The 115,343-nt window shown below is 71.0% G+C and carries 87 protein-coding genes and 7 pseudogenes (2 of these 94 running past the window's edge); 27 read left to right on the plus strand and 67 right to left on the minus strand.

Going from position 1 to position 115,343, the window contains the following annotated elements; genetic code table 11:
* Positions 1–410, minus strand: partial view of a bifunctional lysylphosphatidylglycerol synthetase/lysine--tRNA ligase LysX gene (gene lysX, locus ACFZDA_RS12195; RefSeq protein ID WP_391078843.1) — the 5' end (the start) only. It extends 2,878 nt beyond the left edge of the window; only the first 410 of its 3,288 coding nucleotides appear in the window; it begins with the start codon at positions 408–410; its stop codon lies off the left edge, out of view.
* Between the two features lie 88 nt (positions 411–498).
* Here lysX and ACFZDA_RS12200 point away from each other — a divergent pair, with 88 nt between their 5' ends.
* The 3 genes from ACFZDA_RS12200 (at position 499) to ACFZDA_RS12210 (ending at position 3,026) form a co-directional block, all read left to right on the plus strand.
* A complete protein-coding gene (locus ACFZDA_RS12200; RefSeq protein WP_391078845.1) occupies positions 499–960 on the plus strand; it encodes a universal stress protein in 462 nt (153 codons plus the stop codon).
* Positions 961–1,078: 118 nt separating this feature from the next.
* Positions 1,079–1,516: a pyridoxamine 5'-phosphate oxidase family protein gene (locus ACFZDA_RS12205; RefSeq protein WP_391078848.1), complete on the plus strand. Its 438-nt coding sequence runs from the start codon at positions 1,079–1,081 to the stop codon at positions 1,514–1,516.
* Positions 1,517–1,613: 97 nt separating this feature from the next.
* On the plus strand, positions 1,614–3,026 hold the full coding sequence (locus ACFZDA_RS12210; RefSeq protein ID WP_391078851.1) for an amino acid permease: 1,413 nt from the start codon (positions 1,614–1,616) through the stop codon (positions 3,024–3,026).
* A gap of 18 nt (positions 3,027–3,044) precedes the next feature.
* Here the strand turns inward: ACFZDA_RS12210 and ACFZDA_RS12215 are convergent, their stop codons facing one another.
* Complete coding sequence (locus ACFZDA_RS12215) at positions 3,045–4,199, minus strand: CapA family protein (protein ID WP_391078853.1); 1,155 nt, start codon at positions 4,197–4,199, stop codon at positions 3,045–3,047.
* A gap of 222 nt (positions 4,200–4,421) precedes the next feature.
* On the opposite strand from ACFZDA_RS12215, the gene ACFZDA_RS12220 reads away from it, so the two are divergent.
* The 3 genes from ACFZDA_RS12220 to ACFZDA_RS12230 all read left to right on the plus strand — a co-directional run bounded on the left by ACFZDA_RS12220 (position 4,422) and on the right by ACFZDA_RS12230 (position 6,436).
* Positions 4,422–4,967: a sigma-70 family RNA polymerase sigma factor gene (locus tag ACFZDA_RS12220; protein WP_391078856.1), complete on the plus strand. Its 546-nt coding sequence runs from the start codon at positions 4,422–4,424 to the stop codon at positions 4,965–4,967.
* 151 nt (positions 4,968–5,118) lie between these two features.
* The gene (locus ACFZDA_RS12225) at positions 5,119–5,631 is read left to right on the plus strand and encodes a hypothetical protein (protein WP_391078859.1); all 513 of its coding nucleotides are present in this window, start codon (positions 5,119–5,121) and stop codon (positions 5,629–5,631) included.
* A 151-nt stretch (positions 5,632–5,782) separates the two neighbouring features.
* A complete protein-coding gene (locus ACFZDA_RS12230) occupies positions 5,783–6,436 on the plus strand; it encodes a zf-HC2 domain-containing protein (protein WP_391078862.1) in 654 nt (217 codons plus the stop codon).
* A 30-nt stretch (positions 6,437–6,466) separates the two neighbouring features.
* On the opposite strand, the gene ACFZDA_RS12235 is transcribed toward ACFZDA_RS12230, so the two are convergent.
* On the minus strand, positions 6,467–7,330 hold the full coding sequence (locus ACFZDA_RS12235; RefSeq protein WP_391078865.1) for a DNA-formamidopyrimidine glycosylase family protein: 864 nt from the start codon (positions 7,328–7,330) through the stop codon (positions 6,467–6,469).
* Positions 7,331–7,352: 22 nt separating this feature from the next.
* A complete protein-coding gene (locus tag ACFZDA_RS12240; protein ID WP_391078867.1) occupies positions 7,353–9,440 on the minus strand; it encodes a SpoIIE family protein phosphatase in 2,088 nt (695 codons plus the stop codon).
* 158 nt (positions 9,441–9,598) lie between these two features.
* On the opposite strand from ACFZDA_RS12240, the gene ACFZDA_RS12245 reads away from it, so the two are divergent.
* Positions 9,599–11,020, plus strand: coding sequence for a lipase maturation factor family protein (locus ACFZDA_RS12245; RefSeq protein WP_391078869.1), 1,422 nt, complete (start codon positions 9,599–9,601; stop codon positions 11,018–11,020).
* Here ACFZDA_RS12245 and ACFZDA_RS12250 read toward each other — a convergent pair.
* From ACFZDA_RS12250 to ACFZDA_RS12285, 8 genes are read right to left on the minus strand one after another with little or no spacing between them, the layout of a single operon-like run.
* Positions 11,008–11,835 (minus strand): amidohydrolase family protein, encoded by an 828-nt coding sequence (locus ACFZDA_RS12250; RefSeq protein WP_391078872.1) that lies wholly within the window; start codon positions 11,833–11,835, stop codon positions 11,008–11,010. The genes ACFZDA_RS12245 and ACFZDA_RS12250 overlap by 13 nt on opposite strands.
* The gene (locus ACFZDA_RS12255) at positions 11,832–12,149 is read right to left on the minus strand and encodes an L-rhamnose mutarotase (RefSeq protein ID WP_391078874.1); all 318 of its coding nucleotides are present in this window, start codon (positions 12,147–12,149) and stop codon (positions 11,832–11,834) included. Before ACFZDA_RS12255 ends, ACFZDA_RS12250 begins: the two co-directional genes overlap by 4 nt.
* Positions 12,146–13,168: an aldo/keto reductase gene (locus tag ACFZDA_RS12260; protein WP_391078877.1), complete on the minus strand. Its 1,023-nt coding sequence runs from the start codon at positions 13,166–13,168 to the stop codon at positions 12,146–12,148. Before ACFZDA_RS12260 ends, ACFZDA_RS12255 begins: the two co-directional genes overlap by 4 nt.
* Positions 13,165–13,920 carry an SDR family oxidoreductase gene (locus ACFZDA_RS12265; protein WP_391078880.1) on the minus strand — a complete coding sequence of 252 codons (756 nt, stop codon included), beginning with the start codon at positions 13,918–13,920 and terminating at the stop codon, positions 13,165–13,167. The genes ACFZDA_RS12260 and ACFZDA_RS12265 overlap by 4 nt, the downstream gene beginning before the upstream one ends.
* A complete protein-coding gene (locus ACFZDA_RS12270; RefSeq protein ID WP_391078883.1) occupies positions 13,917–15,260 on the minus strand; it encodes an enolase C-terminal domain-like protein in 1,344 nt (447 codons plus the stop codon). Before ACFZDA_RS12270 ends, ACFZDA_RS12265 begins: the two co-directional genes overlap by 4 nt.
* A 32-nt stretch (positions 15,261–15,292) precedes the next feature.
* A complete protein-coding gene (locus ACFZDA_RS12275) occupies positions 15,293–16,321 on the minus strand; it encodes an ABC transporter permease (RefSeq protein WP_391078886.1) in 1,029 nt (342 codons plus the stop codon).
* Entirely contained in the window at positions 16,314–17,804 is a 1,491-nt protein-coding gene (locus ACFZDA_RS12280) for an ATP-binding cassette domain-containing protein (RefSeq protein WP_391078888.1), read from the minus strand. Before ACFZDA_RS12280 ends, ACFZDA_RS12275 begins: the two co-directional genes overlap by 8 nt.
* Positions 17,801–18,874 carry a substrate-binding domain-containing protein gene (locus tag ACFZDA_RS12285; protein WP_391078891.1) on the minus strand — a complete coding sequence of 358 codons (1,074 nt, stop codon included), beginning with the start codon at positions 18,872–18,874 and terminating at the stop codon, positions 17,801–17,803. The genes ACFZDA_RS12280 and ACFZDA_RS12285 overlap by 4 nt, the downstream gene beginning before the upstream one ends.
* Positions 18,875–19,038: 164 nt before the next feature.
* Between ACFZDA_RS12285 and ACFZDA_RS12290 the strand changes: the two genes are divergently transcribed.
* A complete protein-coding gene (locus ACFZDA_RS12290; protein ID WP_391078893.1) occupies positions 19,039–19,779 on the plus strand; it encodes an FCD domain-containing protein in 741 nt (246 codons plus the stop codon).
* Here ACFZDA_RS12290 and ACFZDA_RS12295 read toward each other — a convergent pair.
* Entirely contained in the window at positions 19,772–20,245 is a 474-nt protein-coding gene (locus ACFZDA_RS12295; RefSeq protein ID WP_391078896.1) for a carboxymuconolactone decarboxylase family protein, read from the minus strand. The genes ACFZDA_RS12290 and ACFZDA_RS12295 overlap by 8 nt on opposite strands.
* 198 nt (positions 20,246–20,443) lie before the next feature.
* On the opposite strand from ACFZDA_RS12295, the gene ACFZDA_RS12300 reads away from it, so the two are divergent.
* Entirely contained in the window at positions 20,444–21,787 is a 1,344-nt protein-coding gene (locus ACFZDA_RS12300; RefSeq protein WP_391078898.1) for an amidase family protein, read from the plus strand.
* A 208-nt stretch (positions 21,788–21,995) separates the two neighbouring features.
* Positions 21,996–22,415: a VOC family protein gene (locus tag ACFZDA_RS12305; RefSeq protein WP_391078901.1), complete on the plus strand. Its 420-nt coding sequence runs from the start codon at positions 21,996–21,998 to the stop codon at positions 22,413–22,415.
* Between the two features lie 12 nt (positions 22,416–22,427).
* On the opposite strand, the gene ACFZDA_RS12310 is transcribed toward ACFZDA_RS12305, so the two are convergent.
* The 8 genes from ACFZDA_RS12310 to ACFZDA_RS12345 all read right to left on the minus strand — a co-directional run bounded on the left by ACFZDA_RS12310 (position 22,428) and on the right by ACFZDA_RS12345 (position 32,528).
* Entirely contained in the window at positions 22,428–22,910 is a 483-nt protein-coding gene (locus ACFZDA_RS12310; RefSeq protein ID WP_391078905.1) for a GNAT family N-acetyltransferase, read from the minus strand.
* Between the two features lie 58 nt (positions 22,911–22,968).
* On the minus strand, positions 22,969–23,142 hold the full coding sequence (locus ACFZDA_RS12315) for a hypothetical protein (RefSeq protein ID WP_010037330.1): 174 nt from the start codon (positions 23,140–23,142) through the stop codon (positions 22,969–22,971).
* 375 nt (positions 23,143–23,517) lie between these two features.
* Positions 23,518–25,020: an SDR family NAD(P)-dependent oxidoreductase gene (locus tag ACFZDA_RS12320; protein ID WP_391078909.1), complete on the minus strand. Its 1,503-nt coding sequence runs from the start codon at positions 25,018–25,020 to the stop codon at positions 23,518–23,520.
* 104 nt (positions 25,021–25,124) lie between these two features.
* Complete coding sequence (locus tag ACFZDA_RS12325) at positions 25,125–26,468, minus strand: wax ester/triacylglycerol synthase family O-acyltransferase (protein ID WP_391078912.1); 1,344 nt, start codon at positions 26,466–26,468, stop codon at positions 25,125–25,127.
* Between the two features lie 159 nt (positions 26,469–26,627).
* Positions 26,628–29,231, minus strand: coding sequence for a PA14 domain-containing protein (locus ACFZDA_RS12330; protein ID WP_391078914.1), 2,604 nt, complete (start codon positions 29,229–29,231; stop codon positions 26,628–26,630).
* Between the two features lie 102 nt (positions 29,232–29,333).
* Positions 29,334–30,554 carry a glucose-1-phosphate adenylyltransferase gene (gene glgC / locus ACFZDA_RS12335; RefSeq protein ID WP_391078916.1) on the minus strand — a complete coding sequence of 407 codons (1,221 nt, stop codon included), beginning with the start codon at positions 30,552–30,554 and terminating at the stop codon, positions 29,334–29,336.
* Between the two features lie 51 nt (positions 30,555–30,605).
* Positions 30,606–31,757 (minus strand): glycogen synthase, encoded by a 1,152-nt coding sequence (glgA, locus tag ACFZDA_RS12340; RefSeq protein WP_391078918.1) that lies wholly within the window; start codon positions 31,755–31,757, stop codon positions 30,606–30,608.
* A gap of 39 nt (positions 31,758–31,796) precedes the next feature.
* The gene (locus ACFZDA_RS12345; protein WP_391078921.1) at positions 31,797–32,528 is read right to left on the minus strand and encodes a (2Fe-2S)-binding protein; all 732 of its coding nucleotides are present in this window, start codon (positions 32,526–32,528) and stop codon (positions 31,797–31,799) included.
* 241 nt (positions 32,529–32,769) lie between these two features.
* Between ACFZDA_RS12345 and ACFZDA_RS12350 the strand changes: the two are divergent.
* Positions 32,770–33,592 (plus strand): annotated as a pseudogene (locus tag ACFZDA_RS12350) (DMT family transporter); the annotation flags it as partial.
* 852 nt (positions 33,593–34,444) lie between these two features.
* Here the strand turns inward: ACFZDA_RS12350 and ACFZDA_RS12355 are convergent.
* The gene (locus tag ACFZDA_RS12355; protein WP_391078923.1) at positions 34,445–35,674 is read right to left on the minus strand and encodes a transglycosylase family protein; all 1,230 of its coding nucleotides are present in this window, start codon (positions 35,672–35,674) and stop codon (positions 34,445–34,447) included.
* Positions 35,675–36,034: 360 nt separating this feature from the next.
* On the opposite strand from ACFZDA_RS12355, the gene gndA reads away from it, so the two are divergent.
* A complete protein-coding gene (gndA, locus tag ACFZDA_RS12360; protein ID WP_391078926.1) occupies positions 36,035–37,474 on the plus strand; it encodes an NADP-dependent phosphogluconate dehydrogenase in 1,440 nt (479 codons plus the stop codon).
* Positions 37,475–38,042: 568 nt separating this feature from the next.
* Here the strand turns inward: gndA and ACFZDA_RS12365 are convergent.
* The 12 genes and pseudogenes from ACFZDA_RS12365 to ACFZDA_RS12420 all read right to left on the minus strand — a co-directional run bounded on the left by ACFZDA_RS12365 (position 38,043) and on the right by ACFZDA_RS12420 (position 51,101).
* Positions 38,043–38,387 (minus strand): GNAT family N-acetyltransferase, encoded by a 345-nt coding sequence (locus ACFZDA_RS12365; RefSeq protein ID WP_391078929.1) that lies wholly within the window; start codon positions 38,385–38,387, stop codon positions 38,043–38,045.
* Between the two features lie 30 nt (positions 38,388–38,417).
* Complete coding sequence (gene panD / locus ACFZDA_RS12370) at positions 38,418–38,837, minus strand: aspartate 1-decarboxylase (protein WP_193508397.1); 420 nt, start codon at positions 38,835–38,837, stop codon at positions 38,418–38,420.
* Positions 38,838–39,041: 204 nt separating this feature from the next.
* Positions 39,042–40,358 (minus strand): RICIN domain-containing protein, encoded by a 1,317-nt coding sequence (locus tag ACFZDA_RS12375; RefSeq protein WP_391078934.1) that lies wholly within the window; start codon positions 40,356–40,358, stop codon positions 39,042–39,044.
* Complete coding sequence (locus tag ACFZDA_RS12380; RefSeq protein WP_391078937.1) at positions 40,358–43,279, minus strand: glycoside hydrolase N-terminal domain-containing protein; 2,922 nt, start codon at positions 43,277–43,279, stop codon at positions 40,358–40,360. Before ACFZDA_RS12380 ends, ACFZDA_RS12375 begins: the two co-directional genes overlap by 1 nt.
* A gap of 136 nt (positions 43,280–43,415) precedes the next feature.
* On the minus strand, positions 43,416–44,897 hold the full coding sequence (locus ACFZDA_RS12385; RefSeq protein ID WP_391078939.1) for an RICIN domain-containing protein: 1,482 nt from the start codon (positions 44,895–44,897) through the stop codon (positions 43,416–43,418).
* Positions 44,898–45,110: 213 nt separating this feature from the next.
* A pseudogene (locus ACFZDA_RS12390) lies at positions 45,111–45,218 on the minus strand (glycoside hydrolase); the annotation flags it as partial.
* Positions 45,219–45,392: 174 nt separating this feature from the next.
* Positions 45,393–46,544 (minus strand): sigma-70 family RNA polymerase sigma factor, encoded by a 1,152-nt coding sequence (locus ACFZDA_RS12395; RefSeq protein WP_391078943.1) that lies wholly within the window; start codon positions 46,542–46,544, stop codon positions 45,393–45,395.
* Complete coding sequence (locus tag ACFZDA_RS12400) at positions 46,492–46,815, minus strand: SDR family oxidoreductase (protein WP_391078946.1); 324 nt, start codon at positions 46,813–46,815, stop codon at positions 46,492–46,494. The genes ACFZDA_RS12395 and ACFZDA_RS12400 overlap by 53 nt, the downstream gene beginning before the upstream one ends.
* Positions 46,812–48,014 (minus strand): enolase C-terminal domain-like protein, encoded by a 1,203-nt coding sequence (locus ACFZDA_RS12405; protein WP_391078949.1) that lies wholly within the window; start codon positions 48,012–48,014, stop codon positions 46,812–46,814. Before ACFZDA_RS12405 ends, ACFZDA_RS12400 begins: the two co-directional genes overlap by 4 nt.
* A 3-nt stretch (positions 48,015–48,017) precedes the next feature.
* A complete protein-coding gene (locus ACFZDA_RS12410) occupies positions 48,018–48,845 on the minus strand; it encodes an ABC transporter permease subunit (RefSeq protein WP_391078951.1) in 828 nt (275 codons plus the stop codon).
* Positions 48,845–49,645, minus strand: coding sequence for an ABC transporter permease subunit (locus tag ACFZDA_RS12415; protein WP_391080104.1), 801 nt, complete (start codon positions 49,643–49,645; stop codon positions 48,845–48,847). Before ACFZDA_RS12415 ends, ACFZDA_RS12410 begins: the two co-directional genes overlap by 1 nt.
* A gap of 184 nt (positions 49,646–49,829) precedes the next feature.
* Entirely contained in the window at positions 49,830–51,101 is a 1,272-nt protein-coding gene (locus tag ACFZDA_RS12420; protein WP_391078954.1) for an extracellular solute-binding protein, read from the minus strand.
* A 159-nt stretch (positions 51,102–51,260) separates the two neighbouring features.
* Here ACFZDA_RS12420 and ACFZDA_RS12425 point away from each other — a divergent pair, with 159 nt between their 5' ends.
* Positions 51,261–52,031, plus strand: a complete 771-nt coding sequence (locus tag ACFZDA_RS12425; protein WP_391078957.1) for an FCD domain-containing protein — start codon at positions 51,261–51,263, stop codon at positions 52,029–52,031.
* Positions 52,032–52,088: 57 nt separating this feature from the next.
* On the opposite strand, the gene ACFZDA_RS12430 is transcribed toward ACFZDA_RS12425, so the two are convergent.
* The 6 genes from ACFZDA_RS12430 to ACFZDA_RS12455 all read right to left on the minus strand — a co-directional run bounded on the left by ACFZDA_RS12430 (position 52,089) and on the right by ACFZDA_RS12455 (position 60,073).
* The gene (locus ACFZDA_RS12430) at positions 52,089–54,389 is read right to left on the minus strand and encodes a ricin-type beta-trefoil lectin domain protein (protein WP_391080107.1); all 2,301 of its coding nucleotides are present in this window, start codon (positions 54,387–54,389) and stop codon (positions 52,089–52,091) included.
* Between the two features lie 150 nt (positions 54,390–54,539).
* Positions 54,540–55,421 (minus strand): TIM barrel protein, encoded by an 882-nt coding sequence (locus ACFZDA_RS12435; RefSeq protein WP_391078961.1) that lies wholly within the window; start codon positions 55,419–55,421, stop codon positions 54,540–54,542.
* A gap of 4 nt (positions 55,422–55,425) precedes the next feature.
* Entirely contained in the window at positions 55,426–56,598 is a 1,173-nt protein-coding gene (locus ACFZDA_RS12440; protein ID WP_391078963.1) for a substrate-binding domain-containing protein, read from the minus strand.
* A gap of 22 nt (positions 56,599–56,620) precedes the next feature.
* Positions 56,621–57,592, minus strand: a complete 972-nt coding sequence (locus ACFZDA_RS12445) for an ABC transporter permease (RefSeq protein WP_391078966.1) — start codon at positions 57,590–57,592, stop codon at positions 56,621–56,623.
* Between the two features lies 1 nt (position 57,593).
* Complete coding sequence (locus ACFZDA_RS12450; protein WP_391078969.1) at positions 57,594–58,565, minus strand: ABC transporter permease; 972 nt, start codon at positions 58,563–58,565, stop codon at positions 57,594–57,596.
* Positions 58,562–60,073 carry an ATP-binding cassette domain-containing protein gene (locus ACFZDA_RS12455; RefSeq protein ID WP_391078971.1) on the minus strand — a complete coding sequence of 504 codons (1,512 nt, stop codon included), beginning with the start codon at positions 60,071–60,073 and terminating at the stop codon, positions 58,562–58,564. The genes ACFZDA_RS12450 and ACFZDA_RS12455 overlap by 4 nt, the downstream gene beginning before the upstream one ends.
* A gap of 530 nt (positions 60,074–60,603) precedes the next feature.
* Between ACFZDA_RS12455 and ACFZDA_RS12460 the strand changes: the two genes are divergently transcribed.
* Positions 60,604–64,149, plus strand: a complete 3,546-nt coding sequence (locus tag ACFZDA_RS12460) for a ThuA domain-containing protein (RefSeq protein WP_391078975.1) — start codon at positions 60,604–60,606, stop codon at positions 64,147–64,149.
* A 60-nt stretch (positions 64,150–64,209) separates the two neighbouring features.
* Positions 64,210–64,377 carry a hypothetical protein gene (locus tag ACFZDA_RS12465; protein WP_391078979.1) on the plus strand — a complete coding sequence of 56 codons (168 nt, stop codon included), beginning with the start codon at positions 64,210–64,212 and terminating at the stop codon, positions 64,375–64,377.
* 229 nt (positions 64,378–64,606) lie between these two features.
* On the opposite strand, the gene ACFZDA_RS12470 is transcribed toward ACFZDA_RS12465, so the two are convergent.
* The 8 genes and pseudogenes from ACFZDA_RS12470 to ACFZDA_RS12505 all read right to left on the minus strand — a co-directional run bounded on the left by ACFZDA_RS12470 (position 64,607) and on the right by ACFZDA_RS12505 (position 75,331).
* Positions 64,607–66,319 (minus strand): ThuA domain-containing protein, encoded by a 1,713-nt coding sequence (locus ACFZDA_RS12470; protein WP_391078982.1) that lies wholly within the window; start codon positions 66,317–66,319, stop codon positions 64,607–64,609.
* Between the two features lie 29 nt (positions 66,320–66,348).
* Positions 66,349–69,186: an RICIN domain-containing protein gene (locus ACFZDA_RS12475; protein WP_391078985.1), complete on the minus strand. Its 2,838-nt coding sequence runs from the start codon at positions 69,184–69,186 to the stop codon at positions 66,349–66,351.
* A gap of 1,505 nt (positions 69,187–70,691) precedes the next feature.
* Positions 70,692–70,871 (minus strand): annotated as a pseudogene (locus ACFZDA_RS12480) (succinyl-CoA--3-ketoacid-CoA transferase); the annotation flags it as partial.
* A 263-nt stretch (positions 70,872–71,134) separates the two neighbouring features.
* A complete protein-coding gene (locus ACFZDA_RS12485; RefSeq protein WP_391078988.1) occupies positions 71,135–71,302 on the minus strand; it encodes a hypothetical protein in 168 nt (55 codons plus the stop codon).
* 150 nt (positions 71,303–71,452) lie between these two features.
* Entirely contained in the window at positions 71,453–72,154 is a 702-nt protein-coding gene (locus tag ACFZDA_RS12490) for a response regulator (protein WP_391078991.1), read from the minus strand.
* A gap of 60 nt (positions 72,155–72,214) precedes the next feature.
* Positions 72,215–74,230, minus strand: a complete 2,016-nt coding sequence (locus ACFZDA_RS12495; protein ID WP_391078994.1) for an FtsX-like permease family protein — start codon at positions 74,228–74,230, stop codon at positions 72,215–72,217.
* 23 nt (positions 74,231–74,253) lie between these two features.
* Complete coding sequence (locus ACFZDA_RS12500) at positions 74,254–74,937, minus strand: ATP-binding cassette domain-containing protein (RefSeq protein ID WP_391078997.1); 684 nt, start codon at positions 74,935–74,937, stop codon at positions 74,254–74,256.
* Between the two features lie 22 nt (positions 74,938–74,959).
* On the minus strand, positions 74,960–75,331 hold the full coding sequence (locus ACFZDA_RS12505; protein WP_391079000.1) for a DUF4333 domain-containing protein: 372 nt from the start codon (positions 75,329–75,331) through the stop codon (positions 74,960–74,962).
* 151 nt (positions 75,332–75,482) lie between these two features.
* Here ACFZDA_RS12505 and ACFZDA_RS12510 point away from each other — a divergent pair, with 151 nt between their 5' ends.
* From ACFZDA_RS12510 to lpdA, 3 genes are all read left to right on the plus strand, one after another.
* Positions 75,483–76,676 (plus strand): histidine kinase, encoded by a 1,194-nt coding sequence (locus tag ACFZDA_RS12510; RefSeq protein WP_391079003.1) that lies wholly within the window; start codon positions 75,483–75,485, stop codon positions 76,674–76,676.
* A gap of 8 nt (positions 76,677–76,684) precedes the next feature.
* Entirely contained in the window at positions 76,685–76,894 is a 210-nt protein-coding gene (locus ACFZDA_RS12515; RefSeq protein WP_391079006.1) for an SDR family oxidoreductase, read from the plus strand.
* Between the two features lie 290 nt (positions 76,895–77,184).
* Positions 77,185–78,597 (plus strand): dihydrolipoyl dehydrogenase, encoded by a 1,413-nt coding sequence (gene lpdA, locus ACFZDA_RS12520; protein ID WP_391079009.1) that lies wholly within the window; start codon positions 77,185–77,187, stop codon positions 78,595–78,597.
* A 47-nt stretch (positions 78,598–78,644) separates the two neighbouring features.
* Here lpdA and ACFZDA_RS12525 read toward each other — a convergent pair whose 3' ends face one another.
* From ACFZDA_RS12525 to ACFZDA_RS12545, 5 genes and pseudogenes are all read right to left on the minus strand, one after another.
* Complete coding sequence (locus tag ACFZDA_RS12525) at positions 78,645–78,887, minus strand: FAD-dependent oxidoreductase (RefSeq protein ID WP_391080110.1); 243 nt, start codon at positions 78,885–78,887, stop codon at positions 78,645–78,647.
* A gap of 8 nt (positions 78,888–78,895) precedes the next feature.
* Positions 78,896–79,348 (minus strand): annotated as a pseudogene (locus ACFZDA_RS12530) (FAD-dependent oxidoreductase); the annotation flags it as partial.
* Complete coding sequence (locus tag ACFZDA_RS12535; protein ID WP_391079012.1) at positions 79,339–79,746, minus strand: FAD-dependent oxidoreductase; 408 nt, start codon at positions 79,744–79,746, stop codon at positions 79,339–79,341. The gene ACFZDA_RS12535 and the pseudogene ACFZDA_RS12530, both read right to left, overlap by 10 nt.
* A 73-nt stretch (positions 79,747–79,819) precedes the next feature.
* The gene (locus ACFZDA_RS12540) at positions 79,820–80,848 is read right to left on the minus strand and encodes an alcohol dehydrogenase catalytic domain-containing protein (RefSeq protein ID WP_391079015.1); all 1,029 of its coding nucleotides are present in this window, start codon (positions 80,846–80,848) and stop codon (positions 79,820–79,822) included.
* A 248-nt stretch (positions 80,849–81,096) separates the two neighbouring features.
* Positions 81,097–81,510 carry a hypothetical protein gene (locus tag ACFZDA_RS12545; RefSeq protein WP_391079018.1) on the minus strand — a complete coding sequence of 138 codons (414 nt, stop codon included), beginning with the start codon at positions 81,508–81,510 and terminating at the stop codon, positions 81,097–81,099.
* On the opposite strand from ACFZDA_RS12545, the pseudogene ACFZDA_RS12550 reads away from it, so the two are divergent.
* The 3 genes and pseudogenes from ACFZDA_RS12550 to ACFZDA_RS12560 form a co-directional block, all read left to right on the plus strand.
* A pseudogene (locus ACFZDA_RS12550) lies at positions 81,497–81,889 on the plus strand (aldehyde dehydrogenase family protein); the annotation flags it as partial. The gene ACFZDA_RS12545 and the pseudogene ACFZDA_RS12550 sit on opposite strands and share 14 nt — an antisense overlap.
* Before the next feature lie 378 nt (positions 81,890–82,267).
* Positions 82,268–83,164: an LLM class flavin-dependent oxidoreductase gene (locus tag ACFZDA_RS12555; RefSeq protein ID WP_391079021.1), complete on the plus strand. Its 897-nt coding sequence runs from the start codon at positions 82,268–82,270 to the stop codon at positions 83,162–83,164.
* A 52-nt stretch (positions 83,165–83,216) separates the two neighbouring features.
* Positions 83,217–83,387 (plus strand): annotated as a pseudogene (locus ACFZDA_RS12560) (helix-turn-helix domain-containing protein); the annotation flags it as partial.
* A gap of 221 nt (positions 83,388–83,608) precedes the next feature.
* Here the strand turns inward: ACFZDA_RS12560 and ACFZDA_RS12565 are convergent.
* Positions 83,609–83,881: pseudogene (locus tag ACFZDA_RS12565) on the minus strand (hypothetical protein); the annotation flags it as partial.
* Positions 83,882–83,952: 71 nt separating this feature from the next.
* Between ACFZDA_RS12565 and ACFZDA_RS12570 the strand changes: the two are divergent.
* Complete coding sequence (locus ACFZDA_RS12570) at positions 83,953–84,741, plus strand: DeoR family transcriptional regulator (RefSeq protein ID WP_391079024.1); 789 nt, start codon at positions 83,953–83,955, stop codon at positions 84,739–84,741.
* Between the two features lie 153 nt (positions 84,742–84,894).
* Here the strand turns inward: ACFZDA_RS12570 and ACFZDA_RS12575 are convergent, their stop codons facing one another.
* Entirely contained in the window at positions 84,895–85,107 is a 213-nt protein-coding gene (locus ACFZDA_RS12575; protein ID WP_391079027.1) for an MbtH family NRPS accessory protein, read from the minus strand.
* Positions 85,108–85,197: 90 nt separating this feature from the next.
* On the opposite strand from ACFZDA_RS12575, the gene ACFZDA_RS12580 reads away from it, so the two are divergent.
* Positions 85,198–86,295, plus strand: a complete 1,098-nt coding sequence (locus tag ACFZDA_RS12580; RefSeq protein WP_391079030.1) for an alpha/beta hydrolase-fold protein — start codon at positions 85,198–85,200, stop codon at positions 86,293–86,295.
* A 43-nt stretch (positions 86,296–86,338) separates the two neighbouring features.
* On the opposite strand, the gene ACFZDA_RS12585 is transcribed toward ACFZDA_RS12580, so the two are convergent.
* The 8 genes from ACFZDA_RS12585 to ACFZDA_RS12620 all read right to left on the minus strand — a co-directional run bounded on the left by ACFZDA_RS12585 (position 86,339) and on the right by ACFZDA_RS12620 (position 106,435).
* Positions 86,339–88,039, minus strand: coding sequence for an ABC transporter transmembrane domain-containing protein (locus tag ACFZDA_RS12585; RefSeq protein WP_391079033.1), 1,701 nt, complete (start codon positions 88,037–88,039; stop codon positions 86,339–86,341).
* A complete protein-coding gene (locus ACFZDA_RS12590; protein ID WP_391079036.1) occupies positions 88,026–98,945 on the minus strand; it encodes an amino acid adenylation domain-containing protein in 10,920 nt (3,639 codons plus the stop codon). Before ACFZDA_RS12590 ends, ACFZDA_RS12585 begins: the two co-directional genes overlap by 14 nt.
* Before the next feature lie 58 nt (positions 98,946–99,003).
* Positions 99,004–100,791: an ABC transporter transmembrane domain-containing protein gene (locus tag ACFZDA_RS12595; protein ID WP_391079039.1), complete on the minus strand. Its 1,788-nt coding sequence runs from the start codon at positions 100,789–100,791 to the stop codon at positions 99,004–99,006.
* 46 nt (positions 100,792–100,837) lie between these two features.
* Positions 100,838–101,896, minus strand: a complete 1,059-nt coding sequence (locus ACFZDA_RS12600; RefSeq protein ID WP_391079042.1) for an ABC transporter substrate-binding protein — start codon at positions 101,894–101,896, stop codon at positions 100,838–100,840.
* A gap of 101 nt (positions 101,897–101,997) precedes the next feature.
* Positions 101,998–102,849 carry an ATP-binding cassette domain-containing protein gene (locus ACFZDA_RS12605; protein WP_391079045.1) on the minus strand — a complete coding sequence of 284 codons (852 nt, stop codon included), beginning with the start codon at positions 102,847–102,849 and terminating at the stop codon, positions 101,998–102,000.
* Positions 102,850–102,887: 38 nt separating this feature from the next.
* Positions 102,888–103,976, minus strand: a complete 1,089-nt coding sequence (locus ACFZDA_RS12610) for an iron chelate uptake ABC transporter family permease subunit (protein ID WP_391079048.1) — start codon at positions 103,974–103,976, stop codon at positions 102,888–102,890.
* On the minus strand, positions 103,973–105,031 hold the full coding sequence (locus ACFZDA_RS12615; protein ID WP_391080113.1) for an iron chelate uptake ABC transporter family permease subunit: 1,059 nt from the start codon (positions 105,029–105,031) through the stop codon (positions 103,973–103,975). The genes ACFZDA_RS12610 and ACFZDA_RS12615 overlap by 4 nt, the downstream gene beginning before the upstream one ends.
* A 54-nt stretch (positions 105,032–105,085) precedes the next feature.
* A complete protein-coding gene (locus ACFZDA_RS12620) occupies positions 105,086–106,435 on the minus strand; it encodes a SidA/IucD/PvdA family monooxygenase (protein ID WP_391079051.1) in 1,350 nt (449 codons plus the stop codon).
* Between the two features lie 212 nt (positions 106,436–106,647).
* Between ACFZDA_RS12620 and ACFZDA_RS12625 the strand changes: the two genes are divergently transcribed.
* Complete coding sequence (locus tag ACFZDA_RS12625; RefSeq protein WP_391079054.1) at positions 106,648–107,595, plus strand: formyltransferase family protein; 948 nt, start codon at positions 106,648–106,650, stop codon at positions 107,593–107,595.
* A gap of 130 nt (positions 107,596–107,725) precedes the next feature.
* Positions 107,726–108,037, plus strand: a complete 312-nt coding sequence (locus ACFZDA_RS12630; RefSeq protein WP_391079056.1) for a hypothetical protein — start codon at positions 107,726–107,728, stop codon at positions 108,035–108,037.
* 33 nt (positions 108,038–108,070) lie between these two features.
* Here the strand turns inward: ACFZDA_RS12630 and ACFZDA_RS12635 are convergent, their stop codons facing one another.
* From ACFZDA_RS12635 to ACFZDA_RS12650, 4 genes are all read right to left on the minus strand, one after another.
* Positions 108,071–108,787 (minus strand): response regulator, encoded by a 717-nt coding sequence (locus tag ACFZDA_RS12635; protein WP_391079059.1) that lies wholly within the window; start codon positions 108,785–108,787, stop codon positions 108,071–108,073.
* Complete coding sequence (locus ACFZDA_RS12640; protein ID WP_391079062.1) at positions 108,784–110,412, minus strand: ATP-binding protein; 1,629 nt, start codon at positions 110,410–110,412, stop codon at positions 108,784–108,786. The genes ACFZDA_RS12635 and ACFZDA_RS12640 overlap by 4 nt, the downstream gene beginning before the upstream one ends.
* A 146-nt stretch (positions 110,413–110,558) precedes the next feature.
* Positions 110,559–111,065, minus strand: coding sequence for a hypothetical protein (locus ACFZDA_RS12645; protein WP_391079065.1), 507 nt, complete (start codon positions 111,063–111,065; stop codon positions 110,559–110,561).
* Positions 111,066–111,167: 102 nt separating this feature from the next.
* On the minus strand, positions 111,168–113,054 hold the full coding sequence (locus ACFZDA_RS12650; RefSeq protein WP_391080115.1) for an ABC transporter transmembrane domain-containing protein: 1,887 nt from the start codon (positions 113,052–113,054) through the stop codon (positions 111,168–111,170).
* A gap of 312 nt (positions 113,055–113,366) precedes the next feature.
* Between ACFZDA_RS12650 and ACFZDA_RS12655 the strand changes: the two genes are divergently transcribed.
* Positions 113,367–114,266, plus strand: coding sequence for a lysylphosphatidylglycerol synthase domain-containing protein (locus tag ACFZDA_RS12655; protein WP_391080118.1), 900 nt, complete (start codon positions 113,367–113,369; stop codon positions 114,264–114,266).
* Between the two features lie 235 nt (positions 114,267–114,501).
* Positions 114,502–115,343: the 5' portion of a mechanosensitive ion channel domain-containing protein gene (locus ACFZDA_RS12660; RefSeq protein WP_391079067.1), read on the plus strand. 256 nt of this gene lie beyond the right edge of the window; only the first 842 of its 1,098 coding nucleotides appear in the window; it begins with the start codon at positions 114,502–114,504; its stop codon lies off the right edge, out of view.

Raw genomic sequence — 115,343 nt, forward strand, 5'->3', positions numbered from 1 at the left:
AGGACCAGGGCGAGGCCGCAGACCACGAAGGACGGGACGGACTCGGCGAACTCGCCGACGGCCATGCCGAGGATGTCGGTCAGGACCAGCAGGCCCAGGTAGACGACGACCAGCCACCAGGCGATCTTCTTGCGGGCGCCGGTCGCGGCGGCGAGCAGGAACAGGAAGACCGCGTAGGCGAGGTTGGCGCTGACGGGGACGAGCAGCAGGTCGAGGAAGCGGACGAGGGGGCGCAGGCCGGTGCGCAGCGGCGGGATGACCGCCAGCAGGGCGCAGAACAGACCCAGGGCGCCGAAGAGGACCGCGAAACCCTCGGGTACCCGGCTCAGGAAGCCATGAGCACGGCGGCGGGGCCGTATCGGACCCGTGGTGTCCTTTCCGGCCGTCCCGGTGTCCGCGATGGCACTCATGTTTCGACCATAGGAACAGCCAGGTCTCCCCGCCCCTCGGGGACTCCCGCCGCAGGACCGTGGCTGTGGCCTCCGATAGCCTCGCGGCGTGACGGAAAAGCACTCCGCTCGGTTCGAACGGGGCACGGACGGGCCGAAGGTGATCGTGGTCGGGGTGGACGGCTCCGACTCGTCCTTGCGGGCCGCGGCCTATGCCGCCGGTCTGGCCCGCCGCCAGCACGCGCTGCTCGCCGTGGTGTACGTGCAGCCGGTGCTGGCGGCCGGCGCGGCGCTCGGGGCTCCGGTGGCCGAGACGACCGACGAGATCGCCGAGGACCTGGTGGCGTACATCCGGGACGCGGCCGAGCGGCTCAAGGGGATATTCGAGGTCCGCTGGGAGTTCCACACGTTCCGCGGCGACCCGTACGGCGGCCTGGTGAAGGCGGCGGACGAACTCAAGGCGGACGCGGTGGTCGTGGGCGCGTCCGAGCAGGCGGGCCACCGGATCGTCGGATCGGTGGCGGTGCGTCTGGTGAAGGCCGGGCGGTGGCCGGTGACGGTGGTGCCGTAGGCCTTGGCCTACGGACCGGGACTTAGGCCCTGTCGCCACATTCCCGCCTGCCCCGCGACGACAGGACCTAGGTCCCCGGTCGGAAGGCAGGAGGGCGCGAGTGCCCGATGATGCGGCGGTGACTTCTGACGCCTTCGACGTGGACGCCTTTCTGCGGCGGCCCCTCACCGCACGTCTCGCCACCAACGGGCCGACGGTCCGGCCTGTCTGGTTCCTGTGGGAGGAGGGCGCCTTCTGGGTGCTGACCGGCCCCTGGGCCCGCCTCTTCGACCGGGTGCGGGCCGATCCCGGGGTCGCGCTGGTGGTGGACGAGTGCGATCTGGCGACCGGGCTGGTCCGGCAGGTGATCGCGCGGGGCCGGGCCGATGTCGTGCCGTTCGATGTCGAGCGGGGCAGGCGCAAGCTGGTCCGCTATCTGGGCGCGGACGAGGAGCGGTGGGACGAGCGCTTCGTGCGCTACCTGTACGACGATCCCGCGCGGCGGGGGACGGTGTGGCTGCGGCTGGAGCCGGTGTCCCTGGTCGCACACGACCTGAGCTACGCCGTGGCCCCGTGAGGCGGCGGGGGTCTTGCGCGGTGTCTTCCGTCGGGGGGACGTCTGGGCCATCATGATCCGCCATCAGCCGTTTGCCGATCGCGAAGAGGTGAGGCGCATGGCCGGGCTCCGGATGGGACAAGGGATTCTCCGCCGCAAACCCATCGAGCAGATCGAGGAGACGGAAGTCGGCAAGGGCACCCAGCTGGAACGGTCCCTGGGGCTGTGGCAGCTGACCGCCATCGGGGTCGGCGGCATCATCGGCGCGGGCATCTTCACTCTCGCCGGAACCGTGGCCAACGGCACGGCGGGTCCGGCCGTGCTCGTCTCCTTCCTCGTCGCGGGCTTCGCGAGTGCCGCGGCCGCTCTGTCCTACGCCGAGTTCGCCGGACTCATCCCGAAGGCCGGTTCGGCCTACACCTACGGCTACGCGGTGCTCGGCGAGTTCGCGGGCTGGTTCATCGGCTGGGACCTGCTGCTGGAGTACACGGCGATCGTGGCGGTGGTCGCGATCGGCATCTCGGGCTACTTCAGCTTCCTGGTCGGCGAGATGGGCGCCGACCTGCCGGCCTGGATGCTGGGCGCGCCCGGCACCGGTGACGGGCACAGAGTCGATCTGTTCGCGGCACTGCTGTGCCTGCTCATCGCCTACCTGCTGACCCTCGGCATCAAGAACGCGGCCCGGTTCGAGACGGTCGTGGTGGTGCTGAAGGTCCTGGTCGTGCTGCTGGTGATCGGGGTCGGCGTGTTCCACATCGACACGGCGCACTACAACCCCTTCTTCCCGTACGGGGTCGGCGGGGCGTTCACGGGCGCGGCGACGGTGTTCTTCGCGGTGTTCGGCTACGACGCCATGTCGACGGCGGCCGAGGAGTCCAAGGACGCGCAGCGGCACATGCCGAAGGCGATCGTCTACTCGCTCGTCATCTCGATGGTGCTGTACGTGGCGGCCTGTCTGGTGCTGACGGGCATGCAGGACTACAAGGACATCGACAAGGAGAGCGGCTTCTCGACGGCGTTCAAGTCGGTGGGGCTGAGCGGTCTCGCGGACGTCATCGCGGTGGGCGCGATCATCGGCATTCTCACGGTGATGTTCACGTTCATGCTGGGCGTCACCCGGGTGTGGTTCTCCATGTCCCGGGACGGGCTGCTGCCCAAGTGGTTCGCGAAGACGCACCCCACGCGGCACGTGCCCACGCGGGTCACCTGGATCGTGGGGGTCGCGTCGGCCGTCATCGCCGGTTTCCTGCCGATCGGCGAGGCGGCAGAGCTGACCAACATCGGCATCCTGCTGGCGTTCGTGGTGGTGTGCGCGGCGGTGATCGTGCTGCGCTACCGGCAGCCGGACCTGCCGCGCACGTTCCGTACGCCGTGGATGCCGGTGGTGCCGGCGCTGGGCATCGTCTTCTCGGTCTGGCTGATCACCTTCCTGCAGTGGCAGACGTGGGTGCGGTTCGCCGTCTGGTTCGCGATCGGGCTGGTGATCTACTTCGGGTACTCCTACCGGCGCTCGGAGCTGGCGCGGCGCTGACCGGGCGGCCGCTCCGGCCTACTCCCCCATCACCAGGCCGTCCCCGGCCGCGCCCCGGCTGAGCACGATGTCGCGGATGCGGTCGCGGACGGCCTGGACGCCGGCGCCCTCGGCGATCGCCCGGTTGAGGTTGACGACCCGGCCGGCGTCGACGTCGAACCACTGCGGGACGAACTCGGCCTTCGTCACCTGCCAGCGGCCGCCCGGCCGTGCGGGCGGGGCGAAGGTGAAGCGGCCGAGGGTGGACTGGTTGCCGCGCGGGTCCTTGGCGCCCTGGTGGTTGGTCATCTCGCCGGCGATCTGGTCGCCCATGCCGTAGATGACCCAGGTGCCGTTGACCTTCTCGTAGGCCTGCGGGACGTGCGCGTGGGTGCCGAGGATCAGGTCGATGTCGGGGCGGCCCCCGCTGCGCGCGGCGGTGAGGCCGCGGGCCAGGGTCAGCTGCCGTTCGTCGGGGTCGTCCTGCCATTCGGTGCCCCAGTGCAGGGAGACCACGACCACGTCGGCGCCCGCCCGGCGCGCGGTCCGGGCGTCCGCGAGGATCTGGGCCTCGTCGATGAGGTTCACGGCCCAGGGCTGCCCGTCGGGGAGCGGGATGCCGTTGGTGTCGTAGGTGTAGGCGAGGTGGGCGACCTTGGCCGGCCCGGCCTGGAGGACCGTCACCGTGCGGGCCTCCTCCTGGTTGCGGGCCGAGCCGGCGTGCCGGACGCCGGCGCGGTCGAGGGCGTCGAGGGTGCGGCGGATGCCGTCGGCGCCGTCGTCGAGGGTGTGGTTGGAGGCGGTGGAGCAGCCGTCGTAGCCGGTGGTGGCGAGGGCCGGGGCGACCTCGGGCGGGGACTTGAAGGTGGGGTAGCCGGTGTAGTCGCCGTTCGCGCCGTACACGGTCTCCATGTGGCACAGGGCCACGTCGGCGCGGGAGACGACGGAGCGGATCCCCGCGAGCATCGGACGGAAGTCGTAGCCGGTGCCGCCGGCGTCGAAGCGGGCCCGGTCGATGATCGAGCTGTGCGGGAGGACGTCGCCGGAGGCGACCAGTGTGAAGCCGCGTGGTGCGGCCACGGACGGTGCCGGGCGTCCGTGGCCGGCCGGTTCGTGGCTGCGGGCCTGGCAGGCGGCCCCCGCGGCGAGGGCGACGGTCAGGGCCAGGGCCACCTGTCGACTGCGTGCGATCATCCGTTCACCCCACTGTGGGCGTTGTGGTCGTATTTACACACAAACAGGAAAGGAGGTGCACAACGCCCCACGCGGCTCCGACACGCTCTTCCGACCGTCCGGCACCCACATGGCCGGGCGGCGTGACCGTTCGTCGAACCGTTCGTCGACGCGATCGACCGTCCGCCGCACAGGCGAGTACGTGCCCTGTCCCCCGGCCGCGCCCTGCGGTGGCATACGGCCATGACGGCCGGATCCACTCTCACGAACAGGACGACCGCCGAGCACGAGCTCGCCGCACTGCAGCGGGAGCACGGCCGGCCCCTCTTCGCGCTCCTGCTCCGGCTCTGCGACGGCGACCGGCAGCGCGCGGAGGACCTGGTGCAGGAGACGCTGGTGCGTGCCTGGCAGCACCCCGAGGCCCTGCGCGCCGACGACTTCGACTCCGTACGGCCCTGGCTGATGACCGTCGGGCGGCGGCTCGCGATCGACGCCCGGCGGGCCCGGCAGGCGCGCCCGGCCGAGGTCGGCGACGCCGTGCTGGAGAACGCGCGGGTCATCTCCGACCACGCCGAGCGGGCCGCGGCGATGCTCGATGTCCGCCAGGCTGTGAAGACACTCACTCCGGAACACCGTGAAGTCCTGGTGCTCGTGTACTTCCAGGGGGCGAGTGTGGCGGAAGCCGCGGCGACCCTCGGGATCCCGCCCGGTACCGTGAAGTCCCGCGCGTACTACGCGCTGCGCGCCCTGCGCCGGGTGCTTCCGGGATACGCCGCCGACCTGCGCTGAAACCAACGTCCGAGTCAAGCCTCCGTAAAGCGCCTTGCTGAGGACCCCGGTTGAGTAATCGGCTGTTCCCATCCGTGTTCCGGAGGGGGCATCCAGCGCCCCGGGGCCCGGTGTCGGGCGACGCGCACGTACCGGAGGAAGGCAGGAAGGGATGCTGCACAGAAGCGAAGAGGGCACGGACGGCGCCGGCGGTGAACTGACCGTCCCCATGGCGTGGTTGTATGCCGAGTACATCGCCGACGAACTGCTGCGGACCGGCGATCTGATGCCGCCGACGTCCTTCGAGTTCCGCGCGGGGCGGGACGCACTCGCACTGACCATCTTCCTCTCCGACACCGAGGGAGAGCTCTCCGGCATCCGGGTCGTCACGCAGTTGGAGACGTGGCTGTCACTGACGGCGTACGACCAGCCGTGGCAGGAGTGGGTGCGCGAGCGGCTGGCCGAGCTCACCGCCGCGTCCGCGGAGTCGGGCCGGCCCGCGCCGGACCTGGATCTGGCGGAGCAGGCCTGGCGCTGGCTCCAGGAGACGGAGCTGCTCGCGCCCGACCTGAACGCGGTGCCGGGCGGCGCTCCGGTGGTCGGGGAGGACGAGGGACCGAAGGTCTGGACGCCCGCCTGGCAGCTCGGACTGCCGCTGGGGCACCTCGCCATCCACCTGTTTTAGATTTCTGCGGCCGCGGACCAATCCGCGGGCCGGAGGGCTCCGAATCCTTTGGTTGCGATTGTGTCACCGGCTTGAGTGATTCCGCTGCCTGGTCCGTACCGGTGGGAGCAAGGAGTAACCCCACCCGCACCCAACGGCACGAGGATTCGGCATGAGGTCCCTGGAAAGGCATCGCGACGTCGGCGCCTACGCGCTCGGCGTGCTGGACGAGGCGGAGGCCTTCCGCTTCGAGGACCACCTCATGGAGTGCCCTCGGTGCGCCGCTGAGGTGACGGAATTCGGCCCGACGACACGGCAGTTGATGCTGTACCGGCGGGCGACGCCACGGTTCGTGCACCCGATGGCGCAGCCCGGGCCGCGCATGCTGGACCGCCTGCTGGCCGAGGTGGCGGCCCGGCGCCGGGCCGGTCGCCGGCGCATGCTGTTCGGCCTGGCCGCGTCGGTGGCGCTCGCCGTCTCGGTACCCGGCCTCGCGATGATGGCGCGGGGCGGCGCCGAGGAGCCGGTGCGGATCGCGGCGACCGACGCGCGGTCGGGTGTCTGGGCCCAGGTCACGGTGGAGGACAAGGCCTCGGGCAGCCAGGTCGAACTGAAGGTGAAGGACGCCGCCGGTCCCCGCCCGTGCCACCTCGTCATCGTCGGCCGTGACGGCACCGAGGAGACCGCGACCAGCTGGCACGGGCCCGGGCACGACGACCGGCCCAGCACGATGATGGCCAGCTCCTCCAAGCATCCCGACGAGACCGCCCGCTACGAGGTCCGCTCGGCGTCCGGAGAGGTCCTGGTCAGGCTCCAGCCGCAGTAGGCCGGTCCGAGCGCAAAGGGCGGGAACGGGTCACTTCAGCAGCCGGGACATCCTGCGGTCCGCCAGCGGCTTGCCGCCCGTCTGGCAGGTCGGGCAGTACTGGAGCGAGGAGTCGCTGAAGGACACCTCCCGGATGGTGTCGCCGCACACCGGGCAGGGCTCGCCGGTGCGGCCGTGCACGCGCAGCCCGCTCTTCTTCTCGGCCTTCAGCCGGCCGGCCGCCACACCCCGGGAGCGTTCGACCGCCTCGGTGAGCGTGTCGCGCAGGGCCGCGTACAGCCGCCCGGTCTCCTCCTCGCTCAGGGACGCGGCCAGCTTGAAGGGCGACATCTTCGCCGCGTGCAGGATCTCGTCGCTGTAGGCGTTGCCCACGCCCGCGATCAGGCCCTGGTCGCGCAGCGCGCCCTTGAGCCGCCGCCGCTCACCGGCCAGCAGCTCCGCGAGGCGCCGCTCGTCGAAGTCGTCGGCCAGCGGGTCCGGGCCGAGCCGGGCGACGCCCGGGACCTCCTGCGGGTCCGCCACGACGTACACCGCGAGCCGCTTCTGGGTGCCGGCCTCGGTCAGGTCGAACCCGGCGCCGGTCTCCAGGGCCACGCGCAGCGCGAGAGGGCCCTTGCCGGGGCGGGGCGGGCCGTCGGGGAGGCGGTCCTTCCAGTGCAGCCAGCCGGCGCGGGCCAGATGCGTCACGAAGTGCGGGCCGCCGGCGGTCGCGAGGTCGAGGAACTTGCCGTACCGGCGCACGGCCGCGACCTCGTGTCCCTCCAGCGCGGACAGGGGCGGGTCGTAGGTCTTCAGGACGCTGATCGCGACGGGCAGCACCCGTACGATCTCGTGGCCGACGAGATGCTCGGTGAGGAAGTCCTTGAGCGCCTCGACCTCGGGGAGTTCCGGCATGAGACCAGAGTGCCACGCGGGGTCAGTCCTGGCCGGGCACCACGAACTCGCACCACACGGCCTTGCCGCCGCCGCGCGCCTCCACGCCCCACACGTCGGTGAGCAGCTCGACCAGCAGCAGGCCCCGGCCGGAGACGCCCGACTCGCCCGCCTCACGGCGGCGTGGCAGGGCACTGGAGGAGTCCTCGACCTCGACCCGCAGCCGGCGCTCGGAGCCGGTGAGGGCCCGCAGGGTGACGATCGCGGAGCCCTCCGTGTGCATCAGGGCGTTGGTGATCAGCTCGTCGGCGACGAGTTCGATGTCGTCGGCGCGCTCCCGGTCTCCCCAGACGCCGACCGCGGTGCGGATCATGTGCCGGGCCTCGGCCAGGGCCGCCGGGTCGCCGGGGGCGACGTGCCGCTGGAGCCGCTGGCCGGACCCCGGGGTGTCGGGGCCTCGCCGGCGCAGCAGGAGCAGTGCCACGTCGTCGTCGCCGCCGCGTTCGGCGGCCACGTCGATGAGCCGGTCGGCGAGGTCCCGCACGTCGTCGGGGCCGGTGGCGACGAGTGCGGTGAGGGTGCGCATGCCGTCGTCGAGGTCGGCGCCGGGCTGCTCCACCAGGCCGTCGGTGCACAGCAGCAGGGTCTCGTCCGGGTCCAGCTCCACGGTGCTCACCGGGTAGTCGAGGCGGCCGAACTCGGCGGACAGGCCGAGCGGCAGGCCGCCCGGGACGGTGACGCGGCGGCAGGAGCCGTCGGTGTGCCGCACGAGCGGGTCGATATGGCCGGCCCGGACCATCTGGAGGACGCCGGTGGACAGGTCGGCCTCCGCGTAGAGGCAGGTCGCGGAGCGGTCGGTGTCGAGTTCGTGCAGGAAGACGGAGGCGCGGGCCATCACGGTCGCCGGTGTGTGCCCCTCGGCGGCGTAGGCGCGCAGCACGATGCGCAGCTGGCCCATGACGGCCGCCGCGTGCGTGTCGTGGCCCTGGACGTCGCCGATGACGGCGCCGACCCGGCCGCCGGGCAGCGGGATCAGGTCGTACCAGTCGCCGCCGATGTCCCGGCCGACGGAGCCGCCGAGGGTGGCGGCGCGGTAGCGGACGGCGACGTCCGCCCCGGGCACGCTCGGGATGGTCCGGGGCAGCATGGCCTGCTGGAGGCCCTGCGCCAGGTCCATCTCCTGCTCGTAGAACATGGCCCGCTGCAGGCTCTGCGCGATGCTGCTGCCGAGGGCGACGAGGATGTTGCGTTCCTCGGGGGTGAAGCCGCGCCGGTCGTTGTAGAGCAGGCCCATCGCGCCGATCGGCCGTGCCTGGACGATGAGCGGCAGATAGGCGGCCGAGGTGATGTTCAGGTCGGTGATGTGCGGCCAGAGGATCGGGTAGCGCTCGGCGAACTCCTCCGGCGACTCGATGAAGCAGGGGCCGAGGGTCCGTACGGCCTCGCTCATCGGGTAGGGCTCGTCGATCCGGGTGACGCGGGTGCCGGGCACGAAGCTGTCCGAGGGGCCCTCGGCGACCAGGCGGATGCGGCCGGCCTCTACCAGGCCCATGACGAGGCTGGTGGCGCCGAGGTGGGTGAGGCCGTGGGTGTCCTTGAGGACGTCGATGACGTCCTGGACGGTGCGGGCGTGGGCGAGGGCGGCCGTGGTGAGTTCGACGACGCTGGTCTGCTGCCGGCGGGCCTCGTCCTTGGCGGCCTCGTCGCTGCGGGCGTCGCTCTCGGCGAGTTCCCGGGTGGCGTCCCGGACGATGCCGATGATGCGGCGGGGCCGTCCGGTGTCGTCGCGGCGGATGCATGCCTGGGTGTGGGTCCAGCGCAGGGAGCCGTCGCGGCGGCGGACACGGAAGTAGGCGCCGTAGTTCTCGCTGCCGTCCTTCATGGCCTGGGAGACCGCGGTGTCCAGGCGCCGGGACTCATCGGGCGGGACACGCTTGGCGAGCGTCTCGGGGTGGTCGTCGTACTCGTCGGGACGCATGTCGAAGATGTCGTGGGCCTGGGCGTCCATGTGCATCAGGCCGGTGTCCAGATCCCAGTCGAAGCAGCCCATCCGGTTGAGCGCGAGGATCGGCTCCGGCTGGGCGGGCCAGTCGTCCGGGAGGGACAGGGCGCTCGCTCCCCGATCAGCCATGGGCCCACCTTGCCAGGATTCGTCCGATTCTTCGACCGGATGTGCTGAGTTTACGGGCCGCTATGGTGTGCTCCACTCACTCGGGTTACGCAACCGGAGCGGTGGTACACGGAGCGTGAGCCCAGGATCCGGCGCCGCACTGGGAGGAACGCACGGCCGTGGACTGGTTCACCGCATCCGACTACTGGCTGAGCCGGCTGGTCTTCCAGCGGGCGCTGGCCGCCGCGTACCTGGTCGCGTTCCTGACGGCGGCGCTGCAGTTCCGCGCGCTGCTCGGGGAACGCGGCATGCTGCCGGTGCCGCGGTTCGTCGAGCGGGTGCCGTTCAAGGGAGCGCCGAGCCTGTTCCAGCTGCACTACTCGGACCGCTTCTTCGCCGGCTGCGCGTGGGCGGGCTGCGCGGTGTCGGCGGCGCTGCTGGCCGGGCTCGACTCAGCTCTGCCCCTGTGGGGCGGCATGCTGCTGTGGCTGGTGCCGTGGGCGCTGTACCTGTCGATCGTCAACGTCGGGCAGACCTGGTACTCGTTCGGCTGGGAGTCGCTGCTGCTGGAGGTCGGCTTCCTCGCCGTGTTCCTCGGCAACGACGAGGTGGCGCCGCCCGTCGTCGTGCTGTTCCTGCTGCGGTGGATCCTGTTCCGCGTGGAGTTCGGCGCGGGGCTGATCAAGATGCGCGGCGACGAGTGCTGGCGGAAGCTGACGTGCCTGGACCACCATCACGAGACGCAGCCCATGCCGGGCCCGCTGAGCTGGTTCTTCCACCATCTGCCCCGGCCCCTGCACCGGGCCGAGGTGGCCGCGAACCACGTCACGCAACTCGTCGTGCCCTTCGCGCTGTTCACCCCGCAGCCGGTCGCCTCGGCCGCCGCCGCGCTGATGATCGTCACCCAGTTGTGGCTGGTGCTGTCGGGCAACTTCTCCTGGCTGAACTGGATCACGATCGTGCTGGCCCTGTCGGCGGTGCGGTTCCCGGCCGATCCGCCGTCGGTGCCCGGCGCGCCGCTCTGGTACGAGGTCGTGGTCCTCGTGGTCGCCGCGCTGCTGGTGGGGCTCAGCTACCAGCCCGTCCGCAACATGATCTCCCGCCGTCAGATCATGAACCGCTCCTTCGACCCGCTCCACCTGGTCAACACCTACGGCGCGTTCGGCAGCGTCAGCCGGGTCCGCTACGAGGTGGTCGTCGAGGGTACGGCCGACGACGTCCCCCGCGAGGACTCCGACTGGCGGGAGTACGAGTTCAAGGGCAAGCCCGGTGATCCCGGGCGCTGGCCGCGCCAGTTCGCGCCGTACCATCTGCGCCTCGACTGGATGATGTGGTTCGCGGCCCTCTCCCCCGCGTACGCCGGGGCGTGGTTCGGCGCCCTGGTGGAGCGGCTGCTGGAGAACGACCGCGACACGCTGAAACTGCTGCGCCGCTGCCCGTTCCCGCCCGACGCGCCGCCCCGGTTCGTCCGCGCCCGCCTCTTCCGCTACCGGTACACGACCTGGCGTGAGCTGCGGGAGACGGGCGCGTGCTGGGAACGGACGTACGTACGGGAGTATCTGCCGCCGACGCGGCTGACCGGGGTGGCTCAGAGGTCGTAGACGCGGGTGGCGGTGGCCCCGAAGATCTGTTCGTGTTCGGACGGGCCGGTCAGCCGGCGTGCGGTGTCGAGCACCTCTGTGTAGGTGGCCGCGAGGGTGCACACCGGCCAGTCCGAGCCGAACATCAGACGGTCCGGGCCGAACGCCTCCAGCACGACGTCGGCGTACGGGCGCAGGTCGTCGATCGTCCAGGACGCGAGGTCGGCTTCGGTGACCATGCCGGAGAGCTTGCAGACCGTGTTGGGCAGCGCCGCGAGGGCGCGGAGGCCGGACGCCCAGGGTTCGAGGGCGCCGGAGGCGATGGGCGGCTTGCCCAAGTGGTCCAGGACGAAGGTGAGGCGCGGCAGGGACGCGGCCGCCTTGGTGCAGGCCGGGAGCTGGTGGGGCAGCACGACCAGGTCGTACACCAGCCCCGCGTCGGCCACGGCGGCCAGGCCCCGGCCCACGTCCGGACGCAGCAGCCACTGCGGATCCGGCTCGCCCTGGACCTGGTGCCGGATGCCCTTGAGGTAGCGCCCGCCGGGCAGTTCGCGCAGCCGGGCCAGCTCGTCGGCCACGTCGGGGCGGGTGAGGTCGGTCCAGCCGACGACCCCGGCGATCAGCTCGTGTTCGCCGGCCAGGGCGAGGAACTCCGGAGTCTCCTCGGGCACGGTGACGGTCTGGACCAGGACGGTGCGGTCGACGCCCGCCGCACGCGCCTCGGGTGCGAGGTCCGCCACCGTGAAATCCCGCCGGATCGGGCTGCCCCGCGCGATCCAGTCCTGGTCCCGCACGGACAGGTCCCAGACGTGGTGGTGGGCGTCGACGACGGTCATGACGGCAGCTCCCAGACGACGGGCAGGCCGGCGTCCGCGCCCTCGCCCGAGTAGTCGTGCACCACGTCCAGCAGTTCGGCCATGCGGGCCTGCCAGGCGACGTTGACCGGCAGTTTCTCCAGCTCGGCGAGGAGGCGGGCGTAGTCCTGGCACTCCAGGACGTGGAACAGGTCGGTGCCGCTGCGCCAGATCGTCCAGGAGGTGGCGCCGGCGGCGCGGATGGCGTCGGTGAGTTCCTCGGGCACCTCGCGGTGGGCGGCCTCGTAGTCGGCGACGCGGTCGGCACGGACCTTGGTGTGCAGGGCGACTCTCATGACGGCTCCTTGGCAGAGGCCTGGGACGGCGCCTTGGACGGTTCCTCGCCGGGGACGGGGGCGTCGGCGGGCAGCAGGCCTTTGGCGCGCAGCTCCTGCCAGAACGCGGCGGGCACCCGGGCGGCGAACTGGTGGGCGCAGTCGCGCACTTCGTGTGCCGAGCGGACCCCGACGAGGACGCTGGCGACGGCCGGGTGGGCGGCGCAGAAGGCCAGGGCGGCGGCGCGCAGCGTGGTGCCGTGGCGGTGCGTGACGGACTTCAGGCGCAGGGCCCGCTGGACCAGGTCGGAGGGTGCGACCGTGTAGTTGTACTTCGCGCCCGGCTGCGGGTTGGCCAGCAGGCCGGAGTTGAAGGCGCCGCCGATGACGACGGACGTGCCGCGTTCCCGGGCCGTTGGCAGCAGGCCGGTGAGGGCGCTCTGGTCCAGCAGGGTGTAGCGGCCGGCGCACAGCACCACGTCGACGTCGGTGTCGCGGACGAAGCGGGTGAGCATCTCCGCCTGGTTCATCCCGGCGCCGATCGCCCCGACCACGCCCTGCGAGCGGAGACTTTCCAGGGCCGGGTAGCCCTCGCGGAAGGCCCACTCGGCGTGCTCGTCCGGGTCGTGGAGGTAGACGATGTCGACCCGGTCCAGGCCGAGGCGCTCCAGGCTGGACTCCAGGGTCCGGCGGATGCCGTCGGCGCTGAAGTCCCAGACGCGGCGGTGGGTGGCGGGCACGGCGAAGCCGTCGGCGAGGTCGTCGCCGGTGCCGTCCGCGGGCTCCAGGCGGCGGCCCACCTTGGTGGAGATCGTGTACTGCTCGCGGGGGCGCTCGCGCAGGGCGGCGCCGAGGCGGCGTTCGGACAGGCCGAGGCCGTAGTGCGGGGCGGTGTCGAAGTAGCGGATGCCCCGCTGCCAGGCGGCCTCCACGGCCTCGTGGGCCTGCTCCTCGCCGACCTCGGTGTACAGGTTGCCGATCGCGGCCGCGCCGAAGGACAGGGCGCTGACCTCGACGCCGCTGCGGCCGAGCCGGTTCACCGGGTCACCGGCCGCAGCCGCAGGCCCTGCATGCCGCCGTCGACGGCGAGCGAGGTGCCCGTGGTGGCGCCGGACAGGGGGCTCGCCAGGTAGGCGATGGCGCCCGCGACCTCGCCGGCGCCGACCAGGCGGCCGGTGGGCTGGCGGGCCTGAAGGGCGGCGCGTTCGGCGGCCGGGTCGGGCGCCGCGTCGAGGAGGCGGCCGACCCAGGGGGTGTCGACCGTGCCCGGGTTGACGCAGTTGACGCGGATGCCCTCGCGGACGTGGTCGGCGGCCATCGCGAGGGTCAGCGAGTACACGGCGCCCTTGGTGGCGCTGTACAGGGCGCGTTGCGGCAGGCCCGCGGTGGCCGCGATGGAGCAGGTGTTGACGATCGCCGCGTGCGCGGAGGCGCGCAGGTGGGGCAGGCAGGCGCGGGTGGTGCGGACCATGCCGACGACGTTGACGTCGTAGACGCGGTGCCAGTCGTCGTCGGAGTTGTCCTCGACGGTGCCCTGGGCGCCGATGCCCGCGTTGTTGACCAGGACGTCCAGCCCGCCGAGGTCGGCGACCGCCGCCGCGACGGCCTCGCGCACGGACGCGTCGTCCGCGACGTCCGCGCGGTAGGCCAGCAGGGGCTTGTCGACCTGCGACGGGTCCAGGTCGAGGACGGCGACCTGGGCGCCGCGCTCGGCCAGGAGGTCCGCGGTCGCCCGGCCGATGCCGGAGGCGCCGCCCGTCACCAGGGCCCTGATGCCCTCGAAGTCGCTCATGCAGCCCGACCCTTCTTCTGCTCGTCGAGGTCGGCGGCCCAGAACTCGCCGCCCGGGTAGGTGTACCGCGCCAGCGACTCGGGCCGCATGGCGGCCGAGAAGCCCGGCGCGGTGGGTGCCGTGTAATGACCTTCTCTGATGACGACCGGGTCGAGGAAGTGGTCGTGCAGATGGTCGACGTATTCGATGACGCGGTCCTCGGTGGTTCCGGTCAGGGCCACGTAGTCGAACATCGACAGGTGCTGGACGAGTTCGCACAGTCCGACACCGCCCGCGTGCGGGCAGACGGGGACGCCGAACTTGGCCGCGAGCAGCAGGATCGCCAGGTTCTCGGGGACGCCGCCGACGCGGGCCGCGTCGATCTGGAGGACGTCGAGCGCCCCGGCCTGGAGGAGCTGTTTGAAGACGATCCGGTTGTGCACGTGCTCGCCGGTGGCGACCTTCACGGGGGCGACGGCGCGGCGGATCGCGGCGTGGCCGAGGATGTCGTCGGGGCTGGTGGGTTCCTCGATCCAGTAGGGGTCGAACTCGGCGAGGGCCTTGGTCCAGCGGATCGCCTCGTCGACGTCCCAGCGCTGGTTGGCGTCGACGGCCATGCGGACGTCCGGGCCGATGACGGACCGGGCCACGCGGCAGCGGCGGATGTCGTCGTCGAGGTCGGCGCCGACCTTGAGCTTGATCTGCCGGAAGCCGTCGGCGACGGCCCGGTCCGCGAGCCGCGTGAGTTTCTCGTCGTCGTAGCCGAGCCAGCCGGGGGAGGTGGTGTAGGCGGGGTAGCCGCGCTCCAGCAGCCGGGCCGTGCGCTGCTCGGCGCCCTGTCTGCCCCGGCGCAGCAGGGCCAGGGCCTCCTCGGGGGTGAGGGCGTCGGTGAGGTAGCGGAAGTCGACCTGGCGGACCAGCCATGCGGGGTCGGCCTCGGCGAGCAGCCGCCACAGCGGCAGGCCGGCACGCTTGGCGGCCAGGTCCCACACGGCGTTGACGACCGCGCCGATCGCCATGTGCATCACGCCCTTCTCGGGGCCGAGCCAGCGCAGCTGGCTGTCACCGATCAGGTCGCGGTTCAGGGTGGACGGGTCGGCGCACAGGTCGTCGACGGAGCGGTCGACGAGGTGTCCGCGCAGCGCGTCGATCGCGGCGACCTGCACCTCGTTGCCCCGCCCGATGGTGAAGGCGAATCCGTGCCCCTCGTGCCCGTCGGCCGCGTCCGTGCGCAGGACGACGTAGGCCGCCGAGTAGTCGGGGTCCGGGTTCATCGCGTCGGAGCCGTCGAGCTCGCGCGAGGTGGGGAAGCGGATGTCGTGGGTGTCGACCGCGATGATGCGGGCGGGCGTCGGGGACACGGAGGACCTTTCGGGTCGGTTGCGGAGGCGGGTCAGTCCTGGGCGCGGCCCGTGGTGACCCGGGCGATCATGAGGGCGACCAGGATGATCCCGCCGTAGATGGCCTGGATCCAGAAGGAGGGCACCTGGGCGAGGGTGAGCAGGTTCTGCACGACGCCCAGCAGGAGTACGCCGGTCAGGGCGCCGAACATGGTGCCCTTTCCGCCGTCGAGGGCGATGCCGCCGATCACCGCGGCCGCGAACACGGTGAAGATCATGTTCTGGCCCTGGTTGGCGCTGATCGCGCCGACGTACCCGGTCTGCATGATGCCGCCGACGGCGGCGAGGACGCCCGCGACGACGAACACGCCGAGCATGACGCGCTCCACGCGGATGCCCGCCGCCCGGGCCGCGTCCGCGTTGCCGCCGATGGCGTACAGGGCACGGCCGACCCGGTGGTACTTCAGGACCAGCCCGGCGACGGCGAAGGCGACCGCGGCGAGCCACACCGACAGCGGCACGGTGAGGAAGGTGGTGGTCGCCAGCGCGTAGAAGCTGTCGGGCATCCCGAACAGCGTCTTGCCCTTGGTCGCGCCGACGAGCAGGCCGCGCAGGACGATCAGCATCGCGAGCGTCACGATGAACGCGTTGAGCTTGAACTTCACCACGAGAAGGCCGTTGAAGGCGCCCACCGCCGCACCGGCGACGAGGGCCGCCAGCAGAGCCAGGGCGGCGGGCAGTTCGGTGCCCCAGCCGGACTGGGTGGCGGGCAGGACGAGCAGGGCGCCCACGGCGGGCGCGATGCCGACGACCGATTCCAGCGACAGGTCGAACTTGCCGGTGATGAGCACGAGGGACTCGGCGAGCACCACCATCGCGAGGGCGGCGGAGGCGCCGAGGATCGAGACGATGTTCCGCTCGGTGAGGAACGAGTCGTTGACCACCGCGCCGAGCACCAGGAGCAGCAACAGCGCGGGCACGAGAGCGAGTTCGCGGGCGCGGCGGAGCAGGACGGCCTTGGCGGCGCGCGGGTCGGTGACTCGCGCGGGCGCGAGCGGCGGGGCCGTCTTGGTCTCAGCCATGGTCCACTCCTTCGATGGAGGCGATGAGCTCGTGGTCGCGCCAGCCGGCCGGGTGCTCGGCGACGACACGGCCGTGGAAGAGGACGAGGACCCGGTCGCAGCGCCTGAGGTCGTCGAGTTCGTCGGAGACGACGAGCACGGCGGTGCCGTCGTCGCGGGCGCTGTCCACCCGGGCGAGCAGGGACTCCTTGGACTTCACGTCGACGCCCGCGGTCGGGTTGACGAGGACGAGGAGCCGTGGGTCGGAGGCGAGGGCCCGGGCCATGACGACTTTCTGCGCGTTGCCGCCGGACAGGTCCGAGACGGGCTGGTCGGGGCCCTGGGCGTGGATGTCGAGGCGGTCGATCAGCGCCGTGGCGACACCGCGCTTGCGGTCGGTGCCGACGAAGCCGAAGCGGCCGAGCCGGTCCAGGACGCTGAGGGTGGCGTTGTCGCCGATGGACATGCCGAAGACCAGGCCTTCGTCGTGCCGGTCGCGCGGGACGAAGCCGACGCCGGCCTTGAGTGCGGCCTGGACGTCGCCGAACGGCAGCGGTACGCCGTCGATCCGGGCCGTCCCGCCGGTGGGGGTGTGCAGTCCGGTGAACGACTCGGCGAGCTCGATCTTGCCGCTGGCGCTGGATCCGGCGAGTCCGACGACCTCGCCGCGGCGGACGGTGAGGTCGACGTTCTCGTACGCGGGCGAGGTCAGGCCGTGGACGTCGAGGAGGACCGGCCCGGAGGCCGAGGCGGACCGCAGCCGCTCGGCCTGTTCGGCGATCGTCTCCCCCGCCATGGCCTCCACCAGGGCCTGCCGGGGCAGCTCGGCGACCGGGGCCGTGGTGATCCAGCGGGCGTCGCGCAGGACCGTGACGGTCTGGCAGACCTCGTACACCTCCTGGAGGTGGTGCGAGATGAACAGGAAGGTGACACCCGAGTCCTGGAGGGCGCGCATGCGTGTGAACAGCCGCTCGATCTCCCGGTTGTCGAGCTGGGCGGTGGGTTCGTCGAGGATGATGAAGCGGGCACCGAAGCTGAGGGCCCGGGCGATCTCCACCATCTGCCGGTCCTCGACCTTGAGGTCGGCGGTGCGGGCGCCGGGGTCGACGCGCACGTCCCAGGTGTCGAGGAGCCGGGACGCCTCGGTCTTCAGGCGGCGCCAGCTGATGAACCCGCGCCGCAGCGGCTGCCGGTTGATGAACAGGTTCTCGGCGACGGTCAGTTCGGGGACGACCGTCGGGTGCTGGTAGACGCAGGCGACCTTGCGGCGCCAGGCGTCGCGGTCGGCGATCGGGGGCGCGGGGTCGCCGTCGAAGCGGACGGTGCCCTCGTCGGGGGCCTGAAGGCCGGTGAGGATCCTGACGAGGGTCGACTTGCCGGCGCCGTTGCGTCCGACGAGGGCGTGGGACTCGCCCGGCAGCACGGTGAGCTGCCCGTCGGCGAGGGCGGTGGTGGGGCCGTACCGCTTGACGACGCCCCGCGCTTCAGCCAGTGGGGTGCTCATTTGACCGTGTTGCCCCAGAGCTTGGGGTCGTCGACGTTGTCCTTGGTCACCAGCGGCGCGGGCAGCTGGTCCTCCAGGATGCCGCTGGGCAGCTTGACGATGGTCGAGTCGTGGTCCGTCGGGCCCGGCTTGAACGTCTTCCCCTGCATCGCCGCCTTGATGTAGTACATGCCGTACTTGGCGTAGGCGTCGGCGGGCTGGGAGACGGTCGCGTCGATCTCGCCCTTGCGGATGGCGTCGAACTCCTGCGGGATGCCGTCGTTGGAGACGATGGCGATGTGGCCCGGCTGCCCGGCCTTCTTCAGCATTCCCTTGGACTTGAGGGTCTGGAGGGTGGGTGCGAGGTAGACGCCGCCCGCCTGCATGTAGATGCCCTTGAGGTCGGGGTTGGCGTTGAGGAGGGTGTCGAGTTTCGAGGCCGCCGCGTCGGACTCCCACTTGGCGGGGATCTCCAGGACCTTCAGCTTCGGGAAGTTCTTCTTCACGCAGGCGCGGAACGCCTCGGAGCGGTCGCGGCCGTTGACCGAGGCGAGGTCGCCCATGATCTGCACGACCTTGCCGGAGGTGATGTGCTCGCCGAGGTACTGGCAGGCCTTCTCGCCGTACGCCACGTTGTTCGCCCGGACCACCATCGCGACCTTGCCCTTGTCGGGCGCCACGTCCACGGCGACGACCGGCACGCCCTTGCGCTCGGCCTGGTCGAGGCCCGCCTCGATGGCGGCGCTGTCCAGCGGGGCGACGACCAGGCCCTTGACGCCCTGGTTGAGCTGGTTGTTGATGTCGGTGATCTGCTGCGAGGGGTCGCTGTTGGAGTTGACGGTCTTCATCGCGTCCACGCCCTCGGACTTCGCCATCTTCGGCACGTAGTCGTTGTACGACTGCCAGAACGGCGAGGTCAGCAGGGGCAGGACGACCCCGACCTTGCCGGTGCCGTCACCGCCGCCGGCACCGGACGCGCCGGTGTCCTTGGTGCTGCCGCACGCGGCGAGCAGGAGGGAGGCGCCGGCGGCCAGGGCCACCGTGCCTACGATCCGGGACCTGTTCCGCTTACGGGCTGTGCTTCCGGGCATCTGAGGCCCTCCCATCGACCGGTGTTCGAGCAGATGCCCGCATACTTATCAGACCACTCCCCCGGAGGAACACCCCACGACGCCAGATTTTCGTGCTCCTGGCGCATAGTGGTCCGACCACATCGCCGATTAGACTGCGCGCAGCCGGTGATCGGAGGAATGGCGTGGACGACGAGACAGCCCCGCAGAAGGGCAGCGTGACGCAGCGCGCCATCGAGCGGATCAAGGCGATGATCGGCGAGGGCCGGCTGGAGCCGGGCCAGCGGCTGCCGACCGAACGGGACCTGGCCGCGCAGCTCGGCATGTCCCGCAGTTCGATGCGGGAGGCGATCCGCGCGCTGACGGTGCTGGGCGTACTGGAGGCCCGGCACGGGTCGGGCATCTACGTGACGCAGCTGGAGGCCGGTGACCTGCTGGAGACCTTCGGCGTGGTGGCGGACCTGTCGCGCGGCCCGCGCCTGGTGGAGCTGCTGGAGATCCGGCGGGTTCTGGAGTCGACGGCGACGGCGCTGGCCGCCGCCCGGATCACCGCGGACCAGCTGGCCGAGGTCGAGAAGCACCTGGCGGCGATGAACGCCACGGACGATGCGGAGGAGATCCTCGCCCACGACCTGGCCTTCCACCGCGAGATCGCGGTGGCCGCGGGCAATGAGACCATGGCCGCGATCCTGGAGGGCCTGTCGTCACGGACGTTCCGCGCCCGTGTCTGGCGCGGCTACCAGGAAGAGGGCGCCTTCGCCCGCACCCGCCGCGAACACGCCGCGATCCACCGCGCCCTGGCCGCCCGCGACCCGGAGGCGGCCCGCACGGCGGCGGCCGCGCACGTGGGCGAGGTGGAGGAGTGGCTGCGGGCACAGCTCGGGCCCCAGGAACACTCCCCAGGGCCCGGTGCCGGTACTACGTGAACTGGCCAGGCTGGTAGTCGCCCGCCGGCTGCTGGAGGACGACGTTCAGCCGGTTCGCCGTGTTCATGAAGGCGATCAGCGTCACCAGCGCGACGAGCTGCTCCTCGTCGTAGTGCTTGGCCGCCCGCTCCCACACCTCGTCCGGCACCCCGCCGGCGCCGTCCGCGATCCGGGTCGCCTGCTCGGCCAGCTCGAATGCGGCACGCTCGGCCTCGGTGTAGACCGTGGCCTCCCGCCATGCGGCGACCAGGTTGATGCGTACGGAAGTCTCACCCGCCGCCGCGGCCTCCTTGGTGTGCATGTCGATGCAGACCGCGCAGCCGTTGATCTGGCTGACCCGGAGCGAGACCAGCTCCCGGGTGGCGGCCGGCAGCGGTGACTGAACGACCAGGCGCCCCAGGGACATGAACTGCTTGATGACCTTGCCGGCGCTCGGGATGGCGAAGACGTCCAGACGCGCGCTCATGGCGAACTCCTCTGTCGTTGTGGATGCTTACGCCCTTATGAGCCGGCGGCCCGGCCCGATGTGACATCAACGAATGTGACGTGCGTCTCCCGCCGGCCCGGCGTCCCGTTGCCGGCCTCGACGTGCGCCCTGGGCCGGTGCACAGTTCTCCCTACGTACTCGTCAGTAAGCCCCGTCCCTCCACGCCGAGGAGCCTCTGTGACCACCTGGGCCGGCCGCACCGCCGCCGAGATATCCGCCGCCGTACGCGAGAAGCGGGTCACCCCGCGCGAGGTGGCCGCCGAGCACCTCGCCCGGATCGAGCGGCTCGACGGCCGCGTCGGGGCCTTCCGCACCGTGCGCGCCGAGGCTGCGCTGGCCGAGGCCGACGAGGTGGCCGCACGCGGCGACTTCGCCTCGCTGCCCCTCGCCGGGGTGCCGGTGGCCGTCAAGGACAATCTCGCCGTGCGCGGCGAGTCCACCCGCGTCGGCTCGGCCGCCACACCGGACACCCCGGCCGCCGAGGACCATGTGACGGTCGCCCGGCTGCGGGCGGCGGGCGCGGTGGTCGTGGGGCTGACGAACGTGCCCGAGCTGTGTGTCTTCGGCACGACGGACGGTGTGCTGGGCACCGCCCGCAATCCCTGGGACCCGGCGCGCTCGGCGGGCGGCTCGTCGGGCGGCAGTGCCGCCGCGGTCGCCGCCGGGATGGTGCCGATCGCCCTCGGCAACGACGGCATGGGGTCCCTGCGCATACCGGCCGCCAACTGCGGCCTCGTCACGATCAAGCCGGGAAGCGGAGTCGTCCCGACGGGCGCTGGGGACAGCGGCTGGTTCGGCATGGCGGAGCACGGACCGCTCGCCACGACCGTCGAGGACACCCGCCTGATGCTCTCGGTGCTCGCGGGCGACGAGCCCGCCCCGCACTCCGGGCCCGGTCCGCTTCGGGTGGCCGTGTCGCTGCGCAGTCCGCTGGCCGGCGTCACCGTCAGCCGGCCGTACACGGCGGCCGCGCGGGAGGCGGCCGGGGTGCTGATGAAGGCGGGCCACCAGGTCCGGCGCGCCGACCCGCCCTACCCGATGTCCCTCGCCATGACCTCACTGGCCCACTGGACGGCGGGCACCGCCGCGGACGCCCGGCACCTCGACGCACGTCTGCTGACCCGGCGCACCCGGGTGCACGCGAGACTCGGCCGGCTCGTCATGGGAGGGGTGCGCTCCGGGACGGCCCGGGAGCAACTGCGACGCCGGCTGGAGCCGTTCTTCGCCGAGTACGACGTGCTGCTCACACCCGCGCTCGCCCGCCGCTCCCCGAAGGCCGTGCCCTGGCACGAGCGGGGCTGGCTGAGCAACGTCCTGGTGAACACGAACTACTCGCCCCTGACGCCCCCGTGGAATCTGACCGGCTGGCCCGCGATGTCGGTCCCGTGCGGAACCCTCCCCTCCGGCGCCCCCTGTGCCGTGCAGCTGGTCGGCCGCCCCGGTACGGAGTACCAACTCCTCGCAGTGGCCGAGCAGTTGCAGGAACGTCATCCGTGGCGGCGTACGGCGCCGATGGACTAGAGTCGGCCGGGTGACTGCCGGGTCGGCCGTAGGCCATGCACGAGTGAGGCGCCCGGCCTCGGAGTGAGCGCGGCGGGGGCGACCCCGCGCGGGCCCCGCCGGGAGCCGGACAGGGCACGAGCCCCGCCTCCCGTCTCCGTGTTTCCTCATCTGCCGGCGCCGGCGCGGCGCCTCACCAAGGATCCCGAGACCGGAGAGGTCCACACCCATGTCCCACGCACCGCACGCACCCGAATCGCCGGCCACCGTCGCCCGCCTCGATCACACCGCCGTCTACGCCTCGGACCGCCGCCTGTCCGCGGAGTTCCTGGCGACGGTCCTGGGCCTGGAGGTCGGCGCCCCCTTCGGGCCGTTCCTGCCCGTCGACCTGGGCAACGGCGTGACCCTCGACTACTACGAGAAGAGCGACGAGCCGATCCAGGGGCAGCACTACGCGTTCCTCGTGCCCGAGGAGCAGTTCGACACCATGATCGCCCGGCTGGAGGCGCTGGGGGTCACCTATTACGCCGACCCGAGCCACACCGAACCCGGCCGGGTCAACGGCCTCTTCGGCGGCCGGGGCGCCTACTTCGCCGACCCGGACGGCCACAACATGGAGATCATGACGCGACCGTACGTCCGTCCCTGACGGTCACCCGGATCAAAGCGCCCGGTACATGATGTGCAGTCCCACCAGGCCGTGCCGGGGATGCTCGAACGCGCCGGGCACCGTACCGAGGATCGTGAAGCCGAGGGAGGTCCACAGCTTCACGGCCGGGTTGGTCTCGACGACGGCGTTGAACACCATGCCGCGGTAGCCGGCGGCCCTGGCCTCGGTCATGAGGTGGTCGGCGAGGGCACGGCCGTAGCCCCGGCCGCCCTGGTCCGGGTCGACCATGAAGCCGGCGTTGGCGATCCGGGCGGCGGGCCCGCCGTAGTTGGGGGTGAGGTACGCGGAGGCGACGACGCTGCCGCTGTCGTCCTCGACGACGTAGACGCGTTTCGCCGGATTCATCCACAGGACCCGGGCCTCCTCCTCGGAGGTGCCCGGGTCCCATGCGTAGGTCTCGCCCGCGGCGACGATGCGGTGCCAGAACGGCCAGATGCGCGGCCAGTCGTCGGCGGCTGCTTCCCTGATCAGCATGGGCGTGAGTCTGGCACGCCCATGCCGACCGTCGAACGCGCGAGGGGTGGCGCCCCGGTCAGTCGACGCTGGGCAGGATGTGAGGCTCGGCGAGGTCCTCCTCGTAGCCCGCAAGGCGGATGGGGGCCGACCGGGCCCACACGTCGAGGCTGCCGAGCTCGTCGGACCGGCGGCCCTTGCGCTCGGTGCGTTCCTTGGGGCGTTGCTCGCGATTCGTCTTCTCCGGTGTCACCGCGCACTCCTTATGTGTCGGTCACCCTCGGGACGCTGCGCCATCCTGCTCCGCGCCTGACGCCCGCTCGGGTCTGATGCCAAATGCAGTTCGGACGCGGTGGCGTCGGTAACTCGCGGGAGCGCAGGCCGTGGTGAACCGGCTGGTCCCATGACGGACCGTGGGTGTGGGTCCCGTCCTGCTGTCCGTCCGCCTCAGGTTAACCAAATGAGCGGCCCCCCGCTCGATGGGGCTGAAAACAAGCGGTAACGATCGCGCGTCATCCCGTGTTCAGCTCGGGTTTACGCACCGGTTTGCCCGGCTGAACTGCGTTTTGCATATCACTCGAACGGTGGAGGGCCGCATCGGCGGTTTCCGGACGCCGACCGGGAAGCCCTACCACTTGCCCGGCGCGTAATCCTTCAGGAACACCCCGTACAGATCCTCCCCGGCCTCACCCCGGACGATCGGGTCGTAGACCCGAGCCGCCCCGTCGACGAGGTCCAGCGGCGCGTGGAACCCGGCCTCCGCGAGCCGCAGCTTGTCGTAGTGCGGCCGCTCGTCCGTGATCCACCCCGTGTCGACCGACGTCATCAGGATCCCGTCGGTCTGGAACATCTCCTGCGCACTGGTCCGCGTCACCATGTTCATCGCGGCCTTCGCGGCGTTCGTGTTCGGATGCCCCGCGCCCTTGTAGCCGCGGCCGAACACGCCCTCCATCGCCGAGACGTTCACGACGTACGCACGTCCGCTCGCCGCCTTCTTCGCGGCCTCGGCCATGACCGGGCGGAGCCGGCTGATCAGGATGAACGGCGCCGTGTAGTTGCACAGCTGGGTCTCCAGCAGCTCCACCGGTGAGATCTGCTCGATGGTCTGCACCCAGGTGTTGGAGTCGACGACGTCGGGCACCAGCCCGCCCGCGTCGATCGCCGTGCCGTCGAGGTGCCGCTCGACGCTGGCGTTGCCCGCGACCAGGGCGATGTCGGCGACCTGCTGGGCGTCGAGGCCGCTGGTGCCCAGCGGCAGCGCGGCGAGGCCGTCGACCGCGCCGGAGTTGAAGGCGCCGATGACGTGGTGGGCGGGCAGCTCACCTGCGGGCAGCGGGGCGCTCTCGCCCTCGACCAGCGCGGCGTAGGCGGAGGGCAGGCGGCGGACGGTCTGGGTCGCGTTGTTGACGAGGATGTCGAGCGGGCCCGCCTCGGCGACCTGCTCCGCGAGGGCCACGGCCTGGGCCGGGTCGCGCAGGTCGATGCCGACGACCTCCAGGCGGTGGATCCAGTCCGCGGAGTCGTCCATCGCCTTGAAGCGGCGGATGGCGTCCTTGGGGAAGCGCGTGGTGATCGTGGTGTGCGCGCCGTCGCGCAGCAGCCTGAGCGCGATGTACATGCCGATCTTGGCGCGGCCGCCGGTGAGCAGGGCGCGCTTGCCGGAGAGGTCGGCGCGCACGTCGCGCTTGGAGCGGTTCACGGCGGCGCAGTCCGGACAGAGCTGGTGGTAGAAGTAGTCGACTTCCACGTACCGGGTCTTGCAGGTGTAGCAGGAGCGGGGGCGCTGGAGTATCCCCGCGATCCTGCCCTCCTCGGTGCGCGAGGAGGGCAGCAGGCCCTCGGTCTCGTCGTCGATGCGCTGGGCGGAGCCGGTCGCCGTGGCCTCCGTGACCGCCTTGTCGTGGGCGGTCTTGGCGGCCCGGCGCTCCTGGCGGCGGCGCTGCTTGACCTGGCGGTAGACACCCGCGGTGGCCCGGCGCACGGCGACGGCGTCCGGGTGGTCGATCTCCAGCTTGTCGAGCTCCTCGAGCACGCTGAGGCAGACGGCCAGCCGCTCCGGGTCGATGCCGGGTCCGTACGAGGGCCCGCTCGCCTCGTCCATGGCCTGCGGACCGTCTTCTGTCACCGTCATCGCCGCTGTCGTTCCCTGCTCTGCCGTGGTGGCGCGCCGGTCGCGCCCGCTTTCGAAGGGCGGATTTTACGCGAGCGGCGGGCCCCACCGCCAAACTGCCCGATTCAGGACCGGCAGGCGATGATCAGCGTGCGCACCTCCTCCGAGACGGCCGCCGCGAGCCGGTCGAGGTCCGGCACGGCACGGCCGTCGGCGACGAGCCCGTAGTGGACGCTCCCCCGGTACGTCGAGACCGCCACCGCCACGGAGTGGCCGGGGGCCAGCGGGGCGAAGGGGAACACGGCGGTGAGCGGGTTGCCGCCCAGCTTCAGGCCGAGGCTGGGCAGGGGCACGCTGGTGACCAGGATGTCGAACCAGAGCCGGGCCGCCTGGCCGACCAGGGGTCCGCCCAGCCGGTGGGCCAGGGCCGGGACGTGGTCGGCGAGCAGGGCGACGGCGCCCGCGCCCCGGTTGGGGCCGGCGTCCTTGTTGCGGTCCATGGCGGTGCGGACCGAGGCGAGGCGGGCCAGCGGGTCCGGGTCGTCCACCGGAAGCCGTATCAGGTACCCGGAGAGCCGGTTGCCCTGCGGGTACGCCGTGCGCGGGCGGCGCTTGGAGACGGGGATCAGGGCGCGGGGCGCGACGTCCTCGCTGCCGTCGCCGCGCTCGTCGAGCCAGCGGCGCAGCGCGCCCGCGACGACCGCGATCAGGACGTCGTTGACGGTGCCGCCGACGGTCTTGCGGACGCGGTGCACGTCGTCGAGGTCGAGCAGCACGCCGGCGGTGCGGCGGGTGCCGCTCGGCTCGCAGGTGAGGGCGGGCGTGGAGCGCACGTCGAGGGAGGAGCGGGCGACGGAGGCGCCGATGTCCAGGGCGCGGCCCACGTCGGACAGGGCGCCGCGCACCATCCCGGGCAGCTCGCGCACGTCCGGCAGCAGACCGCGCGGGGGCCCGGCGGGGCGGGGCCGGGGCGCGGGCATGTCGATCGGGTCCATGACGCCGGCGGCGAGGGTCAGTGCCCGCAGCCCGTCGGCCAGGGCGTGGTGGAACTTGAACAGCACCGCGAAGGAGACCCCGTCCTCGCCGGGCAGCACATGGGCCTCCCACGGCGGCCGGCCACGCTCCAGCGGACGTCCCATGAGCCGGCCCGCGACCTCGTGGAAGTCGGCGGCCGGGGCGTGCAGCCGCACATGGTTCAGGGCGTCGAAGTCCGGGTCGGGTTCGCGGGCCGCGCCGCCGAAGGCGAGGGGCCGGCGCAGCGCGGAGGGCCGCGGCTGCCACACGTCGCGGATCCGCATCCGCAGTCCGGGCACGCCGGCGGCGCGGGCCGCGAGCAGGTCGGCCGCGTGGGCGCCGGCGGCGGGCGAGTGGGCCGAGAAGATCCCGAGCGCGCCGAGGTGCATCGGGTGGTCCGCGGACTCGATGTTCCAGAACGCCAGGTCGAGAGGAGCGAGCAGGTCAGCAGTCAAGGGCTTGCCTCGCGTCGACGACGGGTGGGCCAGCAGTCAATCGCTCCCAGCCGATTACGGTCAAGTACGATCAGGCTACGTACAGTTAACAGCAGATTAAGTCCCGCCCCGATGAGAGGGGCGGGACTTATGGTGCATGTGTGGTCAGTTCACCACAGGTTACGGCGCCGGGCACCCCGTGGGAGTCACCCGGGAGGCGTCATGGATCAGCGCCTGGTGAGCCGCCTTCAGCCGGGCCGTGTCCGGTTTCAGCACGGCCCGGTCGTACGTGAGGAAGCCGTTCAGCTCGCCCTCGACGTCCGTGATCTGGGTGTAGACGGCCCCGTTGCCGCCCCGGCACGCCAGCGCCCGGACCTCGTCCAGTTTCGACAGGTAGTCGTCCGTGTAGGTGGCCGGGTCGACGTCGACGTACGACTGCTGCACCGGCCAGGCGTGGCCGGGCACCGCGAGGCCCAGGCCGCCGTACTCGCCGCTGACCAGGGCGCGCTCGCCGTCGGGGCGGGGCGGCAGGGCCGGGCTCGGATAGCCGTGCTCGTCCATGATGTCGCCGGTGCCACCGTCGGCTCCGAGGTTCAGCCCGGACTGGCCGTTGACCAGCCGGGTGGGGTCCCACGCCTTGGCCTGCTCGGCTATCCGGCCCACGTCGTACTGGCCCCAGCCCTCGTTGAACGTCACCCACATGACGACCGACGGGCTGCTGACGTGCTCGTCGATCATCTCCTTCAGTTCGCGCTCGTAGCGGGCGCGGGAGGTGGCGCTCGGGTTCACCCCGGCCGTCATCGCGGGCATGTCCTGCCACACCAGCAGTCCGAGCCGGTCGGCCCAGTAGAACCAGCGGTCCGGCTCGACCTTGATGTGCTTGCGGACGGAGTTGAAGCCGAGCCGCTTGTGCGCCTTCAGGTCGTGGGCGAGGGCCTCGTCGGTGGGTGCGGTGTGCAGGCCGTCGGGCCAGAAGCCCTGGTCGAGCGTGGCCATCATGAAGACGGGCTCGCCGTTGAGGACCGTGCGCGGGACGCCGTTCACCTTCTCCACGGCGATGGAGCGCATCCCGAAGTAGCCGCCGACCCGGTCGGCACCGACCTTCACCTTCAGGCCGTACAGGAACGGGTCGTCGGGTGACCACAGGTGCGGGTCGTCGATCGTGAGCGTCAGAGGGCTGCCGGTGCGGCCGCTCGCCGTGGCCACCTTGCGCCGGCCGTCGTACGCCGTCGCCGTGATCGGTACGCCGTCCCGCACGCCCCGGGCCTGAACGGTCAGCTTCTCGCCGGCCACGTCAGGGGTGAGCTTCAGGGAGTCCACGTGGTCGCGGGCCACCGGCTCCATCCACACCGTCTGCCAGATGCCGGAGGACGGCGTGTACCAGATGCCGCTGGGATCCAGGCGCTGCTTGCCGAGCGGCGGGTTCTCGCCGGAGGCCGCGTCGGTGGGATCGTGGACGCCGACGATGAGCTCCTGGGTGCGGCCGGGCTTGAGCGCGTCGGTGATGTCGGCGCCGAACTTGTCGTAGCCGCCCTCGTGCGTGGCCACCTTGATGCCGTTGACGTACACCTCCGAGCGCCAGTCGACGGCGCCGAAGTTCAGCTGGAGCCGCTTGCCGGAGCCGATGTGCCAGTCGGGCGGGACCGTGAAGGTGCGGCGGTACCACATGCGGTCCTCGTGCCGTTCGATGCCGGAGAGCTGGGACTCCACCGGGTACGGGACGAGGATGCGCTCCTTCAGGGTCCTGCCGGCGGGCGGCTGCTCGCCCGGCTCGGCGGCGGCGAACTGCCAGCGGCCGTTGAGGTTCTGCCAGGCGTCCCGGGTGAGCTGCGGGCGCGGGTACTCCGGGAGGGCGTTGCCGGGTCCGACCTCGTCGGCCCAGCGGGTGCGCAGTTGGTACGTCGAGCGGTTCGGACCGCTGGTCCAGAACTCCTTGACAACGTTGCCGTCGGCGTCGGTGAGGCCGCCCCGGCCGTCGTAGCGCACGTCGGCGACGCCGCGGGCCGTGCCGGACTTGTTGCCGACGACCGGTTCGCCCAGGGACACCAGGAGGGAGGTGGGGTCGGACGGGTCCGGCCGTGCCGCGCCCAGGGGCCATGCGGCGCCGCCGATCACCGCCTTGAGGTGGTCGGTGAAACCCCCGGGCGGTGTGGCCAGGGGCTGCGCGAAGTCGAGCTTGAGGGTGCGGCCGGTGGACTGGACCGTGGCCGCGAGGGCGCCGTCGTAGTCGAAGCCGTCGGGGAGGCGGAACGCAGACTGCGGGACGGGCTCCTTGCCGCCGCCGGGCCGCGTCCAGCGGAGGTGGAGGTTGGAGCCGCCGTAGTGCTCGAAGTACTCGACCTTGATGTCGTAGGGCTTGCCGGCGGTCAGGTCGACGGGCCGGGCGGTCTGCTCGCGGTCCCAGTCGTCGATCCAGTGGTCGATGGCGAGCTGCCCGTCGACCCACAGGCGGAAGCCGTTGTCGGCGGTGATCGAGAAGGTGTGCGGCCCGGTCCTGTCCGGGACGATCTTTCCCGTCCAGCGGACGCTGACGTCGTCGGACTGTCCGGTGGTGAAGGTCAGGCGCGGCTCCAGGTTGCCGAAGTCGAGGTCCTGGTCGAAGGTCGTCGCCTTGAGGGTGTGGAAGTCGAAGGCGCCGGGGGCGGAGTGCGTGTAGTACTCGCCCTTGAGGCCGTGGATCTCGGCCGGGTCGTCCGCGAGGGCGGGTGCCGCGGTCAGGCCGGTGAGGGCGAGGAGCGCGGCGGGCAGTAACGCCAGTCGGGCTCTGAGGCGTCCGGTACGCACGGAACCTCCATAACAACATTGTCATGGACAGGATTGGCATGACAACATCACGGATTCCGTTCTTCGTCCAGAGGCAGGACAAAGTTCCCCGGGCGCTGCGCGTCAGGTGACCTGCTGCCCCTTCCCGAGGGCGATGACGCCGCCCTTGGAGACCGTGTACAGCTCCGCGTCGCGCTCCGGGTTGACGCCGATCGTCGCGCCCGGCGGCACCTCGACGTTCTTGTCCAGCACGGCGCCGCGCACCACCGCGCCCCGGCCGATGTGCACGTTGTCGTGCAGCACCGACCCCTGCACGACGGCCCCCGGGTCGACCACCACACCCGGCGACAGCACGGAGCGCGTGACCTGCCCGCGGATGAGGCAGCCGGCGCTGATGATGGACTCGCTGGCGATGCCCCCGGCGTTGAAGCGGGCCGGCGAGAGCTGGTACGAGTGCGTGTAGATGGGCCAGCTGCGGTTGTACAGGTTGAAGGCCGGGCGCTCGGCGATCAGGTCCATGTGGGCTTCGTAGTAGGCGTCCAGCGTGCCGACGTCCCGCCAGTAGCCCTGGTCGCGGGTGGTCTCGCCGGGCACGTGGTTGGCGCTGAAGTCGTACAGCGCGGCCTCGCCCCGGTCGGTGAGCTGGGGCAGGATCGAGCCGCCCATGTCGTGCACGGAGTGCTCGTCCTCCGCGTCCCGCTGGAGCGCCTCGATGAGGGCCTTCGTGGTGAAGATGTAGTTGCCCATGGAGGCGAAGACCGCCTCGGGGTCGTCGGCCAGGCCGGGCGGGTCCGTCGGCTTCTCCAGGAAGCGCTCCACCGTCTGGCCGTCCGAGCCCGGGGTGATCACGCCGAACGCCGAGGACTCGGTGCGCGGCACCCGGATCCCGGCCACCGTGACGCCCGCGCCGCTGTCGATGTGCTGGGTGAGCATCTGGCGGGGGTCCATGCGGTAGACGTGGTCGGCGCCGAAGACGGCCACGTACTCGGGGCGCTCGTCGTAGATCAGGTTCAGCGACTGCAGGATCGCGTCGGCGCTGCCCAGGTACCAGCGCGGGCCCAGGCGCTGCTGGGCGGGCACGGGGGTGACGTAGTTGCCGAGCAGGCTGGACATCCGCCAGGTGGTGGTGATGTGCCGGTCCAGCGAGTGCGACTTGTACTGCGTGAGCACGCAGATGCGCAGCACGTCGGCGTTGACCAGGTTGGACAGGACGAAGTCGACCAGGCGGTAGGTACCGCCGAAGGTCACCGCGGGTTTCGCCCGGTCCGCGGTCAGGGGCATCAGACGCTTGCCCTCTCCGCCCGCCAGCACGATTCCCAGGACCGAAGGACCACCACGACGCATGGCCGCTCCCCTCACGCAGATTTCCCGATGCCTGCCCCTGAGCAGCTCGGACTAAGCCTGTTTCAGGATCTCCTCGTAGAGCCGGACCGTGCGGCGGGCCACCGCGTCCCAGCCGAACTCTCCGACCGCGCGTTCCCGCCCGGCCTCGCCCATCCGCCGGGCGGCCTCCGGGTCGCCCAGGACGGAGTCCATGGCCCGGGCGAGTCCCGCCTCGAAGCCGTCGCCGGCCGGGACGAGCAGCCCCGTCCTGCCGTCGTCCACGACCTCGGGGATGCCTCCCACCGCCGAGGCCACCACGGGCGTGCCGCAGGCCATCGCCTCCAGGTTCACGATGCCGAGCGGCTCGTACACCGAGGGGCAGACGAACAGGGCGGCGTGCGTGAGGAGCTGGATCACCTCGGGCCGCGGCAGCATCTTCGGGATCCAGAAGACACCGTCGCGGACCCGGCTCAGCTCCCCGAACAGCTCGCGGAACTCCTGGTCGATCTCCGGCGTGTCCGGCGCGCCCGCGCACAGCACGACCTGGGCGGCCGGGTCGATGTCGCGCACCGCGCGCAGCAAGTGGGGCACGCCCTTCTGGCGGGTGATGCGGCCGACGAACAGCACGTACGGACGGGAGCGGTCGAGGCCGACGCGCTCCAGGGCGTCCGTGCCGTGGTCGGGCCGGTACAGGCTCGTGTCGATGCCGTTGTGCACGACGTGGACCCTGTCCGGGTCCAGGGCCGGATAGCAGCCGAGGATGTCCTCGCGCATGGCCCCGGACACGGCGATCACCGCGTCGGCGGCCTCGATCGCGGTGCGCTCGGCCCAGCTCGACAGCTCGTAGCCGCCGCCGAGCTGCTCGGCCTTCCAGGGGCGCAGGGGCTCCAGGGAGTGGGCGGTCATCACGTGCGGGATGCCGTAAAGCATCTTGGCGAGGTGGCCGCCGAGGTTGGCGTACCAGGTGTGGGTGTGGACCAGTTCGCGGCCTTCGAGGGCGGCGGCCATGGCCAGGTCGACGGAGAAGGTGCGCAGCGCGTCGTTGGCCCCGTCGAGCGTGGACCAGGGGCGGTGGCGCAGCACGCCGTCGGCGCGCCCCTCGCCCCAGCAGTGCACGTCGAGGTCGACCAGTGGTCTCAGCTCCCGGGCGAGGAACTCCACATGGACACCTGCACCGCCGTACACATCCGGCGGGTACTCCCGGGTCAGCAGTCCGACGCGCACCCGCAACTCCCTGCTCTCAGCGGCCGTTCCCTTTCATGGTCACCCAGATGGGGCGTGTGGGGAAGAGCGAGGCGGCCGTGTGAAGCAACAGTCACCACACAGGCCCCCGACGGGCACGCGGTAGTACAGACAGCAGCTGCGGCGCCGGAAGGCCGTGCCGGTGAGGGTTCCGGAGCCGGTCAGCAGGGGGTGGGCGAGGAGTTCGGCGGTCAGGGAACGGGCCCGGGCGGCGGTGTCCGTACGGCCGTGCCGCCGGGCCCAGCGGTCGAGTTCCCGGGCGGCGCCCGCCAGCGCGGAGGCGGCGTTGCCGCGCAGCAGGCCCGGGGCGAGCCGGTAGTGGGCGCGCAGGGCGGCCGAGAGGGGTTCGAGGTGGCCGTGCAGGACGACGTCCGCCAGGGCGTGTCCGGGCAGGGGTCGTACGTCCGACAGCCACAGGTCGTCGGGGGCGGCGGCGCCGGCGTCCCAGTGCAGCAGCCGGGCGTCGAGGTCGGGGACACGGCCGTAGAGCGCGGCGCAGCCGAGTGCCACGGACCAGAGGCGGGCCGCGAGTCCGAGGTGGGCCACGGACGCCGCGACGCGCACCTCCGGGGCCCGCAGGGCATGGGCGACTTTATCGACACGGAAAATCAGGGGATTTCCGTACACATCCGGTGACGCGGCGGCGTAGGCCTGTGCGAGAGTGGGAAGAGGCCCCGCCGCCGCTTCCGCTGTGCGCAGCACGAAGTAGCCGCCGAGCGGGCGGAGCGCGGCAAGGCCGGGGTCGAGGTCCACGAAGAGCAGTAGTACCAAAGCAGTTGCACCAAGCCCCCTAAGGGATGCCACCCGGTGGCCCCGGCCAAGGTCGCCCACCCAGGGGATGACGGGCGTCCCCCCGTACTCCATCGGCAGTAGGACCCAATGAGTGCTCAGGGACGACGACGGGAAGACCCGGACACGGCAGGGTGTTGGTCATGAAAGCCGACCTTTCGCCGCGCCGGGCCGAGCGCCCCCGCCTGACGCAGAGGAGCAGCCGATGAGCGCCCTCGCGTTGTCCGTCCTGCTGTCGCTGGTGTCCGCGTTCGCCTACGCGGGCGGGGCGATCGTGCAGGAGCGGGTGGCGGAGTCCTCGCCGGACGAGCAGTACGCGCCGCTGCGGCGGCCAGGCTGGTGGGCGGCGGTCGCGCTGAACGGACTCGGCGGTCTGCTGCACGTGGTGGCGCTGGCGTACGGCCCGCTCAGTCTGGTGCAGCCGCTCGGCGCGCTGACCATCGTGGTCGCCCTCCCGATGGCGGCGCTGTTCGTCGGCCGCAAGGCCGGTGCCACGGCGTGGCGGGGCGCGATCATGGCGACGGTGGGGCTCGCGGGTCTGCTGTCCCTGGTCGCCGCGGCCGACGCGCGGTCGCTGGACGCGGCGGAGCGGGTGGCCGTGGCCGTGGTCACGGCGGGTGTGGTCGTGGCGCTGATGATCGCCGGCCGGGCCGCGCACCGGCACCCGGCGGTCCGCAGCATGCTGCTGGCGACGGCCTCGGGTATCGCCTTCGGCATGTCCTCGGTCTTCACCAAGACCGTCGCGGTCGACTGGACCGGCGGCGTGTCGGCGGCGGACGTGCCGTCCCTCGCCGTGATCGGCGTCCTGGCGACGGCCGGCATGCTGCTGTCGCAGGCCTCCTACCGGGGTGCCGGTCTCGCGGCCCCGCTGGCCACGCTGACGGTCGTGAACCCGGTGGTGGCGGCCGCCGTCGGCATCACGATGTTCGGCGAAACCTTCCGCTACGGCACGACGGGCACGGCACTCGCCCTGAGCTGCGGCGTGGTGGCGGCGGGCGGCCTGATCCTGCTGACGACGGAGCGGCTCACCCAGACCCAGCCGGAGCGCGCGGGGAGCGCCGGGTCGGAGGTCGCAGGGCAGGTCGCCGGGGAGGTCACCGGGACCGGGCTGGTTTCGGCGGACACGAGGCTCGGGGCGATGGGGCTGGTGCCCGGGCCGGCCGGGGCATCGGGCGGCGGCTTGCGGAGTCTGCTGGAGCTGGAAACGGTGGGGGCGGAGTCCGCGCGCGTGGGTGCGTTGACCGGGGCCGTGGGCGCCGAGTCCGGGCGTGTGGGCGCCGAGTCGGGAACTGTAGGCGCCTTGACCGGGGCCGTGGGCGCCGAGTCCGGGCGTGTGGACGCCTTGACGGAGGCCATGGGCGCCGGGCCCGGGCGCGGGGGTGCCTTGACCGGGGTCGTGGGCGGACCGGCCGGAGGCGGTGGCGAGCTGACCGGGACGGTGGAGGCGTCGCCGACCGCGACGGTGGACGTGTCGCCGGCCGAGGCGGTGGACGTGTCGCCGGCCGAGGCGGTGGACGTGTCGCCGACCGAGGGCATGGGCGGGCTGCCGCACGCACCCGTGGGCGCGTCGCTGTCCGGGACCGTGGGCGCGTCGCCCCTTGCCGTGCGTGCGGAACTGCCCGGGACCCCGGGCGCGTCGCCGGTCGCCGTGGATGCGCTGTCCGGGGCGATGGGCGCCGGAGCCGGCCGGGGGCCGTCAGGGGACGTGCCCGTGGCGGTGCCTGCCGTGGCCGTCGCCGAGGGACACGACGTCGGACCGGACGTCGCGTACGAGAGCGGGGAACCGTCGGTGTCCTCCGGGGATCGCCCGCTCTCCTACGCCGCCTGTTACGGCATACCGTACGTGCCGATGCCCACGGTGGACCGGCACCGCACACGTATCAGATCCTGACGCCGCCGGCCCTCAGGTAGGCGACAGGGTCGACGTCCGAGCCGAACCCGGGCCCCGTCCGCACCTCGAAGTGCAGATGCGGGCCCGAGCTGTTCCCGGTGGAGCCGGAGCGGCCGATGCGCTGGCCCGCGCTCACCGTCTGCCCGTCCCGCACCGAGATCGCCGACAGGTGGGCGTACTGGCTGTAGCGGCCGTCGCCGTGCCGGATGACGACCTGGTAGCCGAACGAACCGCCCCACCCCGCGCTGACGACGCTGCCCGAGGCGACGGACTTGACGGACGTGCCCGTGGGCACGGGGAAGTCGACGCCGGTGTGGTAGCCCTTCGACCAGGACGGGCCCGCCTTGCGGTAGGGCGTCCCCAGGGAGGCGCTGACGGGGGCGACCAGGCCGTGCCGGGTGGTCGTGGACCGTGCGGCGCGCTCCTTGCTCTCCTCCTTGGACCGTTCCCTGGCGCGGTCCGGGGATTTCGATGACGGCTTCTTCGTCGACGGCTTGGCCGACGGGGCCGGAACCCGCTCGGGCGCGGGACGCGTCTTCGTGGCGCCCTCGCCGCGCAGCGCGAGCCGCTGGCCGGGCACGATCAGGTCGGGATCGCCCCCTATGGCAGAGCGGTTGGCGGCGTACAGACCCCGCCAGCCGCCCCGCACGTCCCGTTCCTCCGCGATGCCGGAGAGCGTGTCGCCCCGCACCACCGTGTACATCTCGGCGCTGCCCGCCCGGGACTGCGGCGTGGACTGCGGCCGCACGTCCTCGATGGACGTCTTGGCCCTGCTCTTCCGGTCTGCCTTCTCGCTCTTGCGCGTGCTCTCGGCGGCCGGCCGGATGTCGGGCTCGGCTCCGCCCCGGGTCAGTCCGGCCCGGGCGGAGCACACCGGCCAGGCGCCCGGCCCCTGCCCGTCGAGCACCTTCTCGGCGACGGCGATCTGCTGGTGCTTGGAGGCCAGGTCCGCGCGCGCCGCGTAGGCCCGGCCGCCGTACGCCTCCCAGGTGGACTGGGTGAACTGGAGCCCGCCGTAGAACCCGTTGCCGGTGTTGATGTTCCAGTCGTTGCTCGACTCGCAGGCGGCGACCTTGTTCCAGGTGTCCACGTCCGCCGCCTGGGCGGTGCCGGCACCCATGAACGGGAGAGCCATGCCCGCGCCGCCCGCCGTGACGGTGAGTGAGGCGCGGTTGATCCTGTTCGGCTGATACCGGCGATGCCGGCCGCGTACGGCCATCGAAAGCCCCCCTAGACATGCGTCAGGAGGGGCAAAAGTAAGCGCTGCGAACCGGCCAGGACAAGGCGGCTATCGGCCGCCCGGTTGCCCAAATGGCCGGGATGAGGCCCCTGTTGCGCGTCGTGCGCCACGGCGGCGCACCGTGTACGTCACCCCGTGCGCGGGTGCGGCGCGCGCGGGGACGCGTACATCGGGTGAGTGCGACGGGGACTCTTGTGCGTATCTGCCTGCGCGACGTCGTACGACCCGCGCGTGCGGACGGAGTAGCGGCACGTCAGGATGGTCGACGGGGCATGCTGGTGCACACGCTGGTGGACACCATCCGCAGCACCGATACCGAGGTCTTTAGGAGCCAACCGAATGAGCAGTACAGCGCAGATCGGCGTCACGGGTCTCGCGGTCATGGGCCGCAACCTCGCCCGCAACTTCGCCCGCAACGGCTACACGGTGGCGGTGCACAACCGGACGCCCTCGCGCACGCGCGCCCTGGTCGAGGAGTTCGGCGGGGAGGGGGAGTTCGTGGCGTGTGAGACCGCCAAGGAGTTCGTGGCCGCGCTGGAGCGGCCGCGGCGGCTGGTCGTGATGGTGAAGGCCGGTGAGCCGACGGACGCGGTGATTCAGGAGTTCGCCCCGCTGCTGGAGCCCGGCGACATGATCATCGACGGCGGCAACGCCCACTTCGCGGACACCCGGCGCCGGGAGCGCGACCTGCGCGAGCAGGGCATCCACTTCGTCGGCATGGGCGTGTCCGGCGGTGAGGAGGGCGCGCTCAACGGCCCGAGCATCATGCCCGGCGGCCCGAAGGAGTCCTACGACTCGCTGGGCCCGATGCTGGAGAAGATCTCGGCGAAGGCGGCCGACGGTTCGCCGTGCGTCTCGCACGTCGGTCCGGACGGTGCCGGGCACTTCGTGAAGATGGTGCACAACGGCATCGAGTACGCGGACATGCAGCTCATCGGCGAGGCGTACCAACTGCTGCGCGATGTCGCCGGGTACTCCCCCGCCCAGATCGCGGAGATCTTCCGCACCTGGAACCAGGGCCGCCTCGACTCGTACCTGATCGAGATCACGGCCGAGGTGCTGTCGCACGTGGACGCGCAGACGGGCAAGCCGTTCGTGGACGTGGTGGTGGACCAGGCCGAGCAGAAGGGCACCGGCCGCTGGACCGTGCAGATCGCGCTCGACCTGGGGGTGCCGGTGTCCGGCATCGCCGAAGCGGTCTTCGCGCGCTCGCTGTCCGGGCACGCTGAGTTGCGCGAGGCCTCGCGGGGGCTGGCCGGCCCGAAGGCGAAGCCGCTCGGCGAGGCGGAGGCCCGGGCCTTCGCCGACCGGGTGGAGCAGGCGCTGTACGCGTCGAAGATCGTGTCGTACACGCAGGGCTTCCACGAGATCGACGCGGCGCGCGACGAGTACGGCTGGGACATCGACCTCGGTGCGGTGTCCGCGCTGTGGCGTGGCGGCTGCATCATCCGCGCGGCCTTCCTGGACCGGATCCGCTCCGCCTACGACACCCGGCCGGATCTGCCGAGCCTGCTGTCGGACGCGACGTTCGCGCAGGAGATCGCGGACGCTCAGGACGACTGGCGCGAGGTGCTGGTCGCGGCCACCCGCCAGGGCGTGCCGACGCCCGGTTTCGCGGCGGCGCTCGCCTACTACGACGCCCTGCGCGCGGAGCGGCTGCCGGCGGCGCTGACGCAGGGGCAGCGGGACTACTTCGGTGCGCACACCTACCGGAGGGTGGACCAGGACGGGTCGTTCCACACGCTGTGGGGCGGGGACCGGTCGGAGGTCTCCGCGTAGGCGCTCCGCGCTGACGGAAACGGACGGAGGCAGACGGCAACGAAACGGGGCCGGTGGACAGCCGCGAGGGCTGTCCACCGGCCCCGTTCTCGTGCCGCTGTGCCGCTGTGCCGCGGTCAGGACAGCGGCGGGCCCGGCTCGGGGTTCGGTACGGGTTCCGGTCCCGGCGGGATCGGGGACGGGTCGGGTCCCGGCACCGGGTCGGGGCCCGGGGGTGCCGGCGGGGTCGGACCCGGTGGGGTCGGCCCCGGGGGCGTCGGACCCGGCGGCGGGGTCGGGGCCGGAGGCGGCGGGGTCGGCTCCGGGCCCGGCGGCGGCTGCGGGTTCGGCACCGGATCGGGGCGCGGCTCCGGGGGCTGGGGCTCGGGGCCCGGCGTCGGCCCCGGAGGCACGGGGTCGGGGTACGGATTCGTCATGAGGTCCTCCAGCCAGTCGCTCGACTCCGGCTCTGGACTACTCCCCCGCCTACCCGTCGGCTCCTTCCCCAGTCACCCCCGCGCAGGACGGGGAGGGGCCAGGTGGAGGTAACGGGCGGGGCGGGGGCGGACACCGCGTGCCCCGGCTCGGCTCAGAAGCGGCCGGGGTGTTCGGCCAGCCACTGCTTCGCCGCCGTCAGCAGGGCCTGGCCGGCCGGCGGGGCATCGTCCGGGTGGCGTTCGGCCCACCTGGCGACGTAGGGGCAGAGCGGGGCGACGGCGCTGTGCTCGCCGGCGGCGACGCCGTAGAGCTCCCGGGCCAGCGCACCCGCGATGCCCTGGCCCTCGTGGGCCGGTTCGACGATCGTGTGCACGGGCACGAGCGCGCGTTCGGGGCTGTCGAGGACGAAGTACTCGACACGGCCGACGACTTCACCGCCGGACACCGCCTCCAGACGGCCCGCCTCCCGGTCGTCGCGGATCACCAGGTCCCTCATATCGACACGCTCCTGTCCCCTGTACGTCGGTCAGGCCCGCACGGCCTGCGGGCTGCGCTGCTGGTCCGAGCCCGGTACCGGCTCGGACGGGTCGGCCCCGAGGTCCACGATCCTGTTGTCGCGGTCCACGTGCACGACCCGGGGGGTGAGTGCCCGGGCCTCGGCGTCCGTCACTTGGGCGTAGCTGATGATGATCACCAGATCGCCGGGGTGGACGAGATGGGCGGCGGCCCCGTTGATCCCGACGACGCCGGAACCACGCTCGCCCTCGATGACATAGGTCTCCAGCCGGGCGCCGTTGGTGATGTCCACGATGTGCACGAGCTCGCCGGGCAGCAGGTCGGCGGCGTCGAGCAGATCGGCGTCGATGGTCACCGATCCCACGTAGTGCAGGTCGGCCTGGGTGACGGTGGCGCGGTGGATCTTCGACTTGAACAGAGTACGCAGCACTTTGGACTCCTGGAAGACGGCTCCCTGCCTGCTTTGTGCAGGTCAAGGGCGGTCTTCACTGTACACGGGCACGCGTCGGAGTCGATGATTGTGAGGAACATCGCTTCAGTCTGGGGAGAAGGCTCACTGCCCGCACTTCCACGCGCACAGGCCGACCGGAGATGAAGGCGGCCGCGACTGCTGCGGCCGCCTCCACAGCTCTGCTTACCCTCGGGCCCAGCGTTGGTTGGCGCCGGTGTGGCAGCTCCACACGATCACCGCAGCGCCATTGGCGGTGCTGGCGCCGTCGACGTCCAGGCAGAGTCCGGTCTGGACGTTACTGACGGTTCCGTCGGTGTTCACGTTCCACTGCTGGTTCGCGCCGCCGGTGCAGTCCCAGATCCGTGCTCGGGCGCCGGGGGCGGCGTTGCTCGGCACGTCCAGGCATCTGCCCATCACCCGCAGGGTCTGTCCGGTCTGGGTGAACTGCTGGTTGGTGCCGGTGTGGCAGTCCCAGATGATCATCTGGGCGCCGTTGGACGAGTTGGCACCGCTGACGTCCAGGCATCGGTCGGCGGACTGGCTCCGCAGCCGGAAGGTGGTCGGGTCCGGGGGATTCGGGTTCGGGTCAGCGCCCGTGAAGAAGCTCCAGACCTCTTGCTTGACCCAGCTCCTGGCGCCGCTCTCACAGCCGGCGCACCCGTCCACGGGGCCTTGCTGGTGACCTCCGTCGAACGCGGCCCAAACGACCGGATACCCCTCTCGGCAGCCCGAGTAGGCGGTGGTGATGTGGGTACGGCTGCCCGGCGCGGGCTCCGGCGGGTTCTGGGGAGTGCAGCCGTTGTTCCGGACGAACCTGTCCCGCAGTCCGCGGCCGGCGCCGATGTTGTCGTTGATGCCGTGGATTCCCATGTACGCGAAGGGCTGGGTGCCCCCGCTGCATCCGCTGATCCCCCCGGGCGCGGCTATCGCGGCGACGGCACGGAAGACGTTCGGCCTGGCACATGCGAGTGCGTAGCTCATGGCTCCGCCGTAGCTGAAGCCGAGGGCGAAGCGCTGCGTGGTGTCGACACAGAGATCGTTGTCGATACGCCTGATCATGTCGTCGACGAAGGTCACGTCCTCGCCGCCGGAGTTGCCCCAGCCGTTGTTGAGGCCCTGCGGAGCTACGAAGATCGCGCTGTTGTTCGCCAGTCGCCGGAGCCCGTAGTGGGCATAGACATCGCCATCGCTTCCGCCGCCGGCGACCTGCCCGGCGGTGCCACCCAACCAGTGGAATCCGAAGATCAGTCGGTATTGGCGGGTGTTGTCGTAGTTCTCAGGGATGCTCAGGATGAAGGAGCGGCTCTTACCGCTGCTTTGAATCGTGTGCGTACCGCTCGTCAGTGTGGGGGCACGTCCGCATCCGGCGGTCCCCGCAAGGGTGGCCCCGGCGGTGGGCGACGTGTCGGCCGCGACGCTGACTCCTGCCACGCCGGCCATGGCCAGAACGAGCGATGCCGCTAACACGGCTCGCCCGAACAACCATCTGTGGATCGACATTATGCGACTCCCTCGCTGCTCGGTGACATCGCTCTGACTGGTCGGTGGGACCGCAGTTCGCCCTGGGGCTGGATGCGGTGGAGTTGGAATCGCTGGTTGGCGCTGCCAGTGGCTGCCCACTGGGAGATGCGGGCTCCGTCGGCGGTGGAGGCCTCCCACACGTCCAGGGCGAGGCCGCTCTGCCGGTTGACCAGACTGATCACGCCACCGCCGTGGTCGACTGTCCGCCACTGCTGGCCGGTGGTGTCGGTGTCCGGCTGCTGGGTGATGTCGGCGCCGCTGCCGCTACCGGCGACCTGCAGGAACAGTCCACTGTGCCCGAGCCGGATCTTGTAGTGCCCGCCGTCGGAGGGCAGGAACTCGAAGTGCTGGTTGGGACCGGCGGTGATCTGCCACTGGATCAGCCGCGCACCGGCGGCCGTGGACGCACCGTTGATGTCGGCGGCCTTACCGCTGTGCTGGGCCACCAGCCGGTAGGCCACGCCGGCCTCCACCGGACCCGACCTGAGTGCGGACGCGCGGTAGATGTGGCCGGCCTGGCCGGCGAACTCGATGAGATCGGCCTCGAGCCGCTTCGGCTGGACCGGCTCGCCGCTCGATTCGTCCCGCAGCGTGAAGTCGCCGGCGAAGATCCGACTGCGCACCCGGACGGCACCGGTTCGGTCGGGTGTGACGACGAACTCGATCCGGTCGCTGCTCCACTCGGCGCCGACGGTGTGTCCGCCGCGGCCGCGCAGTCCGCTCACGCGCCCGGTGGGCCAGGCGGGCGGCAGCGCCGGCAGCACGTGCAGTTCGCCGTTGTGGCTCTGCAACAGCATCTCCGCGATGCCCGAGGTGGCGCCGAAGTTGCCGTCGATCTGGAAGGGTGGGTGCAGGTCGAACATGTTGGGCGCGAGCCGGTCCGTCCGCACCAGGTCCCGGATCAGCTTGTGGGCCCGGGCGCCGTCCTCCAACCGCGCCCAGAAGTTGATCTTCCAGGCGAGCGACCACCCCGTCCCGTCGTCACCGCGCAGCTCCAGCGTCCGCCGCGCGGCCTCGTGCAACTGGGGTGTCCCGCGCTTGGTGATCTGGTTGCTCGGATGCAGACCGTACAGGTGGGAGACGTGCCGGTGAGTTCGCTCGGTCTCCACCCAGTCGGCCAGCCACTCCTGGACATTGCCCCGGGAGCCGACCCGCGTCGGCGCCAGCCGGTCCCGGGCCGCCAGCGCCTGAGCGCGGAAGGTGGCGTCCACGCCGAGGACTTCGCCGGCTCGGGCGACGCTGTTGAAGAGGTCGCGCAGGATCTGATTGTCCATGGTGGGCCCCGCGCAGACGGTGGCGTTCGCATGGTGAGCGAGCTCCGGAGAGTTCGACGGGTTGGTGACCAGGTGTCCGAGCGTCGGGTGGGCGACCAGGGTGTCGAGGAAGAACTGGGCGGCGCCCTTCAGGGCCGGATAGTTCGAGCGGAGGAAGTCGATGTCACCGGTGAACAGGTAGTGGTCCCAGATCAGGGTGGCCAGCCATGCGCCACCGGTCTGCCACATCCCCCACTGCGCTCCGTCGACGACCGAGGCGCCCCGCCACGCGTCGGTGTTGTGATGCGTCACCCAGCCGCCGGCGCCGTACTGCGCCTGGGCCACCCGGGCGCCGGTCACGGTCAGGTCGTTGATCATGTCGAAGACCGGGCGGAAGCATTCGGACAGGTTCGTCGTGTCGGCGGGCCAGTAGTTCATCGGCAGGTTGGCGTTGATGGTGAACTTGGAGTCCCAGGACGGTGCCATCTGGTCGTTCCAGATGCCCTGCAGGTTCGCCGGCTGGGTGCCCGGCCGCGAGGACGAGATGAGCAGATACCGGCCGAACTGGAACAACAGGGCGGAGAACTGCGGGTCGTTCACTTGCGCGTGCTGTGCGATCCGTACGTCGGTCGGCTGGTCGGCCGCCGCCGTACGTCCCAGATCGACCGACACCCGGTTGAACAGCGCCTGATAGTCGGCGCGATGCCGACTGCGCAGTTCGTCGATGCCGACGTCGCGGGCAGCGTTGAGGCGGCTTCGCGCGATCCCCTGGTAGTCGCCGTCGGCCTTCCGGAAGTTGACGTAGCTGGAGCCGATCGACACCAGCACCGTCACGCTGGTGGCGCCGGAGACCCGCAGCGTGCCGCCCGAGCTGCTGACCGTGCCGCCGGTCACGGCGGCATTGGCCAGAGCGAGGAACCGGACCCGCCCGGCGATGCCCTCCATCGTGGCGGAGATGCCGTCGAGGGCGATCGTGGCCCCGTCCGGGCTGGACACCGTGGTCCGTTGTGGACTGTCGAATGTGGCGGTGAAGGTGATGGAGTTGGCCCGGTCGGCCGTCAGCCGGACCACGATCACCTGGTCGGGTGCGCTGGCGAACACCTCGCGCTGGTACCGCACGCCGTTCAGCACGTAGGTCGTGATGGCCGTGGCGGTGGTGAGGTCGAGCGTCCGGTTGTACTGCGACGCACCGGTGGCGCTGCCGAAGGAGAGCCGAAGGTTTCCGACCGGCTGGTAGGCCAGCTGTCCGGCCGGGCTGCCCAGCATCGTCTGATTGATCAGGTCCTGCGCCGGCCCCCACTGATCCGCGAAGACCCGCCGCCGGATCTCCGCGATGTTGGCCGCGCCGCGGGTGTTGGCGGAGTCGTACGGACCGCCGGCCCAGACGGTGTCCTCGTTGAGCTGCAGCCGTTCGGTGTCGACGTTTCCGAACACCATCGTGCCGAGGCGTCCGTTGCCGATCGGCAGTGCCCGCAGCCAGTCCGCGCCGGCCGGCTTGTCGTACCACAGGGCGAGGTCGTCGGCGGCCAGAACCTCCGGCGGGGCGGCCGAGCCGCCCTTGGCAAAGGCCGTCCACCCACCGGGCACGATCCCTGCTCCAGCCGCCGCCCCGGCGGCGAGAAACCGTCTGCGTGTCACATCGGACATGTCGTTCTCCCTTCACGGACTGGAGCAGGTCACTGACTTTGGTGATGACAAACCACCGGTGAGAAAGGCGAGGGCCGTACGCTGTCCTCTCCGACGAGCCGCAGGCCGTTGCCATCGGCTCGGCCGCGGCCGGCGGTCACCGTCCACCGTGTCCGCCGCGTCGGGCGTCGCGTCGCGCGTCCGTGTTCTGGATCTGCCATCTCTGGTTGTCGCCGCCCCAGCACGCCCACAGCTGAACCTTGAAGGTGGCGGTGTTCACGTCGAGGCAGAGGCCGGAGTGAACGCTGCGGATGGTGCCGTCAGCGCCCGCCGTCCAACGCTGGTTGTCGCCGCCGTTGCACGCCCACGTGCCGACCACGGTGCCGTTCGTCGTCCCGCTGCTGTACGCATCCAGGCACTTCTCGCCCCCGAGTGCGGTGATCTGTCCGCCGGCCGTCAAGGTCCACTGCTGTCCGACCGAGTTGGCGCAGGTGTCCACCTGGACCTGGAGGTTCGCCGCGGTCCCGCCGGGGATGTCCAGACAGCGCCCGGTGCCGACGTTGCGCAGCAAGCTCGTCGGGGCGGGGACGTCGCCGTCCAGGCCCCAGCCGTACCTGAGTCGCTCGCGGCCGCTGGCGCTGGGGGTGCTGAGCGTGAGGTTGGTACCGGTGCCGTGCAGTTTCTGCATGGCATACCAGTCGTCCCCCTGGCCGGCGCGTATCTTCCCGCCCAGCCCGGGCCAGTAGACGGAGCCGATCCGCAGTTCCCGGAGCACCGTGGTGGTGGCCCGGAAGTAGCGCACGAAGTTGTCAGTGCTGCCGGCGTCGTGGTAGTTGAGCCCGGTATCCATCGGCGCGCCGAACTCGTCGACGACAGTGCGGCCGGCGCAGGAGCCGATCGCGTTCCGCAGGTACGCCACCCACTGGTCGTAGGTCTTCGCGCCGCTGAAGAACGTGTAGTGGTGCAGCGACAGGAACGTCCCGTCGAGGCGGCGGTCGGCGCACATGGATTTGATGTCGGTGTTCAGGCCGGCACCGCTGACGAAGATGCGGTTCCGCGGAATCGACGGGTGGCCATTGATCCAGTTGCTCACCGCGTTCGCCCACTCGCCGGCGCTGTGTCCCGCCGGTTCGTTCATCGGCTCGAAGTAGACGAGGCTGTTGGTGCCGTACCGGGCAAGCACGGTGTTCCACATGGTGTCGAAGGCGCTCGGGTCGACGATGCGACCGCCGCGGGCGGCCACCCCGTCCTCCCAGTAGGAGAGGACGACCTTGAATCCCTTCGCGGTGGCCGCGTCTATGGCGCCCGTGTACGAACTCCACCAGCTCGTCCCGACTGTGTACGTGTTGATCGGGAGCCGAACGGTGTTGGCGCCGAGGTTGTTCTCGAAGCCGGTGTAGATGGCGTTGGCTTTCGCCACGACCGTCTGGTAGCTGTCGGAGCCGCTCAACCCGTGCAGGACCAGCGGCCCACCGTGGAAGTTGTCACCGAGCCGGGCCCAGTTGACGCCGCGGAACTGGGCGGTGTCGGCGGCGGCCGGCGAGGCGCTCTGGGGCTCGACGACCGCGAGCGCGCCGAGAGCGGTCAGGATGCAGGCGAGCGCCCGGGCGAGGTAGCGCCGGCGATGGGGGTGGGGCATGGTCGTGCCTTCCCGGTTGGCGGTGTGGTCACGTCTGCGCTGTGCAGGATCTGTTGACGCCGGCCGCCTGCCGGCAGCCGGCCGAGCCGGCGCGGAGCTTGCCCTCTCCGCGCCGGCCCCCTCCCAGATCGCTCGCGCAGCGAGCATGTCAGCGTCATGCCGCTGCCGTGGCGCCTGGAAAGCCTCGCTCCCCGGCTTCGCCCGGATCTCCGGTCAGCAGGCGGAGTTGGTCCGGGTGAGTAGCCCCATCCGCCACGGCAGGGAGATGCAGTCACCGCCGGCGTTGGGGTCCATGCCCTGGTACAGGAACTGCAACTGGCAATCCGTAGATCGATTTCGGATTCCGCTTTCACAGATCATGAACGGGGAACGTCACGCCTCGACGACTAGAAGATTGACAGATTGCCATGGTCTATTCAAGAGGGAATCGTCATATATATCGGCCTGAGCCGTCGTACAACTAACCGGAGAAGCGGGACTATTGACGGCCTCCCCTCATAACGTTTTCAGGCGGCGAATTGGAGTGGCGGACGCGTGTAAATCGCGGCAGTTTTCGTTATCGGCGGCCTGCTTGAACAGTCGCAGTCGCCGTAGTGCCGAAAAGCACGGCGCCGTCGCCGAACGAGATGACCTGGGTGCCGACTCGACTACCCCCACGACGGCATTCTCGGTCGCCCCGGCGAGCGCAGGTTTGCCGAGCACCGTCGCCGACCGCGCCGACGGGACGGGGAGCAGCGCCAAGGCGACGATCAGCCGCTCAAGGGGGACCAGTTCGTCGGCGGCCCGGCCGCAGTCCGCACAGGATCGGGTGTGCCGGGTGATGCGCTTACGCCACAGCGTGCTCGGTACGCCGTCCCAGCCCCCCAGCGCGGCGGTCAACTGTGGGCACCGGGGGCTGGCTTCCAGCGCGGCGACGAGTGACCGGCTCAGCTCCAGCTGGTTGCGCATCCGCTGGACGCGCACACCCGCGTGAGCCACGCTCGTTCCCAGCGCCGCCGCGAGCTCCGCCCTCGTCAGCCGGCCCGCGGTCTCCAGCCACCACAGCGACAGCAGCGCCCGGGCGTCCGGGTCGAGCCATCGACTGGCGCGTACGGTCTTTCGGCCATGGCCGGACAGCTCGACGTGGATCAGGGCCAGGTTCTCGGCGTCGGCATCCGGCGGGTCGGCCATCTCGTCGAGGGAGGCCGTCCGTTCGGCGTCCGCCTGCCGCCGGTTCAGATGGGTGCTGATCTGTCGTGTCGCGATCGTGGCCAGCCAGGGCCGGAAGCACTCCGGGGCGCGCAGCGTGCGCAGCTCAGGAAGTGCCCGCAGCATCGTCTCCTGCACCACGTCGTCGACGTCCGCAAGCTCACCCAGTGCCCTGCGCACGATCGCGTATACCAGCGGCAGGTACGTCGCGGCCAGGTCGTCGAGCGCTCGTGGATCGCCGGCCTGTGCGGCGACGACCAGGCTCGTCTCGTCGGCTCGGCCGGCTCGCATCACGAGCCCGTACATGTTGCCCCGGGCAAGGCCGCCACAGGTGCCGCGCGCGTCGCCACCTCGGGTTCGCACGCACGATCGACTCGGGCGCGGCCGGCTGGTGATGCTTGGCGGCTCATAATCGCCCCAGCCATCCGCCATCAACGGGAAGAACGATGCCGTCGACATGGTCCGACGCCGGGGAGGCGAGGAACACCGTGGCCCCGGCGAGATCGTCGGCGCGTCTCCAGCGACCGGCCGGGATCCGGCGGCCAAGGGTCGCCTGGTTGCGCTGGGGGTCCGCGCGTAACGCCTCGGTGTTGTCCGGGGCGATGCAGCCCGGTGCGATGGCGTTGACGTTGACGCCGCGCCCGCCCCACTCCTTGGCCAGGGCCGGCGCCTCGGCGGCCCGGCTCTCGGTCTCGAGAGTGCGGGCCCCGCAGTGGACAACCGCCTTCATCGATCCTCCATCTCCATGGTGTCTGACGTCCCTTCCGCGGTGGATCGGCATGGTCCAGGGGTGACCGCGAGCAGCCGCCGGCCGGCCTGCTCCGGCCGTATGTGCGGTCCGTCGGGTGCGTGTGCCGTTCGCTGACGGGGCGCGGTCATCACCGTTTCGTCGATCCGGATGCCCAGGCCCGGCGTGTCGCCGAGCACGAAGGCGCCGTCCTCGACGTGCAGGTCCATCGCGACGCCGATCGGCGGCTGCAGGCCCTGCAGTTCGCTGGCGAGGTGGTTGGGCACCGATGTCGCGGCGTGCAGCAGCGCGACAGGCGTGTTGCCGATCGGGCTGACTGGCAGGTCGTAGGCGTGCGCCAGCGCAGCGACACGCAGGAAGTGCGTGACTCCCCAGACGGCGGCCGTCTGGACGATGTCGACGCCTCCGGCCGCGATCAGCGGGCGGAACTGCTCGAGGCCGGTGAGGTTCTCCCCCGTGGCGACCGCCGTCCGTACGCCACGGCTGACAGCGGCGAGGCCGTCGGAGTCCCAGCGCCGGACCGGCTCCTCGATCCAGGTCAGGTCGAGTGTGCGTTCCAGCTCAGCGACGTGGCGTACCGCCTGCTTGCGGCTCCAGGACTCGTTCACATCCAGCATGAGCCCTGGCCGGGTCCCGTGGGCAGCCTCGGTCAACACCTCGCGTACGAGCGACAGCCGGTGCCGGTCACGCTCGATGTCCAGGCCTCCCTTGAGCTTCGCCGCCCTCAGCCCGCGTTCGGCATAGACCTGGTAGGTGGCGACGAGCTCGTCGTCGGTGAGGCCGATGTCCAGGCCGGAGGCGTAGGCATGGACCATGCGGTCGTTGCCGCCGAGCAACCGCCACAGCGGCTCACCCACGGCCTGTGCCTTGATGTCCCACAACGCCGTGTCGAACGCGCCGATCGTGCCGAACACCACGCCGGCATGCCCGGCTTTGAAGGTGTGCCGCAGCATGCGGTCGTAGAGGGCGGTCACCGCGCGCGGGTCCTGGCCGTCGATGGCGGCGAAGATCGCCTCGGCTTCCACGTGCGGTCCCAGGCCGACTCCGGTGATCCCCTCATCGGTCTCGACGATGACGACCGGCACCGGCATGACGCCGTCGGCGTAGACGCCGTTGGCGTCACCGACAGGTCGACCCCATCGCTGCGCCGTCGTCAGGGTTCTGTACCCGGTGATGCGCATGCGTCATCCCTTCGTCGCGCCGGCCGTCACGCCGTCGGCGATCTGGCGCTGCAGGAACAGGTAGGTCACCAACACGGGGAGCCCGGCGATCAGGACACCGGCTGCGAAGGTGGGGATGTCGGCGGAGTACTGGCCGCGCAGTGAGGTGATGCCCACCATCAGGGTGCGATGGGCGGCCGACGGCATCATCAGCAGCGAGATGAGCACGTCGTTCCAGCAGAACAGCGCGTCGAGGATGCCCACCGACAGCAGTGCCGGAGCACCCATCGGCAGCATGATCCGCTGGTAGACGCCGTACAGGGTGTTGCCGTCGATCCGTGCGGCGTCGACGAGCTCGGTGGGCACCGCTCGGTAGTAGCTCGTCATCAAGAAGACGGTGAACGGCAGGAACTGCGCGACGTAAGCGAGGATCAGCCCCGGATAGGTGTCGATGAGACCGCCGTCGGCCATGATCCTGGCCAGCGGCACCATGATCACCTGGAACGGGATGAACAGCGCCGCGAGGCAGACCAGAGTCAGCGCGGACGAGCCGCGGAACCGCACCTGGGCCAGCGCGAACCCGGCCATGGACCCGATGAGCAGCAACAGCGCTACGGCGCAGGTCACCACGATCAAGGAGTTGAGGAAGTACCGCCCCATGCCGTCGCTGTTCCACGCGGTGCTGAGGTTGTCCCACCTCAGAGTGCTTGCCAGGGAGAACCGGTCGAGGACGTACTCCCGGCGGGTCTTCATCGCGACGTTGACGGTGAACAGCAGCGGGTAGATCGTCGCCAGGGCGAGGAGCGCCATCGGCACGGCGACCAGCCATCTGCTCGGTCCCAGGCGGGACATCAGTCCTCCCTCCCCGCCCGGCGCAGCAGGCCGACCTGAAGGAGGCCCACGACCAGCATGATGAGGAAGAGGAAGGTGGACGCGGCCGACGCGAGCGCCGGGCGGCTCATCTGCCCCTGTTGAACCCAGATGTAGTACTCCGGCAGGTAGGTCGACCCTTCCGGGCCACCACTGGTCATGACGTAGAGCAGCCCGAACATCGAGGTCAGCATCCCGATCATCGTGGTGACGACGACGAACTGGATGGTGCGGGACAGACCCGGGATGATGACGTGCCAGATCATCCGCGCGAGCGAGGCGCCGTCGACCCGTGCGGCGTCCAGGAGCGCGGGGTCCAGGGTCGAGAACCCGGCCAGGAACACCACCAGCGCCATCCCTGACGTGGCCCAGATGTGCACGCCGAGGACGGTGAACATGGCTACGTCGGGATCGCCGAGCCAGTCCACCGGGCCGAGCCCCGAGCCGCCGAGCACGGCGTTCAACGGACCGTCGAAGGCGAGGAGCAGGTTGAAGATCGCGCCGACGATCACCGGTGAGAGCACAGCCGGGAAGAAGTAGACGCTCCGGAAGATCGGGTGTCCTGGCACCCGCAGATAGATGAAGGTGGCGAGCAGTCCCGGGATCGCGACCGCGACCGGCAGCAACAGCACCAGCAGTCCGACGTTGCGCAGCGCGGTGCGGAACAGCGGGTCGTCGATGAGCTCCGCGTAGTTGTCGAACCCCACCGTGGCGCCGTTGCGTTCGCCGTCACCGGTGAAGGAGAAGTTGACACCCAGTCCCAGTGGCCAGAGCCGGAGCACCACGATGATCAGGACAGCGGGAGCGACCAGGATGTAGGGGGCGAGGCGGTCGGCGTGCCGGCCGCCCCGGACTCGCGGAGACTTCGACGCAGGGCCGCGGCCATCTACCGCCTCACCTGCTCGCGCCCCGTCGCTCCGCCCTGCTTGAGCAGCGCGGCCCGACGAACCAATGGGTGACATGGCCTCAGCCCGCCTGGTCGGACGCCGCCAGCTGCTTGACCGCCGCGTCGACCGTGACCGATCCGCTCAGCAGTTGCTGGGACAGCCGCCCCATCAGGTCCACCGTCTTGGACGGCAGGGCCACATGCAGGGCGGGCTTGCCACGGTCGATCTCGGACACGATGGTGGCGACGGCCGGGCCGGCGCTCGAGACGTCCACGGTGCGGTCGGCCGCGATGGCGCCCGCGTCGGCGTAGAACGACTTCAGTGCGTCGGTCGAGGTCAGGGAGCGCACCAGGTCGGCGGCGGCCTTGGGGTCCTTGGTCCACTTCGCGACGGCGTAGCCGATGCCGCCGTCGTAGGGAAGGCTCGGCGTGGCACCGGACGTGACGACGGGCGACTTCATGACGCCGACATCGTCGGCGTCGAGGAATTCGGCGAAGTCCTTCCAGTGCCCGATGTCCGACATCAACCCGATGATGTGGGCGGCCTTGTTGGACTGGAACACCGCGAACGCGTCGTTGAACATCGCCGTCGAGTTCGCCCCGTCGTTGTTCAGGCCTTTGTCGTCGGCCTCTTTCCAGAGCGAGAAGACCCGCTTGACCGCCGGCGAAGACCAGTCTCGTTTGCCGGCGATCCAGTCGTCGTACTCCGTGGGCGACAGGACGCCCGAGCCGAGTCCGGACAGGAAGAACTGGATACCGACGCCTTCCTTGTTGCCCTGCGCGAAGCACCTGGCACCGGTCGCCTTGGTGATGGTCCGGCAGTCGGCGACGAACTCGTCCCAGCTGGTGGCCGGCTGCTCCGGGTCCAGCCCTGCCTTCCGGTAGAGCGACTTGTTGTAGTAGATCGGGTGACCTTGCAAGGTCACCGGAGCGGCATAGGTCTTGCTGTCCTTGGTGAAGGCCTCCCACCCGGCGAGCCGCTTCTTGTCATCACGGACGTACTCGTCCAACGGCAGAAGGGAGTCCGCGCGGTCACGGATCTGCCCGCCGCCGTTGAAGAGCATGACGTCCGGCCCCTTGCCGGCTTGGATGGCGGCCCCGAGCAGGGTGTAGTACTGCTCGAAGGGCTGCGCGACGAACTCGACCGTCACGCCGGGATGCTGCTTGGCGAAGTCGGCCTTGGCCTTCTTGACGTACGAGGACGCTGTGGCGTCGCCGGACTTCCAGTCCCAGACGACGAGCTTGCCCTTCGAACCACCGGACGCCGAATCCGGGTCGGAGGCGCTTCCGCAGCCGGCTAAGACAAGGAGCCCGGTAACCAGGGTCGCCGACCACAGTGTTCGCTGCTTCATTGCTGCCCCACTCTCCTGAGGTGGCCGGCTGTCCGGCAGTTGAGGTTGAGGAGGAACGCAACTCGTATGACGTATGTAACCCGTATGACGTATGACGTCAACCGGATGCCCTATAGTTGGCGAGCATCCGTGGTAGGGCACGGGTCCCCGGGGGGTGTCATGACGGCAGTACCGCAGCCATCCGCAGAGGCTTCCGCGGCCCCCGCCTGGAGTCGGCGCCCGGCGAACCTCGCCGCCGCGGTCACGGCTGAGCTGGTGGAGCGGATCGTCCGTGGAGTCCATCCGTCCGGTTCGCCGCTCCCCCCCGAGCCGGTGCTCTGCGAGACCTTCTCGGTCAGCCGCACCGTGGTCCGCGAGGCGGTGAAGGTACTTCAGGAGAAGGGGCTGGTGCAGGTCCGCCAGGGCGCCGGCACGATGGTTACCCCGCCGGCGATGTGGAACATGCTTGACGAGCTGGTCCTCGGCGCGACCATCGCCGAGGACGAGAGCCTGGCCATTCTCGATCACCTCGTCGCGACCCGCCGCGCGCTGGAGTCCGACATGGCCAACGTCGCCGCCCGCCTGGCGAACGCCGAGGTGATCGACCAACTGCGCAGTCTGGTGGAGCGGATGGACGAGCTCGTCGACGACCCCGCCTCGTACCACGAAGAGGACCGGGCGTTCCACGACACCGTCATGCAGGCGTCGGGGAACCGCATCGGCCGTGCCGTGGTCCGCTCGCTGGAGCGCCAGGTCATCGACTCGGCCCGTTACATGGGCCGAACCGGCCGCGCCTTCTGCGTCGCGTCCAACCACGGCCATCGGCGCATCTACGAGCGGATCGCAGCGCACGACCCCAAGGGTGCGGCCGAGGCGATGTTCACCCACATCACTGACGCGTGGGTGGTGCGCCGCAGCGGGCCGGGAGAGCCGACCCTGCTACGGCGTTAGAGGCGAGCCTCGCTCGCGACGGACGGGTCCTGTCGCGAGCGAGGCCGATGTATTCCCCTATCGCAGTGCCCACTGCTGGTTGCTGCCGCCGTTGCAGGACCAGAGGGTGGTCCTGGTGCCGTTGGCGGTGGCGCCGGCGTTGGCGTCGAGGCACAGTCCGGACTGGACGCCGGTGATGGTGCCGTCGGGGTTGACGTTCCACTGTTGGTTGTTCTGGCCGTTGCAGTCCCAGATGATGACGGCGGTGCCGTTGGTCGTGCCGCGTCCGCTGGCGTCGAGGCACTTGTCGCCGTGGACGGTCAGTTGTTTGCCGGCAGTGTAGGTCCAGGTCTGGCCGACCGCGCCGGTGCAGTCCCAGAGTTGGGTCTGGGTGCCGTTGGTGGTGCCGGCGCCGGGGACGGTCAGGCAGCGGCCCGACTGCGCGCCCACGATCTGCTGACCCGTGGGCGGCGGGGTGCTGCCCTGCGGTCCGGCGGACGCCATCACGTCCTGGGCACCGGAAGGCCAGTTGCCATTGGTGACCGTGACATTGCCGGAGACCACGTTGCCGCGGTCACCGTTGGTGATGTTCGTGCTGCCGTTGGTCGACCAGTTGTTGGTGACGGTCCAGTTCCCCATGTTCTCGCCACCCCAGTAGTTGGCCGTCGCCCACGTACCGGTGTTCGAGAAGACATTGTTGGTGGCTGTGTAGTACTTCGAGCCCTCGTCGAAGTACACCCCGAAGTATCCGTTGGTCCGCAGGCAGTGGTTCCTGCTGATCTGCGCGCTCGGGTTCCATCCGAGGGTGTAGATGCAGCCGCCGTCGTTCATCTGCTGCATGACATCGTGGATGTAGTTGCCGATGAGCCGGTTGTTGGACGCGGTGGTCGGCGTCGTGTAGCGCGGCTGGTAGTTGTACAGGCCGCGGTTGGCATAGTGGTTGCTGCCGCCCGCGTCGTTGGCGCCCCAGCCGTACCCGATCGACATGCCGGAGTACGGCATGTTGTAGACCTCGTTCTGAGCGACGGTGCTGTTGGTGACGTACGTGGTCAGGACGGAGACGATGCCCCGGTAGTCCGCCCCGAGGTCGTGGATACGGTTGTTGCTGATCGTGATGTCCCTGTTGACCATGCGTTGGTCGCTGGGGTGGTGGGCGTCGGCGCGCACGCCGCCCACGAGGATGCCGCCCGCTGAGCTCCGGGCGATCTCCGACCGGGTCACCGTGATGTCGCGGGCGCCCAGGCCGACGCCGCTGGCGTGCGCGCCCGCGTCGTTGCCAATACCGATGGCCGTCTGGCCCAGGTTGACGAACCGGGAGTCGCTGAAGGTGATGGTGTTGGCGGCGGAGATCTGCACGGCGGCCGGCATCTGCTGCCAGTGCGGCCGGGCCGCCTCGAACTGTGTGCAGCCGTTGTGGCAGGAGTCGAAGCTCGGCCAGTTCCAGTTGCCGGAGATGTACGCGCCGGTCTGCTGGTCTACGTAACCCTGGTTGCTGCTGGGGCCCAGCCAGCTCGTACCGGTGAAGGTGATCCCGCTGAACGTGACGTGGTGCGCCGGCTCGCCGTACGTGCCCCCGACGCTCACCAGCGACTGCAGCCTCGGCAGTTCCACGCTGGCGGTGCTCATGTTCTGCCCGGCCCGGGGGATGTAGTACAGGGCTCCGGCCGTGGGGTTGAGGTACCACTCGCCGGGCGAGTCCAGGAACTCGTACGCGTTGGACAGGTAGAACGGACCGGCCCGGTGCGGCCGCATCAGGGTGTCGTAGCCGAAGTTGTTGTTGTTCCACGCCGGCTGCTGCATCGTGATGAAGTTCGCACTGATGCTCTGCACCGGCGAGTACCGGTCGGTGAAGGAGTTGACGCTCTCCACCTCGACCCGGCTCTGGTCGGCCAGGTTGTTCAGATAGCTCAGCGCACCGCTCGAGAACCTCATTCCGGCGCTGGAGGCCGTGAAATCGGCCCTGTTCACCTGTGTGCGTGCCCGGGTGGCGACGGCGCCGTCGACATAGAGCTGCCGGGTATCGAGGCCGGCGGGCACGTCGGCCTTCCAGATGTTCTTGGCCGCGTCGGCCACCGACCAGCCGGTGACCGCCCGGGCACCGGTGATCACCGGACGCGCCGACGGGGCGGCCCGCCACATGACCGTGTGACCGCCTGAGCCGGAGTCCTCCGCCGTCAGCCGCAAGGGTTGGGCCAGCCGGTACACACCGTCGGCCAACTGCACCACGATGTCGTCCGACATGGCGTCGTTGAGCGATCGCACCGCCGCCTGCGCGGCTGTCAGTGAGCACGGCTGCGCGCTGGAACAGTCGGTGCCGGTGCCGGACGGCGAGACATACAGAGTGAGGGGAGCTGCGGACGCGGGCGGGGGGAACGCCATGACGGCGGTCGCGGTCAGACCGGCTGTGGCGGCTCCGGCCAGCAGCCGCCTTCGTATTCTGAGAGTTGTGAACACCTTTTCTCCTTGTGGGGTTCCCGGGCAGAAGGGGATGACGGCGCGACCGGGGTGCTCGGCGTGCGGGCGCGCCCCCTATGACCCGGTCAAGGGAGCGCTTTCCAGTCCACGGAGGACAGTTCGGAGGTAGGACAGCCCGTCACGGGCGAGGGTGTCCTGCGACGGGGCAAGCGGCCGCCAGATCGAGGCGGCGGTGGCGATGGCCTCGTTCTGCGCGGTGAACGACTCGATGCACACCGCGCCGCCGTAGCCGGTCGTGACCAGGCCGGCGAGGAAGCGTGGCCAGTCGAAGTGGTCGGCGCCCGGGGCGCCGCGGTCGGTGCCGCTGACCTGGACGTGCTTGAGGTGCGGACCAGCCGTGACGAGCGCCTCGTAGGGGTCGGCCTCCTCGATGTTCATGTGATAGGTGTCGATCATGAGACCGACGTTCGCGGGCAGGCCGTCGATCAGCTCCACCGCCTGCTCGACCGTGTTGACGACGCTCGTCTCATAGCGGTTGAGGGCCTCCACACCGATGCTCACGCCCCGCTCCCCCGCGTGGTCGGCCACTGGCCGCAGGGCGCGGCGGACGTCCGCGTAGCAGGCCGCGCGCTCCACCGGTGACATGCGCCAGGTCCGCCCCACCGCGGCGTAGACCGGGCCGCCGACGCAGGGCGCGCCGACGGCCACCGCACTGTCCACACACGCCTTCAGGTACGCCACGGTGGAGGCGACGGCCTCCGGCGGGGCGTTCACAAGATCACGTCCGGGCGAGGTGACCGCACAGACGCCGACCGCACGCAGGCCGTGCGCCGCCAGCAGGTCCCGGGTGCGGGCCGGGTCCCAGTCGCCGGGTTGCTCGATCGGCAGCTCGACCGCGTCGAAACCGAACGCGGCGATCCGCGGCACCAGTTCGGCCATGGCCGCGTCGTCGACCGGCGAGGCCCAGACCCACGGGTTGACACCGATGGTGTACACCGCACTACTTCCAGCGCCGCGGGTAACCGGGCAGGTCCGTGCAGCCACACATCGCGTAGTGCAGCGGCGGCATGGCGGGGTCGACGTACTCGTCCAGATTGTCCTCGGTGATGGTCGGCTGCGGCAGCTTCCACGGGCTCGGAACCTGCTCGCCGTCGAGGATCTTCAGCGCGGCGATGATCGGGGTGCGCCACTGGTAGGTCGGGTACGTCGGGGCGATCGCCGTGAGCTTCTTGTCCTTCCACAGCTTCAGGAAGTCGAGCTGGTCCTCCCCGTTGATCGGCGGCACGGGCTTGCCGGCGTCCTCGAACGCCTCGACCGCCGCGCCCGCGACCGCCCCGGCGTCCATCCAGACGCCGTCGATCGTGCCGTGCCGCTGGATGTAGTCGTTGACGATCTTCTTGGTCTTGGCCGGGTCGCCGTCGGTGAACTCGACGCCGACGACGTCGACGCCCGCCTTGTCGAAGGCGACCTTCGCCGCGGACCAACGGGTCTCCAGCACGTCGACGCCAGGCAGGATACGCAGCGCGAGCACCTTGCCGCCCCGCTTCATCTTCTGGGTGACGAACTCCGCCGCGACGTGGCCGAATCCGTAGCCGCCGATCGGGTTGATGAACGTCACCGGGCAGGTCGTGTCGACGCCGCGGTCGAAGACGATGACCGGCAGACCCTTCCGGCAGGCGGCCTCCACGGCCGGGGTGAGCGTCGCGGTGGTGTTCGGCGAGACGATGAGCGCGTGGCAGCCCTTGCCGAGCAGGTCGTTGATGTCGGCGATCTGCTTCTGGTCCTTGCCTTCGGCATCGACGTGGACGAAATCGGAGATCCGGCCACGGTGCGTGTCGACCTCGGCCTGCATGGTCTTGAAACCGACCTGGCGCCAGGGGTTGTTCAGCCCCGCGTTGGAGAAGCAGATCTTGTGCGGTCCGGGCTTCTTGAACCTCGCGGTCTCCACCATCGCCGGGTTGAGCGCCTGTTCCCAGGGCTTGCCGGCCGGCCCGGTGGGCGCGGCGTCCAGCAGCGCGAGCTGCTTGTCGTAGTCGGCCCGCACGAAGAACTTCGACTGCTTCCCGGTGCCCGACCCGGTGCCCGCGGAGGGCGAACCCGATGCGCGGGTGGTGGGCTCGTCGGTGGCGCAGCCGGCCAGCACCAGCAAGGTGCTCACGGCCAGCACCGTCATGGAGTGCCTCACTGGATCCCCTTCATCTGGACGGGAGACGGAAGGACGCCGCCGCCACGGCGAGCAGAATGATCGCGCCCTGGACGGTCGGTTTGAGGGCGCCGGAGACGCCGTAGAAGTTCATGAGCGTGAAGAGCGTCTCGAGGGTCAGCGCGCCCAGCATCGCGCCGACGACCGAACCGCGGCCCCCGCCCAGAGCGACACCGCCGAGGACCGCCGCGGTGATCGCGCCGAACTCCAGGCCGGCACCGGCCTGGAACGACACTCCGCTGTACCCGCCGATCAGGACCGCCGCGAGCGTGGCGGCGAGTCCGCTGAGGACGAACGCCATGGTCTTGGCGCGCCACACACGCACGCCGCTCAGCTCGGCGGTCCGCGGGTTGCCGCCGACGGCGACCAGGGTGCGGCCGAAGTCCGAACGCGTCAGCACCAGCGCCAGAGCGGCCGCCGCCACCAGGATGACCAGGGCGTACGGTATCCGGCCCAGCGCGGGCACGTCCTCGAACGCCGACCGGCCGAGCCGGCGGAACTCCTCGGAGAGGCCGCCCTTCGGGGCACCGTCGGACCACAGGTACACGGCACCGACGAGGATCAGGAACATCCCGAGGGTCGTGATGAACGACGGCACCCGCAGCCGCGTGGTGACGAGGCCGTTGACGAGGCCGACGGCGACGCCGAACGCGAGCAGGAGCACGACGACAGGCCAGCCGGCCGACGGATCGCCGTCGATCAGCCGGGCGGCGATGACCACCTGCGCGGTGACCAGAGAGCCGACGGACAGGTCCAACTCGCCGGAGACGATCACGAAGTACTGGCCGGCGGCGAGCAGGACGACCGGCGCGGAGCGGCCGAGGAACGACATCAGCGACGGCGGCGAGAGGAAGTCCGGTTGGCGGGCGGTCAGCAGAACCAGCAACACCGCCAGGATCACGAGGATCGGTGCGAGACTGCCGGAGCGGAACTCAAGGAGCCGCAGTGGACGCGCGATCTGCATGCTATGACGCCTTTCGCATCGCCCGGCGGGCGTAGACGGCGACCGCCGCGATGATGATCACGCCGCGGATCACCTGCTTGAAGAACACGTCGACCTCGAGCTGGTTGAAGATGGCGTCGATACTCGCGAGCAGCAGCACGCCGCCGACCGTGCCGACAACGCCGCCGCGCCCGCCGGCCAGGGCGGTGCCGCCGAGCACCACCGCGGCGATCGACTCCAGGTCGTACAGTCCCTCGGTGCCGACCCTCGGTGCGCCGGCGCCGAGACGACTGGCGAGGTAGATCCCGGCGAGGCCGGCGCAGAGGGCGCACAGCACATGGGCGGTGACGAGGACCCGGCTGTTCCGCACGCCGGAGAGCCGGGCGACCTCCGGGTCACCGCCCACGGCGATCAGGTGGTGGCCGAAGCGGGTGCGCGCCAGCACGAACCAGGCCGCGGCGGCGACGGCGAGGAGCAGCAGGAACGACAGCGGCACCGGGCCGATGCGCTGGTACCCCAGGCCCTGCACCAGGGCGGGTGCGGTCTTGCCGGCCGGGCCGTCGTATCCGTTGTCGAGGTATCCCTTCAGCAGCAGTCCGACACCGACGGTCGCGATGAAGGGGTTGATCCGCACTGTGGTGACGAGCAATCCGTTGACGAGGCCGATCGTGGCGCTGACGGCGAGCGTCAGGCCGATCCCCGGCAGCAGCGCACCGTCGTCACCGGCCATGGTCTCGGCGGCGACGAGGGTGCTCAGGCTGACCACGTACGCCACGGACAGATCCAGCGAGCCCCCGACGACGACCAGCGTCTGGCCGACCGCGACGAGGCCCAGAACGGCCGCGACGTGCAGCAGGCTCACCGTCGTCGCCACGCTGAACAGCCGGCCGCCGTCGACCGTGACGATGAGCCAGCCGATCGCCAGGGTGAGGACCAGGGCGACGAACACGCCGGGCGGGGTCCACCGGGCCGGCGGGGACAGCGCGCCGCTCATCCGGCCTCCTCCCGCACGGTGCCGACCGCCAGGGCGACGACGTCCTCCTCCGTCGCGCCGGCGGGTAGCTCGCCGGCGATCCGGCCGTCGCGCATGACGATGATCCGGTCGCTCATGCCGAGCAGCTCGGGCAGCTCGGACGAGACCATCAGCACGGCGGCGCCGTCGCGGGCCAGCCGGCGGACGAGATCGTGGATCGCCGACTTGGCGCCCACGTCGATGCCCCGGGTCGGCTCGTCGAAGAGCAGGATCCTCGGGGCGAGCGCGAGCCACCTGGCCAACACGACCTTCTGCTGGTTGCCCCCGGACAGGAAACGGATCTCCTGGTCCTCTCCCGCAGCGCGAAGCTCGACGGCCGCGAGCAACTCCCGGACCCGCGCGGTCCGGGCACCGCGGCCGACCGGGCCCGGACGGACGGCGCGGCCGGCCAACAGCGCGTTGTCGAGCACCGACTGGTCGGCGACGATCCCCTCGCCCTTGCGGTCCTCGGAGACGTAGGCGATACCGGCCCGTATCGCGGCGCGGGGCGAGCGCAGCCGGACCGGCGCTCCGTCGAGGGTCACCTGGCCGGTGCTGAACGGTGCGGCGCCGAACAGTGCGCGGGCCAACGCCGACCGGCCGGAACCCTGCAGGCCGCCGACGCCGAGCACCTCGCCGGCGCGCAGCCGTAGGTCGATGCCGCGCAGCTTCCGGTTTCCTCCGCCCCGGACAGTCAGCCGCACCGGGCCCAGCTCCTGCGGCTTCGCCGGGGCGGGGTAGTAGCTCGACAGCTCACGGCCGACCATGTGGCGCACCAGCTGATCGGCGCTGGTGTCCGCGGTGTCCAAGGTGGCCACCGCACGGCCGTCCTTGAGCACGGTGATCCGGCTGGACAGGTCGAAGACCTCCTTGAGGCGGTGCGAGACGTACAGCACGCCTATCCCGTTGTCCTGCAGCCGCCGTACGAGCGCGTAGAGCTGGTCGACTTCGTGGTCGGCGAGAGCCGCGGTGGGTTCGTCCATGATGAGCAGCCGCGCGTCGAGGGCGAGCGCCTTGACGATCTCGACCACCTGTTGTTGCGCCACGCCGAGTCGTCCCACGCGCGTGTCGGGCGGTAACGAGCCCTCCCCGACCGAGGCGAGGAGCTCCGCGGTGTGGCTGAGCATCGCCCTACGGTCGACGAGCCCGCGGCGCAGGGGCTCGCGGCCCAGACAGACGTTCTCCGCGACGGTGCGCTCGGGCAGCAGGGTCAGTTCCTGGTGGACGATGCCGATACCGGCCTGTCGGGCCTCGCGCGGGCTGCGGAACGTCCGCGGTGCGCCGGCGAACTCGACCGTTCCCTCGTCGGGCTGGTGGACGCCGGACACCACCTTCATCAGCGTGGACTTGCCGGCGCCGTTCTCGCCGACGACCGCGTGCACCTCGCCCGGCCCGACCTGGAGGTCGACGCCGTCGAGCACCCGCACGCCGAGGAACGACTTGCCGATGCCTCGCAGAGCGAGCAGCGGTGAGGGCAGCAGGCCAGACATCGTGGGAACCTCTGCATTCGCGTCGTCAGGTCGAATAGCCGCCAACTTTCACCGGACGCGATGGCGACATCGCCGCCCCGAGGGTAAATGCCTGGATGAGTGCCTGGCAATACCAGCAGACATCAGCGGTTGATATGCCAAAATCTGTTATCGAATCGGCCCGTCCGCAGTCGCGCGCCGACCCACGAAGAATGATTCGCAAAATGTGTTATGGAATCGGCCCGACGACAGTCGCGCGCCGAACCACGGCGATTGCTGCGCAAAATGTGTTATGGAATCGACCGCACCCGAACCATATTGACTGTTGCGATAGGCCGCTGCATGCTGACCGGCAGACCACGGGAGACGGTCGCATCTGGTGCGACGCCCCCTCTCCTCGTAGGGACTTGACTGCCCGTCACAGCGGACGGGACGACGAGCTGACGGCGCACGCGTGCCTACGACGCGCTCAGGCACTCCGGCGCATCAAAGGTGCGGCCGGAGCGTGTCCGTGGTCATGCCATCGTTGCTCCGCCGAAATAGGAGACGGCATGCGTCGCATCATATTAATCTTCGGGGCGATCGCGAGCGTGCTCCTGTCGCTCGTCATCGCCCAACCGGCGTCAGCTGCGCCGGCCTTCCGATCCCTGGTCTTCACGAAGACAGCCGGCTACCGGCACGATTCGATCCCCGCCGGCCTCACGATGCTTCGGGAGCAGGCGGCGGCCAACGACTTCGAGTTGGTCCACAGCGAGGACTCGAGCGTTTTCACCCCGGAAAACCTCGCCACCTTCGACGTGCTCATCATGTTCCAGACCTCGGGCATGGTGTGGACCACGGCCGCCCAACGTCAGGCGGTGGAGGGCTACCTCGCCAGCGGCAAGGGCATCGTCGCGATCCACAACGCCACAGACATGGGCGTCGAGAACGAGTACCCGTGGTGGGACCAGACCATCAACGGCGGCGCACACATGCCGGAACACTCCCCCGGCGTGCTGCCCGGCACCGCCATCGTCGCGGACAAGAAGCACCCGTCGACGGCCGGCCTGCCGGACCGCTGGAACCGCAGCGAGGAGTGGTACAACTTCGACCGCAACCCCCGCGGCGACGTCCATGTCCTGGTCACCGCGGACGAGCGCACGTACAACCCGGGCCCGCGCGCCATGGGGCCGGACCACCCCATCTCCTGGTGCCGCAACAGCGGCGGCGGCCGCGTGTGGGCCACCGCCATGGGGCACAGCAGCGCGGCCTACAGCGAGACCCATTTCCGCAACCACGTCCTCGGGGGCGTCAAGTGGGCGGCCGGCAAGGAGCCCGGCGACTGCGGCGGCACCGTGTGGAGCAACTTCGAGAAGCGCACCCTCGACGACAACACCACGGACCCGATGGCCCTCGCGGTCGCCCCGGACGGGCGGGTGCTCTACGTCCAACGGGGCGGGCAGGTGAAGATCTTCAAACCGACCACGAACAGGACTGTGACAGCCGGCACGCTCAGCGTCTACACCGGCGGCGAGGACGGCCTCACCGGACTGGCGCTCGACCCCGACTTCGCCGACAACGGCTACGTGTACCTGTATCACTCCCCGGCCGGAGTCCCGAACGACATCAACCGGGTCTCCCGGTTCACGCTCACCGGCGACACCCTGAACCTGTCGAGCCAGGTGACGATCATCGACATCCCCGCGACCCGGGACCGCACGTTCGCCGAGCCCGGACACACGGGCGGGTACATCGAGTTCGGCCCCGACAAGAACCTCTACATCGGCACCGGGGACGACGTCCCGCCGAACCTCGACTCCAACTGGCAGGGCTACGCCCCGCTGGACTGGCGGCCGGGCAAGGCCAACCTCGACGCCGCCCGCACCGCCGGCAACACCAACGACCTGAGGGGCAAGCTCCTGCGCATCCGGCCGTCGGCGGGCGGCGGCTACACCGTCCCGGCCGGCAACCTCTACCCGCAGGGCACGGCGCAGACCCGGCCGGAGATCTACGCGATGGGCTTCCGCAACCCGTTCCGCTTCTCGATCGACCCGGAGAACGGGTGGGTCTACCTTGCCGACTACGGCCCGGACCGCAACCCGCCCACGACCAACCGCGGCCCCGAAGGGCTCGTCGAACTCAATGTCATCAAGTCCCCGGGCAACTACGGCTGGCCCTTCTGCCACGGCGACAACCAGGCCTACGCGCCCTACAACCCGGACACCCGCGTCGTCGGCCCCAAGTTCAACTGCAACGCGCCGGTCAACAACTCACCGAACAACACCGGCCTGACCAGCCTCAAGCCGATCGTCGCGCCGAACATGTGGTACGGCTACGGCGTCTCACCGAACTTCCCCGAACTCGGCTCCGGCGGCTCGGGGCCGATGGGCGGACCGGTCTACCGCTACAACGCCGCGAACCCGTCCGAGACGAAGTTCCCGCCCTACTACGACGGGGTCCACTTCTTCTACGAGTGGTCGCGCCACTCCGTCAAGGAGGTCCACTTCGACTCCGCGACCGCCGTCACCCGGACCAACCCCTTCATGCCCGCCGCCAAGTTCCTCAAGCCGATGGACATGGAGTTCGGGCCCGACGGCTCGCTGTACCTGCTCGAATGGGGCAACAACTTCTCCGGTGGCAACAACGACTCGGGTCTCTACCGCATCGACTACAACCACGGCGGACGGTCGCCGATCGCCAAAGCCACCGGAACGCCCACCAACGGGGACGCGCCACTGAACGTGCAGTTCAGCAGCGCGGGTTCCACGGACCCGGATCCCGGCAGCACGCTCAGCTACCACTGGACGTTCGGCGACGGCACCACGTCCACGGCGGCCAACCCGTCACACACCTACACCACCAACGGCAACTACACCGCCCAGCTCAAGGTCACCGACAACACCGGCAGGACGGCCTTCGCCAACGTGCCGATCACCGTGGGCAACACCGCACCGATCGTCACCCTCACCATTCCGTCCAACGGCGGCATGCTGGACTTCGGCGACCGCGTCCCGTACAAGGTGTCCGTCTCGGACCCCGGCGGCGCGCCCGTCGACTGCGCCAAGGTGTTCGTCAACCCCGCCCTCGGCCACGACGACCACCAGCATGAGACCACGGACCATCCAGGGTGCTCGGGCACCATCGACACGTCGCTGCTGGGCGGGCACCCCGAGGGCGCCAACCTGTACTACGTCCTCAACGCCCGCTACACCGACGACGGCGGCCCCGGCGGTGCGAACCCGCTCACCGGCTACGCCCAAGCGATCCTCCAGCCCAAGCACAAGCAGGCCGAGTTCTACACGGACCAGTCGGGTGTGCAGATCGTCGAGCAGGCCGGCGCGGAGAGCGGCAAGCGGGTCGGCGACATCTCCGACGGCGACTGGATCGCGTTCAAACCGATGAGCCTGTCTGGCATCACGAGCGTGCGCTACCGCCTGTCGTCGCCGAGCGGCGGCGGATCGATCGAACTGCGCGCCGACTCCCCGACCGGCACGCTCCTGGCCACGACACCGGTGCCGAGCACCGGCGGCTGGAACAACTACCAGTCCACGTCGGCGGTGAACACCGCCGATCTCTCCGGCTCGCACCAGCTCTACCTGGTGTTCAAGGGCACCTCGAACAACTGGTTCGACCTCGACTCGCTCACCTTCGGCGGCAACGGGGTCGGCGAACCGGGCGGCGGCGGCGTGGCCGGTCGGACCTGGACGGTCGCGGCGCAGCACAGCGGCAAGTTCATGGACGTCAGCGACGCCTCGACCGCTGACGGCGCCCAGATCGTCCAGTGGCCGGCGACCGGCGGCAGCAACCAGAAGTGGCAGGCCGTCGACGCCGGTGGCGGCGCCGTCCACCTGAAGGCGCTGCACAGCGGCAAGTGCCTCGCCGTCACGGGAGGGTCCACCACTCAGGGCGCGTTCCTGCAGCAGTCCACCTGCGACAACGGCAACGCGCAGAAGTTCCTCGTCACACCGACCACCACGGCGGGTGTGTACACGGTGAAAAGCCTCCCCAGTGGACTGTGCGTCGACGTCAACGGCGGCTCGACGGCCGACGGCGCACGGCTCCTGCAATGGAGCTGCCACAGCGGCACCAACCAACAGTGGCGGTTCACCGCCGTATAGCCCGTCCGAACGGGATGCCCGGCGCGCGGTCGCGCGCCGGGCATCCCTCCCTACGAGCAGGTGAGGAACCGTCCTGGTGTTTCGGACACCCCGGCCCGCCGGTACGGACGGCTGGCCGCGCTGGGCGCCGCCCGGGTGCTGATCGGCGTCGGTGCCACCGCGGTGGCGGCACCGATCGAGACCGGGCAGAGCGCCCCGTCGTGGGCGCGCAGTCCGGCCGCTGCCTGACCGTCCTCGGCGCCGGCACCACCAACGGCACCCAGACCCAGCCTCTGGTCCTGCCACAGCGGCACCCACCGGCAGTGGAGGCGTCGTTGAGCGGCGGAGCCGTCCTTCTGCCTGCCGAACAGAGAAAGCTGCACACCGACCTGGCCGTCGGTCGACTCAGTGTTCGTTCATAGAACTCGGAAGGGCCACCGCACAGTGGCAGGTGGCCCTTCCGTCGTGCCGTGTCAGCTCAGGGCTGGGTCCACTTCTGGTTGGCTCCGCCGTTGCAGGTCCACAGGTGCACGAGGGTGCCGTCGGAGGAGTTGGCGCCCGACACGTCCAGGCACTTGCCCGACCGCGGGTTCCGCAGCGACCCGTCCGGGTACGCCTGCCAGTTCTGGTTGCCGCCACCGTTGCAGGACCACAACTGGACCTTCGCCCCGTCCGCCATGCTGTTGCCGCTGACATCCAGGCACTTGCCCAACGCCTTGACCGTCGACCCCGGCGTCACCGTCCACCGCTGCCCCGCCGAACCCGTGCACGACGAGATCTGCACCGCCGTCCCGTCCGCCGAGCCGCCGTTGCGGACGTCCAGACACTTGTTCGCGAGCCCCACGACCGGACCCGCGTCGGGGGTGGGTGGCGGGCTGCCGCCCAGCTCCTTGATCCGGACGTTGCGGAACGACACGTCGTCCCCCGTGCCGTGATTCTGGATGCCGACGTGGCCGGCGAGCGAGCGGGCGGGGTCGGTGTTGGTGAAGTCATTGATCTTCACGCCATTGAGCCAGACCTGGAGCCGCTCGCCCTCCACCAGCAACTCGAAGGCGTTCCACTCGCCCGGGGGGTTGAGCGCCGCGTCCCGGGCAGCCGTGTCCGGGGCCTTGACGGCGTAGATCGAGCCAGTCGTGCGGTCAGGCACGTCGGTCGCGTCGATCTGGACCTCGTAGCCGTTGTTCAGTGCCGACTGCGGGTCGCTCGACGGTGGGAAGCCCACGATCACGCCGGAGTTGTCGTCGCCGGGCATCTTCCAGTCCAGCTTCAGCGAGTAGTTGGTGAACTGCCGGGCGCTGTACCAGAGCATGCCCAGGCCGCCGTACGAGGCGAGGGTGGCGTCCGCGTTGGTGAAGCCGCCCGGGCCGGCCTGCGACCAGCCGGTGGTCGAGCCGTTGTAGAGGGTCGTGTAGCCGGTCTCGGGCCGGCAGTCGGCCTTGGTCCGGCCTGCCGCGTACCGGATGCCGCCGAGCAGGTGCGCCCGGAACGCCGGCTCCGCGTACGACGCCTGGCTGTGCCCGCCGCCGGTGTAGAAGGACCGGCCTCCCGAGTAGCTCTTGCACCAGGTGTGCGGGTGGTCGGCGCCCATCGAGCCGCCCGAGTACGACGACTCGTCCAGCGTGGTGAGCACGCGCGCGGTGGTACGGGGGTTGGTCCGGAAGTTGTACCACTCATCGGTGCGGGTCCATGTCTGCGGCAGGTGGGCGGTCGCCGCGTGCGCCCGCCCCTCCACCTTGACGTTGGCCTGCTGGACAGCGGGGTGCGAGGCGAAGTAGGCGCCGACCAGGTCGCCGTAGAACGGCCAGTTGTACTCCGTGTCCGCGGCCGAGTGGACGCCGACGAAGCCGCCGCCTGAGCTGATGTACGACTGGAACGCCGACTGCTGGGCGTCGTTCAGGACGTCGCCGGTGGTGTTGAGGAAGATCACCGTCTCGTAACGGCTCAGGTTGCCGGTGGTGAAGTGGTTGCCGTCCTCCGTGGCCGTCACCGTGAAACTGTTCGCCGCGCCGAGGTCGCGGATGGCCTGGATCCCTGCCGGGATCGAGTCGTGCCGGAAACCGGCCGTCTTGGAGAAGACGAGGACGTCGTAGGACGTGTCCGCGGCACTGACGGGTGTGGGCTGCACGAGGAGGGCCAGGGCGGCGAGTGCCGTGGCCGCCCCGCCAAGCAGCATTCGGGGTCGTCTGCGCATGTCCGTCGCTCCCTTCTTGGTGACAGAAATCAGGGCAGGGTCCACTTCTGGTTGGCTCCGCCGTTGCAGGTCCACAGGTGCACGAGGGTGCCGTCGGAGGAGTTGGCGCCCGACACGTCCAGGCACTTGCCCGACCGCGGGTTCCGCAGCGACCCGTCCGGGTACGCCTGCCAGTTCTGGTTGCCGCCACCGTTGCAGGACCACAACTGGACCTTCGCCCCGTCCGCCGTGCTGTTGCCGCTGACATCCAGGCACTTGCCCAACGCCTTGACCGTCGACCCCGGCGTCACCGTCCACCGCTGCCCCGCCGAACCCGTGCACGACGAGATCTGCACCGCCGTCCCGTCCGCCGAGCCGCCGTCACGAACATCCAGACACTTGTTCGCGAGCCCCACGACCGGACCCGCGCCGGGTGCCGGGCCGCCGCCGGGATTGAAGGTGAACGTGTCGACGTCGAAGAGGAATCCGGAGCCGCCGGCGAAGGTCAGGTAGAGCTTGGTGGTGCCGGCCGGTGCACCGGAGATCGAGCCGCCCACGGTGGTGAAGTTCGTCCACGAGCCGGTGACCGGGACGGTGGCGGAGCCGAGGACGGTGCCGGTCGGCGAGCCGGCCCGGACCTGCAACGTGCCGCCCGCGCCGGCTGACGACACCCGGGCGCTGAACGACGTGGCGTTGCTCAGCTTGTACGGCTCGAATGCGATCCAGTCGCCGTTCTCGATGTCACCGACGGACTTGCCGCCCTCGGCGGTCGACTTGTCGAGGGTGGCGATGCCGGACGACGTCTTGTAGTGCTCGGCCTGCCGGTGCTTCGGCTGCAGGATGTGCTGCTTGTGCGTGGTGAGCCCGGCGTTGTCGGTGTACTCGGCATCGAAGACCCCGAAGATGTTCGCCGCGTCGTCGTGCTCACCGTCGACCGGGATGGTGATCGTGCCGGAGCAACCGGTCTTCGAGGTGATCGGGTGGCCGTGGCTGTCGTGACCGACGATGTACGTGAGCTTGACCTTGGCGCAGTCGACGGTGCCGTCCTCGGGATCCGTCACGGTGATACTGAACGGCACGGTGTCACCGAAGGCGAAGATCTCCCCCGCGGCGGGGCTGTTGATGGTCACGGTCGGCGCGGTGTTGCCGACGATGATCCGCACCTCGGCGGTGCCGGTGGCGCCCTGCGGGTCGCGCACGGTCAGCGTGGCCGTGTAGTCCCCGTTTGTGTTGTACGTCTTCGTCGGGTTGGCGACGGTGGAGCTGGTGCCATCACCGAAGCTCCAGGCATAGGTCAGTGCCCCACCGTCAGGGTCGGATGAGCCGGCTGAGGAGAAGGTCACGGTCAGCGGAGCCGTGCCGGAGGTCCGGTTGGCGCCGGCCATCGCCGTGGGCGCCCGGTTGCCGCCGCCGACGTAGTCGAAGCGGTAAAGGGCAGAGTTTTGGTCGCCCTGGTACCACCCGGAGCCGTAGTCCAGCACGTAGTAGGAGCCGTCCGGGCCGAACGCCGAGTCGATCACCTGCTTGCCGTTCCAAGGGAAGCTGTCGATGGTCCCCGGGGAGCCGTCGGCGTTGAGGTGGATCGGCTTGATCCAGCCGCGGCCGAACTCCGTGGCGAAGAACTGCCCGTCGAACGACTGCGGGAACTTCGTGGGCAAGCTGACGTCGGGGTCGTATCGGTACACCGGGCCCGCCATCGGCGACTCCGAGCCGCTGCCGAACGCCGGCGGGCTGCCGGCGTCGCCGCCGTAACGGATCCAGGCGGCCTTGGCGGGGGGCAGCGTGCTCAAGCCGGTATTGCGGAACGAGTTGTTCGTCGGCCCGCCCGAGCAGTTGTACTTCGCGCCTCCCGTGTTGGTGGCGAAGTCCCACTCGGCGTACGTCTCGGAGCTCGTGTTCGTGCCGGTGCAGTAGGGCCAGCCATAGAAGCCCGGGCCCGTGACGCGGTTGAACTCGACCTGGCCCTGCGGCCCGCGCGCCGAGGTGGCCCCGGCATCGGGGGCGTAGTCGCCGACGTAGACGACGCCGGTGGCCTTGTCCACGCTCATCCGGAACGGGTTGCGCAGGCCCATCGCGTAGATCTCCGGCCGGGTCCTGGCCGTACCGGGCGGGAACAGGTTGCCTGCCGGGATCGAGTACGACCCGTTCTCGTTCACCTTGATCCGTAAGATCTTGCCGCGCAGGTCGTTGGAGTTGGCGGCGGTGCGCTGCGCGTCGAACGCCGGGTTGCGGTTGGTCCGCTCGTCGAGGGGGGAATATCCGGCGGACTCGAACGGGTTGGTGTCGTCGCCTGTGGACAGGTACAGGTTGCCTGCCGCGTCGAAGTCGATGTCTCCGCCGGCGTGGCAGCAGGTGCCCCGGTCGGCCGCCACATCGAGAATGTCCACTCTGCTGGACTGGTTGATCGTGAAGTCGGCGTTGAGCGTGAACCGGGAAAGCCGGTTGACACCCTGCCACGCCGACCAGTTGCCGCCGGTGGTCGGTGCGTCGCCTCCTGGTGTGGACAGCGGCGGGGCGTAGTAGAGGTAGATGTGCCGGTTGGTGGCGAAACCCGGGTCGATGCCGATGCCCTGCAGGCCGTCCTCGTCGTGCGCGTATACGGGGATGCTGCCGATCACCGTGGTGGTGCCGCTCGCGTCCGTGCGGCGCACGGTCCCGTTGCGAGCGGTATGCAGCACCGACCGGTCGGCGAGTACGGCCAGCGACATCGGCTCACCGACCTCCGCGACTCCGCGGGCCAGTTGGACCTGCTGGAAGTCGGAGGGGTTGATCGGGTGCGCCGAGGCCGGGGTCGCGCTGGACAAGGCCGCGATGAGAGCGGCGGCGACCAGGAGCAGAGCCGAACCGATGGCCTGCCAACGCGCGGGAGCCTTGATTTTCATGAACATGACAATGCAATCCCCTTCCTGAACAGGTGGCTGCCAGGCTTGGGGCGCGCGCTGCCGCGCCGATGCCGTAGCGGGATGTCGCCGCCTCGGCCCGCAGGGTGTGCTTCAGCAGGCCACTACGCCGAGCGGGGGCAACAGCTCGGAAACAGGAGAAGTCGATGGTTGCCGCGCTGTCGGGTCACATCGACGACCGTGACGGTACACCGACAACGCTAGAGGACTTCGGCCCACTATGTCGACACTTCCCTCCGGACCAGCCAGGCTTCGGTCTGTTGTGGAGCAAGTTACGGAAAGGCCCGAGCCCTGTCAGGACTCGGCGCCATCTCCCACCCGGACCGGCGGGACGCAGACGGGTGCGTGATCGCCGCCGCCCGCGCGACAACCCGGCCGAGCCCGGCCACCTTCGCCGACCACGAACACACCCTGAGCACCGCAGCCGAGGCCGCGGGACTCACCACGTCCTGCAGATCGTGGCCATCAGCCGCCCCCCGGCGAAGGCGACCGGTTTCTTTACTACGCCGGCCCGGCCGAAGTCAGCGACGCGACCAACCAGTCCGCCACCACCCCGGGCCCGCAAGTCCTGCACATCAGTTGGAGCGCCCGGAGCCCCGCGACGAACGAGCGGGGCGAGGACGAACGAGTTGGAGGCCGACGAGCGGCCGTCGACAATGGAGGCCGAGGAAGCGTCGCGGCGCTCTCACACAGGTCTCACCAACTGTGCGGACTCCCCCGGACCGTGAAGGCCTGACCTGGCATAACACGCCCGTCGCTGGATCGACTGGACGCCCCTGGACGGTCGTTACGGCCTGCGCCATGTGGTACCGCGCACCCACGCGACTTCCATAAGGCGTCGCCCTTCCAGCCGCCCGCAGTCCCTCCCGCGCACGAAGCCACGGGACAGGAAAGATCCGGACCGTACGCGGACCAACCGAGCCGCGAGGGCCAGCTCATAACACCATCACCGCAGTTCAGTGCTGCCCCGGCAGCCACTGCTTCGCGTATTCCGCGACCGTCTGCCGACCGAGTTCCCGCGGGCCTCGGCAACGGACGGCGCCGTCTTCTTTTTCTCCGCGCAGAGCTGCGTAAGGCGCTCGATCGCGTATCGAGCCTTCCGAGCAGGGCTCCGGGCGGGGCAGCCGATCCCTGCCGCAGGTGCACGTCAGCAAGCCGGACAGCGTCCGGCCTGATGCTGACCATTTGCTGACCTGGAGGCAGTCATCAGGCCTCTGACCTGAGGAAACACCCAACCGCTAGATCTAGGACTTGAACAGAGTACGCAGCACTTTGGACTCCTGGAAGACGGCTCCCTGCCTGCTTTGTGCAGGTCAAGGGCTGGGCTTTCGCGCCGCACCGGCGCCTGTTCAGGCAATGTCGACTTCGCCCCGCCCAGGCCGAAGTCCAGGTCACGCGCCCCTGCGCATTCGCGTGCGCCGCCCCTCTCTTCCGTACGGTCCAGCCGATGGCGAATCGACCGCCGGCCACCCGCTCCCCGACCGCAGAACAGTTCAGCAGGCGGCGGAGATGTGGTCTACGCGCAGGGGCGCGTCGGTGCGGGCCGCGACGTCCTCGAAGGTGACGCCGGGTGCGGTCTCGACCAGTGCGAGGCCGTTCTCGGTGACGTCGAAGACAGCCAGGTCGGTGATGATCCGGTGGACGCAGCGCTCGCCGGTGAGAGGCAGGGTGCAACCCCATGCCCTTGATGTCGGCCGCTGGTCCGGACAGCGGCGTACGGGTAGGGACGACTATGAGCTGCCCGGGATGCCGCTGCCATCCCTCGAGCGATCGGAATCGCGTATCCGGGCCATTGACGCCCTGGATGGCCCGGCAAAAGATCACTGATGGCGTGGACGGCCGCTTCAGGCACGAGTTGGGCGGCGGTGTCCCGGATCTCGGCCGGGCACGGGACACCGCTCGCGCCAACGCACGGCCGCAGTGGGCCTCCGAGGCGTCAGCGGACCGGCAGCGGCAGGACACCCCGGCAGGCGAGAAGTGCCACGGTCCCGACCACGACGTGCATCACCATCAACGCGACGACTGCCGGCGGGCCGCTGCCGAGCAGTGCCAGGTCGGGTACGAACGAGACGACCACGGCGACGGGCGCCGGCCACCGCGGCAACCCCGCCGGGTGCTTGGGTCACGCGGACGGTCTCCAGGCCGCGGTGGGGATGCCGTTCGCCGGACCGGGCGGGACCGGCTTGGCGAACGGCGACAGTCTTCGCCGTCATGGAGACTGCGCCGTCCGGCCGCCGACACAGGCGCCGGCACCTCATGCGCCGGGTTGCGCGTACCCGTTCTGCCAGGCCCAGGCCGCGATCCCGACCCGGTTCCGCGCGGCCAGTTTGAGCTGGACGCTGGACAGGTGTGTCTTGACCGTGGACAGGGAGACGTACAGCTCGGCGGCGATCTCGGCGTTGGTACGGCCGAGGGCGACCAGGCGGACGACGTCGAGTTCGCGGTCGGTGAGGGGGTCCGTGTGCGGGGTCGCCGGCTGCGCCGGGGCGGCGGAGGCGGCCTGCGGGGCGGTGATGTGCTTGAGGAGGCGGACCGTGACCGACGGCGAGACCAGCGAGTCACCGGCCGCGGCAGCGCGGACCGCCTCCGCGAGGAGCGTCGGGCCCGAGTCCTTCAGCAGGAACCCGCACGCGCCGCCGCGCAGTGCCCCGTACACGTACTCGTCGAGGTCGAAGGTGGTCACCACGACCACCCGCATGGGGTCGGCCACGTCGGGCCCCGCCAGCAGTCGGGTCGCCTCCAGCCCGTCCAGCTTCGGCATGCGGATGTCCAGCAGACACACGTCCGGTCGCTCCCGCCGAGCCAGCGCCACCGCCTCCTCGCCGTCGGCGGCCTCGGCGACCACGGTGATGTCGGGCTGTGCGTTGAGGAAGAAGCGGAAGCCGGTGCGGACCATCTCCTGGTCGTCGGCGATCAGGACCCGGATGGGCACCCCGTGGGCGGTTGGGCTGGTCATGGCAGGATCATGCCTCACAGGCAGGGGGCATCGGGGGCGGTTCCCCCCGCCGGTACGGCGTCAGTCCGCCGTCTGTGCCGGGCCTGAGGTCACCCTCCGCAGCAGGGGTCGGCTGCCGGCGATCGCGGCGAGCATGGCCAGCGCGCCGACGGCCAGGCAGATCACCAGTTGTACGGCGCCTGAGGTGTTGATGGTGGTGCCGGCCGCCTTGTTGAGCTGCATGGCGCCGAAGGCGCCCATGGCAGTGGTGCCGCCGGCCAAGACGGCGAGCGGGATGACGGTCTCGCGGATCCGGGCCCGGTCCAGCACCTGAAGCGGGGTGCCGGCCAGGCGCAGCAGGCCGTACACGCGGCGCCGGTCGAGGACGTTCGCGGCGGCCGTGAGGCCGGCGGAGGCGGCCGCGACGAGGAAGCTGAGCACGAGGGTGGCGGTGCTGACGGTGGCGACGCGGGCCGTGACCGTGTCGTCCGGCGCGGACACGTACTGCTGGGTGAAGGGGTACCTGCCCGATCCGAGGGGCGTCAGGGCGGTGACGGCGGTGTCGATGCGTTCCTGCCCGCCAAAGACGTGGGCGATCACGCCGTCGACGCCGCCGAGCAGGCTGTCGAAGTCGTCCCCGTTCGTGACGGTCACGGTCGCCGTGACGCCCGCTCGGCGCAGCTTCGTGCGGGCCTCGGCGGCGGCGTGCCGGGCGTCGGCGGCGTTCGCGGTGATCACCGCCACCTGGCCGTGGTGACTCGGGGTGTCGGAGCCCAGCGTGTTGACGGAGAAGAACCCGGCGACGAATCCCGCGAGCACCAGGCCGCTGACAGTGCGCCAGGCACTGCGCGGGTCGTCGCTGAGCCGGCGCGCGGCCAGCAGCGTGGCCGGGCGCTTGGCGTGGCGGCCCACGATCCGGCCGAGCCGGTCCACGACCCAGGGGCCGAGCAGCCAGAAGGCGCCGTAGAAGAGCGCGAGCAGGGCGATCAGCTGCCGGGGCTTCAGCTGGCCGCTGTCGCCGGTGGTCGCCCAGATGTAGAGCAGGACCGCGACGAAGAGCACCAGGCGGATCGCGCGGGTGCGGCGCGGGTCGGCCTGTTGTGCGACGCCGAGGGGCGAGGTGGCCACCTGGCGCAGCGTCGTCACCGCGCTGACGGTGATCAGCGCGGTGACGGCCAGCACCACGGCCGCGAGCCATGCCGGCCCCACCCACAGCTGACCGGTGTACCAGGGGCCGATGCCGTACGGGAGTTCGGCGAGCGCGGGCAGCAGTGCCGTGTAGGCGAGCGCGCCGGCCAGGGCCCCGGCCGCGCCGACTCCCGCCGCCTCGACGGCGGTCATGGCGAGGATCTGCCGCGGGGTCGCCCCGGCCAGCCGCAGTGCGGCGAGCCGCTGTTCACGCCTGGCCGCGCCGAGTCGTCCGGCGGCCGAGGCCAGCACGACGACCGGCATGACGAGCAGCACCACGCCCAGCAGTACGGTCCCCTGATCAAGGCTGGTGAACACGCTTGCCTTGGTGCCGGAGAACCCGGAGACCAGTGCGCGCTTCGTGAGGCCGTCGTCGTAGAAGTTCTGCTCCCCGGCAGCCTTGGAGACGGCCGCGTCGCCGGGCGCCCGTCCGACCACCGCGACCAGTTCGTCGGGGGAGGCGAGACCGGCGGCGCCGATCGTGCCGTAGGACTTCACCTTCGGGAAGCGGTCGGCGAGTTGGCCGGCGGGGAGCTTGTGCAGCAGTTCGGCCAGGGCCGGGGAGACATACACCTCGCCCTGCTTCGGGAAGCGGCTCACGCCGGGTGGCGCGGGGTTCGCCGCGCGGCCGGGCAGCTGGGCGAGGTTCACGACGGTGACGGGTTCGTGGCGGAGATAGGTGATGGTCGTGGCCTGGACGGCCGTCGCTTCCTTGGCCGATACGGCGTCAGGGGTGCGCCAGGTGGTGTGAGCGGCGCGGGCGCCCGCGCCGAGGGAGGCGGCGATCATCACCAGCATCAGGAACGCGCCGACGGCGGCGGCACCGGCCGCGAGCAGCTGGGACTGCAGGCCGCGGCGGCCGGAGGATCTGGCGAGGTGCCAGGTCAGGGGCAGGACAGGGGAACGCATGGCGGGCTCCGGGGAAGGCGGGGTCAGGCGACGGTGTACTGGGTCTGGCCGCCGATGCGGCCGTCGCGGACCTGAAGGATCCGGCCGCAGTGGGCGGCGACGTCCGCGTCGTGGGTGACCATGACCAGGGCGGCCCCGGTGTCCCGGGTGGCGAAGGTCAGCAGCTGGACGACCTCGATGCTGGTGGCCTGGTCCAGGGCTCCGGTGGGTTCGTCGGCGAAGACCACGTCCGGCTCGACGGCCAGGGCGCGGGCGATGGCGACCCGCTGGGCCTGGCCGCCGGAGAGCTGCCCGGGGCGGCGCTGCTCGAGTCCGTCCAGGCCCAGCGGCGCGAACCAGCGGCGGGCGCGGGTGACGGCCTCGCCGCGCGGCATGCCCTCCAGCATCAGCGGCAGGGCGGCGTTCTCCTCGGCGGGCAGCTCCGGCAGCAGCTGGCCGAACTGGAAGACGAACCCGAAACGCTTCCGGCGCAGGGCGCTGAGCCTGTTCTCGCCCAGCGTGTCGATGCGCTCGCCACGCAGCAGCACCTGACCCTCGTCGGGGCGGATGATGCCGGCCAGGGTGTGCAGCAACGTGGACTTGCCGGACCCCGACGGGCCCATGATCGCCAGCGAGTCACGCTCGCCGACCTCGACGTCCACGCCGGCCAGGGCGGTGGCGGAGCCGTACTTCTTGACGAGGCCGTGTCCGGCCAGAACGGTGCTCATGATGTGTCTCCCCTGCCCCTTCTCAGCGCTCGAACGTCCAGGTGACGCTCTTGGCGTCGGCCTTGGTCACACGCACGGGGATGCGGACTGTCCCGCCGCCGCTCTTCGTGCCGGTGCAGGTAAGGGTGGCTCCGGCCACGGCCTTGAGCCCGGTCGGGCAGGTGACGCCGGAGACCTTGTCGCCGACCCAGGGCAGCGGGTGGTACTTGCTCTCGGTGCGACCCGCGACGATCTTCGCCGCGAGAGCCTTGTGACCGTCCACCGACGCCGTGCTGTACTCGTCCAGGCTGCTGGTCGACTCGGTGCCGGAGAGCAGATACGTGCCGAGTCCGCCCAGCGCGACCACGGCGGTCACGCCGCCGACGACACCGACGAGGAACTTGCTGCGCTGCATGGCGTACTCCTGAGGTCCGTGGTGAGGATGCGGCTCCACCCTCGCCCGCGGGCCCGGGCACGCGCCTCGGCCGAACGGTCAGGGTCGTGGTCCGGGCCCCTCGGCCGTTCGGCCGATCCCGCCGCCGGGGGCCTGGCCTACGGTGAGCCGCATGAAATCCGCTTCCGTCCGGGGCTGCGCCCACGGCCTCGCCGTCGGTGTCCTGCTCGCCGCGTCCGTCGTCGACGTTCTCTACGCCGGCAACGATGGAGCGAGCGTCCTGCCGCCGGCGAACCCCGTCTGGCCGACCCTGGCTGTGGTGCTCGTCGGACTGGCCGCCGTGCTGTGGCCGGCCGGACGGCGGCCCGAGTGGCTCACACCGCAGCTGCGCACCGCCGTGCCCGCCCTCGCCTCGGCCCTCCTCACAGCCGCCTCGCTGCTGGTGCGAGAGGAGGTCGTGGTCGGCCCCGGCGAGATCATGATCCTGCTGACCCTGCTCTTCATCGCGGTACGGCACTGCCCGCCGCGCTGGGTGGTGGTGTGCGGCGTCCTCGACGCGGGCGCGCTGCTCACCCTGCCGGTACGCGGCGACGTGACGCTGAGCAGCGACGTGATGGGGCTGGAGATCATCGGTCTGCTGCTGGTCGGCCTCGTTGCCGGGCTCGCGGGCTATCTGCGCTCGATGGACTACCGCCGCACCGTCGCCGTCACCGAGACCCGCCGCAGCGAACGTCTGGCCATCGCCGCCGACCTGCACGACTTCGTCGCCCACCACGTCACCGGCATCCTCGTGCAGACGCAGGTGGCCCGCTTGATGACCACCACCCGGCCACAGGACCAGCAGCAGGAACTGGACCCCGTCCTGGCCGGTATCGAACGCGCCGCGACCGAGGCCCTCGCCTCCATGCGCCGCACGGTCGGCGTCCTGCGCGACACCGGCCCCGAAGCGGCCGACCGCCGCCCGGTCGGCGATCTCGCGGGCATCGCCGAACTGATCGAGGGCTTCGCGACCCCGGGCCAGCAGGTCGTCCTGCGCCGCGACCCCGCCGTGTCCGACCGCCTTCCCCACGAGGTGCAGGCCGCGGCCTTCCGGGTCGTCCAGGAGGCGCTCACCAACATCCGCCGGCACGCGGCCGACGCCCTGCACATCGAGGTCCGCCTGCGCGACGACACCGGCCGCCTGGAGGTGTCGGTGGCGGACGACGGCCGCGGCGGCACCCGCCTTCCGGCGGCCGCCCACGGCGGCGGCTTCGGCCTCGTCGGCCTCAAGGAGCGGGTGAACGCACTAGGCGGCGACCTGACGGCCGGACCGCGGGGTGGCGCTGGGTGGCAGGTGCGGGCGGTGTTTCCGGTACGGAAATCCTGAGGCCCCCCGTGCGGCCCCGGTCGCCTCCTCCCGCGGACGTTGCCAAGGCGGACGTCGACTCCGCTCTCGACGGTTTCAACGACTTCCACCCCCTGGGCCGTACCGGCACCCCCGACGACATCGCCGCCACCGTCGCCTTCCTTCTGTCGGATCAGACCGACTGGGTCACCGGCGCCAACTGGGACATCGACGGCGGAGTCATGGCCGGACGCAACTGACCTGTTCCAACCGCGGCATGTGGGGTTCCCGGGCGGTGACGCCCGGGACACTGCCGCCGCCCAGGGAATCAAGCTGCGGGACTTCCCTGCAGCTCGAGGAACTCGTCGCCCTCGTCGAGAACCGCCTGCCCCGCCCATACGCCGATCCATCGATCGAGCCTGGGCGGGGCCTCGTCGGTGCGCATTCTCCTCAACGCGCCGGGCGAGCCCCCGCCCCATAACCTCGATGGACGTTGTTCACTACGAGCTGTCACCGAACGGCAGTTGAACCGATGGAAGAGGAACGACCCATGGTCGAGCAGGACGAGCGATTCGATGTCGTCGTACTCGGAGCCGGGCCCGGCGGTTACGTCGCCGCAGTCCGCGCCGCACAGCTGGGCAAACGAGTCGCCGTCGTCGAGGAGAAGTACTGGGGCGGCGTATGCCTGAACGTGGGCTGCATCCCCACCAAGGCCCTCCTGCGCAACGCCGAACTCGCCCACATCGTCACCCGCGAGGCGAAGACGTTCGGCATCAAGGTCGACGGGCAGGTCTCCTTCGACTACGGCGAGGCGTACCGCCGCAGCCGCAAGGTCGCCGACGGCCGCGTCAAAGGCGTCCACTACCTGATGAAGAAGAACAAGATCACCGAAGTGGCCGGCCGCGGCACCTTCCTCGACGCGCACACCCTCCAGGTCACCGACTACGAGGGCACCACCCGCACCATCGGCTTCGACCACTGCATCATCGCCACCGGCGCCACCCCCAAGCTCCTCCCCGGCACCCGCCGCACCTCCCGCGTCGTCACCTACGAGGAGCAGATCCTCGCCGAGGACCTCCCGGAGTCCATCGTCATCGCGGGCGCCGGCGCCATCGGCATCGAGTTCGCCTACGTCCTGCACAACTACGGCGTGAAGGTCACCATCGTCGAGTTCCTGGACCGGATGGCGCCGCTGGAGGACGCCGAGGTCTCCGCCGAACTGGCCAAGCAGTACCGCCGACTGGGCATCGACGCGCTCACCTCCACCCGCGTCGAGTCCATCGACGAGTCCGGCCCGCGAGTCCGGGTCACCGTCACCGGCAAGGACGGCTCGCAGCAGGTCCTGGAGGCCGACAAGGTGCTCCAGGCCATCGGCTTCGCCCCGAACGTCACCGGCTACGGCCTGGAGAACACCGGCGTCACGGTCACCGAGCGCGGCGCCATCGACGTGGACGGCCGCTGCCGCACCTCCGTCCCGCACATCTACGCCATCGGCGACGTCACCGCGAAGCTGATGCTCGCGCACGCCGCCGAGGCGATGGGCATCATCGCCGCCGAGACCCTCGCCGACGCGGAAACGATGGAACTCGACTACGCGATGATCCCTCGCGCCACCTTCTGCCAGCCGCAGATCGCCAGCTTCGGCTACACCGAGGCCCAGGCCCGCGAACTCGGCCACGACGTCAAGGTGGCCAAGTTCCCCTTCACCGCGAACGGCAAGTCGCACGGCCTCGGCGACACGACCGGCTTCGTGAAGCTGATCAGCGACGGCAAGTACGGCGAACTCCTCGGCGGCCACCTCATCGGCCCGGACGTCACCGAGCTGCTGCCCGAGCTGACCCTGGCACAGCAGTGGGATCTGACCGTGCACGAGGTCGCCCGCAACGTCCATGCCCACCCCACCCTCAGTGAGGCGGTCAAGGAAGCGGTGCACGGCCTCGCCGGCCACATGATCAACATGTGAGCTGTCGGCAGACCCGACGCCCCCAGGAGGGCCTGGCAAACGAATGGCTACCGGGCCATTGAGGCTACTGAGATGTGATTGCGGGTGTTCGGGCGTCCGGGCGCTGCCAGTACGGCCCGTGCCGCTCGCTCTCCGGCGGCGAGGGCCCCCTCGATGTGTCCGGCGTACTCGGCCGCCGTCTCGGTCGACGCCCAGTGCAGCCGGCCGTCCAGCGCCGCCCGCGCCGATAGAGGGGATGACCGAAGAGCGAGTAGTCGGCAAGGCGCTGCACCGTGGACGGGGAGGTCCACCGCTCGGTGCTCCAGTTCTGCACGTACAGGATCTCCGGATGGGCCGCGGCCGGGCCGAAGAGCTGCGCGGTGACGGCCTCGTCGAAGCCCGGGCGGACGGTGCGCGCCTGCGCGAATCCGAACAGCGCGGCGGGCCGGCCGCCGGGCCCGGACATGTCGTGGACCTCCTGCAGCGGGCCACTCCTGCTGAACGCCGCACCGGCCAGCCCCTCTTCCCGCCAGAAGGCGGACGGGTAGCGGGCGACGACCTTTGCGACCGCCCCCATCCACACCGGGGTGGACCCGGCAAGGCGCACGACGTCGGCGGGCAGTGCGTCGCCGAAGCCGATGCGCTCCAGCGCCAGGGCCGGCGGGACGGCCAGAACGACGTGCTCGGCGTGCAGGGTTGTGTCCGGGGTGTGCACGTCGAGACCGCCCCGCCCGTCCGGCTGGATGGCGGTCACGGGCATGTTCAGCCGCACGGTGTCGGTGGGCAGCTCGGCGGCGAGGGCGGTGGCGAGGCTCTGGGAACCGGCGCGAAGCGATGGGAAGGGGAGTCGACCAGGTTGCCGGCCAGGCGGCGCGTGCCGGTCAGCTCATGCAGGAGGGCGTCGCCGGCGAGGTGCTGGTCGAAGGTCTCGATGCCGCTGCGTGCGGCCAAGGTCCGCACGCGCTCTTCTCCGTCCCAGAACCAGGTGGCTCCCAGGTCGAGGGCCCGCTCGGGGTGCGAGGCGGGGGCCGAGAGCAGGCGTCCGCCGATGCGGTCGCGGGCCTCCAGACAGACCGTGTCGCGGCCGGCGGCGTGCAGAGCGGTGGCCGCGGCCAGTCCGGAGGCACCGGCGCCGACCACGATCACGTCGTGACTGTCCAGGTGGGACATGTGTGAGGTGCTTTCTGATCAGGCCGAACCCTCGCCAGCAAGGTGGGGGCCGCTCGCGGTGGGGAGGGCTGGGTCACTCGCCGCCGGTGGTGTCCAGGACGATGCGGAAGCGGGGAGCTCCGGAGCGCAGCCGGGTCACCGCTTCGCCGGCCTGCTCCAGCGGCATACGTTCGATCATGGGGCGTACGCCGTTGATGACGGCGAACCGCATCGTCTCTTCCGTCTCCCTGGGGCTGCCGGTCAGATGTCCGGTGACGGTGTGGCCGTTCATCACGAGTCGGGCCGCCGGAACGGTGACGGATCCCGCGTCGACACCGACGAGGGTGAGCTGCCCGTGCACGTTCAGGCCCGTGAGCAGCTCGGCCACGGGCGCGGTGGAGGAGGCGGTGTGGACGATGAGGTCGGCGCCTCCGAGTTCCTTCAGGGCGGCTCCCGGCTCCTGGGCGTCGCTGTCGATGTAGTGGTGCGCGCCGAGGTCGCGGGCGAGCTTCTCGCGTTCCCCGCCCCGGGCGATGGCGACTGTCTCGAAACCGAGTTTCGCCGCGAACTGGACGGCGAGGTGCCCCAGACCGCCGATCCCGAACACCGCGACGCGACCGCCCGCACGCGTGCCGGCCTTACGGACGGCGTTGAAGGTCGTCACGCCCGCACAGCCGAACGGGGCCGCGTCGAAGAAGTCGAGCCCGTCAGGGATACGCGCGAGCGCGTCGGCGGGCACGGTGATGTTCTGGGCCCAGCCACCGGGGTAGGACAGGCCGGGTATCTTCCGTTCGGGGCAGTGGACGACGTCGCCCGCCCGGCAGAACGCACAGTGCCCGCAGCTGCCGCCGAACCAGCCGACGGCCACCCGGTCCCCGGCCGACCAGCCCTCGACCTGGTCCCCCACCTCCGCGATGACACCGGCGACCTCGTGCCCCGGCGTGACCGGGAAGGAGGTGCCCTTGCCGGTCGCTGCGGCCGTTCCGATGTCGGCGTTGCAGACGCCGCTCGCCGTGACGGACATCCGGACCGACTTCCCCATCGGGGATGTCGTCTCGCCCAGGGAGCGACTCAGCGGTCCCCGGGGCTCGGTCACGACCATGGTCACGGCAGCGTCTGACATGGTGACCTTCCATTCCGGCCATGAGGTTGCGTGAAGCTGTCGACTGCACGGGTGCTTATAGCTTCTGTGTATGCCGAATCAGCAGAAGCCCCACCGTAGGCCGAGGAGGGCGGGCCCGGTAGGGCACATCAGTGAATGAAGCGATAAGGCATGGCTATGGCGCTGGATCGCCTGAACGTCGAAGGGCTCCGGCACGCACAGGCCAAGACCAAGCCGTTCAGCGCCACGGCGACCGAGCGGTCCTTGGATCAGGCGGGCAGTCGGCCCTTGCTGCGCATGGCGGCGCGGACGCGTTCCTCGGCCAGACCGCGGCCTGCGATGTGCGGGGTGGTGGCGCGGCGCCGGGCTTCTTCGAGAACGGTGACGGCGTTGGCGCGCAGCCGCTTGGAGATCGTCTCGAAGATGGTGGGGGTTTCGGGCCGGAAGCCGGAGTAGCGGGCGTCCATGGCGAAGGCGGCGGCGACGACGCCGCCGGCGTTGGCGACGAAGTCGGGCAGCACGGTGATTCCGCGTTCCGCGAGGATGGACTGGGCCTGGGGCGAGGTGGGCAGGTTGGCGCCTTCCACCACCAGCCGGGCCTTGATCCGGTCTGCGGTGGCGTCGTCGATGACGTCCTGCAGCGCCGCCGGGACGAGGATGTCGCAGTCTGAACCCACCCTCATCACCGACGCGGCCCAGGACTCCGCGATCGTCCAGCAGGAGATCTTCGGCCCGGTCCTCGTCTGCCTGCCCTTCGACAGCGACGACGACTCGCTCCGGCTCGCCAACGACACCCCGTACGGGCTCGCCGCCTCTGCCTGGACCACCAACGTCTACCGCGCCGGCCGCGCAAGCCGCGAGATCCAGGCCGGCTGCGTCTGGATCAACGACCACATCCCGATCATCAGTGAGATGCCGCACGGCGGCTACAAGGCGTCCGGCTTCGGCAAGGACATGTCGGCCTACTCCTTCGAGGAGTACACCAACGTCAAGCACGTCATGACAGACATCACCGGCGTCGTGCACAAGGGCTGGCACGACGTGGTCTTCACCAGTCGCTGAGCCGTCCGGAAAGAGCATCATCATCAGCTCGACCACTGCTGCTCCCGGCCCTCCCGCTCCGCGGAGAAGCTCAGTGTCGCCACCGGAGGGGCGGTATCGAGGATCGGGAGAGGGTGGAACGGCCGAGGCCCACCAACCGAATCGTGTACGGGTGCGGGCAACGAGTCGGCCTGGAACAACCGCACTCCTTGAAGCAGGACCCCATCCCACGATTTGCTGACTCGGAGGCGGCGATCAAGCTCCCTGGCAGCTAGGCGCTTCTGTCCGTCCACCAACTCCGGCCAGGGCTACTGCCGCGCGAGATCTTCCTGCTGTGACAGGCAGGTCGCACCCAGGTGTTTGACCGCGAACGCCACCTCTGTTCGAATGAAGGGATCGATGATCGAAGATGGGGGTGTCGTGCGGGCCGGGATCACGATCTTGCCGGAGTACCGCTGGGCCGAGGCAAAGCCACGGTGGCAGGCGGCGGAAGCATATGGTTTCGCCCACGCTTGGACGTTCGACCACCTGGGCTGGGGTCCGCTCGTCGAGCACACCTGGTTCGGCGCCGTGCCGACGTTGAGCGCGGCGGCGACGGTGACCTCGCGGATCGAGTTGGGCTTCATGGTCGCGTCGCCGAACTTCCGCCACCCGCTGTCGTTCGCCAGGGACGTGCTCGCGGTGGACGACCTGTCCGACGGCCGCTGCACGGTCGGCATCGGCGCGGGCGGGGTCGGCGGCTACGACGTGGAGGTGTTCGGGGGCACCACGAAGGCCGCCAGCCCGTTCCGCCGGTACCGGGAGTTCGTCGAGCTGCTGGACGCCCTGCTGACCAAGGACCGGGTCGACTACTCCGGCGAGTACTACACGGCCGTGGACGCACGGAGCGCGCCGGGTTGCGTGCAACGACCGCGCACGCCGTTCGTGCTGGCGGCGAACGGGCCGAAGGCGCTGGCCCTGGCCGCGAAGCACGGCGAGGGGTGGGTCACCCTGGGCACCGACCACGATTCGTTGGACGGCTGGTGGCGCTCGTTGGCCGAGGTGTCGGCCCGGTTCGACGAGGCGTTGGCCGCCGAATCCCGCGCCCCCGCCGCGGTCCGCCGGTTCCTCCAGACCGACGCAGCGCCGGTCTTCTCGCTGTCGAGCGTCGAGTGCTACCGCGACTTCCTCGGTCGGGCGGACGAGCTCGGCTTCACCGACGTGCTGGCGCCGTGGCCGAGGGCGTCGGGCCCGTTCGCGGGTGACGAGGCGATCCTCGACACCGTGGCTTCGGACGTGCTGCCGTCCCTGACCTGACCTCGGCTACAGGTCCCACGGTCGGGTCGGGTACGCCAGCCTGGCCGGTGCCCTGAGCCGGCTCGTGGATGCGGCTTCGACGAATCGGCCGGCGGTCAGTGTCCGGCTGACTCAGCAAGAGCTCTCCCAGATGATCGGTACGTCCCGCAACACCGTCCGTGCGGCGATCAAGCCGTGGCGGGAAGAGGGCTGGCTGGAGACGGATCCGGGCGGCGGACTCCTGTTCCACGACATCACATCGATCGCGGCATGGGGCACTCGATTCCTCCGTCGAGACATGATCACCTCCAGGCCATGGCGCCCGGCGGTCACCGGGGCTCGGCTACGTTCCTCGGCCCGACCGCGCCCGCCGAGGCACCCGCCGTACTCGACAACACCTCGCTGCGGAACGCCAGCAGCGTCTCCACGGCGGTGTGCTCCTCGCGGGTGCGGCTCTGCGTTCTCGCTGATCTTGCAGATGACCGGGCGGCCCGCGGCTTCCGCCCCGTTGACCATGGCCTCGGCGTGCTCCAGGGTGATCACGTTCAACGCGCTGACGGCCCGTCCGTCGCGGCACGCGGAGCTCACCACGTCGGCGGTGGGAGTCAGCGGCACGGACGGCCTCCTGTCGCGGTGTGCGAGGGCCGCGACGGCCGCAGGGGCGGGGACAGCGGCAGCGGCAGCGGCAAGGACGTGCGGAACATGCAGGGTTTTGTTCGTTTGAGGACCATAAAACACTTAATCAAGCGCTGTGGTTTCATGGATATGCGCACCTTGTGGCGCACACCGTGGACAGGGAGTTGTGAGACATGGCGGCACCGCAGGCCCGGTGGAGCGCGCTGCTGGAGATGCTGACGCGCGATGGACGGATCGAAGTCGAGCCGGCCGCCGAGGAGTTGGGGGTCTCCGCCGCGACGATCAGGCGCGACCTCGACGAGCTGGCCCGCCAGCAGATGGTCACCCGCACGCACGGCGGAGCCGTGATCAACGCGATCGCCTACGACCTGCCGCTGCGTTACAAGGCCGCGCGCAAGGCTCCGGAGAAGGAGCGGATCGCGGACGCGGCGGCCGGGCTGGTCAAGGCCGGCGCCGTGGTGGGACTCAACGGCGGCACCACGACCACCGAGGTGGCGCGGGCGCTCGCCACCCGGCCCGACCTGAGTTCCGGCGGCGCGGAGACGGCGGTCACCGTGGTGACCAACGCCCTGAACATCGCCAACGAACTGGTCGTACGGCGCCACGTGAAGCTCGTGGTGACCGGCGGGGTGGCCCGGCCGGCGTCCTACGAGCTGATCGGGCCGCTGGCCACCGAACTGCTCGCGGAGATCGCGCTGGACCAGGTCTTCCTCGGGGTGGACGCCATCGACGTGGCCCATGGGGCGACCGCCCACCACGAGGGCGAGGCCGGTATCAACCGGGCGCTGGCCCGCCGCGCGCAGCAGGTCGTCGCGGTCGCCGACTCCTCCAAGCTGGACCGGAGGGCGTTCGCCCGTATCTGCCCGGTGGAGGACATCGACGTCCTGGTGACCGACAAGGCCGCCTCGGACGAGCTGACCGAGGCGTTCACGGCGGCCGGTGTGGAGGTCATCCGCGCCTGACACCGCACGCGGCTTCCGCGGCGGCCCGGCCCAGGTAAACGGCGGCCGGGCGATGCCCGCCTTGGCGAAGTGACGGGCGCGGGCGTGACTCCCCGTGGTCGATCGCCTCCCGTGCGGGCACCGAGGTCACGGCCTCGTCCGGGCCGACGGGTGTCAGGCGTCGAGGGACTCGGCGAGGGAACGGGGGCGCAGATCCGTCCAGTTGGCCTCGACGTACTCCAGGCAGGCCTCCCGGGTGTTCTCCTCGAAGGCCACCGTCCAGCCGCCGGGCACGTCCGCGAAGGACGGCCAGAGCGAGTGCTGTCCCTCGTCGTTCACGAGGACGAGGAATCGGCCGTCGGCGTCGTCGAAGGGGTTGGTGCTCATGTGCCGGTGCCTCCTATAAAAATTAGGTTAGGCTCGCCTAATTGCAAGTGAGCTTAGCCTTCTCGCTTTCCGCTCCACAAGGAGACGTCCATGAGGTTGGTGGGGGACGACACGTTCGCCGCGTTCGCACTGCCCGGCACACCCGGCACCGACGCGTTCTGGGCGGCCGCGCGGACGCCCGCGTCGATACCCGACGGCGACGGCTGGGTCACCCTCTTCCTGTGGCGTGGGTCCCGTGCGGCGGCGATCGACTTCGAGAGCTGGTCCGAGCCGGTGCCGTTGAGCCGGTTCGGTGACACCGACTGCTGGTACGCCGAGGTGCGCATGCCCGCGCGGCTGCGGGTGACGTATCAGTTCCGCGTGGGCGAGGAGGCGTACGCGGATCCGTTCAACCCGGTCGGTGCGGGCGGCGACCGGTCCATCGCCGCGACGCCGGACGCGCCGGCCCAGCCGCACTGGCCCGCCGTCGGCCCGGACGGTGTGCTGACCCTGCCCCGTACCCGGATCCGCTGGGCCGGTGAACGGCTGGGCGGGCGGCGGACCGTGCGGGTGCATCCCGCGGGTGGGGGCGGGCCGGTGGTCCTGCTGCTGGACGGGGACGACTGGCTGTATCTGCACCCGGCCATGACCGCGTTCGACTCGGCGGTCGCCGCTGGGGAGATGCCGCCGGTCACCCTGGTCTTTCTGCCGGCCAGCGACAGGGAGGCGGAGTTCGCGTGCCGGGCCGAGCTGTGGGAGGCGGTCCGGGACGAACTGCTGCCGCTGGTGGCGGAGTCGGGGGTGACCGTTGAGCTGGACCGGCTGGTCGTCGCCGGTCAGAGCCTCGGTGGGTTGAGTGCGGTGTACGCGGCGCTGGAGTTTCCGGAGTTGGTGTCCCGGGTGGCCTGTCAGTCGGGGTCGTTCTGGTGGACGTCCGAGGCGGTGGGGTCGGCGGATCCGTTGGGGGGTCCGGTGGGTGGCGCCATCGCCGACCGGCTGCGGCAGGGGCCCGATCTGGCGGGGCTGCGGGTCGCGTTCGACGTGGGGGAACACGAGACGCGGATGCTGCCGCATTGTGAGGCGGTGGAGGTCCTGGCCGAGCAGGCCGGGGCGACCGTGCGGGTTGCGCGGTCGGCCTCCGGGCATGATCGGGCGGGGTGGCGGCATGCGTTGGTCAGGGATGTCGCCTGGGCGTTGAGGGCGCTGTAGTCGCCTGCGGGCCGGTGGGGGCCGGCCGCGCGTCCCTGGAGGTTCATCTCGCCACCGCCGAGCAGTAGTTCTCGTCCGTTGCCAGTAGGTTCCGGTGCGTGTCCTCCGCCGTGATGACTCCGTCGTCCAGGACGAGGACCCGGTCGGCGGCGTCCAGGAGGGCCGGGCTGCTGGTGAGGACGATGGTGGTGCGGCCCCGGCGCAGCTTCGCGATGTTGCGGGCGATGAGCTGTTCCGTGACCGCGTCGACGGCCGTCGTCGGATCGTGCAGGACGAGGACGTCGCTGTCGGCGGCCAGGGCGCGGGCCAGGGAGAGTCGTTGGCGCTGCCCCCCGGAGAGGTTGGCGCCGCGGTCGCGCACGGCGTAGTCGAGGCCTTCGCGGTGGAGGGCGACCACGTCGGTCAGCATGGACGCCTCGACCGCCTCGGGGATCATCCGGCCGGTGCCCGACGGGTCGATGTTCGAGCGGAGCGTCCCCGCGAAGATCTCCCCGTCGTACGGGTTCACCAGCACGTGCTCGCGGACCGCCTCGACCGACAGGTCGGCGAGGTCCCGGCCGCCGACCCGCACCGTTCCCTCGTACCCGCCGGGCGGGACGTTCACGGCCAGGATCGACGCGAGGTCGGCCGCCGCGCGCGGCTGGTAGGCGGCGATCGCCACGAACTCCCCGGCGAGCACCTGGAACTTCAGCCTGCGCAGGGTTCCGTACCGGACGCAGTCGAGCTCCACGTCCGCGCTCTCGGCCGGGCGTTCGGATCCCGGGGTCATCACCGGCGGCGCGGTCAGCACCAGTGCCATGCGCTCGGCCGAGGCGCGCGCCATCATCACGTACTTCGGCATCTCCGAGAACAGCTTCAGCGGTTCCATGATGAACTGCGCCAGGCCCACGGCCATGACCAGCTCGCCGATGCTGATCCGGCCGTCGAAGGCCAGCCAGCCCGCCGTCAGCGTCACGGCGCCGGCGAGCACCGCGTTGAGGGCCAGGGCCGTGCCCGCGTACGCGCCGTTCACCTTGGCGACGGTGATCGCCTGGACCTTAGCCTCCGTGCTGACCTTCCGGTAGGAGCGGAACGCCGCGTGGTTGCCGCCGAAGCCGTGCAGCGGGCGCAGGCCGGTGATCAGGTCGGCGACCTTCGCGCCCGCCCGTGCCACGCGGGCCTGCTGTTCCTGGGTGCTGGTGCCGATCCGCTTCGACAGCACGCTCAGACAGGACAGGATCGCGACGGTTCCCACGATCACCAGCAGGCCGAGCCGGATGTCGGCCAGGCCCAGCGCGACAGCCGCGACCACCACCGCGACCAGCGAGCTGATCAGCAGCGGCACCACCTCGATGATGTCGGCGGTCTGGTCGGCGTCCTCGGTGGCGATGGTCAGCACCTCGCCGGACTTGAGGTCGACGTCCCTGGCCACCGGCTGGAGCCCGCAGGCCGCGACCTTCACGCGCCAGCGGTGCGCCTCCGTCGTGTTGGCCTTCTGCAGGATGCGCATCCCGAACCGCCAGGACAGCGACACGGTCGTGATGATCACGGCCAGTACGGCGATCGAGAGGCCGAGCGCGCCGGGGCCGCGGTCCCGCATCGTGTGCTCGACGATCAGGCCGAGCGCGATGGGGAAGGCCGTCTCGCCCGCCTGGTACAGGCCCATGAGGAGGGTGCCACCGGCCATGGCGCCGACGTTGCGGCGCAGGGCGGTGCGGAGGATGTCGGACCCCGAGCGGGGCCACTGCGTGTCAGGAGTTGTCATCGAGGTGGCGGGCAATCGCTTCCGGGGTGCGCAGGGTGAACAGATCGCGGATCGTGATCACGGGACCGTACTCGCGGCGGAGCAGCCCGATCAGCCGCACCGCCAGCATGGAGTGTCCTCCGAGGGACGCGAAGTCGCTCACCGCGCTCACCTCGTCGTCGTCCAGGTCCAGCGCCTCGGCGAAGTACTCGCACACCACGGTCTCGGTCTCGGTCGCGGGGCCCCGCTCCCCCGCCGTGGTCAGCGCGCCCAGCGGCTTGGCCTCGGGCAGCGCCTTGGTGTCGGTCTTCCCGTTCACCGTCAGCGGGATGCTGTCGACCTGGGCGTAGTGGGTGGGGCGCAGGAAGTCCGGCAGCCCGGCGCCGACTTCGGCGGCGACCGTGGCCAACTCCGCGCCGTCCAGCACCAGATAGGCGGCCAGCCGGTACGCGCCGTCGACCTGGGGGTCGGGCTGGGCGACCGCGGCGGCGAACCGCACCGCCGGGTGGGCGGCGAACACGGCCTCCACCTCGCCGAGTTCGACGCGGTGCCCGCGGATCTTGACCTGCTGGTCGGTGCGGCCCAGGTACGTCAGGTTGCCGTCGGGCCGGCGGACCACCAGGTCCCCGGTGCGGTACATGCGCTCACCGGGTTTCCCGAACGGGCAGGCGACGAAGCGGTGCGCGGTCTGGGCGGGCTGCCCGAGGTAGCCGCGCGCGATGCCGATGCCCGCGACGTACAGCTCACCGGGGACGCCGTCCGGCAGCGGCCGCAGCCACGGGTCCAGGACGTAGACGTCGGTGTTGTCGATGGCCACGCCCACCACGGGGTCCTCGCACTCGAACGTGCCGACGCCGAGGGTGTTGATGGTGTACTCGGTGGGTCCGTACAGGTTGTAGCCGACCGTTCCCTCGGTTTCGGCGAGGCGCTGCCACAGCGTCGGGGTGACGGCCTCGCCGCCGAGCAGCACCAGCGGCGGCCGGCGTCCCGGGTCGTCGAGCAGGCCCTCGCCCACCAGTTGCTGGGCGTAGGTCGGCGTCACGTTGACGACGTCGATCCCGTGCTCCAGGCAGTACGCGACCAGCCGGGGCGCGTCCCGGCGCAACTCCTCGTCGCAGACGTGCACTTCGTGCCCGTCGGCGAGCCACAGCAGCTCCTCCCAGGACATGTCGAACGCGAACGACACGGTGTGCGCGATCCGGAAGACGCGGTGGCCGTGCTCCGCCAGCACCGGCTCGAAGATCCGTCGCTGATGGTTGATCAGCATGTTGGTGAGTCCGGCGTACTCGGTCACCACGCCCTTGGGCTTGCCGGTCGAGCCTGAGGTGTAGATCGTGTACGCGGGGTGCCGCAGGCGGTCCGGGTCGTCCGGTGCGAACGTCACAAACGGCTCGGCCTCGGGCAGCGGGCGGTCCAGTTCGATCAGTTCGGCGTCCAGCGAGGCCAGCCGGGGCGACACGGTGCTCACGGTGAGGATCACCTCGGGGCGGGCGTCCTGGACGATCGCCGCGATCCGCTCGTCCGGGTGGTCCAGCTCCAGCGGCACGTAGGCGGCGCCGACCCGCAGCACGGCGAACAGCGCCACGATCGAATCGAGGGAGCGCGGGATCGCGAGAGCGACGTTCGTCTCCGGGCCGAGGCCGCGCCTGGCGAGCACGCCGGCCACCGCGCGGCTGCGGTCGCGGAGTTCGGCGAACGTCATCGTCGAACCGTGGGCGACGAGCGCGATCCGCCGCGGTGCGCGGTCCGCCGCCCGGTCGAACCGGTCGACGACGGTGTCGGTGCCGACATCCGTACGCTCACCCCGCGTGGGCTCCGGCCCCAGGCCCCGCAGGGCGCCCACCGGGCCGGTCGACCGGGCCAGGTCCTCCAGTACGCGAAGGTAGTCGTCGAGGAGGCGACGGGCGCCCGCGGTGTCCTCGTCGCGGTACTCCAGTTTGACGGTGAGGCGGTCGCCGGGCGTGACGACCCAGGTGAACGGATAGTGCGTGGAGTCGTCGGCCTGCACCGAGGTGATGCCGTGCCGGGCGTTCATCTCGGCGAAGGCGTCCCTGTCCAGGAAGTTCTGGAGCACGAACAGGTTGTCGAACAGGGTGTCGTGCCCGCCGGCCCGCTGGATCTCGCCGAGTCCCAGGTGCTCGTGCTCCATCGCCTCGACCCGGGCCGCCTGTACGGCTGAGAGGTACTCGCCGACCGTGTCGTCCGGCCGTGGCCGCGTCCACATCGGCACGGTGTTGAGCAGCACGCCGACGATGTCGGACAGTCCCTCTCCCTCGCGGCCGGAGACGGTCACGCCGAACACGGCGTCACTGCGGCCCGTGCGGGCGCCGAGGAGCAGGCCGAAGGCCCCGGTCAGCACGGAGTTCAGCGTGACGCCGTGCGTCCTGGCCGCCTCCCGCAGCAGGTCGGACTGCTCGGCCGACAGCGTGTGCACGAGCGCGCGCGGCAGGTCGTCCGGGAAGGACGGTGCCGGTCCGGCGAGCAGCGTGGGGCCGGGGAGCCCGGCCAGGTGCTCCGCCCAGAAGCGTTCCGAGACGGCGGAGTCCTTGGCGTCGAGGGCCCGGGCGTAGTCCTCGAAACCCGGAGTGGCGGGGACGGCGTCGACGGGCTCGCCCGCGACGACGGCCCGGTACGCGTCGAACAGGTCCCGCAGCACGATCTCGCGGGACCAGCCGTCCCACAGCAACAGGTGGTGGCTGAGCAGCAGGCCGTCGCGCTCGCCGGGCAGACGCACCACGGTCAGCCGGATCAGCGGAGGCTCGCCCGGGTCGAAACCGGTGTCGCGGTCCCGGGCCCGCAGGGCGTCGGCCTCGGCGTCCGTCGCCAGCTCGATCGTGCGGACGTCGACCCGCCGGCCGGCCTTGAGGACCTGGACGGGGTTGCCGTCGGAGTCGGTCGTGAACCCGGCGCCGACGACCGGGTGCCGGGCGATCACGTACGCCATCGCCTCGGCCAGCGCGCCCGTGTCCAGGCGCCGGTCGAACCTGAACCAGCTCTGCGCCACGTAGTGCCCGGCCGAGCCCGCCATCTGCGCCTGGAAGAACAGGCCTCGCTGGAGCGGGGTGACCGGTGCGGTGCGCTCGGCTGTCGTGGCGGCGTCCGCGATGCGCTTCAGGGCGCGGTGCCAGTGCTCGGTGATCTCACCCGGGATGCCCTCGGCGAGCCTGAACTCCGCGTGCAGGCTGCCGGTGGTCCCGTCGAGCCAGGCGTTGACCTCGACGGCGTACGGGCTGCCCTGGCCGCCGCCGGTGAGGTGCACCGCCTGGGACTCGCTGCCCCGGCCGAGGTAGTTGAACAGCACTTGCGGGTGGCCGGTGTTGAGCAGTGGGGCCGTCTGCGGGTCGAGATACCTGAGCTGTCCGTAGGCGACGTGGGCGCGCTCGTCCGGCTGGCGTTCGGCGACCTCGCGGGCCGCCTCGACCGGGTCTGTGTGCGCGGTGAGGCGTACGGGTGCGATGGAGGTGAACCACCCCACCGTACGGGTGTAGTCGTGGTGTTCCACCACCGGGACCCGGCCGTGCCGCTCCAGGTCGATGGCGAGGTCGGTGGGCGAGGGCTGGATGTGGGTCAGCGCGGTGCGCAGGGCGCCGCACAGCAACTCGGTGAGGCCGACGCCGAGTGCGGCGGGCGCGGTGCGCGTCACGCGGTCGGCCACCTCGGGCGGGAGGACGACCGTGGTCTCCCGCTGTCCCTCGACGGCGGGGAGCAGCGCGGGGGCCTGGAGGGTGGTGACCCAGTGTCCGAGGTCGTCGACGGCCTCGGCCGACTGGACTGTCAGTGCTTCGGCGTACTCGGCGTACGACGTGGTCGGTGCGGCCAGGGCTTCCCTGCGCAGGGCCGTGGCCAGGTCGTCCAGCAGGATCAGCCAGGACACCGCGTCGACGGCGAGGTGGTGCACGGTGACGACCAGGGTCCGGCTCGCCTCCAGCCACGAGAAGGCGACGACCTCTCCCGCCTCGGGGTCGAGCCGTCCGGCGGCGTTGTTCGCGGCGGTCGTGGCGTCGGTGGGGTCCGGTACGACGGTGACTTCGCGGACCGGTTCGGTGCGGAGGGTCCACACTCCGTGTCGGGTGTGGAGTCGCAGGCGCAGGGCGGGGTGTGCGGCGACTACGGCGCTGGCGGCGCGTTCGACGTCGGCGAAGGAGCAGCTCTCGGGGACCGCCAGTGTCCTGGCCTGGGCGAATCCGGTGAGTGAGCCGCCGAGTTCGCGTTGGCGCAGGATGATCGGCGTGGGGTGGAGCGGGCCGTCCTCGCGATGGGTCGAAACGGCCGCCTGTCGTGTGCTCGTCGCCAGGTGTTCGGCGAGTGCGCGGGGGGTCTTGTGCAGGAACACGTCCCGGGGGGTGATGGGCAGGCCGAGTGTCCTGGCCTTGTTCACGACCGTGATGGCGATGATGCTGTCGCCTCCGGCGTGGAAGAAGTCGGTGTCGGGGGTCACGTGGGTGCCGGGCAGTGTCTCTGTGAAGATCTCCGTGAGTGCGGCCACTGCTGAGTTTTCGTCTGCGGGTGTGTGGTGGCTGGGCGCGCCTTTCCCCACGCCCCTGAAGAGGGTCCGCTTCTCCAAGGCCTTTCGGTCCAGCTTGCCGTTGATCGTCAGAGGTAGTGCTTCAGCCGGCATCACCCTGCCCGGGACCATGTGTGCGGGCAGCTTCGTGGAGAGCTGGGCGGCGAAGTCGGACGGCATCCGGCCCACCACGTGCGCCACGAGGTGATCCCCGCTGTCCGCCACCGTCACCGCCACGTCGGTCACGCCGTCGAGTTCCCGGATCGCGGTCTCCACCTCGCCCGGTTCGATGCGGAAGCCCTTGACCTGGACCTGGTCGTCGGCGCGGCCGACGAACTCCAGCTCGCCGTCGAGGGTGCGGCGGGCCAGGTCGCCCGTGTGGTACATGCGGGAGCCGTCCCCCGCGAAGGGGTTCGCCACGAACCGGCCCGCGGTGAGCCCGGGCCTGCCCAGGTAGCCGAGCGACACCTGGTCGCCGGAGACGTAGATGGCGCCCACCCGGCCCGGCGGCACCGGGCGGAGCCGATCGTCGAGGAGGTGGGTGACCAGGCCGGGCAGGGGGCAGCCGATCGGGCTGATGTAGTCGCCAGGGCCGAAGTCCTCCTGGGTCAGCACGCGGTGGGTGACGTGGACGGTGGTCTCGGTGATGCCGTACATGTTGACCAGCTCGGGCGAGCCGGTGCCATGCCGCTCGACCCAGCCGCGCAGCCGCCCGAGGTCGAGCGCCTCGCCGCCGAAGATGACGCGGCGCAGGGCGGGCAGGGGCTGACCGGCGTGCCGGTCGGCCTCGATGAACTGGTAGAAGGCGGACGGCGTCTGGTTGAGCACGGTCACCCCGCGCTCGCGGACCAGCCGGTGGAAGTCGACCGGGGAGCGGGTCAGCCCGTACTCCGGCACCAGCAGCTCACCGCCGTACGCGAGCGCTCCCCACAGCTCCCAGACCGCGAAGTCGAAGGAGAAGGAGTGGAACTGGACCCACACGTCGTGCGGGCCGAAATCCAGGTCGGGCTGGGTGTGGGCGAGCAGCGTCACCACGCTGGAGTGCGGGACGACGACGCCCTTGGGCCGGCCGGTCGAGCCGGACGTGTAGATGACGTAGGCGGCGTCGTGCCAGCCGGCCCGGTGGCGCGGCTCGGTCGTGGCCTGCGGAAGGTCGTCGCCCTGGACGAGTACCCGGGCCGGTACGCCCGTCCGGGCCAGGAGTTCGGTGAAGCGGTCGCGCTGGTCCCGGTCCACGAGGACGACCTGCGGCGCGGCGTCGGCGAGGATGTACTCCAGCCGTTCGTCCGGGTACGCCAGGTCCAGCGGTACGTACGCGCCGCCCGCGGTGACGATGGCGACCAGGGCGACGACCTGCTCGACGGACCGGGGGACGGCGACGGCGACCCGTCGGCCGGGGCCGACCCCGGCGGCGCGCAGGGCGGCGGCCAACTCGTTCTTGACGTCGGCCAGTTCGCCGTACGTCAGGGACCGGGTACGGCCGTCGAGACCGCACTGGGTGACGGCGGTGGCGGCCGGGTCGCGCCCTGCGGCGGTGTCGAACAGGTCGCCGAGGGTGGTCGGGGTGATGCGTGCGGGGCGCCGGTCGTCGTCGCGGGCCAGGTCGTCGACCAGGGTGTCCGGCCGGGTGAGCAGGGCGGTGAGGGTCGAGGTGAACGTGCGCAGGATCGCCTGGGCGGTCGTCTCTCGCAGCAGCTCGCCGTCGTAGATCAGGTTGAAGCGCGGGCGGCCGTCGAGTGCGCGTTCCACGACCAGGGTCAGCGGGTAGTGCGGTGCGCCCTCGTTGACGAGGCCGGTGACGACCAGGGTGTCGCCGGGCCGGTGCAGTGCGGCCACGTCGGTCGCGACGTCGAACACCACGAGGGTGTCGAACAGGGAGGCGGCGTCGGCCTGGCGGCCGATCCTGGCCAGGGAGACGTGCTGGTGCGGCAGGACCGCACCCTGGTGTTCCCGCACCGAGGCGAGCAGGTCGCGGGCGGTGGTGGTGGCGGTCCAACGGGCGCGGACGGGGATCGTGTTGATGAACAGGCCCACCATGTCCTCGATGCCGGGCACGTCCGCGTCGCGGCCGGACACCGTGGAGCCGAACACCACGTCCTGTCCGTGCAGGATGCCGCCCAGCGTCACCGCCCAGGCGCTGTGCACGGCCACGCTCAGGGGCACGCCGGCCGACCGTGCGGCCGCGTCGATGTCCTGGTCCGGGCGCACGGCGGTGTCGGCGAACCGGTCGGACGGGGTGTGGCCCTCGGCGACCAGCGACGGGCCGGGCAGCTCCGCGAGCTGCTCGCGCCACACCCGGTCGCTCTCGTCGGCGTCCCGTCCGGCGAGCCAGGCCACGTAGTCGGAGAAGCCGCCGACCGGGCGGACGGTCCCGGGCGCGTGGTACTCGGCGAGCAGGGCGTGGAGCATCGGCGGCACCGACCAGCCGTCGGCGATGATGTGGTGCACGGTCTGTACGAGGACGTTCCGGCCGGGGCCCGAGCGGACCAGGGTGTACCGCATCAGCGGACCCGTGGCCAGGTCGAATCCGGCGCGGCGGTCCCGCTCGGCCAGGTCGCGCAGCTCGGCGTCGGTGATGCCGGGGCGGTCCAGGGTGGTGAAGGGCGCCTCGACGCCGCTCTCCAGCACGGAGACCACGCGGCCGTCGGCGAGGGCCACGAAGCGCGCGGCGAGGTTCGGGTAGAGCGTGAGCAGCCGGGTGGCCGCGGCGGCGAGCCGGTCGGCGTCCACCTCGCCGTCCAGGGTGAGCAGTTGCTGTTCGACGTAGGCGCCGGCCGAGTCGTCGTCGAAGACGGAGTGGAAGTACAGGCCCTCCTGCAGCGGTGTCAGCGGCAGGATGTCCCGCAGCGCCGGGCCGTCGAGGGCGTCGACGTCGGCCTGGGTGAGCGGCACGAGGCCGAAGTCGCTGGGCGAGTGGCCGCCGTGCGGGTCGAGTGCGGCCAGTTGGGCCAGGGCGTCCCGGAAGTAGCCTCCGATGGTGGCGATGTCCTCGTCGGTGAACATGCCGTCGGGCCAGGAGATGGTGGTGACCAGGTCGTACGCGCCGGTCGGGGCCGGTTCGGCGATCGCGTTGAACTCCAGGGCGCGCGGCAGGCGCATGCGGGGATCCCGCTTCTCGCCCAACTGACCGGTGGCCCGCGCGAGTTGCCAGTCGCCCGGCTCGCCCGCGGCGAAGCGGCCGAGGTAGTTGAAGAGGACCTGGGGGGCCGGGGCGTCGAACTCGGTGTCGGTCAGGTACCGCAGGGCACCGTAGGAGACGCCGTTGTCCGGGACCCGGGCGAGGTCTTCCTTGACGGCCTTGAGGGCGGCGGTCAGGTAGGCGGGGGAGGTGAAGTCGGCGGCCGCCGGGCCGGGGTCGACGGTGACCGGGAAGAGGGTCGTGAACCAGCCGACGGTCCGTGACAGTTCGGGCTCGAAGCCGGCGGAGGGCGCCACGAACTGTGCTTCGCGGCCGTGGCCTTCCAGTTCGATGTGCGCGAAGGTCTGGTCCTGTCCGAGGTCGCGGCGCCACCGGGCGAGTGCGACGGCGAGTGCGGTCAGCAGGACGTCGTTGACGCCCGTGTGGAACTTCGCGGGGATCTCGCCCAGCAGGGCGGCCGTGATCTCCGGGCCGGCCGAGACGGTCCGCAGTCGCTCCGTGGCGACGGTGTCGGCGTCGGACAGCGCGCGCCTGCCCACCGGTTGGTCCGCTGCGGGCAGCGGGCGCCGGTAGTAGGAGCTGTCCGCGTCGAACGCGGCGCGCTCCAGCAGGTGCGTCCAGCGCCGGAAGGACGTGCCCACGGGGGGCAGTTCGACCGGGGTACCGGAGGTGAACTGCCGCCAGGCCGTGGCCAGGTCGTCCATCAGGATCCGCCAGGACACGCCGTCGATCACCACGTGATGGGCGACCAGGACCAGCTGCCGTGCCGCCCGGCGCCAGACGGCGCGCAGCATCACGCCGTTGTCGGGATCCAGGGCGCCGGTGGCGAGGGCGACGCACGCGTCGAGCGGCCGGTCGCTCTCCTGCCAGCCGGCGACGGCCCGGTCCGGCTCCGGGATGTCAAAGCCCCAGCGCTCTGCGCGCACCAGCCTGGCGCGCAGCATGTCGTGCCGGCGGACCAGGGCGGTGAGGATCTCGTCGAGCGCGTCGGCGGTCAGGTCCGGCGGGGTGTTCAGCACGACGGACTGTACGAAGCCGTCGATCGCGGCGGTGGTCTCGCCGAGCCACCGCACGATGGGCGAGCCCACGACGGACCCGGTCGCGACATCGCGGTGGTCGACGGTGGAGACGTCCTCCCGGCTCGCGACCGCGGCCAGGGCTCCCACGGTGCTGTGGGTGAAGATCTGCCGTGCCGTGACGTAGAGGCCCGCCTCCCGCAGCGCGGTCAGCAGCGAGATCGCCAGGATGCTGTCGCCGCCGAGCTGGAAGAAGTCCTGGTCGACGCCGACCTCTTCGAGCCGCAGCACCGCCGCGACCGCGGCGCACACCGCGCGCTCGTTGTCGGTGGTGGGCCGCAGCAGCGTGCCCGTGCCGATCACGGGTTCCGGCAGGGCGTTGCGGTCGAGCTTGCCGTTGGCGGTGAGGGGGAACTCCGTGAGCACGACGATGTGGGCGGGCACCATGTACGCGACCATGTGCTCGACGGCCCACGCCTTGACCTCGTCGGCCCGCAGGTCCTCGCGGCCGGCGGCCGGGATGACGTAGCCCACCAGGTAGGTGCCGCCCGCCGTGTTCTTCCGCGCGACGACGCAGGTGTGGCGTACGCCGGGGTGCTCCGCGAGGCCGGCCTCGACGTCCTCGGTCTCCAGCCGCATGCCGCGAATCTTGATCTGGTTGTCGGCACGCCCGAGGAAGTCCAGGGAGCCGTCCGGGGCGAATCGGGCGAGGTCGCCGGTGCGGTAGAGGCGGGAGCCGTCGTTCGCGAAGGGGTTGGCGACGAACCGTGAGGCCGTCAGACCGGGCGCGCCCACGTAGCCGCGCCCCAGGAGGAACCCGCCCACGTACAGTTCGCCGCCGACCCCGACGGGGACCGGGCGCAGCTCCTCGTCCAGGACGTACAGCCGGGTGTTGGGGTTGGCCTTGCCGATGGACGTCGACAGGCGCTCCGCCTCTCCCCGGTAGATGACGTGGGAGACGCCGATGGTCGTCTCGGCCGGGCCGTAGCCGTGGTACATGGGGATGTCGAGCTTGGTGCGGAACCGCTCGTACAGCTCCGGGGTCAGCACCTCGCCGCCGCACCACACGTGCCTGAGGCTGTCGAGCCGGCCGGAGTCGCCGGCGATCTCCAGCAGCACGTCCAGCATGGACGACACCACATAGGTGAAGGTGACGCGCTGTTCGGCGATGACGCTCAGCAGATGGTGCGGGTCGCGTTCGCCGCCGGGGCGCAGCACCACCAGCCGGGCGCCGGACACCAGCGGCAGGAATATCTCGTTGACGGAGATGTCGAAGGACAGCGGCGCCTTGAACAGCGAGGCGTCGTCGGGGCCGAAGCCCAGGATCTCGTTCACCTGCCACAGCAGGCGCTCGCTGATCGCCTCGTGCCGGATCATGGCGCCCTTGGGCCGTCCGGTCGAGCCGGAGGTGAAGATCACATACGCGAGGGCGTCACCGCGGACGGTGACGCCGGTTCCCCCGGTGGGGTGGGAGCCGTGGCGCCAGTCGTCGAGGTCGACGGCCACGGCCGGCGGTTCGGCCAGGTCGTGCTCGCCCGAGTGGTTGAGCTGGACGACGACCCGGGCGTCCTCGATGACCACGGCCCGGCGCGCGGCGGGCCACTGCGGATCGAGCGGCACGAACGCGCACCCGGCCTGGAGCACGGCGAGCAGGCCGATGACCATCTCGGCGGAGCGGCCCAGGGAGATGCCGACGACCTGTTCGCGGCCGAGGCCGCGCTCGATCAGACGGTGGGCCAACTGAGCGGCGTGCTCGGCCGTTTGACGGTAGGTCAGTGAACGGCGCTCGTCGACGATGGCGACGGCGTCCGGCCGGGTCCGCGCCTGCTCGTGGAACATCTCGACGATGGTGGGTCGGATCCGGTCGGCGTCGGTGTCGTTCCACCGGGCCAGGAGTTCGAGTCTGGCCGCCGCACTGGACGGGCCGATGCTGCCGAGGGGCCGGTCCGGGAAGTCGGCCAGGTCGTCCAGCGCGAGCTGCGCCTCGGCCGCCGCGACGCCGTCGGGCACGGTGATGCTCCGGCCGTCCGCGCCGACCTCCCAGTCGCCGGGCCCGGTCCCGCCGTTGTCGACCCATCCGAGGACATCGGCGAACAGGCTGCCGGGGGTGAGGGCGATGCCGTCGGGGCTCTGGCCCGTCGTCCAGTACGACAGCCCGATCGCGCAGGCTTCGGTGATCGTCCTGTCGGAACGGTCGCCGGTCCGCCGGCGTACACCGGCCAGGCGTGCGGGGGAAAGCCGTACGAGACGAGCGCTCGGTTCCATCATCGAAGACTCAGCACCCTTTCAAGGAGACCAAAGTAAGCCCAACGTGCCTCGGGCTCGCCTAACTGCCCTCGCGCCATGCCTGCCACAGCCGTGCGTACCGGCCGTCCAGAGCGACCAACTCGTCGTGTGTGCCCTGCTCGACGACGCGGCCCGCGTCCAGCACGGCGATCCGGTCCGCCGCCATCGCCTGGGTCAGCCGGTGCGCCACGAACAGGGTGGTCCGGCCCGCGCACGCGGCCAGGACCGCGCGTTCCAGCTCGGCGGCGCCCTCGCTGCCGGCCTCCGCGGTGGACTCGTCGAGCACCACCACGGGCGAGCGGGCCAGCACCAGCCGCGCCAGGGCGATCTGGGCGACCTTGGTGACGTCCAGCCGCTCACCGCCCTCGCCGACCGTGGTGCGCAGCCCGTCGGGCAGCGCCTGGACCCATGCGCCGGCACCGACCGTGCGCAGCGCCTCGGTCAGTTCGGTGTCATTCGCCCCGGGCGCGGACAGTCGCAGGTCGTCGGCGAGCGGGCCGGAGAACACATGGGTCTCCTGCGTCAGGATGCTCACCAGGGCCCGCGCCCCGGCCTCGTCCAGCCCTGCCAGGTCCGTCGCGCCGATGCGTACCGACCCGGCGTCGGGAGTCCCGATGCCCGCGATCAGCGCGGCCAGGGTCGTCTTGCCCGCGCCCGTCGCACCCACCAGCGCGAGCGAATCCCCGGCCGGGATCGTCAGATCGACGTCTCTGAGCACCGGTTCCTCGGCGCCGGGGTAGCGGAACGTCAGCCCCCGCACCGTCACCGGCAGCGGTTCGGTGTCCGCCGGCGCGACGGCCGGGTCACCCACCAGCCGGCCCTCACCGGCCTCCCCCAGCACGCCGACCAGCCGGGTCAGGCTCGCGCCCGACTTCTGCGCCTCGTCGAAGGTGAACATGATCAGGCCGAGGGGGCCGAACAGCCGGTGGAACAGCAGCGGGGCCGCCGACACCTCGCCCAGGGTGGCCGCGCCGGCCTCCAGCAGGGCGTATCCCACCACGATGATCAGGACCAGCCCGATGAACTCGGCGCGGTTCTCCCGGCCGACGAACCGGCCGAAGAACCGGAACACCTCGATACCGAGGTCGCGCACGCGCCAGGACTCGCGGGTGACCTTCTCGCGGAAGGCGGCCTCCAGGCGGTACGCGCGGACCGTGTCGATCCCGTTCAGACCGCTGATCAACGCCTGGGCGCGGTCGGCCTGGGCCACCCGCTGCCTGCGGTAGAGCGGCGCGGAGCGGGGCAGGTACCAGCGCAGGGCGAGCGCGTAGGCGGGCAGCGCGCCGGCGCCCGCCAGTCCGAGCCGCCAGTCCAGGCCGAACATGCCGAACGTGGCGATGGTGACCAGCACTCCGGCCGAGAACACCGTCGGGATGGCGGTACGGATGCCCTTGGAGATGACGGCCACGTCGTCGCCGACCCGGGAGAGCACGTCGCCCCGGCCGACCTGTTCGACACGGGCGCTCGGCATGCCCAGTACCGCCCGGACCGCCCCCTCCCGCAGCCGTGCCAGCAGATCGGCGCCCAGCCGGCCGATCAGATACGTCGACACCGCGGTGGCCGCCGCGCCGAGCAGCGCGGCGGCCCCGATCAGCACCCCGATGGTGACCAGGACCGAGCGCGACTCACCCTCGACCACGCCGTCGACGACCCGGCCGAGCAGCAGGACGGGGAGCACCTGGAGCGCCGCGCCGGCCACCGTGGTGAGCACGGTGGCCGCCGACAGCCAGGGCATCTCGCGGCAGTGCGCCGTGACCCATCGGGTGGCCTCGCGTCCGGTCGCCGTGTGCAGGGCCGCCGGGGCGGGGCGGATGGCGGTCGGGCTCACGCCGCGACCCGGGCGGGCGAAGGACGGGACTCGGTGACCGGCATCGCTACTCGGCCGCCGACTTCACGAGCTCGTCGACGGCGTACGGCATGGACAGCAGGGTGCCCTGGGAGATGGCCGCGCCGACCGCCGGGCCCTCGCTGTCCAGCAGGTAGGACACGTCGCCCTTCTTCACGGCGTCCAGGTTGGCGAACAGCTTGAACTTCTTCAGCGCCGCCGTGTCGGCCTTGTCGTTGATCACGAAGATGTGGTCGACGTCGACCAGGTCGACGCGCTCGGGCGAGAGCTTGGTGTAGAAGCTGCCGCCCGCGACCTTGTCGATCTCGGTCTGGTACTGGAAGCCGATGCCCGTCACGAGCCGGCCGCGCACGTCGGTGGAGGTGAAGGGCGCCACCGAGTTCTCGTACCAGGACAGGACGACGGCCTTCTGCTTCGCGAGTTCGGGGTGTGCCTTCTTGGCCGTGTCGAGCTTGGCCTGGATGTCCCGCACCCTCTTCTCGCCCTCCTCGGCCTTGCCGAGTGCCTTGGCGATGTGCAGGGCGTTGTCCTGCCAGGGGGCGCTGAACGGCTCCTTCTCGGCTTTGGTGCGGGCCACCGTCGGCGCGATCCGGGAGAGCTTGTCGTAACCGGCCCGGTCGATCTCGGAGTAGACCGCGATGATCAGGTCCGGGCGCAGGGCGGCGATCTTCTCGTAGTTGGGGCCGGAGTCACCGTTCTTCATGATGACCTCGGGCTTGGCGGCGCCCCACTTGTCCTTCACCCAGGGCCACTGGGTGTTGATGTCGGGGCTCTTGCCCGCCGGGTTCGGGTACTGGTCGGTCATGCCGACCGGCTTGATGCCGAACGCCAGGACGCTCTGGTCGTCGGTGTAGCCGACGGTGACGACCCGCTTCGGGGCCTCGGTGACCTCGGTGGTGCCGAACGCGTGCTCCACGGTGACCGGGAAGGCGCCGGCCGCGGCGGTCGAGGAGGTGTCGCCGCCCTTGTCCGCCGCGTCGGATCCGGAACCGCACCCCGCGAGGAGGCCGACGCCCAGCGTGGCGGCCAAGACGAGTGCCGCGACCCGCCGCCGGGGCTTCCTGCGCGTCGTTCTGTGGAGGAGCATCCGTCAATCCCCTTGCATTCCGCACGGTCCACTACGCCCCGGGTAAGGGCAGGCAAACCGTATCGCAAGTCAGTAAGGCAAGCCTAGCCTTACTTAGGTAACTATATGGCGGACTGGTCGAGTTGGACGTGCGTGCGGCCGATCGGGACGATGAGCGGCCGGTCGCCCACCGGGTCGTCGATGACCTTGGCGTTCAGCCCGAACGCCTCGTGCAGCAACTCGGCGGTCAGCACGTCACGGGGATGGCCCTGCGCCAGGATCGACCCGGCCCGCATCACGACGAGGTTGTCGCTGTAGCGCGCGGCCAGATTGAGGTCGTGCAGCACCATCACCACGGTGCGGCCCGACTCGTGCAGATCGTCGACCAGATCGAGCACCTCCATCGCGTGCGCCAGGTCGAGATAGGTGGTCGGCTCGTCCAGCAGCAGCAGATCGGTGCCCTGGGCCAGGGTCATCGAGATCCAGACGCGCTGCCGCTGCCCGCCGGACAGCGCGTCGACCGGGCGGTCGGCCAGGTCGGACACGCCGGTCATGGCCAGCGCGCGCGCCACGACGTCGGCGTCGTCCGAGGACCACTGCCGCAGCCAGCTCTGGTGCGGATGGCGGCCCCTGGCGACCAGGTCGGCCACCGTCAGCCCCTCGGGCGCGACCGGCGCCTGCGGCAGCAGGCCGAGCTTCCTCGCCACGTCCCTGGTCCTGAGCCGGGCGATGTCGTCACCGTCCAGCACGACCGTCCCCCTGGACGGTCTGAGCAGCCGGGACAGGGTCCGCAACAGGGTCGATTTCCCACAGCCGTTGGGGCCGATGATGGTGGTGATCACGCCGGGGGGTATCGCCACGTCGAGATCGTCGATGACGGTCCGGGCGCCGTACCCGACCGTGACGCCCCTGGCGGCCAGCCGTGAGGTCTGATCGGACTCGGGCTCGGCCCCGGTGACGGACTGAGTGACCACAAGGCCCCCTTACTTAGGTTTGCCTGACTTTGTATCAGCTATCTGCGGTTCGCCCGTACCAGCAGGTACACGAGGAAGGGGCCGCCGATCGCCGCGGTGACCACGCCGACCGGGAGACTGACGGGCAGTGCCGTGCGCGCGACCAGGTCCGCGCCGGTCAGCAGCAGCGCACCGACCAGTGCGGAGGCCACCAGGGGCGGCGTCGGGCAGCGCGCCAGCCGCATCGCCACCTGCGGTGCCACCAGCGCCACGAACGGGACCGGGCCCGCCGCGCTCACCGCCACGCCGGCCAGCAGCACCGCGCACAGCAGCAGGACCGCCCGCACGGCCCCGTAACGGACCCCCAGGCCCGCGGCGACGTCGTCACCGAGGTGCATCGGCTTGAACTGGAACGCGGCGCCCGCCACGACGACCAGCAGGACGAGCGTGCCCCACAGGGCCACCTGGACCTCGCCCCACGACCGGTCGTCCAGCGAGCCGACCAGCCATGCCTGGGCCTGGGCGACGTCCCTGATGTCGGCCGTGACCAGCAGCCAGGTCGTGAGGGCCTCCATCACGGCGCTCACCGAGATGCCGATGAGGATGAGCCGCAGGCCGTCGATCCCGCGCCGCCAGGCGAGGAAGTACACCAGCAGGCCCGTGCCGAGACCGCCCAGGAGGGCCGCCGCCGACAGGCCCACCGAGCTGACGATCGCCGTGGCCGTCCCGCCGGACACCGTCACCAGGAACACCGCGACCGCGCCGGCGCCGCCCGTGATCCCGAGGACGTCCGGACTGGCCAGCGGATTGCGGGCGATGGACTGAGTGAGCGCCCCGGACACCCCCAGCGCGACGCCCACGACGAGCCCGGCCAGGGCCCGCGGCATCCGCAGGTCCATGATCACAAACTCGTCGACCCGCTCGCCCCGGCCGAAGACCGTGGCGACCACCTGGGGCAGTCCGATGGGGAACTCCCCTACGCCGATGGACAGACAGAACACCAGGAACGTCGCCGCCGCGAGCAGCAGTGAGACGCACACGATCCAGGGCCGCCACACGAACGACACCTGGCCGAGCCGCACGCCCGGCGCCACCGACGGCTTCATGTCCGTCCTGTTCGTGCGCGGCTTCATGCCTGTCCTGTTCATGTGCTCTTGAACTTTCCGCGCCACACCAGCGCCGCGAAGAACGGGGCGCCCAGCAGGGCGACGACGACCCCCGCGTCCAGCTCGCTCGGCCGCACCACCAGGCGGCCCGCGATGTCGCAGACCAGGAGCACGATCGCGCCGAGCAGGCCCGCGTACGGCACCAGCCAGCGGTAGTCGGGCCCCGTCAGATACCGGGCCACATGGGCCACCATGAGTCCGAGGAACGCGATGGGCCCGCACGCGGCCGTGGCGGCGCCCGCCAGCAGGGTGATGGCGGTGATGCCGACGGTCCGGCTCAGCGCGATGTTCACCCCGAGCCCGCGCGCCACGTCGTCGCCCAGGTTGAGCAGGTTGATGGCGGGCAGTGTGATCAGGGCCAGTACCAGTCCGGCCGCGATGAACCCGGTCACCGGCCAGATGACGCCGAATCCGACGCCGGCCACGGAGCCCGCGTTCCAGAACCGCAGCGCGTTCAGCGACTTCTGGTCCGACAGCGCGATCGCCGTGGTCATCGCCGCGAGGAACACGGTGACTCCCTGCCCGGCGAGGGCCAGCGTCAGCGGGTTCCCGGCACCGCGTCCGATGCTGGCCAGCCCGAACACCACGACCCCGGCGACCGCCGCCCCGAGGAACGCGAACCAGATGTACTGGAACGGGTCGGAGAGCCCGAACACGGCGATCACGGTCACCACGGCGGACGAGGCCCCGGCGTTCACGCCCAGCAGGCCGGTGTCGGCGATCGGGTTGCGCGTGTACCCCTGGATCAGCGCGCCGCCGACTCCCAGGGCGATGCCCGCCACGATCGCGAGCACCGTCCGTGGCACCCGCACGGTCTCCACGATGAGCCGGATCTCGGTGAGCCGCTGGTCGGGCTCCGGTGCCGCGAACAGTCCGTGCCAGACCTCGCCGGGGCTCAACGCGCGCGCCCCGACGGCCAACGACACCGCCCCCGCGGCCACGAGGACCAGCACCAGCGCGCCGAGACCCACAACTCGCCGTCGGCGGACCCTGGTTGTGGCCGTGTACGCGGGGCGTTCCACTGCGATCGTGCCCATGTCGACGTACGTCATCCCTTTGATCTGCGCTGTTGTGCCTGCCGGGTGGGTGGACTAACGCGCCGTACGGCCCGTCCCGTCGGCGACCGTCCGGGCCGCGTCGGAAGCGGACTTGCGGCCGCGGTCGAGGAGCGAGTCGAGGATCTCGCCGACCCTGACGGCGGTGTTGGACAGCAGGGACGAGGTGATGCCGTGCGTGTGCTCGGTGCCGCCCTGGAGGTAGATGCCGCACCGCAGATCCTGCTCCGTGGCGATGCGGTAGTCGCGCTCGACGCGGACCCGGCCCTCGTCGTCCCGCAGACAGCGGTCGGCCACCTCGCCGAGCAGGCCGACGGGGTCGGCGGGGCTGTAGCCGGTGGCGAACACCACGACGTCCGCGTCCAGGAGGGTCTCCTCGCCGCTGACGAGGGACGTGACGGCGACCCTGACCTTGTCCGGCGCCTGAGTGACACCGGTGAGCCGGGAGACGTTGAGGAAGCGCAGGCGCTCGGTGCCGAGGACCTTCTCCTGGTACATCTGCCGGTACAGGTCGTCGATCAAGTCGATGTCCACCACGGAGTAGTTGGTGTTGCCGTGGTAGTCCATCAGCCGGCGTTTGACGTCCTTCGGCGCCGCGAAGAACGCGTCGACGGCCTCGGGGTCGAAGATCCGGTTGGCGAAGGCGCTGTCGTCGGCGGGGCTGTAGCCGTAGCGGGAGAAGACGGCGCAGACCTCGGCCTCGGGGAAGCGCCGGTGCAGATAGGCGACGTTCTCGGCGGCGCTCTGCCCGGCGCCCACGACGACGAACCGGGAGGGCGCGGTGCCCTCCAACGCGTCGACCCTGCCGAGCAGTTCAAAGTTGTGCCAGACGCGGTCGCCGCGCTCGACGCCTTCTGGCATGAGAGGGCGCAGGCCGGTGCCCAGGACGAGGTTGCGGGCCCGGTGGACCTCCAGGCCCTCCCCCGACCGGACCGTCACGTCCAGGTACTCCACCACGCCGTCGCGCACGACGGGCATGACGCCGACGACCTCGTGGCCGTAGGAGACCATGCCGTCGACCTGGCCCGCGGCCCACTCGAAGTAGTCGTGGAACTCCACCCGCAGCGGGAAGAGGTTCTTGTGGTTGATGAAGTCGATCAGCCGGCCCTTGCTCTTGAGGTAGCACAGGAAGCTGTACTCGCTCGCCGGGTTCCGGAGCGTCACCAGGTCCTTGAGGAAGGACACCTGCATGGTCGCGTCGTCGATGAGCATGCCCCGGTGCCAGCCGAAGCGCGGCTGCTGCTCGAAGAAATGAGCGGAGACCGCCTCGCCCCCGCCGGCGTTGTGCTCGCTGAGCGCGATCGCCATGGCCACGTTGGACGGCCCGAAGCCGATGCCAATGAGGTCGTGGATCAAAGGGGCGTCGCCAGGACGAGCCTGTGCCATGTCACTCCCATCGTACGAAGTCGGGCACGCCGAAAGAGGCACCGCCCAAAACTTAGGTAAGGCTAAGCTCATCCCACAGGGCTGTCCATAGGCAAAACGGATTCCCGCCCGGCAGGGCGATCGCCAACACCCGTGCAAACCCGCCCCGTTGACCACTTAGGTAAGCCTTGCTTTACTGACTGCGGCCATTCCCTGCTGCGAGGAGGAACCCCATGCGGGTCGTCATGTTCGGTTACCAGACCTGGGGGCACCGCACCCTGCAAGCCCTCCTGGACTCCGAGCACGACGTGGTCCTGGTCGTGACGCACCCCAAGAGCGAGCACGCCTACGAGAAGATCTGGAGCGACTCGGTCGCCGACCTCGCCGAGGAGAACGGCGTACCGGTCGTGATCCGCAACCGCCCTGACGACGACGAGCTGTTCGAGCGTCTGAAGGACGCCGACCCGGACATCATCGTGGCCAACAACTGGCGTACGTGGATCCCGCCGCGCATCTTCGACCTGCCGCGCCACGGCACGCTGAACGTGCACGACTCACTGCTGCCGAAGTACGCCGGCTTCTCACCGCTGATCTGGGCGCTGATCAACGGCGAACCCGAAGTGGGCGTCACCGCGCACATGATGAACGACGAACTCGACGCCGGCGACATCGTGCGACAGGAGGCGGTGCCGGTCGGGCCGACCGACACCGCGACCGACCTGTTCCACAAGACCGTCGGCCTCATCGCCCCCGTCACCATCGGCGCGCTCGGCCTCATCGCCTCCGGCCGGACGGAGTTCACCCCGCAGGACCGCTCCCGGGCCAGCTTCTTCCACAAGCGGTCCATCGAGGACAGCCGCATCGACTGGACCTGGCCGGCCGAGGACCTGGAGCGGCTGGTCCGCGCCCAGTCCGAGCCGTACCCCAGCGCCTTCACCTTCCACAAGGGCAAGCGCCTGGAGGTCCTGGCCGCCGTCGTCTCGCAGGGGCGGTACGGCGGCACGCCCGGCCGCGTCTTCTACCGCGAGGGCGAGGGTGTGGTGATCGTCGCCGGGTCTGACGCCCGCACCGGCCGCAACCACGGCCTGGCCCTCACGCGCGTGCGGACCGAGGACGGCCGGGAGCTGCCCGCGACCGAGTACTTCACCGCCATGGGCGGCTACTTGACCCACCAGCCCTGACCGTCACTGTGAAACTTCTGTGCAACGCGTGGGGCTTCAAGTTTCAAGATTCCTCTGGCCCGGCGGCGGCTGCGACAGTGGGTCCCATGGGGGCAGTACACGATGTCGAGTCGAACCACCGGGACGACAGTTGGCCTACCACGACACCCACCACCGGACCGTCGGCACACTCCTGAGCCCCGTCCTCGGCTGGATCCTGGCCCTCACCGGTGCCGTGGTGCTCCCCCTGACCGTCGCCACCGCCACCGGCCGGGAATCGGGGCAGTGGCGTGACCAGAGTCCGGGCCGGTACACCGTGAAGATCGCGGAGGACACGACTGAGCGGCCGGGCGTCTCGATGCCGGAGGGCCGAAGCGGCTCCGTCGCGCCGGTCTCCGTCCCGGTCCCCGCGCCCTCCCCCTTGCCGGCCCCGGCACCTCCGCGGGGCGACGGCGGGCCGTAGACGGCGGTCGACGGCCCGCCGGGGACCGGCGGATCACGCCCGCCAGGCGTACCGCCGTTCGGGCCGGCCCGCGACGCCGTAGCGCAGGGACACCTCCGCGCTGCCCGTGCCGTGGAAGTACTCCAGGTAGCGGCGGGCGCTCACGCGGGACACGCCGGTCAGCGCGGCGCACTCGGAGGCGGACAGGGTGCCGTCCGCCTCGCGCAGGGCCCGCTCGACGAGTTCGGCGGTTTCCACGCTCATCCCCTTGGGCAGCGCGGGAGCCGGTGCGGGGACGCCGGCTCCGGCCAGCACCCGGTCGATGTCGGCCTGGCCGCGCACCACCGCCGTGAGCAGCCGGCCCCGCTGGGCGGCGTAGCGCTCCAGGCGGGGCCGCAGGTCCTCCAAGTCGAAGGGTTTCAGGAGGTAGTCGACGACTCCCTGCCGGACGGCGCCGCGGACCGTGTCGGCCTCCTGCGCGGCGCTGATGACCATGACGTCGCAGTCGTGGCCCGCGGTGCGCAGCCGGGGGATGACGTCGAGGCCGAACAGGTCGGGGAGATACAGGTCGAGCAGGACGAGGTCGGGGCGCAGTTCGTCCACGGCCTCGATCGCCTGTGCGCCGGTGTGGGCGACGCCGACGACCCGGAACGGCTCGACGCGTTCGACGAACGCGCGGTGGACCCGGGCCACCATGAAGTCGTCGTCGACCACGAGGACGTCGATCGTGCCCGCCTCGGCTCGCGTGGTCATGTCGCGCGTTGCGGTCATGGGGCCGCTCCTTCCGCCACCGCTTCGGGGAGGTGGCTGACGGTCATGCGTGCGGTGAACACGGCCCCGTCGGGGGTGTTGGCCACCGAGATCTCTCCCCCGTGCCGTTCGCAGACCAGCTTGGTCAGGGCCAGTCCGATACCGCGCTCGCCCTCCCGCGCGGCCTTGGTGGTGAAGCCGTGCGAGAACACCTCGCGGGCCAGTTCGGGAGCAACGCCCGGCCCCGAGTCGCGGACCACGATCTCCACACTGGAGGCGTCCTGGCGCAGCGCCACCTCGACCCAGCGTTCCCCGGCGTGGGCCGCGGCGTCGACGGCGTTGTCCACGAGGTTGCCCACCACGGTCGCCACGTCGGCGGCGTCCTCCGGGGCCAGCCGCTCCAGCGCGGTGTCGTCCGAGATGCGCAGGCTGACCTTGCGTTCGGCCGCGAGGGACGCCTTCGCCATCAGCAGCGCGGCCACCGCGGTGTCCCGGACGCGGCGGCTGAGGGTGACGTCCAGCGACTGGCGGCGCTGGTTCAACGCGCGGATGTAGCGCACGACTTCGTCCTGCTCGCCGATCTGGATCAGCCCGGAGATGGTGTGCAGCTGGTTGGCGAACTCGTGCGCCTGCGCCCGCAACAGCTCCGAGGAGCTGCGGAAGGAGCCGATCTCCCGCTCCAGGCGGGCCAGTTCGGTGCGGTCGCGCAGCGTGGTGACCGAGCCGAGGAGCCGGCCGTCCTTGGTGACGGTCATCCGGTTCATCACCAGGACCCGGCCGTGGCGGACGACGACCTCGTCCCGCTCGCCCGCGGCGGTGCCGGCCAGCACGTCGCGCAGCCGTCCGTCGATGCCCAGGCCGTCCAGGCTCTGGCCGACGCAGTCCTCGGGCAGGTCCAGCAGGCGGCGGCCCATGTCGTTGACGAGGGTGAGCCGGTGCTGCGGGTCCAGGGCGATGACGCCCTCGGCGATCCCGTACAGCATCGCCTCCCGGTGCTCGGCGAGCCCCGCGATCTCCCCCGGCTCCAGCCCGAGGGTCTGCCGCTTCACCCGCCGCGCGAGCAGCCAGGAACCGGCCACGCCGAGCCCGCTGGCGATGCCCAGATAGGCGAGCAGATACGAGGAGGCGCCGCTGAGCCGCTGCCAGACGGTCGGGTCGGCCTCACCGATCATCACCGTGCCGAGGATCCGGCCGAGGTTCTGCTCCGTCGCCCCGAGGACGGGGACCTGGGCGGCCAGCTCGCGGTTGCCGTCCAGCGTCAGCTGCCCCGACCAGCCCCGCGCCTGGTCGGCGCCCGGCTCCTGGGGCAGCCGCTCGCCGACCACCGTGGGGTTCGTGGAGCTGATGATCCGGCCGGCGGCGTCGGCCACCGTCACCGAGGTCACCTGGGACTGCGCCTGCGTGGCGAGCACCAGCGGGGCGAGCGCCTCCCCCGGCGCGGGACGCACCAGCTGGCTGCGCACCAGGGGGTTGGCGGCCAGCTGTTCGGCCAGCGCGCTCACCCGGCGTCCCTCGACCCGGTTGAAGGTGGCCTGCGACTGGGCGAGCGAGACCGCGGCGACCGCCAGCAGCACCACCACGACGATGGCGAGCTGGAGCACCAGCATCTCGCCCGCGAGCGAATGGCGACGAAAGGTGGCGACCACGATGAACTCACTCTTCAATGCCGACACAGGTGGGGCGGCTCATGTGCCGAGTCGCCCCATCATGACCCCGGCCAGGCAAAACCGGAAGTGAGGTGTCATGAGACGTCCCGGGCCGGCGGATGGTGCCGGCCCGGGACGCGGTGACGTCAGGAGGTGCTCGGGCCCGGGCCGGTGCCCCGCAACGTCGTGACCGTGCCGCCGAGTTTCGCGCGGAGGGGCTCCAGCATCTGCGGCTTGGCGCTCACCACCCAGCGCATGCCGACGAGGTAGGTGCCCCCGTACACCCGGGCCGCCTCCAGCCAGGTCTTCTTGAGCTTCTCCTGGGGGAAGGTGGTGATGAGGTAGTCGCCCTTCGCGGTGTGGCAGACGCCCTCGCGCAGTTCGTCCGCCTCGGTGCGGATCTTCACCTTGCAGCCGGTCAGGCCGGCGATCACCTCCACCTTCGCCGGCGCGACGACCCCGGCGGCGGGAGCGGCGGACCCGCTCGGCGTCGTCGTCCTGCCGCCGGCGCCCGGCTCGGCGTCGTCACCGCCGCCGCAGGCGGTGACCAGGGGGAGCATGAGCAGCGCGGCGGCCGGCGCGGCGGCGCGCAGCCGGTGGGCGCGGGGCAGGGGCCGGCGGTGGGGTCGTGCGTGCGGTTGCTGCTGGGACACGTCGTCTCTCCGGATGCGGACCGTCCCGCCCTCGCGGGCGGGCAGGAGTACTCGCCAGGGGTACGCACGCGCGCCCGCAGCCGTTCACCGAGGACAGGCGTGTCATGCGGCGGTTTCGTCCACGACCGTGCTCTCCGCCTCGCCGAACTGGGTCCGGTACAGCTCCGCGTACCGCTCCCCCGCGGCCAGGAGTTCCTCGTGCGTGCCGCGTTCCACGATGCGGCCGGCTTCGACGACCAGGATCTGGTCGGCCGTGCGGACCGTGGAGAGCCGGTGGGCGATCACGACCGCCGTCCTGCCGTCGAGGGCTTCGGCGAGTGCCTCCTGGACGGCGGCCTCGGAGGTGTTGTCGAGGTGGGCGGTGGCCTCGTCGAGGATGACGACGCGCTGACGGGCCAGCAGGAGCCGGGCGATGGTCATGCGCTGGCGTTCCCCGCCGGAGAGCCGGTAGCCGCGTTCGCCGACCACCGTGTCGAGACCGTCGGGCAACGACCGTACGAGGTCGTCGAGACGGGCCCGGCGCAGGGCGTCCCACAGGTCGCTCTCCGTGGCCTCGGGGCGGGCCAGGAGCAGGTTGGCGCGGACGGTGTCGTGGAAGAGGTGCCCGTCCTGGGTGACCATGCCGAGGGTCTCCCGCAGGGACCGGGCGCTCAGGTCGCGGACGTCGACGCCGCCGACGCGTACGGCGCCCTCGTCGACGTCGTACAGGCGCGGCAGCAGCCCCGCGACGGTCGACTTGCCCGCGCCGGAGGAGCCGACGAGTGCCACGGTCTGCCCCGGTTCCGCGCGGAAGGAGATGCCGTGCAGGACCTCGTCACCGCCCCGCTTGTCGAGCGCGGCGACCTCCTCCAGGGACGCCAGGGAGACCTTGTCGGCGGACGGGTAGCCGAAGCGGACGCGGTCGAACTCGACCGCCACGGGCCCGTCGGGCACCCGTCGCGCGTCCGGCTTCTCCTCGATGAGCGGCTTCAGGTCGAGCACCTCGAAGACCCGCTCGAAGCTGACGAGGGCGCTCATCACCTCGACCCGCGCCCCGGCGAGCGCGGTCAGCGGCGCGTACAGCCGGGTGAGGAGCAGGGCCAGGGACACGACCGCGCCGGGCTCCAGGGTGCCGCGCAGGGCGAGGGCGCCGCCGAGGCCGTAGACCAGGGCGAGGGCGAGCGCGGAGACCAGGGTGAGGGCGGTGATGAACGCGGCCTGGGCGGTCGCCGTCCGGACGCCGATGTCCGCGACGCGGCGGGCGCGTTCGGCGAACTCCGCCGACTCCTCCTCGGGGCGGCCGAAGAGCTTGACGAGGGTGGCGCCGGGTGCGGAGAAGCGCTCGGTCATCCGGGTGCCCATCGCCGCGTTCAGCGTCGCCGCCTCCCGCTGCATGCGCGCCATACGGCTGCCCATGCGCCGGGCCGGGACCACGAACACCGGCAGCAGCACCAGCGCGAGCAGGGTGATCTGCCAGGACAGCGTGAGCATCACGGCGAGGGTGAGCAGCAGCGTGACGAGGTTGCTGACCACTCCGGACAGGGTGTTGCTGAACGCGCGCTGGGCGCCGATGACGTCGTTGTTGAGCCGGGAGACCAGGGCGCCCGTACGAGTGCGTGTGAAGAACGCCACGGGCATGCGCTGCACATGGTCGAAGACGGCGGTCCGCAGATCGAGGATGAGGTTCTCGCCGAGCGTCGCCGACAGTCTCCGGCCGAGGATGCCGAGCGCCGCCTCCGCCACCGCGATCAGCGCGATGAGCAGGGACAGGCGTACGACGGTGCCCTCGGTGCCGTTCGAGACGATCGCGTCGACGACTCTCCCGGCCAGGACGGGGGTCGCCACGGCGAGCAGGGCGGTCCCCACCCCGAGCAGGACGAACAGGGCGATACGGCGCCGGTGCGGGCGGGCGAACGTTCCGATGCGGCGCAGGGTGGCGCGGGCTAGGGGGCGACGCTCCTCCTGGGCGGTCATGACGCTGTGCAGTTGTGTCCACGCTGTGGTCTCCATACTCATGACAGAGAACCTAGAACCTCAAGCAATCTTGAGGTCAAGGTGCTCGCACATCGCCCCGACATCCCGCACAATCGGCCCGATCCCCCTTTTCCCGCTCCCCGTCTCCCCGTTCCCCTCGCAAAGGCCCCGATGACGCTCTCCTCCCAGCCGCTCCCCGTACGTAAGACGCCGTCCGCACGTCCGCAACCCGCCGTTGGCGGGGCATGGGAAGCCTCTGCGGATGTGACAGCGGTACAACTCCCCGAAATCCGCCCGGGACGACTCCCCCGTCGCGTCCCGGTCCGCCGCCTGCGTCAGATTCTGTGTCTGCTTCCGCTCCTGCTGGTCACCGTGGTCGCGGTGCGGCACCGGTCGGTCCTCGCCGAGGGGTTCGCGCATCTGGGCCACGCCGAGTGGCCGTGGCTGCTGGCCGCGATCGGCGCGACCTGTCTGACCTGGGTCGCCGCCGCCTGCACCCGGCAGGGCGCGGTCGTCGAGCGGCTGCCCCGACGGCGGCTGCTGGCCACGCAGTTCGCGGCGGGCGCGGCCAACCACCTGCTGCCGACCGGGCTGGGCGCGAGCGCGGTCAACCTGCGGTTCATGACGGTGTGCGGGCTGCCGCTCACCCGTTCCTCGGCGGCTCTCGCGCTGTATCTGCTGGCGGAGAGCGTCGGCCGGGTGGCCCTGCTGGGCGCCCTGCTCGTCGCGTTCCCGGACGCGTTGCGGCTGAGCACGCTGGTGCCCGAGACGGCGTTCGGCCCGCTGCTGGCCGGTGCCGGTGTGGTGCTCGTCATCGCGGTGGCCGTGCTGACCCTGGTCCGGCGGGTGCGCTCGGCCGTGCTGTCCTTCCTGCGGACGGCGCTCGGCGAGGCCCGCTCGGTGCACACCCGCCCGGCCCGGGCGCTGGCCCTGTGGGGCGGGGCCTTCGCCTTCCCCGCGCTGCAGGCGGCCGTCCTGGTGCTGGTGGGGCGGGCGATGGGGCTGGACGTGCCGCCCGCGCACATGGCGGTGGCCTACCTGGCGGCGACGGTCGCCGTCGCGCTGGTCCCCACCCCGGGCGGGATCGGCTCGGTGGAGGCTGCGCTGGTCATGGCGCTGGTCGCGGCGGGCGGCCCGGCCGCGGTGGCCACGGCAGTGGTCCTGGCCTTCCGCGTCATCACGGTCTGGCTGCCGCTGCTCCCGGGCGCGCTGACGCTGGCCGCGCTGGTACGGCTGAAGGTCGTCTGACTGGCCGGCAGGCCCCGCAGTGCCTGGCGGAATCCCCCCGGCCCGGCCCGGCCCGCTCCGCGTACGAAACCCCGTGCGGAATGCGGCAGGATGAACGGTCGTGCCGACCGCAGGTCAGGGCGGGGCCGGGCACGGCGGAACATCCCGCAGGACGAACAGGTGACGACGTGACGAAACTTCACATCCGGCGGCCGGCGACGGCGTTCGCCGCAGTTCTCCTTCCCGGAGGTGACCGGTGAACCGGGCCCTCACCGCGGACGATCTGGTCTTCGCCGGCATCGCCCTGGCGTCGGGCCTGCTGGCGGCCTTCGCGCTGCGCATGCTGCTGCGCTGGCTGGGCGGGCACGCCGACCGCACCCGCTGGAGCGGCGACGACGTCATCGTGCACGCGCTGCGGGCCGTGCTGCCGTGGGCCGCGGTGGTGGGCGGCGCGGCCGGCGCGGCGGCGGTGCTGCCGCTGACCCGGACGGTGCAGCAGCACACCAACCAGGTGCTCACCGTGCTGCTCATCTTCGTCGCGACGGTGTCGGCGGCGCGGGTGGTGGCCGGCCTGGTGCGCACGGTCACCCAGTCCCGTTCCGGGGTCGCGGGCTCGGCCACGATCTTCGTCAACATCACCCGGATCCTGGTCCTGGCGATCGGCTTCCTGGTGGTGCTCCAGACGCTGGGGATCTCCATAGCCCCGATGCTCACCGCCCTGGGTGTCGGCGGTCTGGCGGTCGCGCTGGCGCTTCAGGACACCCTCGCCAATCTCTTCGCGGGCATCCACATCCTCGCGTCCAAGACCGTCCAGCCCGGCGACTACATCCGCCTCAGCAGCGCCGAGGAGGGCTACGTCGAGGACATCAACTGGCGGCAGACGACCGTCCGCAACCTCTCCAACAACCTCGTCGTGATCCCCAACGGCCAGCTCGCCAAGGCGAACATGACCAACTTCATGCGGCCGGAGGAGCAGCTGACCGTCCTGGTCCAGGTCGGGGTGGCCTACGACAGTGACCTGGACCATGTGGAGCGGGTGACCAACGAGGTCATCGCCGAGACGATGACCGAGGTCGAGGGCGCCGTGCCGGACCACGA

Source organism: Streptomyces sp. NPDC007991, assembly GCF_042958445.1.
GTDB lineage: Bacteria > Actinomycetota > Actinomycetes > Streptomycetales > Streptomycetaceae > Streptomyces.

Coding starts and splice junctions, on each gene's coding strand:
- ACFZDA_RS12210 (WP_391078851.1), top strand. CDS start 1,614: ATGGCCGGGCTCCGGATGGGACAAGGGATTCTCCGCCGCAAACCCATC.
- ACFZDA_RS12215 (WP_391078853.1), bottom strand. CDS start 4,199: ATGATCGCACGCAGTCGACAGGTGGCCCTGGCCCTGACCGTCGCCCTC.
- ACFZDA_RS12220 (WP_391078856.1), top strand. CDS start 4,422: ATGACGGCCGGATCCACTCTCACGAACAGGACGACCGCCGAGCACGAG.
- ACFZDA_RS12225 (WP_391078859.1), top strand. CDS start 5,119: ATGCTGCACAGAAGCGAAGAGGGCACGGACGGCGCCGGCGGTGAACTG.
- ACFZDA_RS12230 (WP_391078862.1), top strand. CDS start 5,783: ATGAGGTCCCTGGAAAGGCATCGCGACGTCGGCGCCTACGCGCTCGGC.
- ACFZDA_RS12235 (WP_391078865.1), bottom strand. CDS start 7,330: ATGCCGGAACTCCCCGAGGTCGAGGCGCTCAAGGACTTCCTCACCGAG.
- ACFZDA_RS12240 (WP_391078867.1), bottom strand. CDS start 9,440: ATGGCTGATCGGGGAGCGAGCGCCCTGTCCCTCCCGGACGACTGGCCC.
- ACFZDA_RS12250 (WP_391078872.1), bottom strand. CDS start 11,835: ATGACCGTCGTCGACGCCCACCACCACGTCTGGGACCTGTCCGTGCGG.
- ACFZDA_RS12255 (WP_391078874.1), bottom strand. CDS start 12,149: ATGAGAGTCGCCCTGCACACCAAGGTCCGTGCCGACCGCGTCGCCGAC.
- ACFZDA_RS12265 (WP_391078880.1), bottom strand. CDS start 13,920: ATGAGCGACTTCGAGGGCATCAGGGCCCTGGTGACGGGCGGCGCCTCC.
- ACFZDA_RS12275 (WP_391078886.1), bottom strand. CDS start 16,321: ATGGCTGAGACCAAGACGGCCCCGCCGCTCGCGCCCGCGCGAGTCACC.
- ACFZDA_RS12280 (WP_391078888.1), bottom strand. CDS start 17,804: ATGAGCACCCCACTGGCTGAAGCGCGGGGCGTCGTCAAGCGGTACGGC.
- ACFZDA_RS12285 (WP_391078891.1), bottom strand. CDS start 18,874: ATGCCCGGAAGCACAGCCCGTAAGCGGAACAGGTCCCGGATCGTAGGC.
- ACFZDA_RS12295 (WP_391078896.1), bottom strand. CDS start 20,245: ATGAGCGCGCGTCTGGACGTCTTCGCCATCCCGAGCGCCGGCAAGGTC.
- ACFZDA_RS12305 (WP_391078901.1), top strand. CDS start 21,996: ATGTCCCACGCACCGCACGCACCCGAATCGCCGGCCACCGTCGCCCGC.
- ACFZDA_RS12310 (WP_391078905.1), bottom strand. CDS start 22,910: ATGCTGATCAGGGAAGCAGCCGCCGACGACTGGCCGCGCATCTGGCCG.
- ACFZDA_RS12320 (WP_391078909.1), bottom strand. CDS start 25,020: ATGACGGTGACAGAAGACGGTCCGCAGGCCATGGACGAGGCGAGCGGG.
- glgC (WP_391078916.1), bottom strand. CDS start 30,554: ATGCGTCGTGGTGGTCCTTCGGTCCTGGGAATCGTGCTGGCGGGCGGA.
- ACFZDA_RS12355 (WP_391078923.1), bottom strand. CDS start 35,674: ATGGCCGTACGCGGCCGGCATCGCCGGTATCAGCCGAACAGGATCAAC.
- gndA (WP_391078926.1), top strand. CDS start 36,035: ATGAGCAGTACAGCGCAGATCGGCGTCACGGGTCTCGCGGTCATGGGC.
- ACFZDA_RS12365 (WP_391078929.1), bottom strand. CDS start 38,387: ATGAGGGACCTGGTGATCCGCGACGACCGGGAGGCGGGCCGTCTGGAG.
- ACFZDA_RS12375 (WP_391078934.1), bottom strand. CDS start 40,358: ATGTCGATCCACAGATGGTTGTTCGGGCGAGCCGTGTTAGCGGCATCG.
- ACFZDA_RS12380 (WP_391078937.1), bottom strand. CDS start 43,279: ATGTCCGATGTGACACGCAGACGGTTTCTCGCCGCCGGGGCGGCGGCT.
- ACFZDA_RS12385 (WP_391078939.1), bottom strand. CDS start 44,897: ATGCCCCACCCCCATCGCCGGCGCTACCTCGCCCGGGCGCTCGCCTGC.
- ACFZDA_RS12395 (WP_391078943.1), bottom strand. CDS start 46,544: ATGTCGACGGCATCGTTCTTCCCGTTGATGGCGGATGGCTGGGGCGAT.
- ACFZDA_RS12400 (WP_391078946.1), bottom strand. CDS start 46,815: ATGAAGGCGGTTGTCCACTGCGGGGCCCGCACTCTCGAGACCGAGAGC.
- ACFZDA_RS12405 (WP_391078949.1), bottom strand. CDS start 48,014: ATGCGCATCACCGGGTACAGAACCCTGACGACGGCGCAGCGATGGGGT.
- ACFZDA_RS12410 (WP_391078951.1), bottom strand. CDS start 48,845: ATGTCCCGCCTGGGACCGAGCAGATGGCTGGTCGCCGTGCCGATGGCG.
- ACFZDA_RS12420 (WP_391078954.1), bottom strand. CDS start 51,101: ATGAAGCAGCGAACACTGTGGTCGGCGACCCTGGTTACCGGGCTCCTT.
- ACFZDA_RS12425 (WP_391078957.1), top strand. CDS start 51,261: ATGACGGCAGTACCGCAGCCATCCGCAGAGGCTTCCGCGGCCCCCGCC.
- ACFZDA_RS12430 (WP_391080107.1), bottom strand. CDS start 54,389: ATGGCGTTCCCCCCGCCCGCGTCCGCAGCTCCCCTCACTCTGTATGTC.
- ACFZDA_RS12440 (WP_391078963.1), bottom strand. CDS start 56,598: ATGACGGTGCTGGCCGTGAGCACCTTGCTGGTGCTGGCCGGCTGCGCC.
- ACFZDA_RS12445 (WP_391078966.1), bottom strand. CDS start 57,592: ATGCAGATCGCGCGTCCACTGCGGCTCCTTGAGTTCCGCTCCGGCAGT.
- ACFZDA_RS12450 (WP_391078969.1), bottom strand. CDS start 58,565: ATGAGCGGCGCGCTGTCCCCGCCGGCCCGGTGGACCCCGCCCGGCGTG.
- ACFZDA_RS12455 (WP_391078971.1), bottom strand. CDS start 60,073: ATGTCTGGCCTGCTGCCCTCACCGCTGCTCGCTCTGCGAGGCATCGGC.
- ACFZDA_RS12460 (WP_391078975.1), top strand. CDS start 60,604: ATGCGTCGCATCATATTAATCTTCGGGGCGATCGCGAGCGTGCTCCTG.
- ACFZDA_RS12470 (WP_391078982.1), bottom strand. CDS start 66,319: ATGCGCAGACGACCCCGAATGCTGCTTGGCGGGGCGGCCACGGCACTC.
- ACFZDA_RS12475 (WP_391078985.1), bottom strand. CDS start 69,186: ATGTTCATGAAAATCAAGGCTCCCGCGCGTTGGCAGGCCATCGGTTCG.
- ACFZDA_RS12490 (WP_391078991.1), bottom strand. CDS start 72,154: ATGACCAGCCCAACCGCCCACGGGGTGCCCATCCGGGTCCTGATCGCC.
- ACFZDA_RS12495 (WP_391078994.1), bottom strand. CDS start 74,230: ATGCGTTCCCCTGTCCTGCCCCTGACCTGGCACCTCGCCAGATCCTCC.
- ACFZDA_RS12500 (WP_391078997.1), bottom strand. CDS start 74,937: ATGAGCACCGTTCTGGCCGGACACGGCCTCGTCAAGAAGTACGGCTCC.
- ACFZDA_RS12505 (WP_391079000.1), bottom strand. CDS start 75,331: ATGCAGCGCAGCAAGTTCCTCGTCGGTGTCGTCGGCGGCGTGACCGCC.
- ACFZDA_RS12510 (WP_391079003.1), top strand. CDS start 75,483: ATGAAATCCGCTTCCGTCCGGGGCTGCGCCCACGGCCTCGCCGTCGGT.
- lpdA (WP_391079009.1), top strand. CDS start 77,185: ATGGTCGAGCAGGACGAGCGATTCGATGTCGTCGTACTCGGAGCCGGG.
- ACFZDA_RS12535 (WP_391079012.1), bottom strand. CDS start 79,746: ATGTCCCACCTGGACAGTCACGACGTGATCGTGGTCGGCGCCGGTGCC.
- ACFZDA_RS12540 (WP_391079015.1), bottom strand. CDS start 80,848: ATGTCAGACGCTGCCGTGACCATGGTCGTGACCGAGCCCCGGGGACCG.
- ACFZDA_RS12545 (WP_391079018.1), bottom strand. CDS start 81,510: ATGAGGGTGGGTTCAGACTGCGACATCCTCGTCCCGGCGGCGCTGCAG.
- ACFZDA_RS12555 (WP_391079021.1), top strand. CDS start 82,268: ATGATCGAAGATGGGGGTGTCGTGCGGGCCGGGATCACGATCTTGCCG.
- ACFZDA_RS12570 (WP_391079024.1), top strand. CDS start 83,953: ATGGCGGCACCGCAGGCCCGGTGGAGCGCGCTGCTGGAGATGCTGACG.
- ACFZDA_RS12575 (WP_391079027.1), bottom strand. CDS start 85,107: ATGAGCACCAACCCCTTCGACGACGCCGACGGCCGATTCCTCGTCCTC.
- ACFZDA_RS12580 (WP_391079030.1), top strand. CDS start 85,198: ATGAGGTTGGTGGGGGACGACACGTTCGCCGCGTTCGCACTGCCCGGC.
- ACFZDA_RS12585 (WP_391079033.1), bottom strand. CDS start 88,039: ATGACAACTCCTGACACGCAGTGGCCCCGCTCGGGGTCCGACATCCTC.
- ACFZDA_RS12590 (WP_391079036.1), bottom strand. CDS start 98,945: ATGATGGAACCGAGCGCTCGTCTCGTACGGCTTTCCCCCGCACGCCTG.
- ACFZDA_RS12600 (WP_391079042.1), bottom strand. CDS start 101,896: ATGCTCCTCCACAGAACGACGCGCAGGAAGCCCCGGCGGCGGGTCGCG.
- ACFZDA_RS12610 (WP_391079048.1), bottom strand. CDS start 103,976: ATGAACAGGACAGGCATGAAGCCGCGCACGAACAGGACGGACATGAAG.
- ACFZDA_RS12615 (WP_391080113.1), bottom strand. CDS start 105,031: ATGGGCACGATCGCAGTGGAACGCCCCGCGTACACGGCCACAACCAGG.
- ACFZDA_RS12620 (WP_391079051.1), bottom strand. CDS start 106,435: ATGGCACAGGCTCGTCCTGGCGACGCCCCTTTGATCCACGACCTCATT.
- ACFZDA_RS12625 (WP_391079054.1), top strand. CDS start 106,648: ATGCGGGTCGTCATGTTCGGTTACCAGACCTGGGGGCACCGCACCCTG.
- ACFZDA_RS12635 (WP_391079059.1), bottom strand. CDS start 108,787: ATGACCGCAACGCGCGACATGACCACGCGAGCCGAGGCGGGCACGATC.
- ACFZDA_RS12650 (WP_391080115.1), bottom strand. CDS start 113,054: ATGGAGACCACAGCGTGGACACAACTGCACAGCGTCATGACCGCCCAG.